The sequence below is a fragment of the Streptomyces bullii genome (assembly GCF_042657145.1).
Classification (GTDB): Bacteria; Actinomycetota; Actinomycetes; order Streptomycetales; family Streptomycetaceae; genus Streptomyces; species Streptomyces bullii.
In genome coordinates, this window is the sequence record NZ_JBHSNY010000002.1 from 678,886 (window position 1) to 768,538 (window position 89,653).

Below are 89,653 nucleotides of genomic sequence, written 5' to 3' on the forward strand. Positions count from 1 at the left end.
GTCACCGAGGACGGCCCCCACCTCGGGGTCCGACTCCAGCAGCGAGTGCAGCAGATGAGCGGTGTCGACCTGCCGGTCCCCGTCCCTGACCGCCCTGCGCCGGGCACCGGCGACCACCGCTGCCAGCTCCGCACTGAGCCTGGCATCGTTGTCCGCTCGGTGGATGCCGTGCTCATGGGCCGACTGCCGGGGGATTCGGGGCTGCACATCCCCCACCCCATCAGCCTCGCGCGCCCCCGTCATCCTCGGGGCGAAGCATCTTCGCGTCCCACGGGGAGTGGACCGGCCGAGGCGCGTCTCATCCTCAAGGAGGAGATTTGGTCGTGGCGCGCGCAGGGGGGAGCGCGCCGCCTTTGTCCGAGCCCCGAACGAGCAACCGATCGCCCGATCCGCCGCGGAGCAACCGACGCAGAGAGCACGCGCCACGCCCGGACACGCGCCGGGAGCGCAGGAGACTGACGGATGACAGGGCACACGCGCCAAGGTGCCCCGCGGATCGCTCCACGGGGCACCTGCCCGTTGCACGGCGGGAGGCATGCGCCCCTCGCCGGTCTCGTCAATCCTCGTCGGCCAGGATCAGGTACAGCTTCTTGCGCGCCTCGTTGATGACGCCGAGCGCCTTCTCCCGCTGCTCCTTGCTGCCGGTCTTCCACACCTGCCCGAAGGCCTCCATCAGTCCGAAGCCGGCCTGGCGGATCTCGCCGAGGGCCTCCCAGTCGACCCCGCGCGAGGCCTCCTCCCAGGGCGCCTCCGGGCCTTCCTCGGCCGCGGCGCGGCCCGCCTCGGTGAGCGAGAACAGCTTCTTGCCGCCCTCGGTCTCACTGGCGATCAGCCCTTCGTCCTCCAGCAGTTGGAGGGTGGGGTACACCGACCCGGGGCTGGGCTTCCACGCCCCGCCACTGCGTTCGGCGATCTCCTGGATCATCTCGTAACCGTGCATGGGCCGCTCCTTGAGCAGGGCCAGGATCGAGGCCCGTACGTCACCGCGCCGCGCCCTGCCCCTGGGCCCCCCGCGCCCTCGGCCACCCCAGGGCCCGGGGCCGAAACCCGGCCCGAAGCCGGGGCCGCCAGGCCCGAAGGGACCGAAGGCCGCACGCCGCCCGTCGGAACCGCCCAGGCCGCGCCAGGGGCCGCCCTGACCATGTCCACGCTCGAATCCGTGGGTACGCACCGCAACCACTCTCCATTCCATCGTTGATCTGTCACGATGCCTCAACGATATATCGGAACACTATCGATGGCAATACCCGACTGCTGCCAGGGCCGCGCTCACGCCGAGCTGCCGAGCGCATGACCGCCGCCGCCTCAAAGACCATCAAGGTCGCCGAAGTACTTGCCCACCGCCACGACCTCGGACCAGGGCGCGAGCCGAGGACGGCGGAAGGGGAGGAAGTGGTGGAGCGTAACGCCCGTGGGGAGGAAGGATGCCCGCCCCGATGAACAGGGCGGTGACCGTGACGACCGTGGCGCCGGCGCGTGCCCAGCCGTACCGGATCACCTACGAACGGCCGAACTCCCCCGTGCCGTCATGACGGACGCACCTCGTCCCGTCCATCGAACGGCGTGATGGAAGTACGCTGCGGCGCGTCAAGGTTCAGCCAGCCCGGCCCTGCCACCCGGAGTCGCCCACGTGACCGAGACCTCCTACCTCACCGCGCTCCGGGAGTCGTACGACACCGTTGCCGCCGACTACCTGCGTCTCGTCAGGACCCCGGCGGAGTTGGATCCGTTGTCGCGCGCGATGCTGGCCGCGTTCGCCGAAGCCGTGCGGACCGACGGCCTCGGGCCGGTCGCGGACCTGGGATGCGGGCCCGGCCTGGTCACGGCACACCTGGCGGACCTGGGCGTGGCCGCGATCGGCGTCGACGTGTCCCCGAAGATGATCGAGCTGGCCCGGCAGGGCTTCCCCCACCTGCGTTTCACAGTCGGCTCGATGACCGCGCTGAGCATCCCGGACGACGAGCTCGGCGGCATCCTGGCCTACTACTCCACCCACCACACGCCGCCGGAGCTGCTGCCCGTCGTGTACGCCGAGTTCCGTCGCACGCTCGCGCCCGGCGGCCACCTGATGCTGACCGGTTACGTGGGAGACAGCGAGTGCGTCCGCCCGACACAGGCGTACGGCGGCCATCCGGTGTCCTACGAATCCCACCTCCTGCCGGTGGACAGGATCGCCGGGTTGCTCAGCCGGGCCGGGCTCGTCGTCACCGCGCGCCTGGTGCAGGAGCCCGACCCCGGAACGACGAGAAGGATCGCCACCTTCCTGGCCCGGAAACCCGACCGGAACCCCGACCGGAGCCCCGGCCGTCCCTGACCACGGCGCGCGGCGGCAGGCCGCCGACGACGACGCCCGCCCGAAACAGGTCCAGCACCCCCGAATTGGCCCTTGGCCCACGCCACCGCCGTGCCCCTAGTCTCTCGGGACATGCGGATTCGAATCGTCGACGCCTTCACCGACCGTCCCTTCGCCGGCAACCCGGCCGGCGTGCTGCTCCTGGACGGCGCGGACGCCTTCCCGGACGACGCCTGGCTCCAGAACGTCGCCCTGGAGGTGAACCACGCCGAGACGGCCTTCGCCCACCCCCTGCCCGAGGGCGGTGAGGCCGACTGGGCGCTGCGCTGGTTCACACCCGCCACGGAGGTCGCGATGTGCGGCCACGCGACCCTCGCCACCGCCCACGTCCTGCACACCACCGGCGCCCACCACGGCCCGGTGCGGTTCGCCACCCGCAGCGGTGTCCTCATCGCCACGCCCGCCGGGGACGGCTCCCTCGCGCTGGACTTCCCGACCGCCCCGCTCACCCCGGTCGACCTCCCCGACGGACTCGTCGAGGCCCTGGGCACCGAGCCGCGCACGGCCTTCGACACCGGCCCGAACATCGGCGACCTGCTCCTCGAGGTGGCCGACGAGAAGACGGTGCACGGCCTCGCCCCCGACCTCAGAGCCCTCGCCGCCCACTCCGAGCGCGGCATCATCGCCACCGCCCGCGCCGAGGACCCGCGCCGGGGCTACGACTATGTCTCCCGCTGCTTCTTCCCACGCGTCGGCATCGACGAGGACCCGGTCACCGGCAGCGCCCACACCGCCCTCGCCCCGTACTGGTCCGAACGCCTCGGCCGCCCCGACCTCACCGGCCTGCAGGCCTCACCCCGCTCCGGCCGTGTCCGCACACGGCTGCGCGGCGACCGCACGCTGCTGAGTGGACGGGCCGTCACGGTCATCGACGGCGAACTGCTGGCCTGATCCGCCCCCGCCGTACGCCGCCCGTCCGCCTCGACCGCCCTCGCCGTACCCCCGCCTCCGCCGCTCACGCCGTCGGCAGCCACCCCACCTTGCCCGCCAGCAGCGCGTATCCCACGAACGCCCCGATGTCGAGCAGCGAGTGCGCCACCACCAGGGGACCCACCCGCCCCCAGCGCCGGTACAGGTAGACGAACACCACGCCCATGACGACGTTCCCGATGAAGCCGCCGATGCCCTGGTAGAGGTGGTACGAGCCGCGCAGGACGGAGCTGGCGACCAGCGCGGTGCCCGGTGTCCAGCCCAACTGGCCCAGTCGGCGCAGCAGATAACCGACGACGATCACTTCTTCCAGTACGGCGTTCTGGATCGCCGACATGACCAGCACGGGGTACTTCCACCACACCTCGGGCAGCGCCTCCGGCACCACCGTGAGGTTGAAGCCCAGGCCGCGGGCGGCCAGGTAGAAGGCGATGCCGGTGCTGCCGATGACGGCCGCGATCGCGGCACCGCGGCCGAGGTCCGGCCAGGGCCGGGTGCGGTCGAAACCGAGGGTGCGCAGGCTCTCGCGCTCGCGCAGCAGGAAGTGCGCGACCAGCGCCACGGGCACCAGTGCCGTGGCGATCCCGAAGAGCTGCCAGGCGAGGTCCAGCCACGGGCGGCCCGGTGCGGCGGAGGCGTTGAGGGTGGCCGCCTGGTCCTTGAGGCCGCCCGGCTTGGTGACCGACCCGACGAAGCTGATCAGCGCGGACACGCCGCTCGCGCCGAGCGACAGCCCGAGCACCAGCAGCGTCTCGTTGCGGAGCATCCGCCGCGAGAGCCGCTGCTGGGGGAATGATTCGGGGAACGATGCGGCCCCCGGGCCCGCCTCCGCCTGCACAGCTGCCTCCACTTCACCGACTCCGTCGGATCAGTATGCGGGCAGCGGCATGTCGCCCGGGCGGCTCAGCCCAGCGCCACCGGGTCCGGCAGCCCCACGGGCCAGGTGTGGACCGGGTCGCCCTTGTGCATCAGCTCGCAGTAGCGCCGGGTCGTGGCGGCCAGCGCGGCTTCCCGTGACAGCCCCTTGCCGAGGGCCTGGTGGAAGGTGGCGGCCTGCCAGGTGGCGCCGTTGGTCCGGCGCCGGCACCGCTCCTCGATCACCCCCAGGTACAGGTCGCGGTCGACGGGCTCGACACCCCACGCGTCCAGGCCCGCCTCGGCGAGCGGCAGGAGTTCGTCGCGGATGAGGCTGACGGCGTCGACCTCGGTCGTGCCGCCGTAGCGGCCGCGCCGGGGCCAGGTCAGGCGAGCGTCGATGCCGTGTTTGCAGGCGGCGTCGAAGTTGGCGGCGGCCGCCTCGAACGGCAGCCGGGTCCACACCGGCCGGGCGTCCTCGGCGAGGGCGCGTACGACGCCGTAGTAGAAGGCCGCGTTGGCGATGACGTCGGTGACGGTCGGCCCGGCGGGCAGCACCCGGTTCTCGACGCGCAGGTGGGGGACGCCGTCGGCGATGCCGTAGACCGGACGGTTCCAGCGGTAGACGGTGCCGTTGTGCAGGACGAGTTCGGCGAGCTTCGGCACGCCGCCCCGGTCCAGGACCTCCAGGGGGTCCTCGTCGTCGCGGATCGGCAGTAGCGCCGGGAAGTAGCGCAGATTCTCCTCGAACAGGTCGTACGCCGAGGAGATCCACCGCTCGCCGAACCAGGTGCGCGGCCGTACGCCCTGCGCCTGGAGCTCGGGCGGGCGGGTGTCGGTGGACTGCTGGAAGAGCGGGGGCCTGGACTCGCGCCACAGCTCGCGGCCGAACAGGAAGGGGGAGTTGGCGCCGACGGCGACCTGGGCGGCGGCGACGGCCTGGGCCGCGTTCCACACGTCGGCGAAGCGGGCCGGGGTGACCTGCAGGTGCAGCTGCACGGAGGTGCAGGCGGCCTCGGGAGCTATGGACTTCGACGTGCACCTGAGGTGCTCGACCCCGTCGATGTCGAGCGCGAAGTCCTCACCGCGGGCGGCCACGATCTGGTCGTTGAGGAGGGTGTAGCGGTCGACGTCGGAGAGGTTGGAGGAGACCAGGTCGTCGCGGTCCAGGGTCGGCAGAATGCCGATCATCACGATTCCCGCATCGACCTCGCCGGCCTTGCGGTCGGCATACGTGAGGGACGTGCGCAGTTCCTCGGCGAGCTGGTCGAATACGCGCCCACCCAGCCGGTGTGGGGCTATGTTGACTTCCAGATTGAACATGGCGAGTTCTGTTTGGAAATCCCGGCTCGCGATGCGTTCGAGGACTTGTCCATTCAACATTTTGGGCATGCCGTCGGCGCCCGTGAGATTCAGCTCGATCTCCAGCCCCATGAGGTTCTTCGGCCGGTCGAACCGCTTCTCCGCCAGCAGCCGCTCCAGTCCCGTCAGGCACCGGCGGAGCTTGTCGCGGTAGAGCTGGCGATCGGACAGGTCGAACTGACCTGCCACGACCTTCTCCCCCATCGCAGCATCCCTCCTCGAATAGGCGGGCCGAGCATCGGCCGTCGGCGTCCCGGTCAGGTGGGATGATGCCCAGCCCAAGCGATCGATAACGTCCCCGCGCGACCGCGCCGCACGCTACCCTGGTCGATCGTGACCGGTGGCACATTCACGGGGCATGACGCACTGCGCAGTTTCGGTCGACCGTGAACTCGTGAAAAACGCCGACGAGAATAGGCCGACCGCTTCGCGGACATTTTCCGAGGTCATCGCCGCGCGCCCTGCCCGGAATCGGGATGATTCCCGCATATCACCGACCGAATGTACCCTTGTTCTACTCACCGGAAACGGCTAGACGAAACACAGTCTGAACACGTGTCGTATAAACTCCGCGAACAAGGCAGAAGGTTGGCGCCCACGGTCATGGGTCCTGCCGTCGAGGTGTCGTGCGGCAGACCTCGTCCTCTCCTCTCCTCCTCAGACCCCGGCCCCCGCCTCTCTGGCCTTCTCGCGAGCTGACAGCGCCGTCCGCCACGCCCTCGCGCCACCGTGCCTTCGAATGAGAGGCGACCCACCATGCCGCTGCATGTCCCCCCGGCTCCCGCGCCCGCACTTCGTTCCGTCCTGACTGCGCTCTCCTCCCCCACCGCGGTCCGCGAGGCCCGAACTCCCTCCCTGCTCGGCGCCCAGGGACCCGCCACGCCCGAGCTCCCGCTGCCCGTGCACGTCCTCGACCGGATCACCCCCGAGGGCGTCGCTGCCACCCGCCTCACCGGCTGGCGCTTCCTGATCCGCTGCGGCGACCGTGCGGTGGCCGCGGCGGAGACCATGCTGACTCCCGACGGGTGGGCGTTCTCCCACTTCTTCGAGGGGCCGTACATCACCTCCACCGAGCGGGCGCTGCGCCAGGCCGAGTCGGTGACCCAGCCGTACCAGCCCAGGCTGCTGTCGGTACCCGGCCTGTACATGCTCACGCTCTGGTTGCACGGGGACTGCGCCGCGGACGCCGCCACCGGCCACCCCGCCGCCACCGACCTGCTCATCCCGCTGGCGCCGGCGCCGCCCGGCATCGCGGCCCACCGTCCGCACCGGGTCTCCGAACTGCTCCCGGTACTGACCCATCGCACGCTTCCTCCCACGCCACCGCTGCTCGGCTCCCCCGCCTGACGGCCGGGCCGGAAAACCCGCGTACCCCGTCGCCCGATTTCCAGGCGGCGGGGTACACCACTGCCTCCGCACCCGGTTTTTCGATGGAAGACCACTCATACGAGTCACCGGCTGCTCGCACGAGCCGTCATGCCGCTCGTACGAGCTTGAATTCGCTCGGAAGAGCCGCTCACAGGTCTCCACCCGGCCGGACTAGCCCCATCCGGCCATCCCTAACCCTCCAAAGTGACAAGGCAGTTGAGATGAACCGTCCGGGCGGGTGATGCGTCATCAACCTGTGAAGAAGCGGTGCAGCGAAATCCCTGCGGAATGACGCCCGTGGGGCAACACTGGGTTCCGACCGACTTATCGCAACGGGGGGCGGCCATGAACGAAACTTCAAGCCGCGCAACAGACACGACAGCCGACTCACACATCACGCCAGAGCGAGAGATCCCACCCATGTGCCAGCACCAGCCACCGTGCCCCTCAGCCGACTCCGCCGACCGGGAATCCGCCCGTCTCGTGGCGCACCACCCGGAACAGGGATGGAGCCTGCTGTGCAACGGCGTGGTCCTCTTCGAGGACACCGGTGAGCTCCTGCCGGACGGCCGGATCATCGACCCGCACCGTCCGCTGGACAGCAGCCGGGTCGTGACCGCCGCCTGAGTGCCGCCGGGCGGAGCGACATCCCGCCCGCAGACATGAGGGGCCGGCCCGCAGGACTCCCTGCGGGCCGGCCCCGACGCGTGTCCGGAGCCGATCACTGTCCGTAGCGCCCCGTGCGAGAGGGGTGCGGGCGACTTCCCAGACGTGCCGGTACGGCTTCCCAGACGTGCCCGTTTTCCGGAAGACTCCTGGAAGTTTCGCGGGGGTCGACGGAGGTGGGGGAAGTGGCAGCACGCGAGGCCGACGCCGAGGGGGCTTCCGGGGACCGGGGCAGGGTCACCATCACGGAGATCGCCCGGCAGGCGGGCGTGTCGGTGCCGACCGTGTCACGGGTGGTCAACGGCCGCTCCGACGTCTCGCCCCGGACCCGGGCCCGGGTCGAGGACCTGCTGCTGCGGCACGGCTACCGCAAACGCCCCGCGGCGCCCGGCACCCGCGCGGCCCTGCTCGACCTGGTCTTCAACGACCTCGACAGCCCCTGGGCGGTGGAGATCATCCGCGGCGTCGAGGAGGTGGCGCACGCGGCCGGGGTCGGCACCGTCGTGTCGGCGATCCACGGACGCTCCGGCGATGCCCGCGAGTGGATGCGGAACCTGCGGGCCCGGGCCTCCGACGGCGTCATCCTCGTCACGTCGGCCCTGGAGCCGGTGCTCCACGAGGAACTGCGGGCCCTCGGCGTCCCGCTGGTGGTCGTCGACCCGGCGGGCTCCCCGGCGCTGGACGTGCCCACCATCGGCGCCGCCAACTGGTCGGGCGGCATGGCGGCCACCGAGCACTTGCTCTCCCTCGGCCACCGCAGGATCGGTCTGATCGCCGGACCGCCGCGGCTGCTGTGCTCCCGTGCCCGGCTGGACGGTTACCGCGCGGCGCTGGAGGGCGCCGGCGTCGAACCCGACGAGTCCCTCGTCGTCCCCGGCGACTTCCGCCCCGACTCCGGCTTCGCGGCCTGCACCACGCTGCTCGACCTGCCCGAGCCGCCGACCGCGGTGTTCGCGGCCAGCGACCAGATGGCGCTCGGCGCGATCGAGGCGCTGCGCCGGCGGGACCTGAGGGTGCCGGAGGACATGAGCGTGATCGGTTTCGACGACCTCCCGGAAGTCCGCTGGTCGGCCCCGCCCCTGACGACCGTCCGCCAGCCGCTCGCCGACATGGGCAAGCTCGCCGTCCGCACGGTGCTGCGCCTGGCCCGCGGCGAGCAGCCGGACTCGCCGCGGGTGGAACTGGGGACGGAGCTGGTGGTGCGGGCGAGCACCGCACCGCCAGCGGCCGCCTGAGGCCCGTCGGTTACGTCAGCGCGTCCCGGATCGCGTAGTACGCTGGCTTCGGCCGCAGTTCCTCGTCCCACGGCAGGGCCGCGCCCTCGCCGGGGAAGAACGCCGGGATCCACGAGTACTTGTCGGTGTAGTCCCACAATCCCTATAAGGGACACACCTTTTGGCTACGATGCGGCTATGCCGTTCGCGCCCGAATACCTGCACCTGGTCTTCCCCGACGTCCGCTTCGAAGCCCTGCTGTACGGACGCAACAGTGACGACCCCCACAAGATGGGCAGCTCCGTCGAGGACCAGCTCGCCACCGGCCGCACCCTCTGCGACCGCCACAACTGGCGCATCACGCGGGAGTTCAAAGACACCGACACCTCAGCCAGCCGCCACGGCAAGAAGACCCGCGACGAATTCGAAGAACTCCTGGCCACCATCGTCGGAAATCCGCCCCCCGCCGGAGTACGGCGCGTCCTCGTCGCCTACAACGCCTCCCGCTACTACCGGGACTTGGAGGCGTACGTCAGGCTGCGGAACGCCTGCCTGGCCGCCAACGTGCTGCTCTGCTACAACGGCCAGGTCTACGACCTGAGCCGGAGAGACGACCGCAAGGCCACCGCCATGCACGCCGTCGACGCGGAGGACGAAGCCGAGGGCCTTCGTGATCAGAACCTGCGCACGGCCACCCTCCAGGCGGAGGCCGGCAAGCCGCACGGGAAGCTGCTGTACGGGTACCTGCGTGAGTACGCGGTGGTGGGCGGCAGGAAACGCTGTGTCCGGCAGTACGAGGATCCGGTCCGGGGCCCGTACGTCTTCCAGTCGTTGCAGCGCATCGACTCGGGCCACTCGATGCGATCGTTGGTTCGGTGGCTCACGTCTGTGCCAGAGGCGGCGCGGCCCGACGGCAAGCCGTGGAACGCGATCACGGCCCGGCGGATGCTCCTGAACCGGGCGTACCTCGGCGAGCGGTTCCACAAGGGTAAGTGGGTGCCGGGTTCATGGGACCCGATCAAGGGCCTTGAGACGCCGGAAGGCCGCGCCATGTTCAACCGGGTGACGGCCAAGCTGACCGACCCGGAGCGGCGGACTCAGCGGGGCACGGAGGTCGCTCACCTGCTGTCCTTCAACTCGTACTGCGGCGAGTGCGGAGATCACAGAATGCTGGCCGCGTGGCCGCGAGCGTCCGGGGTGATGCTGCTGGGCTGCAAGGAGACCAGGCACCTGGCGATCCGTGAAGACCTTGCTGACGCCTATGTCGAGGAGGCAGTGATCCATTGGTTCCGCGATAAGAGGAAGGCCACTACCGCGCTGGTTCCGGACGAGGGCGAAGTCGAGGAGAAGGTGGCTTCGGCGCAGCGGCGGATCAACGCCTATGAGGAGCAGCTGAACGAAGCCAGGCAGCAGGCCGAGGAGTTCGACGAGGAGACGGGCCGCTTCAAGCTGTCCGCGAGTTCGCTAGCGTCGCTGGAACAGCGGCTGGTGCCGAAGCTGGAGCAGGAGCGCAAGAAGCTCCAGGAGATGACCGGCGTATCTCCCCTTCTGCTCTCGCTGCTGAACGCCCCCGATCCCGAGGTGGTTTGGAACGGCCGCCCGGCTACGGAGACGGAGCCCGAGGTTCCTGGGTTGTCGCTGGAGCAGCAGCGTGAGGTGATCCGGAAGGTTGTAACCGTGCGCCTGCATAAGGCCAGCAGGCCAGGCATCCGCACACTGGAGCCAGGGCGTATCACTCTGGCCTTCGTGGGACAGCCCGGCTTCAGGGACCGACCACTCCGTGCCCCCGCGAGCGTTCCCGTTCAGGCGCTGCGGAGCGTTCCTGCGCCGGCAACTTCTCCGGGAACTGGATGAGGTTGCACTGGGCGGGCGGCTCTGATGGGGACTTACGGTTGCGCATCATGAGGAAGGCCGCTTCCATCGTCTCGGCGATCAGGGCGGCCCGCTGCTCCTCGAACTCGACGCGCATCGCTTCCCGTTCAGTGAGGAGCTGCTTGGCGATGCGCATGCGCTCGACGTTCATGTCGCGGTTGAGGCGCCCCTGCTCGTTCTCGAGCGCGGCCTGCGCGGCGAAATAGCGGGCCTTCTCCGCTTGGGCGTCGCGGAGGGCAGCAGCGAGGGCGCGCCGTTCTTCGCTGGTGTCGACTATCCACCGGCGGATGAGGACGAGAGCGACGAGGACCAGGCCGGACATGATGAGGCATGCTCCGCCGAGGGAGCGCGCCGTGTCGTTGCTCCATATGCCGTAGATGAGGACGGGGAGTCCCCCGAGCGTCGCCGCCGCTGCCGCCACGATCGTGGCGCGCGATCCGCTCGTGAGACCCATGCGTACCCCCACGTCACATCTGCGCTGCTGCCCCTCCGTGGTCGTTGCCGCGCTCGGTGCTGTCGTCTTCTTCGAGACGGCGGAGACGATCGACGGTTCGGAAGAACACTTCTCGGCCCACGTCATCTCTGATCCCAAGTCGGTCAGCAGCTTCCTCTGGACTGAGGCCTGAGCCTACCTGCGATCGATCTGTTTCGGACAGTGACGGAAGTGCTTCAGGTGGCAGGCCGACACCTTCAACGAGGAGAGTGCCCAGTTCCAGGCCTGTTACCTCTGCGATCTTCAGGTAAAACCGGGCGTCCGGTACGGCAGTTCCCTGCCAAAGGCGGGTGACGGTGCTGTCGGTCATGCCGGTTTCGCGGGCGAAGCGCGCTTTGGCTCCGTGGCCGATGTAGCCGGCGCGCTCGGCTGCCGGCACAACGATGTTGCGGAATCGCTGTGCGCGCGTCGGCTGGTGGGGGGTGTCCGTCATGTCCCGTCACTTTACCTCCCTATGTAGGGAGTAGCTAGAAACTCCCTGGGCCGCAAGAGCGCCGATCAGGCCATCTACCTGCATTAACACAGCTCACTCGTATGATCGAACGCCCGTTCGGTCGTAAATTGACCCCTCCCTACCCAGCAAGCTCCCTTGCTAGGGAGGGAGATTCATGGCAGAGTCTCCCTCGTGAGCAAGGAACCCCCTGCTACCAGCGACAACCCCAACGGGAGGAGTGAGTACGTGTTCCGCCTGAACGTCGCCAAGCTCCTCGAAGCCACCGCCGCGCAGGGCGACACCACCGGCTGGAAGATCCACCGCCGGACCGGCATCTCCGAGTCGTCCGTCTACCGGTACCTCAGCGGCGAGGCACAGCCTGACCTGAACTCGGCGATGCGCCTGGTCGAGGCATATGACCTGGACATTCGCGAGGTCATGGAGCGGGTCGAAGTCGAGGCCGCGGCATGAGGGCCGCCGAACGCCGAGCCCTCCTCGGCGACGACGTAATCGCCCACATCCATAAGTGCGTCGAGGCCGCGCCGGAGCCCACGCCCGACGTCATCGAGTCCCTGCGTCGGATCCTCACGCACCCCGCGGGCCGCGTCGAGGAGCTCGCGCCGGCGGCCGACGCCGCCTGACCCACCAGACGCCGAAGGGCCGCTCCGACTGCCAGGCCCGAGCAGCCCATCGACTCGGCGACCCCACCTACCAAGGAAGAAGGTCACCTTGACCACATCATTGCAGACCAGCAGCAGGGTTCTCCCCCTGCACCAGTCGCACCAGGCGCGGCCGACGACTGTGCCGGCGGTGTTCCGCGCGGCGGCTCGGCTGCTCGCCAGGAACGGCCACTACCAGGGCGACTACTGCCCCGACCCGTTCGACCGCCGGTCCACCTCGCCGCACGCCGAGCGTCCGCTGTCGATCGTGGCGGCGATCCGCTGTGTGGCGTCGCCGGGCGGCGACAACCCGCACTACATCTCGGAGCTTTCGGAGCTGGCGGTGAAGGTGCTGGCTGGCCGTCTGGAGGTGGACGGGGAGCCCGCGTGGAATAACGAGCCGTTCTGGCTGCAGACGCATGTCGCGCACTGGGGTGACGTCGAGGGCCGTACGACGGAGTCGGCGGTTGCGGTGCTGGAGGCGGCTGCTGACGCGAACGAGGTGGCGGCATGAGCGACTCGATCATCGTCCGCGTCCAGCTGAACAACTTCGACGTCGCCCACCGCACGAAGGACACGCAGGTTTACGTCCAGATTCCCGAGGTGGCGCGCGCATCGTGGCTGCTGCCTGCCGAGGCGTACGACAACCTGCGTGACGCCGAGTGGGGTGATGTCCTCGACGCCGCGATCAAGTCGTACGAGGAACGTTGGGTCGTCACGGACACGGCGTCGGCGAACGCCCGCGAAGCGGTGCGGGCGTGGCTGAAGGTCGACGAGAACCGTGACGCGCTGAACGAGGCGTGGTTCCAGGATCGGGCGCGGCGGGATCCGGTGTCGCGGTCGCTGCTGCGGGACGTGGAGCAGCTGCGCGCGCAGCTGGCCGCGTCCGAGCAGCACAGCGAGCGCCGGCGCATCGCCTGGCGAATGGCCCGTACCCGCGCCTTGGCCACGGGCGGGGCTGCCGATCGGTATGCGGCGCAGGCCCGGTATGCGCAGGAAGCCCTCCAGCACATGCTGTTCACGGTCATCGCGGGACAGATGGCGCTGCACGCGGCCCGGTTGGAGGCGAACGAGCTGCGGACTCGGGTCGCCGAGCTGGAGCGCCCGGCTATGGAGCGGCACCGCAGCGACGTCCGGGAGTCGTACCGGCAACTCGCCACACAGGCCCGGGAGGACGGGGACTTCGAGGGCGAGGCCGTCGTCCAGCAGCAGCTCGCCGAGCGTGAGGCCGTGTGGGCGCGCGAGGACCAGCTGGCGAAGGAGTTCGCCAACGACCCGCTCGCGGTCCAGCCGTACGTGCCGGGTCCGTCGGTTGATGCGTCGGTGGACAGGTTGACGCGGCTGCTGGCGCCGACGCAGGCCCTCCGCGAGGACGAGCCCGCCGCCCTGCGCGCCGAGGACACCGCCGACATCCTCACCCTCGCCGACGCGCAGCACGCCGACGCCACGTACGACCCGGCGTTCCAGACGATCAACCTGGAGCTGACGGCGACACCGGAGCAGTGGGCCGGGTGGCAGAAGGCCCTGGCTGTCGACCTCGCCCGGACGACGAACCGGGGTAGCTGCGTCACCTCGCACGCCACCTGGCGTGGCAGTCACGTCGTGATCCGCTGCTGGTTCTCCGAGTCCGGGAGCGGGTCAGAGGCGGGTGACGCCTGATGGCCACCATCGACCCGACGAAACACCTGATCGGCTACGGCCGACGCGACGCGGACACGGGCATGCTGCGCGGTCACATCCGCTGGCCGCACGGCACCACCCCGACGCCCTTCGGCTGCCGCTGGTGCGGCCTTGAGCAGCACATCCACGGGAACCGATTCCTTCCCCGCCGTGGCTTCCACCGCTGGGAGCAGCCGACGCAGGCGCAGATCAAGGCCCGCATGCTGGCCCGCCGCGCCGCCTTCAAGGCGGTGTGCCGGTGCCCGGACCCGAACGAGTCTCTGTTCCCGCAGCCGTTCGCCCCGCTCGTGGACCCGTACCGCTGCGAGGCCGAGCACTGCCGGATGCACGACTACCTGATCGGCGGCTGGTTGAAGCCGCTCACATTCGACGAGGCCACGGCCCGGCTGGGGGGTGACGCCTGATGCCCGCCGCTGACCTCAACGACTGGGCCGCCGCCCTCAGCCTCGCCATCGCAGGCTACGGCGCCCTCAGCGTCCCGTACTTCCTCCTCGTCGACGCCGACCCGGCCGACTTCGACCCGCGCCCGGCCATGCGCCGCGCCCTGGACTCCGGCCGCCTCGACCCCGCGCTGATCGCCGTGGCCAACACCCGGCACGCCGCCACCGAGGCCGCCGACCGCGCCCGGGCCCTGCCGCGCGAGACCGCGCTGACCGTGGCCGCGCTCCTCATGCTCCTCACCGCCACCCCGGAGGCGACCCGATGAACCGCATCCGCCTGTACCTGCACCGGATCTTCCGGCGCCCCGCCGTCACCGGCCCGTACCGCCTCTACATCCGCCGCACCCCGGCCGGGGCCATGCTCGACGTCGAGCACTACCTGATCGCCGTCCTGGAGACCCTCGCCGACAACCCCGACCTCCTCGACCTCCTGCTGGAGATGGCCGAGGACCGCGGGCGGGCGCGTGAGCACGACGGGTGGGAGCCGGAGCAGCTGCTCGTCGAGAAGCTGACCCTGGCCCTGGGCTACGAACTGCCGCTGAACGGCGACGCCGTGGCCCGGCTGGCGGACCGGCTGCGCGCGGTGGCCCCGGCGCCGGCGGTGTGGCTGCCGGAGCAGCGCCGCGAGGGTGGTGCTGCCGCATGAGCGCCGCCATGGAACTGCACGTCGCCCTCTCCCTGCGGCTCGACGCGGTTGAGGCGTACCGGCTGGCCCACGCCTACCGCGCTGAGGTGCTGAGCGAAGCCGACGCCCGGCTCTCCAAGATGCAGCTCCCCGAGGAACTGCAGGGCACGTTCAACGCCGGGTCGTACGCGGACGCATGGCGCGACTGCCGCGCTGTCGTCCGGGCCATGGCCGAGGAGACGCACGGCAGTCAGGCTTCGGCTCCTACGGTCGAGGCGTACGACGGCGAGCTTGCGATGCTGCGCGGCCTGGTCCGCACCCTGCGCACCGCTGCCCGCTGGGGCTGCATCGCCGAGGTGCAGAAGCTGCTGTGGGAGCACGCCCGCGACGAGGCCGCCGCGCACGCCGAGACCGGGGAGAAGAGCAGCCCGACCGGGGCCGACGCCACTCCCGCCGACACCGCACGCCAGGCCGACCTCCTCACTGCCATCCGCGCTCACCGCGGCCGGTGGAAGAGCGGACGTGCCCTGCGGACCCTCCGCCAGCTCGGCTTCACCTCGATCAGTAAGAGCACCGCGTCACACGACCTGAGCGCGCTCGCCGCCGCCGGCCACCTGACCCGGTTCGAGGAGAAGGGCGTGCGCTGGTACGAGCTCGCCCAGCGGGGAGGCCACCGTGCCTGACCTGACCACCCGCCGCCAGCAACTCCTCGCCGCCATAAGGCAGCACGGCCGCCCGGTCACCACCCAGCTCGCCGAGCAGCTCCTCACCGGGACCTGGCCGACGTACGGCCGGAACACCGCCCGCAAGGACCTTCGCGGCCTCGCCCGGTGCGGCCATCTCACCGCCGTCGACATCGACGGCCGCCGCCTGTACCACCCCACGACCACCCGAGAGGACGGCCGCTCGTGAGCAAGACCGTCACGCCGACCACCGACGCCGAGCGCGTCCTCGGCCAGATCGAACGTGGCGAACTGCGCTGCGGTCCGGGCGCCGCCCGTGAGATCGCCGCCCGCCACCAGGCCGCCTACGGCGACGCCTTCGACGGCACGCCCGCCGAGGTGCTGCGCCGCCAGCTGTGGGCTGGCGTCCTCGCCAGCCTCGCCACGACCACGGAAGGCGGTATCGCCGCATGACCGGCCCCGAGCACTACCGCGAGGCGGAGCGCCTCCTGGCCGGGCGAACGTTCCCGGCTGACCCGGAGCTGCGCATCGAGGAGCGGCACCGGCCGCCGACGGCCGAGGAGATCGCCGCCGCGCAGGTGCACGCGACGCTCGCCCTCGCCGCCGCCACTGCCATGGGCGCGCCCGTCGAGGACGACCTCGCCGGGTTCACCATCGAGGACCGGGACGCCTGGTACAAGGCCGCGGGCGAGAAGCCGCGCCGGAACGGTGGCGCCCGATGACGACGAGCACGACGGTCGGGGCCACCACGGCCCCGGCCGCCGCCCGCCGGGTCACCCCCACCGGCCGACTCATCCTCCCCGCCGACGCCGACCGCAACGTGTGGCTCACCACCCGCCGCTCCGGCATCGGCTCCAGCGACGTCCCCGCCATCCTCGGCCTCGTCGAGAAGAAGCCGCCGCTCAAGGTCTACTACGACAAGATCGGCCAGGACGTCGACGACGCCGGTGAGGCCGCGTTCTGGGGCACCGTCCACGAAGAGCCCGTCGCCCGCGTCTGGGCCATGCGCAACCGCTCGGTCATCCGCCGCGTCGGACTCGTCGCCCACGTCGACCACCCGCACTGGATGACCACCCTCGACCGGCGCGTCACCGCGTGCCCGCTGTCCGAGGACAAGCGGACCCCGTGCGCACTGGAGGTCAAGACCCGCTCCGCCTTCAAGTCCGCACAGTGGCACGCCGGAGCCCCCGACGACGTCACCGCCCAAGTGCTGTGGCAGATCGCCGTCAACGGCTACGACCACATGCACTACGCGGTGCTCATCGGCGGCAACGAGTACCACCAGGGCGTCATCCGCGCCGACCAGTACACCGACGTCATCGCCGACATCACCACGGCCATGGACCGGTTCTGGACCGAGCACGTCCAAGCGCAGGTCCCGCCGGAGCCGACCGGCGACGGCGAGGCCCTGGCGAAGATGTTCCGCCGCCTCCACCCGACCCGCTCCGGCGCGGTGGACATCGACCGGCACCCGGACGCCCTCGACGCGCTCCTCGACTACAACCGCCACCAGCGCGCCGAGTCCGAGGCGAAGAAGGCCAAGGCCGCCGCGAAGGCCCGCATGATCGCCGCTCTCGGCGACGCGCAGGAGGCCCGGATCGGCGGGGAGCGCGCCTACGCGCTGGAGCCCACCAACGCCGCGCCGAAGGTCGACCTGGAGCTCCTCGCCGAGCGCTGGCCCGACGCCTACGAGGCCTGCGTGAAGGCCAACCAGACCGAACGCATCGACATCTCCAAGGCCTTCAAGGGGGGCATCTGACATGGGCCTGCGCGAGAACGCAGCCGCGGCCGCCGGCCGCACCGTCGCCACGGGCGACACGGAATCCGACGAGTACACCGGCACCACGGCCGAGCCGCTGCCCGACCTCAGCGACTACGTCCCGAAGGACGGCGAGGACTGGGACATGGTGCCCGTCCACATCGCCTGGCTTCGCGTCCGCCGCGACATCTCGTGGATCGGCAAGGGAGACGCCTACGTCGAGAACGGCAAGAAGAAGTACGACTTCCGCGGCTACGAGCGCGTCGTCGCGGCCTTCGGGCCCATCACCCTCAAGCACGGCGTCTCCGTCATCCCGCACCGCGTCGTTCCATCCCACCGGGACGCCAAGAGCGGCAAGGGCACACCGATGCGCGAGGCCACCACGCTGATCACCTGGCGGATCTACGGGCCCAAGGGCGACTTCTTCGAGATGGAGTCCGAGGGCGAGGCCCTCGACTACGCCGACAAGGGCACCGCGAAGGCGCAGACGATCGCGCAGCGCGTCGCCCTCTTGGTCGGCGGCCTGATCCCGACCGGGGCACCGGACAGCGACGAGTCGAACATCGAGCGCGGCGAGGCTCCGGTCCGGCCGGCGGCCAGCTACCTCGACGAGATCTGCAACCCGCACACCAGCGCCGGGCGACTTCGGCAGATCCACTATGAGCTGCGCACCACCCGCCAGTTGGGCGCGCTGGTCACGAATGAGGTGGGCGACGAGGAGCCGATCGGCGAGATGGTCGTCCGCATCGGCAAGGAGCGCGCCGCAGGGGGTGCCGAGTGAGCACCTTCGCCTCCGTCCGCAAGGCCGCCTGGGACACAGAAACCACCGGCCCCAACCCGCTCGAAGACCGCATCGTCACCGCCGCGTTCATCGTCCGCGGCGGCGGCCGCGAAGACCGCGTCTTCTCCTGGCTCATCAACCCCGGCATCCCGATCCCGCCCGAGGCGACCGCCGTGCACGGCATCGACGACGCCAAGGTGCAGGCCGAGGGCCAGGACCCCAAGACCGCCCTCGACGAGATCGCCACCAACCTGGCCCGGGCCATCGAGTGGGGGATGCCGGTCGTCGCGTTCAACCAGTCCTTCGACTGGTCGATCCTCCACTACGACCTCGTTCGGAACGGGCTGCCGACCGTCGAGGAGCGCGTGGGTCTGCGCCCGCTGCCCCTGCTCGACCCGCACGTCATCGACCGGCAGTGCGTCCAGCGGCTGCGCGGCAAGGGCATGCGGAAGCTCAAGCCCACCGCCGAGCGGTACGGCGTGCAGCTGGAGGACTGGCACACCGCCGAGGCCGACGCGCTCGCCGCCCTGCTCATCACAGAGGCGCAGTTCGAGCGGTACCCCCAGCTCAACGACATGGGCCCCGCCCAGTTGTTCGCCGCTCAGCGCGCGTGGCGGGCGGAGCAGCAGGCCGGCCTGCAGGAGTGGTTCCGCACGAAGGCGACGCCGGAGCAGGGCGGCGACCCCAACAAGGTGATCGACGGCTCGTGGCCGCTGATCCCGGCACAGCGCGAGGCGGGTGAGCCATCGTGAAGTGGCCGTTCGTCCTCCGTAGCCGCTACGAGGCCGCCCGCGCCGAGGCCGACCGGCAGCGCGAGCGCGCGGACAAGTTCGAGCAGCGGGCCGACACCGCGGTGTTCAACCGGCGGCAGATCGCGCGCCAGCTCGTCGATGCCGACGTCGCGAACCGGCGCCTGGCTGGCCGGAACCTCGAACTCGGTCGCCGCCTGTCACGGCTGACCGAGTCCGACCCTGAGTACACCGCCCAAATCGAGCGACGCCTGGAGCGCGCCTTGCGCGCGTGCGCCCGGTGGATGAACGCCGTGTGGGTCGAGACCCGGCACACCGACCGGCTCCAGGCTCGCCTTGACGACGCGCTCGGCCTCAACGACTCCGCCGTGCTGGACGGCCGGTACTGGCAGCAGACCCGGAATGACGGCGGACGCAAGGGGGCCGAGGCGTGAACGCGAACATCATCCTAGGGGCCGCGTCGATCCTCGGCTCGCTCGTCCTCGCCACCGCGACCGCCCGCTGGTACTGGCGGCCCGCACCGACCGGACGGCACCGCGCCGGCCGCCCGATCCTGCGCCCCATCGAGGCCCTGGAGAAGACCGCGGCCCTGTGCGCCACCGAGCGGCGGGTCACGCTCCACGCCCGCACCCACATCACCCGCGAGCTGATCTGCATGGACTGCCGCAACCCCAGTCCCGACCCGCTCGCCGACCAGACCAGAGAGGGGGCGATGTGACAACCGCACCCACACTTTTCGACACCGAGGCACCGGCCGCCACAACGGCGGCCGGGCCCCGGCCCCGCTACCGGGTCGCCGGACTCGACATCAGCCTCACCGGCACCGGCATCGCCACCCTCGGCGGCACCACCACCGTCCCCACCACGGGCCGCCGCAAGGACACGATCCTGCAGCGCCGCACCCGCATGCGGCACATCCTCGACACCGTCCTCACCGAAGTTGGCGACGTCGACCTCGCCTGCGTCGAGGGCCCGTCCCACCACTCCGTCGGCGGCTCCGTCTGGGACCGCGGCGGCCTGTGGTGGCTCATCGTCGACGGGCTGTGCGCCCGGGACATCCCTGTCGCCGTCATCCCGCCGATGTCTCGCGCCAAGTACGCCACCGGCAACGGCGGCAGCCGCAAGGCCGCCGTCCTGGACGCCGCCCAACGCCGGTACGGGGCGATCCTCGCTGACGACAACGAGGCCGACGCGCTGGTCCTGCGGGCGATGGGCTTGGACTGGCTCGGCCAGCCGCTCACCGAGGTCCCGGCCGGGCACCGTGCGGCGCTGGCTGGCTGCCAGTGGCCGGACCGCGAGGCGGTGACCACCCGATGATCCCCAACACCGACTGGCTCCAGCACGCCGCCTGCGCCGGCATGGACCCCCGCGCCTTCTTCTCCACCGGCAACCACGCCCGCGCCCAGGTCAACGCGGCCCGCCGAGTCTGCGCCGCCTGCCCCGTCCGCGAGCAATGCGCCAACTGGGCCATCCAGACCGGCGAACGCAACGGCGTCTGGGGCGGCATGAGCCAGCAGGAACTCCGCCAGCGCCGCCGCCGCTTCACCAGCCGCGCCAAGACCAGCATGACCGCGCCCAAAGCCCCGGCGAAGAAAAAGGAGCCCGCCAAGTGCGGCACCCGCAGCGGCTACCAGAAGCACCTGCGGGACAAGACGGAGATCTGCGCCCCGTGCCGACAGGCCAACACGGACGCCGACAACCGGCTCCGCCGCACCGGCACGACAAGGGCGGCGGCATGAAGTGCACCCACTGGATCGGCGTCGAACGCCGCCACTGCCACGCGACCGACGACGTACGCGAGTACCTCACCGGCCTCCGCTGCCCGGCCCACACCCCGAACGCACTCAAGGGCCTACCCGAGGTGCCGCCCGGACCCGGCATGCCCGCCAGCGCCTGGACCACCCCCAGCCCGCTCAACGACAGCCGGGTGCACGACGCCCGAGCGATCGCGAGCGGCAAACGCCGCTCCAACCCGCAGGCCTACCGCGCCGCCCAGGCCGCCGTCGACCACCAGAACGGACAGACCACATGACCGACCGCCCGTACACCGACGACGACCTCCGCGCCGAGGCCGCCCGCCAGCACGCCACCCTCACCCAAGACCCGGACTTCATGGGCGTCGGAGAACAGATGAGCGGCCGGTTCGTCCGCTACGAGGTCGTGGACCCGGACCACGGCGGCCTGATGCCTGCCCCCGGCTCGCCCTGCTGGGACGACCTGGACGAGGACCAGTACGACCAGGCACAGCGGAAGATCCACGACCTGATCAACGGCGCTGTCGACGTGTCCGAGTGGGCCGTCAGCCTCGGCGCCGACGGCCTGGAGCCCACGAACCACACCGTCACCCTCGACAACGCCGACGGCCCGTTCATCCGCCTCCACATGGCCTTCCACCCCGACATGCCCGAACACGACCGGGCCCGCTTCGCCATGGGCCTCATGAAGGTCATCGCCCACAACACCTGACCACCCGACCGGCGGCCGACCTGACGGCGCCCCCACGCCGCGGCCGCCACCCCGGGCCCGCCCACTTCCCCCCGAGGGCGGGCCCGGGACCCACAACCGCAGCTCACCGCAACACCATCGAGAAAGGCACCGCATGCCCGACGTGAAGTTCGACAGCAAGGTTCTCGAAGACGTCAAGGACTCCCTCGCCGACCACGCCCTCGACATGTTCCGCCAGCGCAAGGGCCGTTGGATGGCCGTCGTCGAGCTCGCCCACGCCGAACGCACCGAGCCCGGCCCGGACGAGGACAAGTTCCCCTCGGTGAAGGTCCGCATCGTCGGCATCGAGATCGCCCCCGACGAGTTCTCCGACGAACGGCTCCGCGAACTGCAGCGCGGCCTGTACCGGCTGCGCACCAAGGGCGGAACCCTCGACGCCGAACTCGACCCCGACGTCACCCGCGCCAACGACGTCCTGAAGCACGGCTCCGGCCTCCTCGTCGGCACCAGCAGCGAGGCGTGATGACGACCCGGCCGCGGGGCGGCGCCGACTCCCGCTGCCCCGCGTGCCGGGCGCCCATCCTCCGCCAGCTCGTCGGCGACCGAGCCGCCCTCAAGGTCACCGCAGACCTCACCCCGCTCACCCCCGAGCAGCAAGCCGAGGCCCGCGGCCCCAACCGGCTCATCTGGTGCCTCCGCCCCGGCGGAACGGGGCCCGGCCGGCTCGTCTGGCTCACCCCCTGGCACCCCGCCGACTGCCCGCACCCGCACCTCGCCGACCACAGATGCCCGCCTACCACCCTGTTCTAGGAGAACGCCCGTGGACAACGTCCGCCACATGCCGCGCGACCAGGCGGACCACGACGGCCCCGAGCAGCACGACGCTGAGCGGTACGTCCTCGGCGGCTGCATGCACCAGCCCAAGCAGATCCCCGCCGTCCGCGGCACCCTCTCCCGCACCGACTTCGCGCTCCCCGCCCACGAACTGATCTGGGACGTCCTCGGCGACCTGTACGACAAAGGCCAGCCCGTCAACCCCATCTCGCTGCGCCTGGAACTGGAGAAGCGCAAAGAGCTCCGCCGCGCCGGCGGCATCGGCTACGTCGCCCAGCTCGGCGACTACGGCGGCGACCCCATGTACTACGCGGCGGAGGTCCGCCGCCGCGCCGAGCTCCGCGCCGAAGCCGAACTCGGCCGCCTCATCGTCCAGAAGGCCACCGAGCCCGACGCCGAACCCGGCCAGGCCGTCACCTTCATCGACGACTACCTCAAGCGGCAGGCCGAGCGCGCCGCCGGCCGCTCCGGCGACCCCGCCGACGCCCTGCTCGCCGAGCTCCTGGACGCCTCCAGCCTCGACAATATGCCGACGCTGGAGCCCCTCGTCGGTGACCTGCTGCACCTGGACTCCCTCGCCCGCATCGTCGGCCCGTCCGGGCACATGAAGAGCTTCGTCACGATCGACCTCGCTGGCCACATCGGGACCGGCATGAAGTGGCACGGCCACTACGTCCGCCAGGGCACCGTCGTCTACCTCGTCGCCGAGGGCGCCCGCGGCATCCGCAAACGCGTCCGCGCCTGGGAGAAGCACTACGGGCTGAAGATGGACAACGTCCTCTTCCTGCCCCGCCCAGTGCAGGCGATGAGCCCCGAGTGGGACACCCTCATCGAGGCGATGCGGCGCCTGCAACCGCAGATGATCGTCATCGACACCCAGGCCCGCATCTCCGTCGGTGTCGAGGAGAACTCTGCGAAGGAACTCGGCGTCGTCGTCGAGCGCATCGAAGAGCTGCGCCGCGCCACCGGGGCCTGCGTCCTGGTCATCCACCACACCGGGCACGTCGGCGAGCACGGCCGCGGCTCCTCCTCCGCCAAGGGCGCCCTGCAGTCGGAACTGCACGTGTCGAAGAAGGGCGACAACGCCAAGAACATCGTCGTCACCGTCAAGGTCGGCAAGCAGAAGGACGACGAGGAAGGCGGCGACCTTCAGTTCGGGCTGAAGGTCATCACCCTTGACGGCGAAGCCAAGCCCGACGGGCGGCCCGTCACGAGCGTCGTTCTGGAGTCCCTCGACCATCGGCCGGCCGAGCTCATCAAGGGCACCCCGGAGTGGCTCGTCACCGTGCTCGACAAGGCGCAGGTGCCGCTCAAGTGGGGCAGTCCCCGGGTCATCAGGTGGTGCACCGAGTACGGCATCCAGATGCGCAAGGAGAAGGTCGAGGAAGCGGTCCGGATCCGCAAGCGGAGGGACTCCTTCGACGAGGTTCGGGATGCCCGAAATGACCTCCCCCCGAACCTCCCCCGCGATCTTGAAAGCGAACTCCCCCACGATCAAGGGGGGAGTTCCCGGGAGACCACAGAAACCCCCAGGTCACACCTCCCCCCGACCCCCGGGGGAGCCCCGGGGGACGTCCCTCCCCGACCTCCCTCCCCCCGCCCCGCCTCTAAGGCGGGGGGAGGTACGGAGGGGGACCCCGAGACCCCGGACGACAAACGCCCGATCTGCACCATCTGCGAACGCCCCATGAGCCAGGACTGGGCCAACCGCGGATACGACACCCACCTCGGCTGCGACCCCGCCACCGGCAGCCACCCCGACAGGCCCACACACCCCGAGAGCGACAGCCACCACGGCGCCGCCTGAGCCCGCGGGCGCATCCGGTTACGGCCAGCCCCGCGCGATAACCCACACCCACCCACGGAGAAGCACATGACCACCGACCGCCACCTCGCCCTGATGGCCCTCATGAACGAGGTCACCGCCCCCGCCAAGACCTACGACCACGCCGTACGCCGAGCCGCCGCAGCCGCCTCCGACAGCCCCGAGTACGACCGGGCCGTCGGGCGGGGCAACGCGGCCCTCGACGACATCGAGCGCCCCGTCCGGCTCTGGGTCGCCAGCAACGCTCCGCAGCCCATCCCCGGTCTGTGCAACGTGCCGTCGCCTGACGGGGCGTTCCTGTGCGCGCTGACCCCGCACAGCAGCGAGGAGCTGCACGCCGACAGGCCGCGTGAGGATGCCATGCCGAACGGCCGGCGGATGGTCTGGCAGACGCCCGTCGAGCTGCCCGCCGGGTTCGAGCGGCACACCTGCATCACCGTGACGTGCGCGGCCTGCGGCTACCGCTACGACGAGACCGAGTACGACCACCACTTCCCGTCCCTCGGCGACGCCGTCGACGGTGCGGTCGGCTCCGGCTGGGACGAGCTGAAGGACGGCCGCGTGCTCTGCGAGACGGTCGACGAGAAGCACGAGGAGCTGCGCCGCACGGTCGGTGTGGTCGACCAGGACGAGGTCGCAGCCTGATGGCCGCCCGTCAGATCGCCCTCGGCCAGCCCCGCCGTATCCAGCGCCGCCGCCTCAAGGGCTGGCGCGCACCCGCCGGCGCCGTCTACGTCGGGCGCGGCACCCGCTGGGGCAACCCGTTCACCGTCGTCAGCCGCGCACAGTCCCCGTGGCGCGTCGAGACCGAGGAAGCTGGATCAAGCGCCCTGCGCGGTGGCCCGCATCTGTTCCCAACCTGGGAAGAAGCTGCCGCATTCGCCACCCGCCTGTTCGAGCTCCACATCGGACCGTTCGGACTCTATGAGTACGACGCAGACACTCTCGCCACTCTCCGCCGCGAACTCGGCGGCCGGGACCTCATGTGCTGGTGCCCGCTCCCGGAGCCCGGCCAGCCGGACCACTGCCACGCCGCGGCGCTCCTCGAACTCGCCAACCCCACCGAGACGGGCCGGTGACCGTCATGGCACTGCACCTGACCGGCCTCGGCCCGGACGACATCGCCGAGGTCGTCGACTGCCTCCTCCTCGGTGCCGAGCACACCGCTGACACGAACGGCGAGCTGGCCGCGCGCCGGTTGAGCCTCGCCCACCGGATCGGTGACGCGCTGGACGAGCTGCCGGCCACGCCGTGAACAGCAGGACGGCCGCCCGCGCTCGTACCGCGGGCGGCCGCACCCCCGATCACACCACACCCACCAGGAGCGTGACCATGAGCCACCGGCCGACCGGCCCCGCATGCGGCAACAACCCGAACTACCGGATGAGCGACGGCGACCGCCGGGCCGTCGCCGACTTCAAGGCGTACCTCGCCGAGCGGGCTGCGCTTCGCGACCGCATCCGCCTCGCCATCGCCCGCCAGTTCCTCGACGAGACCGGTTCCGGCCGGAGCGTCGACGAGCTGGACGACGCAGAGTTCGGCACCTTCGCCGATGCGGTGTTGGCGGTGCTGCCCGCGCCGGTGGACCGGGCCGCCGCGCCAGTCAAGCAGCGCGCCGACCTCACCGAGGCCGAGTGGGCCGAGCAGGAACGCGCCCGCTTCGAGCGGCTCTGCACCCGCGAGTCCTCCCGCGCCGACCTGGCCGAGGCGCGCGCCAACAATGCTGCGCGCGACGTCGACATCTACCGCGGGCGCCTCGAACGGCTCGGCAAGGGATACGACAAGCAGCGTCAGCGCGCCGACCGCGCCGAGGCTGAAGCGGAATTGCTGCGTACTGGCCACGCTGCTCTCTGCATCTGCGGGCACACCGAGCAGCAGCACTTCGAAGACGTCTGCCTCGCGTGCGACTGCGGCGACTACCTGACGCCAGGTGCCGCGCGCGAGGTGATCGCTCGCTGGCGGGAGGCAGCGACCCGGAAGCCCGGCGCGCCGGTGGACCGGGCCGCCGTCCTGAACGAAGCCGCCGACGCCCCGGCTGCTGAGTGCAGCGCTCAGAACCGCAACTACGAATCCGGCCCGCGCCTGTGCATCCGTGCCGCGCAGCACCGTGGCGACCACATCGACGAGCGCGGCTTCCACTGGTCGGACACCGTCGCCGTCTACCCGCTCGACGATGGCACGTTCCGAGCCGGGGTGAACCGGGCTGTGCTGCGCCGTATGGCCGTCGAGGCGCAGCCAGTGTGCGAGCCATGCTCACGGTGCGGCCATGGCAAGGCAGCGCACAACATCAGCGGCTGCACCGAGTGCCCCGGAGGCTGGCGCGCGGGCCACCAGTTCGCCGCCGTCGAGGCGCAGCCCACCCAGCCCCAGCAGGACGAGACCCTTGCTGCCGCCCTCGACGGCCTCCACACCCTCATCGCCACCAGCAGCCGCGACTGGGGCCAGTACCGCGTCGACGCCTGGATCTGGGCCGTCCTCTGCGGCTGGGACTGCGAGCAGACCGAGCACGACGACACCTGCACGCACGGCGCACTGGAGGAGATGCAGGAGCGGCACGGCTGGGACGACGCCACCGTGGCCAAGGCCCGCCGCTACCGCGCAGCCGTCCGTGCGCTCGTCGAGGCGCAGCAGGACGGGGCGCAGTCGTGATCGCCCTGATGTTCATCGCCGCAGCCGCGCTCGGCCTCGCTATCGGCACCGTAGAGATCGCCCACCGGCTCACCCTGCCGCAGGCGTTCATGCTCACCGCCCTCCCGTGGGGGCTCCTGACCGCTGGCGCGATCGAGAGCGGCACGCCCTTGTGGGCGGTCGGCGTGGCCGTGCTCGTGCTGGCCGCTGTCGTCGCGGGACGCCTCACCCGGAAGGAAGCCACCTCGTGATCGCCGAAGCCATCGACACCGCCATCACCCTCGGCTGGGCCTTCCTCGTCTGGCTGGTCCTCGTGTCCCTCGCCGCGGCGCTCGCCCTGCACGCCGTGATCGTCATCGTCTGCTGGACCGTACGCGCCCTGTGGCGCGGCCTCGAAGGCCCGTCCTGGGCCCGCAACCGGCTCCGGGCCCGCCTGTTCGCTCGTCGCACCCGACCTGACTACGAGGAAGCCGCATGAACCCCGCCGAGGAACTCCGCAGCGCAGCCTTCGCCCTCCGCAACCCGATCCACCGAGGCGGCCCCGCCATCGGCATCGACGAGGAAGTTCGCCGCCCACTCGCGAACTGGCTCGATCAGACCGCCGACCTGATGGACGCCCTCCCCGCCATCACAGCCACGAACCACGCCCTCGCTGTGGCCCGCGCCCTCAACGGTGGCTCCTCCTGATGGGCGGCCTCGGCATCGGCATCGTCCTCGCCCCGTTCATCTCCGCTGCCCTGCTCGGCCTCGGCCGGGCCGGGCGCGCCCTCCACACCCGCATCACCCACCGAAAGGACACCTGACATGGGCTGGTCCAGCGCCAACCAGATCTTCAACCCCGTCGCCCGCGCCCTCCAGCAGGCCGGCGCACCCGACGACACCAAGCGGAAGGTCCTCGGCGACCTCATCGGCGGCCTCCAGGACGGCGACTGGGACACCGAAGACGAGTCCCTGGAGGAGTTCCTCGACGACCCCGCCATCGTCCAGGCCTTCGCCGACAACGAGGTACACCTATCCGACAAGCGGTGCTGCCGGGCCGAGCACGCCCACGACCCTCGCGCCTACCTGATCGCCATGCGGCACGAGGACATCAGCGAGGACGAGATGGCGCTCGCTGTCGACAGCTACGCCTACCACCTCGCCGAGCGGATCCGGTCGAGTCGAGACGACACCCGCGGCGCAGTGCAGGCGACGAAGGTCATGGACTTCGCAGCCGACCTGATCGACCCCGCGGTGAAGCGGTGAGCGTCGAGCAGCTCGCCCTCGACTGCGAACCCGACTGGACCGACGACTACGAGCCCAGCGACCGCACGCCCACCCGAACCGACATGCGCCGCGCCGAACTCGCCGACCTCCGAGACCAAGGCGCCCGCATCACCCAACTCCGCACCGCCCACACCATCCCCACCGGGAGCTACCTGTGACCAGAAGCCTCCTCTACGCCCGCGCCAGCATCACCGCCGCCACCCTTCTCTTCGCCGCCGCGCTCTACACCGTCGCCCTCAGCGGCGTCCCCTGGCTCGTCATCCCCGGCTTCTACGCCTCCGCCTTCTTCGCCTGGTGCGCCGGCCGCTGCTACGCCGATCACCGGCGGATCCTCGCCGAGCACGTTGCGGCCAGACGGCGCGCGCTTCCCGCCGACGACCAGGACACGAGGAGCGCCGCGTGACCGGCCCGTCGTCGTTGCCCCGCGGCGAGCACACGCCCAACCCCGGCGCGACCTGGAACACCGAGCTGATCAGCCTCGGCGAGATGGTCGTCGACCTGGACGACGGCGAGTCCCCGTTCGGCTGGCGCGAGTTGCCGAAGCCCAACCGCGAGACGAGGCGCGCGGCCGCGCGCGCAGCACGGAGGAAGAAGTGACCGATCAGACGCCCTCTGACCTCGAGAACCGTCTACGCAGGGCAGTCCGCGACGCGCTTCGTGCCCTGCCCAGCGCTCAGTTCATCAACTTCGACGCGGTGGTCGGAGTGGTGGCGGGCGCGGTTCAAGCCGAAGTGCAGCGCGTCGTGTCCGGCCCGGCCGCAACGGAAGCGACCGAGCGCGAGACGACAACCCGCGTCTTCGCTGCTCTCCACCGCTCCGCCGAGCAGGACGTCACCCGCGTCATCGCCCTGTACGAGCAGTGGGTGAAAGCCGGGCCGCCGCCGCTCGGCACGTCCATCGCCCGCTGGTGGGACGCTCGCCTCGTCGAGCTGCGCGAGGCGATCCGCCCGCCCATCCGGGAGCAGCGCGAGCGCCCCACCCACTCCGACGGCACGCCGTACAGCTACGCCGAGATCACCGCCGAGGGCTGGGACCACTGCGACGGCTGCCGCACCTGGACCACCGCCACCCCCGAACGCCCGCACCAGTGCCCGCAGACGCACATGCGTGGCCCCGTCACCGACCAGCCCAAGGAGCACTGACCCATGGCCCAGTACACCGACCACACCGCCGCCGCCCAGAAGCTCCTCGACCAGCAGGGCGACATCAACCAGCTCACCATCGAGCGGGACGGCGCGTACCGCGAACGCGCCCACCTCGTAGCCCTCCTCGCCGCCATGACCGACGGCGCGGTCATCACCTACGCCCCGGACATCGACGAGCCCGGATGGCAGATCGTCTACCTCACCATCGGCGGCCGCCAGTGCTCCTGGCACATCAGCCCCCGGGACGCCGACCTGTTCGAGCACGTCGAGCGGGTCGGCGCGCTGGACGTCCGCGCGCTGTGGGACGGCCACACCACCGAGGAGAAGTACGCGCACATCGCCGCGCACACGGCCGAACTGGCGAAGGAGAAGTGACTATGCAGCCCTTCGCCCCACTCGGCCGGATCGTCGACTCCCGCCCCCGGAAGTGCGGTCACTCACCCGGCGACAACCCCGGCACCGACTGCCCCGCCGAAGCCACCTGGCACATCATGTGGAACACCGACAGGGAAGTCGGCCTCGCCTGCGACCCGCACATGGACATCGCCCGCCGCTACGTGTTCCTCGACTCCCACCGCATCGGCCCCGACTGCGACATGCCCGGCACGCTCTGGGACTTCGACGAGAAGCGGTGCGTCTACCCCGACGAGCCCGCCGTCGAGACCGCAGCAGCCGAGCAGCCCACGACCGCCTGAGCATGTCGAAGGGGCGCGCCCACGAACTCCCCAGCTCCAAGGCACGCCCCATCCGGTGCTGTTCACCGTACCGCCCCACCAGCACCACGGAGCCACGATGACCACCACCGCCACCCACCTCCGCACCATCGCCCTCCACTGGACCGACCTCCACGAAGCCGCCGGCACCCCGAGCCAGATCGGCGCCTTCGGCCTCGGCCTCCGCGGCTACCTCGCCCGCCTCGACCAAGCCGACGCCGAGCAGCTGGAGTACGAACGCCACCAGGCCGCCTACCTCCGCTCGTTGGAACGCGACCCGATCCAGCTCGGCGACCGGCCCGTCCCGGTCCGCCTGCACATCCTCGACACCATGCGCGTCGTCGAGGCCGCGCTCGTCCAGTGCGCCGACGACATCGCCGCGGCCGCACAGCGCGCACCGATCCCGATGCCTGCGGCCAGGAAGGTCGACCGCACGACGTACGGCAGCCTCCGCGAGGCCCGCGTCGCCCACGAGGACCGGCAGCGCCGCACCCAGCTGGCGCTCGCCGACCAGCAGGACCCGCGCCGCTGGAAGTACACCGGCGAGCGAACCGCGTCGTACGCCGCACTCTGGCTGCTGGCCCGGGTCGAGCGCGCGCCCGGCCCGTGTCGGCGGATCACCGAAGACGAGGAGCGCCGGATCGGCACGGTCGCGGCCGGCGCTGCCGAGCGTGTCGAGCGCGCGTTGGACATCGCCGCGCAGCGCAAGACGCTGGAGCAGCTGCACGACTGCGGCGGCCGGATCGACGTGCACGGCGGGGAGGGCCGTACGCCAGTCGCGCACTGCACGGGGTGCGGCGCGGTCTGGACGGAGGGCGGGGTGATCGCGGCATGAGCGCGTACGAACTCCCGAACCGCTCCGAGCTGGAGGGCAAGGAGGTCACGTTGGAGCTGCACCCGTGGGCGATCCCGGGACCGACGCGGGGTGTGTTCCTCGGGCAGGGCGAGCGGGGCCTGTCCATCAGGATCGAGGGCGGGGGCCGGTTCTCGTACCGGCACAGCGAGGTCAGGTCGGTGAAGGCTGTTGCGGGCGCGCGCCAGCGGCGCCTCGTGCTCCGTCTGGCTGGCCGAGCGGTCCTCGTGGCCGCCCTGGCCGTCGTCGTCTGGGTGGCCATCAGCCGGTGAGCAGCAAGGGGCCCGCCGTCCCGTACCCCTGGGACCGGCGGGCCGTGGCGCCTCCCCCGGCGCCCCTTCGCGGGGGCAAGACCATACGTCCCGACCCGGGCAGACCGGAAGGGTCAGTGCTCCCACGTCTCCGGCCCGCCGCCCCGCCACTCGATCAACTCCGACCCGGCAACGTCGAGCTCATCCCACCCTTCCAGACCCGCGCGCTGCAAGAACACGGTCAGGTCGTGCAGGCTGTACGCCCGGCCCATGATCTCGCCGTTCACGCGCACCCGCCGGCCGCCCTGCTCGTCGGGCGGATAGACGACAACGGGGCGGTCCGAGGCCATGCCACCAGCGTGCGCGCACGCAGGGCCAGGCGCACGCGCTGGCCCGAGCAGAGCCACCACCGCGGCGCCGGAGTCACCGGAGGCACCCGACGTCGAGGACTTCGAGCACGTCACCACGGACGATGTACTCCACCCAGCACGACGGGCCGAACGCTGCGGCCACTGCCCCCGGCCTCGGGAACGGGGGCACAGCTGCGGCGTCGAGAAGGTCGACGATCTCCCGTTGGGCGTCGCCAGGGACGTCCATCAGCACGTCGGCAGCCTGCCGCATTATTTCGACTCGCATTGCCGCTGAGCCTCCTTCGAACCGTGTCCCCCCGGGCCTCTCCGGGCATGCATCCCGGACAGGCCAGAGCCCCCGCATTCGATCCGTGCGGGGGCTCGCCTGGCTCCACGGTGACCCGGTTGCGTCGCGATGAATCCAGCCTGCGGGCGGGACCGCGTGAGTGCACGCGGGGCTACTCCTCGTCCGGGTGCCGAGCGGCCTTCTTCACATCAGCCTCGACCTGGTTCCGCGCGACGCCCTGCTCCTTCGCGTGGCCGGTGATGGCGGCCTGCAGAGTCACGGCGGTGTCGAGCCACGCCCGCCAGGCGGCCTGCCAGGCGGCGGTCTGCTCATCGGCCCACTCGGCCTGAGTGGGGCGTCCGTACTCGATCTGGAGCCGCTGAACGGTGGCGTGCGCCGCGTCGGCTGCACGCTGCATCTCCACGAGCTCTTCGAAGGTGTGTGCCACGTGCAGGGATCCTAGGCCGGGCATGAGGAAACCCCCGCCTCGACCCGCGAGACAGGGGCTGAGCGGGTGCGACGTGGCTACGGTCGCCACTCCTCGCGGTAGCCGGGCCGGTCCGCGTACGGCAGGGCGAGCAGGCGCAGCACACCGTTCAGTACGTCCCGCCTATGGATGGCGGACACCCGCTCCATCTCCGTCATGAACGTGTCTTGACCGCTGGCCTTCATTCGCTCACGAAGGAGGGCGAGTTCCTCCATTGTCTCGATGGCCTTGACGTACCCCGTAACCACCTGCCGCTTGGCGTCGATCTCGCGCAGCACCCGCGCCGGATCATGACGCACGATGTGCGCACGCTCATCAGCGACCAGCACCTCGCGACACGGTGATCCCCCTCGGATGCCACCCAGTTCCCCGAGAGTTCGCGCCACTGGCCACCGGCCGCCCGCGCAATCCGCTCGTCCTTGTCGAGCTGGGCGCGCAGCCACTGCACGAGATCATCCACCGCTACCCCTCCACCCTCTTCGGCCGCGTCGTCCCCGACCCCTTGTAGCCACGGAACACCGCCTGCACCGTGCTCAGCTTGACCCCGAGGCGCGCCGCGATCTGCCGGTACGACAGACCCTCCTCGCTGTTCAGGTGACGGATCAGCTCGTCCCGCTCCCGGGACCACTCCTTGTTGCGCTCGGCCTGGGCAGCCATCACCTGACTCTTCGCCCTGACCCGCTGCTCCAAGTCCGCGATCTGCTCGACCGCGTCAAGGGCGTCCGACACGCGGCGCACCTCCTCGTCGCTCATCCCGGCCCTTTCATCCGGTGGGCCGCTTGCGCTCACTGTAGGGGACCCCTACAGTCGCAACAAGCAGCCCCGCGCTGCTGATGCACAACGGCCCCGACCGGAGCTCTCACCCTGCCGGTCGGGGCCAGGCCCACCACGAAGCGATCGAAGAGGCAGGCCCTGATGGGACACCGTACCGATCAGCCCCCAGACCAGCCCACCCCACTGCCCGGCCCGTCGTACGTACGCCAGGTCCTCGACTGCATGGCCGACGAGATGGAGCGCCTCAGCAACCGCCGGCGCCTCCTCACCGAGGTCGGCCTCCGCCGCGCGTTCAACGTCGCCGTTGCCACGCAGCTGCACGAGCTGCCGACCGCCGTCGCCGACGAAGCCTCCGACAAGGCGGCCGAGCTGCTCCCGGACACCGGCCCGATCATCACCCACGGCGAGTACGCCACACTGCTGCGCCAGGTCGCGGAGGCCGTGTGATGGCCACCCCCAACGAGCCTGCGCCCCAGCCGCAGCAGCGCACCTGCCCCAGCTGCGGCGGCGCCAAGGGCCGCGTCGTCGACCACAGTCACGACGGCAAGACCGTCCAGACGTGGCAGCCCTGCACGCCCTGCTTCGGCACCGGCGTCCAGGGCGGCGGCATCTGATGCGCGCCCTGTACCTCCTCGCCATGGCATGGCCGCTGATCCTCGGCGCCTACCTCCTCGGCCGCCACCTCGCCTGAACCCCAGACCGGCCGGCCCCGCGACCACTCCCCCCGCGGGGCCGGCCACCTCTTCGCTCCCGGAGGAGCACGTGAAGACCCGCAAGATCGAGCGGACCCGCCTCGTCCCTCACACCGTCGACGGCCACACCGAGATGGTCCTCGACCGTGAGGTCATCGAGGTCCCCGCCCCGCCCCGCGACTGGGACCAGCTGGTGCGCGTCGCCGTCACCGTCGGCGCCGCCATCCTCGTCACCGCTTCCCTCACCTGGACGACCGCCAGCATCGGCGACCTCCTGTCCGCCGTCACCATCGCCGCTGTCGCCTACACCGCCGCGGTCGCCTTCGACGCCTCATGGATCATGTGCATGGCCGTCGAGTGGCTGCTGCGCTACGACCCCGAGCGGGCCCAGGTCGCGCGCCGGGCAGGCCGGTGGGCGCTCGCCGTGTCCATGGGCGCGGTCTTCGCGCACGGCTACCTCATCGCCGACACGTGGGTGATCGGCGCGGTCGGTGCGGCCGTGTCCGCGCTCGCCAAGGGCGGCTGGTCGATGGCGATGCGCGTGCACGCCCGGCCGCTCGACCCGCGCACCCAGCAGTGGGTGGCCAAGCGGCGCGCCGCCGTTGACGGCCAGCTCGCCCTCATCCCGATCCGCCGTGAGCTCCAGCGCGGCGAGGCCCTGGTCGAGGCGGAGCAGCGCAGCATCGGCGCCCTGGCGGATTCCGGATCCGCCGATCCGGATCAGTCCGGACGGTCCGCGGACAGTCCGGATGCCGATCCGCAGCCGACGGCCACCGGGCCGATGACCATCAAGGACGCAGTCCGGACCGCCCTGGATTCCGGGATCCGCGAGCCGGATCGGGTCCTCGCCTACGTCCGCCAGGTCGCCGACGCCAACGCCCGTGAGGACACCGTCGCCCGCTACATCCGGCTGGCCGGCTGATGGGCGCGCAGCCCGGCCCCGACGGCCAGGAGCTGCGCGCCCGCCACTACCTCCGCCGCCTCGGCGCCCGCCCACTCGGCCACCAGGAGACCCCCATGCCCGACGACCGCCCCGTCACCCCCACCCGCGTCATCCCCGCCGGCGCCGCGCTCCCCGCCCGGCCGCCCGAGCCCGGCGAGATCCCGCCCTGGTGGGCACCACCCCCACCTCCTCCACCCCCCGCGGACACGACGCCGGCGCCCGTTCCGCCCGATCCGGACCCCCGGATCGTCGAGGTCCGCCACACCCACGAGATCGTCCTGACCAGCCCGGATCCCGCTCCGCAGCAGCGTCCGGGGCTCTGGGCGCGGCTGTGGGATCACCTCGTCACCTGGCGCATGGTCGCCGCGATCCTTGCCGCCCTCACCCCGTGGGCGGCAGGCCAAAGCCCAGTCGGCCTGTGGTCCCACACCGTCAACCAGGCCCGCAGCGAAGCCGGAATCGGCGCCGCCTACGTCATCGCCGCGGTGGCCGTCGCCGCAGCCTGGGGCCTGGACAGGCGCACCGGCCGCGTGGTGCCCCGCTTCCTCCTCATCACCGCAGCCCTCGGCGCATTCGGCGTCCTGGACTGGTACGACCCCGTCCTCTTCGTCACCGGAGTACACCGATGACCGGCCCCGGCCTCACCCTCGCGGGCATCGCCCTCGTCCTCGTCATCCTCTGGGCCAACCTCAGGCCCTGGTGGAAGAGCGACCGCGACCCCGCCAAGCTCAAGAGCTTCGGCACCGGCAGCCTCCTCGGCGCCCTGTCCACAATGTGCGGCGGCGGCCTCCTCGGCTACATCGCCGGATGCGCCGCCGGAGCCGCCAACACCGGAGGAGGGAAGGCCGTCGCCGGGGCCACCGGCCAGCAGGCCGGCGCTCCGGTCACCACCGGGGACCTCGGATCGCTCACTCCAGAAGGCGCCGTGGTGGTGTTCCTGCTCACTTGCGGCACCATCTTCGCGTTCCGCGCGGCCGGCCGGGATGAGCGCAAGCGCATGGTCGGCGGCGTGTTCTGCGGCGTCTGCCTGTGCCTCACCGCCGGGGTGGCCAACGCGCTGAGCTGGCTGCCCGGGCTCATCAACGGGGCTGGGGCCCAGCTCATCACCGCGGTGCAGGGGGTGGGCCTTCTGTGAAGCGCCGACTTGCTCTGTGGGCCGCCCGTACCACGGTCGCCGATCGTCTCGCCGGGGGCTCCGCAATCGTGTGGCGTCGCCGTGCCGACGCTCTCGCCGCCTGGGTGAAGGCCGGCCGCCGCGACGACCTTGACGGCTGGCGCGCCGCCCTCGGCCCGATCCTCCGCCTCGCACTGCTCGGCGCGCTGGGCTACGCGGTGTGGGCGATCCTCCGGGCGCTGCCCTGGCTGATGTGGCTCCTCACCGGGTGGTGGCTGCGCGCCGCCTGGAAGGCCGGGAAGACAACACCCCACCCGTCCGCCGAGGAGGCCTGCGCCGAGCTCGACGTCGCAGCCGTCCGGGCCCTCCTGCTGGAGGTCATGGGAGACGCCGACGCGGTGCACCTGCGCACGGTCCTCACCCACCTCCAGGAGCAGGGTCACGGGGAGGGCTGGTCGGTGGCCGACCTCCGGGCCCGTCTGGAGGCCCTGCGGATCCCCGTCCATCCCAAGGTCAAGGCGCCCGGCAGTAAGAGCCCTACGAGGGGTGTGCGGCGGGTGGATCTGGCCCCTTCCCCGACTGTCGCCGATGGGGCGTCTACCGAGCCGTCTACCGCCGCTTGACCTGCGCGTCTACCGCGCCATCTACCTCGGTCTACCGCCGGATCTACCGGCCCATCTACCCCGGGGCGGCCGTCCTTCCGCCAAGTCGTCCGGCCGCCCCGGTGCCCATCCCAACGAAGAGACAGGACCGCCATCATGGCCTTCCGCCGATCCGTTCCCCAAGCTGAGCTGCGCGCCAAGCTGACGCCCGAGCAGCAGGCGCGGCACGGCACCGACTACCAGGCGTCGCGTGGCGGCTGGCTGAAGCCCACGAAGAAGCCCACCCCGGCCAAGCCGAAGAAGGGATGATGTGGGGATGAGCGACCCCACCGTCCTGTACGACGTCACAGAGCAGGTCCGCGACGCCCTCGTGTCCGCGCCGCTCATCGGCTGGACCGGCGACCGCAACTACGAAGTGGCGGCCACCCACGCCGCGAGCATCGCCCTGTACGAGGTGGCCGACATTCTGCGGGAACGGGCTGAGGTCTACGCGTCTGAGGGGAAGCACGAGGGCGCCCGCGCGCTGATCAACGAGGCCGATCGAATCGCCGACCGCGAACGAACCCGCCCGCACTGCCCGTAGTCCTGCCACTCTGGCGGCCGCGCCGGGTAACGCCCGGCACGCAGGCCCCGCCGTCTTCCCCTGTGGACGGCGGGGCCTTACGTCAGTCGCTTCCCCGTTTTGCGTCCTTGTCCGGACACGATGACGAAGGGCCTGATGTCTGAGCGTCTGCATCCACGGACGTGGCAGATGCGCTCAACTTCGTGGTTGGCGATGTACCAGCTTGTCTCGGCGTATGGGTCGATGCGGAAGGGGAGAGCCTCAACCCCCGGCAGCGGTGCGCTGTCTGCTGCGGTGGTAGCCCCTCCAGGCAGCAGGAGTCCCCACGAGGTGATGGTCGCTGGAGACCGTCCTCGGTTCGTGGCCGACACCGCAAGGAACTCCTCTGTGCTCATCTCACCCCCTATCACGGGGATGGCGTAGTGAGTCCTGACTTGGATGACGGGGCCAGTGCGCAGCCATGAGATGAATTGCCAGACCAGCGCGATGACGCTGACGAGGAGGGCGCCGATAGATATGAGCAGGCTTGCCATGGGCTGATGCTAGGCGTCTCGCCCCCGCTGACGAGCTGACATTGCTTGACGTTCTAGCGGATCGTGCCTCACCATGGGCCGCAGATCTGGCATGCCCGGAAACGATCAACCCGGGTGAGGCATGATGCCCCCTCAGCCACACCGTTCCAGGGGGGAACATGCAACTCCGGTACACCGCCGTAGCCGTCGCCATCACCGCGCTCGCACTCACCTCGTGCTCCAGCAACGGCACCGAAGAGAGCAGCGACCAGAAACCCAAGGCGTCCGCCAGCGCCCGTGAACTCACGCAGGCCCAGAAGGACAAGCTGCTGAAGGACGCTGGCATCCCGCCCGAGCCGACCGGCGCCAAGCGCGCCGAGCTGCTCCAGGCCCTCGCCGCGGTCAACCCGGACATCGTGAAGCACGAGGACAAGGCCATCGGAGCCGCGCAGAACCAGTGCGCTGCGATCAACCGTGAGGGCACGCGTTTGGACCACTGGGCCGCCGAGCGCTTCACGTACAGGGACGTCACGACGACTGAGGCGCAGGGCAAGCAGATCAACGAGACCCTGAAGCGCATCGGCTTCTGCAAGGTCTGACACACCCCACGAACTGGCCCGGCCGGCTTCCGTTCCCCGGCCGGGCCTTCGCATGTCCGGATGGAGGTGCCCCCGTGACGCGACCCAAGGTCAGCAAAGGCGGGCTCGTCACCGACGAGGAACGCGCCGAGATCATCCGCCTCCACGGCGAGGGCAAGGGCCGCAACGAGATCGCCCGCATCACCCGCCGCTCGCAGCGCACCGTCTCCCTCATCTGCGCCGAGGAAGGCCTCACTTTCGACACCAGCATGACCGAGGAAGCCACCCGGCACCGCGTCGCCCAACTCGCAGCTCTCCGCACGGAAACCGCGGTCTACCTCCACCTCGACGCCTTGCGCCTCACCCAGCAGATGTGGGAGCCCGGAAAGATCTACAACTTCGGCGGCAAGGACAACACCTACCGCGACAAGGACGTCGACGAGCCGCCGGCCATCGACAAGAAGAACCTCATGGCCGCGGCAGGCATCGCGCTGGAAAAGTCCCTCAGGCTCGTGCCACCGCTCACCGAGAACGGCGAGGACGACGCCCGCTCGATGCTCGGCAAGATGATGACCGGCCTCCAGCAGGTCTGGAACGAGCAGCAGGCGGCCGCCCGTGGAGACGAGGGGGACGATGCTTCGTGATCTCCCCGTTCCTCTGTCGCTGAAGCAGCTCGACTACGTCGTCAACTCCACGGCCTTCGTCAACCTGGCCGAGGGCAGCATCCGCTCCGGGAAGACCGCAAGCAGCCTGCTGCGGTGGCTGATGTACGTGGCCACCGCGCCCCGCGGCGGGGAACTCGTCGTCGTCGGCCGCACCCGCGACTCCCTGAACCGCAACGTGTTCGGCCCGCTCATGGACCCCGCCCTCATGGGGCCGATGGCCAAGTTCACGAAGTACACCAACGGCGCGTCCACCGCGACGATTCTGGGCCGGACGATCCACGTCCTGGGCGCCTCGGACGCCAAGGCCGAGAAGGTGCTGCGCGGCCTAACGTGTGCGGGCGCGTACGTGGACGAACTCACGGTCATCTCGGAGGAGTTCTTCCAGCAGCTGATGGGCCGCTGCTCCGTCGAGGGTGCGCAGATCTTCTGCACGACCAACCCTGACTCGCCGGCCCACTGGGTCCGCGCCCGGTTCCTCGACCGGCTGGACCGACTGCCGGACTGGCGCGTCTGGCACTTCAAGCTCGACGACAACCCCGCCCTCTCCTCGACGGTGAAGGACCGCTACCGGCGCACGTACACCGGGCTCTGGTACCGGCGGTTCATCCTCGGGGAGTGGGTCGCGGCCGAGGGCGCCGTGTTCGACATGTGGGACCCGACCAAGCACGTTGTCCCCTGGGCACAGCTCCCGGCGATGCAGCGTCTCCTGGCGCTCGGCGTCGACTACGGCACCACGAACGCCACCGCTGGCCTGCTCCTCGGCGTCGGCATCGACCGGCGGCTGTACCTAGTCGACGAGTGGCGGCACGACCCGAAGCACGACCAGCAGCGCCTCACCGACGGGCAACTGTCGGCGGGCCTGCGGGACTGGGCGCAGCAGCAGCACCTCCCGCGAGGGGGCCCGGCCGTACCGGAGTGGTGGGTGGTCGATCCGTCGGCCGCGTCGCTGCGGCTCCAGCTGTACCGCGACGGCGTGTCCCCGCACCCGGCGGACAACGACGTCTCCCGCGGCATCAGCCTCATGGCGACGCTGCTCGCCGAGGGCCAGCTCGCGGTGTCGGACCGCTGCAAGGGCTTCATCCGCGAGGCGCCGGGCTACTCCTGGGATCCGGCCGCGACGGAGAAGGGCGAGGACAAGCCGATCAAGGTGGCGGATCACTCGCTCGATGGCGGCCGGTATGCGGTCGTGACCACTGAGGCGCTGTGGCGTCCGCTCGTTCGCAGTGCTTTGGAGGTGGCTGCCTAATGCCCGCTGAGATCAAGCTGCCTGTGCACGTTCGCGCAGGCGACACAGAGGCGTGCTGGGGCAGCGTCACGGTGTCCTTGACCAACGGCCGTGTCGAGGAGTCGACCTTCCGCCGCGAGATGGCCGCGTTCCTGCGTGCGGCGGCCGACCACCTGGAAAAGCCGGGTGAGCCCCACGAGGAGGTGCCGGATGCCACTGCCCACGGGTAACGTCCCCTGGCCCCCACCCCACCTCAAGCCCGCCCTCGACACCATGCACGCCTGGGACACCTGGTGGAGCGGCGACCCTGACCGTCTGGAGTCCCTCTACGGCGGCAGCACGATCGGCGGTCTGGACCCCAAGCCGGTCCAGTTCGCCGGCGGAGTCGTCGGCCGCCTCGCCCGCTGGTGGTGGGGCACACCAACCGGCGCGGGCGAGCGCCGCACGAAGGTCCACGTCCCGATCGCCAGCGACATCTGTGCGGGCAGTGCCAACCTGCTGTTCAGCGAGCCACCGAAGTTCACCGTCGACGGCGAGACCACGACGAAGCGGCTCGACGAGCTCACTGACGACGGCATGCTCGCCACCCTACAGACGGCTGCTGAGATCGGCTCCGCGCTGGGCTCCGTCTACCTGCGGCCGGTCTACGACAAGACCCTCGCTGACCGGCCGTGGCTCGATGCAGTCCACGCCGACCGCGCGGTACCGGAGTTCGTGTGGAGTCGGCTGCGTGCGGTGACTTTCTGGAGGATCGTCCATGAAGAAGACGGTCAGGTCTGGCGGCACCTGGAGCGGCACGAGCCGGGCCGCATCCTGCACGGCCTATACCAAGGCACGGCGGGCAAGCTCGGCCGGGCGGTGCCGCTGCAGGACCACCCCGACACCGAGGGCCTCGCTGGCGTCGTCAACGACGAGTCGTTCGTCGAGACCGGCTACCAGCAGCTCGACGTCGCGCACGTCCCCAACCAGCTCTCTCGCCGCTGGCGAGGCAACCAGGCCCTAAAGGATTTGGGCCGCAGCGACCTCGACGGTGTCGAGACGCTCATGGACCAGCTCGACGAGACGTACTCCTCGCTGATGCGGGACATCCGCCTCGGCAAGGGCCGCATCGTCGTCCCCAACGCCTATCTCCACAACAATGGGCCCGGCCGCGGTGCCACCTGGAATCCCGACCAAGAGGCATTCGCTGGCATCGACATGCTGACCGGACCGGACTCCGGCAAGCAGCTCACCGTCGCGCAGTTCGAGATCCGTGTACAGCAACACCTCGACACCGCTGCGGACCTGATCAACCAGATCCTCCGCAGCGCTGGATACAGCGGGCAGACCTTCGGACTCGGCGGCGACGTCGCCGTGACCGCCACGGAGGCCGTGTCCAAGGAACGCCTGTCGATGACGACCCGGGGCCGGAAGATCCTGCGGTGGCGTCCGGCGCTCGCTCACGCCATTGAGGCGCTGCTGGCCGTCGACCAGCAGGTGTTCGGCGGTGGCGTCCAGCCGCAGCGCCCGAACGTGGAGTTCGAGGACTCGGTGCAGGAGGACCCGCTCCAGCTGGCCACCACGGTGGAGATGCTGACCCGGGCACAGGCGGCCTCGGTCGACACGAAGGTGCGGATGGTGCATCCGGAGTGGGACGACCCGATGGTGCAGCAGGAAGTCGACCGGATCCTGCAGGAACAGGGCATGGCCGTCCCTGACCCAATGCAGACCGGCGAACTCCCGTAGAAGGTGGTGGTCGGCGGTGCCCGTCTCCCCGGCCATGGCCGAAGACCTCGCGGCCGCCGTCGCCGACCTGTACGAGGCAGCCGAGGCCGTCCTCATTGAGCGGATCCGGCGGGCCCTCGCGGACGGCATCGACAGCCCGACGTGGGTACAGCTCAAGCTCGCAGCCGTCGGCCACCTTCAGACGGCTATCGAGGAGATCATCGCGGCGCTTCAAGCCGACGCGTCCGGGGCGGTCCGCCAAGCCGTGAGCGAGGCGTACGAGCGTGGCGCGCAGGCCGCTGTCGTCGAACTCGGCGCGCTCGCCCCGACGGTCGCCGCGATCCCGCCCGGCACGCAGACCGTGGACCGGCTCGCGCAGGCCCTGATCGACGACACGGGCCCGGTCCACCTGCGGATCCTGCGGCAGACGATGGACGTCTACCGGCAGGTAATCGCTCAGGCGGCAGCGGCCCCGGCGCTCGGGGCGCAGACACGGCGGAAGGCCGCGCAGGCGGCGCTCAACCGATTCGCCAACCAGGGCATCACCGGGTTCGTGGACTCGCGCGGCCGCGCTTGGGACATGCGCTCGTACGTCGAGATGGCCACTCGGTCGGTGCTGGGCCGGGCAGCGATCGAGGCTCACACGGATCGTCTCGGGGCGGCTGGCATTGACCTGGTGGTCGTGTCGGATGCTCCGGAGGAGTGTCCGCTGTGCAAGCCCTGGGAGGGGAAGGTGCTCAGCCGGTCGGGTGGCCCGGGTGAGCGCACGGTGCAGGTCGAGCACGCCACGGAAGACGGCCGGACGGTGTCGGTCTCCGTGGCGGGCTCCCTGCCCGAAGCCCGTGGCAAGGGCCTAATGCATCCGAACTGCCGCCACACGATCTCGATCTACCTGCCCGGCCTGACGAGGCCGCGGCCGAAGCCGCCGAGCCGGGGGACGTACGAGCAGACACAACAGCAGCGGTATTACGAGCGGCAGATCAGGAAGTGGAAGCGTCACGTGGCTGCGGCGCTGGACGACAGCGAGCGGACAGCTGCGAACGCGCGGGTGCGCGCGTATCAGGCGCGCGTACGTGAGCTGGTCGCGCAGACCGGCCTGCCCCGAAAGCCGCATCGCGAGCAGCTCACGACCGCTCGCTGACCGACAGTCTTCCGCCCGCCGGGTGCGGGCCGGATCGCACACCCCCCGCCAGGCGCGGGGCCGAACATCCCGACGCGCACCAGGAGTGCACGCATGCAGAAGCGAACCCTTCCCTGGCACCGAGCTGGCTGGGCACACCCCTACGCCACGGGCCCTTTCGACCCGTACCTGTACGCCGACGGCGGGGACGGAGACGACTCCGGATCCGACAGCGGCGACAGCGATGACGGCGGCACGGACGACGCGGGAGACAACGACGCCGGCGGGACCGGCGACGACGACACCGCCTCCGACGACGGCAGCGACGAGAAGCCCAAGCCGAAGCCGCCCACACAGAAGGACGGCAACGAGGACCCGGCCGCGACGATCGCCCGACTCCAGAAGGAGCTCAAGGCGGCCAACGCGGACGCGGCCAAGGCCCGGACGAACGCGAAGAAGCAGGCCGCCGACGAGGCCCGCAACGAGATCGTCCAGGAGCTCGGCAAGGCGCTCGGCCTGGTCAAGGACGACAAGGAGACACCGCCTGACCCGGCCGCCTTGAAGGCGCAGATCGAGCAGGCCACCGCAGCTCACCGCGAGACCGCGGTCGAGCTGGCCGTGTACCGGGGCGCGTCGAAGTACGGCGCCGACCCGGACGCGCTCACCGACAGCCGGGCCTTTCTTCGCTCGATCAAGGACCTCGATCCGTCCGACGAGGGGTTCGCCAAGGCCGTCAACGCCGCCATCAAGAAGGCGGTCGACGACAACCCCAAGCTCAAGTCCGCTCCCGCAGCGCCGGAGCGGACCAGCAGCGACTTCAACGGCGGGGCCGGGGGCTCCTCCGAACCCGACAGCATCGACGAAATCCGCGCCGCGCGCCGCAAGCGCCGAGCCGGATAGGAGGCATGACCCATGGCCAACACGTTCCTGACCGCGCAGCAGATCGCGCGCCAGGCCCTCGCCAACCTGTACGAGACGACCGTCATGGCGAGCCTCGTGCACCGCGACTACGAGGCCGAATTCGCCCGCAAGCAGGGCGACGCGATCACCATCCGCAAGCCCACGACCTTCGTGGCCAACGAGTACAACAGGGCCAGCGGAATCACCGTCCAGGACGCGACGGAGAACAGCGTCAACATGACGCTGAACCACTTCGCCGACGTCTCCTTCGCCGTCACGTCGGAGGACATGACGCTGAAGATCCAGGACTTCGACGAGCAGCTCCTCACCCCGGCCATGGAAGCGATCTCCCAGAAGATCGACCGCGACATCCTGGCCCTGCGCGACGACATCGTCCAGGAGGTCGGCGTCGTCGCCGGGGACAACGAGTGGGCGTGGGACAACCCGCGCGTCCTCATCGACGCCGGCCGGGTCCTCGACACGCGGACGGTCCCGGCCTCCGAGCGGCGCGCCGCCGTGGGCCCGACCATCGCCGCGCGCTGGCTCGGCGACCCGCTGTTCCACGAGGCCGACAAGCGCGGTTCCACCGAGGGCCTCACCGAGGCGTCGCTCGGCCGCCGCGTGTTCGGGTTCGACCCGTACATGACGCAGAACATCGCCAAGCCCGCCCAGACCAGCGGCAACTCCACCACCGAGGTCGGCGTCGCCTTCCACCGGTCCGCGTTCGCCCTCGCCTTCCGGCCACTGGAGTTGCCGATGGGCGCCCGCGACGCGGCGATCGCGAACTACAAGGGCTTCGGTCTGCGCGTGGTCTACGACTACGACATGGACAAGAAGCAGATGGTCGTCTCCGTCGACTGCCTCTACGGCACCAAGACCCTCGACGCCAATCGAGCCGTCCTGGTCAAGGGCGCCGACGTCGCGTAACCCGCTCGCGCGCCCGCCCTGCGCTGGCGGGCGCGGGCGGGCCTGGACCTCATAGACGGAAGGACAGCCCAATGACCACGTACTTCAACCAGCGCACGGGCGACACCGTGACGATGAACGGCCGCTCGGCGCGGCTGGACGCCCTGGACAACTGGAAGGTCGTCGACGGTGACGAGGAACCGCAGATCGTCAACGACGGTGTGCTGTCACGGCCCACGCTGACGGCGCCTGGCGTGCACGACCCCTCCGCCGACGTGCCGACGACCAATGAGGAGCTGCGCGAGGAGAGTCCCGAGACCGGCGGTGGGCCGGCCGTCGGGCAGGAACTGACGACCACGGAGGACGGCCAGATCGCCGGGGTCGACAAGCCCCCCGCTCGGGGCGCTTCGAAGGCGGAATGGCAGGACTATGCCCGCCGCATGGAGGACGATGCGGAGCGGCAGTCGGACATCGAGGGCCTCACCAAGGAGCAGCTGGTGGAGCGGTACGGGGGCGGTAGCTGATGCCGCTCTCCAGCACTCTTGCGGTCGCCGCATTCACCGAGTTGTCGCAGGCGGCCGGGCTCGGCACCGGGAAGGTCCCGGTGGGGCTGTCCCGGTCGGCGACGCTCGGCTCGGGCACCGGCGCGGGCAAGGCCGACAAGGTGTACCAGGCGCGCCGCACGATCGCCGCGTCCGGCACCGATGACCTCGACCTCGCCGGTGTGCTCACCGACGCGTTCGGCGCAAGCATCACGTTCGCCCGGGTCAAGGGCCTGTTCATCGCGGCGTCCGCAGCGAACACGAACAACGTCGTGATCGGCAACGCGGCCACCAACGCATGGGCGACGCTGCTCAACGCGACCGGCACGGTGACACTGCGGCCCGGTGCAGTCCTCGCCGCCATCGCCGGGTCGGCGGACCCGACGACGTACGGCGTGACCGCGTCCACGGGCGACATCCTCCGCCTCGCCAACAGCGCGGGCGGCAGCACTGTCACCTACGACATCTGCATCGTCGGCGCGTCCGCGTAGCCGATCCGTACCGCGACGGGGGAGGCCCAGGCGTTGGGCCTCCCTCCCACCTGGAGGTTGCCTCATGCCCGATGTGGGAGACACCGTCACCGCCTCGCTGATCGTCGACCCGTACGACGCCACCACGGTCGCGACCCTGTCTGTCACCGCGCCAACCGGCACCGTTACAGCGCCCGCCACAGGCACTGCGGACGGTGGGAAAACGTGGACAGCGCCGCTCACCTACACGGCGGCCGGCCTGTGGAGGCTGTCGTGGACGGTGACCGGCACCGGCGCCAGGGTTGAGCACGAGCTGGTATCGGTGGCTCCTGCGCCCAGGGCCGTGTCCGACGGCGGACGCGTGTACGCCACGACGACCCAGCTCGCCGACGCCCTCAACAAGGCACCACCGCTGAATGCGGTGGAGCTGCTGGAGCGGGCCTCGGCGCTGCTGGACTCGGAGTTCCTGAAGGCGGCCGTGTACGACGTCGACGTCGACGGGATGCCGACCGACCCGGACGTTGCGAAGGCGTTCGCTGCGGCCGTGTGCGCGCAGGTCGAGTTCTGGGGTGAGGTCGGTGTCGAGACGGACATCTCCGGGCCGTTGCAGGGTGTCAGCATCGGCAGCGTGCAGCTGCAGTACGGCGCTGGCGACAACCGGTCCGGGCCGTCGTACTACGCGCCCGGGCTGATGCGGGCTCTGTCGGGCCTGCCTGCGGAGAAGTTCCGCATGGCCGTCATGGGTGGGTACTGATGCCCAGTCTGCCGCGCCGCTTCCTGGTGCACACGATCACGATCGAGGACTACCTCGGCGGCACCAGCAAGGGCCCCAAGTACGCGGCTCCGCGCACCGTGCGCTGCCTCGTGGACGAGCAGACCCGAGCCGTCCGCACGCCGGGCGGCGAGCAGGTCACCTCGACGTCGACCGCGTACGCCGGGCCGGAGGAGAAGACGGCGCCGCCGCTGTCCCGGGTCACGCTGCCATCCGGCCGGGTCACGAAGGTGATCCAGACGAAGAACCGCGACGGCGGCGGCCTCGGCACCCCGAACCACGTGGAGTTCCAACTCGAATAGTGGGAGGCCACATGCCGCAGAACTTCCGGTTGCGCTTCAACGGGGCTGCGGCATCGCGGGAGCTGCGCCAGGGCGCGGCGCGTGGCCTGTACCTCGCTGCCGAACACGTCCTCGGCGAGAGCAATGAGGTCGTTCCGCTCGACGAGGCCGCGCTGCAGCGCTCCGGCACGGCTAGCGTGGATCCCCCGTCGCTGACCGGGATGGTCAGCTACGACACGCCGTACGCCGTCATCCAGCATGAGCGGCTCGACTTCCGCCACGCGCCGGGCCGGACCGCGAAGTACTTGGAGAACACGCTCAACACCAGCCGCGCCGAGGTCGCAGCGATCATCGCCGCCGAAATCAGGCGGGCGATGCGGTGAGCGGATACACCAGCAGCCTCCTCGACGGAATCGCCGGTCTCCTCGCTGAGGCCGGCGTCGGTGTGTTCAGGCCCGACGGCGTGATCTCGGACCCCGACACCGGACTCTTCCGCGGCGTGATCCCTGACGAACCGGACCGGGCGATCGGCATCACCGCGTACCCGGTCGAGGACACCGACCTCACGGACGCGATCACCGGAGTGCAGTTCCGGATGCGCGCGGGCCGTGATCCAGACGCGATCGACGACATGGCGGACGCCGTGTTCGACGCGCTGCACAACCGCCAGCACTACGAAGCGGGCGGCGTGCACGTCGCCCTGTCGTGGCGGCAGTCGCAGGCGTGGATCGGCCAGGACGCTCACGGGCGCATGGAGCTGACCAGCAACTACTACTTCCGGACCGTGCGGTCCGGGTCTCACCTGATCGACTAGGAGGACCGCATGTCCACCCCCACCCCGATCACCGCGCTGGCCCGCCGCTGGCGGCTGGAGATCGACATGTCCGCAGCCAAGGACGGCTCCGACTGGCAGCTCGTCCCGGGCGTCACGGAGTTCTCCCCGGCGGCCGAGCCCAACATCGAGGACTCCTCGGACTACGACAGCGACGGCTGGGCGGGCAACACCAAGACGGGCCAGTCCTGGGAGTTGGGCGTCACGATCAACCGGCGCATCAACGATCAGGTGAAGGTGTACCACCCGACACACGAGGCGTTCCGGATCGCCTCGTTCTCCTTCGGCTCCGCCTCGCAGGTCCACATCCGCTACTACGACCGCAACGGCCTTCCCGAGGCGTACGAGGGCACCGCCCTGGTCCAGTGGGCGCCGTCCGGCGGCGAGTACACCGCCCTGGATCAGGTCGAGATGACGCTGACCGGCGACGGCCCGCTGCTCCTGATCACGAATCCGGTGGCCTGATGACCAACAACACCACCAGCTTCGAGGCGCTCGACAACTTCCTCGACGAGTACCTCGAACTGCCCGTCAAGGGACGCGACGGCCAGACCCGCGTCTATCGGATCGAGGACCCCTCCGCCGAGGACGGCATCCGCATCGAGCGGATCACCTCCCTGGCGGCCCGGCTCGCCGCCGGCGGCGGGAAGGCGCCCGACGCTCCGGTCCTGGACGACAAGGAAGAGCTGGACCTGTACCGCATGTGCCTCGGCGACGCGTACGAGCCGCTGATGCGCGAGGTCAAGTGGGGCCCCTTCAAACACGTCGCTCTCACAGCGATGTTCTGGGTGACCACCGACAAGGACACCGCCCGCCAGTTCTGGAAGACCGGCCAGCAGCCGGGAAAAGCCCCGAACAGGGCGACCCGTCGGCAGGCGTCGCGCGGCTCCTCGGCGTCGGCTGCGGCGAATACGACCCAGTCACCGGCCTCTACGAGTGGTACGAGGGCGGCATCCCAGCGCCGAAGCAAGGACGGACGGGGCAAAGCACGCCGGACCTGACCTGGGACCGGCTGCTGGAGCAGTGGCCGCTCATCGAGGCCGACCTGCACTCCGAGTACGGCATCGACGTCGGCTCCGGCATCCTCCGCCGCCGCTCCTGGCGCTGGCTCCAGGTCCGCATCCTCGGCCTGCTCAGCGCGGAGACGCGCCTGCACCGCCACTTCGCGCCACCTCCTGAGGACCCCCAGCACACCCCCCGCCGAAGGAGGTAGCCGTGGCGCTGACCGTCGGCGAACTCAACGCCGTGCTGAGCGTGGACGACCGCGCAGTAGACCCCGCCCTGCGCCGCGCCGAGAACGCCATGCGTACCTCCGGGCAGCGCATGGGCGATGAGGCCGAGCAGGCTGGGGAACAGGCAGGCGAGGACCTCGCAGACGGCCTCGTGCGAGGCGCAGATGGCCGCCTGCGGGACGCCCGCGGACGGTTCGCCTCAGCAGGCCGAGCAGCTGGTGAAGCTGTCGGAGAAGAACTCGCGGACAGCACCGCCGAGGGCGCCGACCAGGCCGTCGATCAGGCGGCAGGGCGCTTCGACCAGCTCAAGATGATGGCCGCCGGCGCCGGGATCGCCGCAGGCGCAGCACTCATGGCCGGCCTCCAGGAGGCGATCAACCAGGGGCAGATCACCAACGTCATGGGCGCCCAGCTCGGCGCCACGCCCGCCGAGGCGCAGCGCTACGGGAAGCTCGCGGGTGAGCTCTTCAAGCAGGCGATCGTGGCCGACTTCCAGGAGGGCGCCGACACGATCAAGGCCGTCATGAACGCTGGCCTGCTGCCGCCCGACGCCACCAACGCGCAGATCATGTCGATGTCCACCCGCATCGCCGACCTGGCGAAGGTGCTCGGCATGGACGTCGGGGAGGCCGCCAACGCGGCCGGCGTCATGGTCCGCAACGGCCTCGCCAAGAGCGGCAAAGAGGCCATCGACATGCTCGTCCAAGCCAGCAACCAGGGCGCCAACCGGTTCGGTGACCTCGGCCAGACCATCACCCAGTCCGCGAACAACCTGAGCCACTTCGGCCTGACCGGCAAGCAGGCCCTCGGGGTGATGGTGCAGGGCATCGAGGCCGGTGCCCCATCTGCCGAGCTGCTGTCGGGTGCCCTGGAAGAGATGGCCGCCAACGCGGCGGACGGCGCCGAGACGTTCGACGAGCTAGGCCTGAACGGCAAGCAGATGGCGAAGGACTTCGCCGAGGGCGGCCCGGCTGCGGGCAAGGCGCTGGACACGCTGATGGACCGGCTGCGGACGATGAAGGACGACGGCGCCCGATCCAAGGCGATGATCGAGCTGTTCGGCGAGGAAGCGCTGACGATGCAGGACGCGCTGCTGAAGGTCGATCCCTCATCGGCGGCGAAGAAGCTGGGCGACTTCGGGGGCGCAGCGGGTAAGGCCGGTGACACGCTGCGGGACAACGCCGGCGCGAAGGTGACCGCCTTCAAGAACAACCTGCAGCAGAACTTTGTGGAGTTCCTCGGCAACACCGTCATCCCCGGCGTGATGCGGTTCGTCAGCTTCCTGCAGAACCACTCGGGCGAGCTGAAGGCGTTCGCCGCCGTCATCACCGCGGTCGTGGTACCGGCGCTGCTGGTGCTGGGTGGGAAGGCCCTGTGGGCGGGGATGCAGATGGCCCGCGCCTGGGTGATGGCGCTCGGCCCGATCGGCTGGATCGGTCTGGCGATCGGCGCGCTCGTCGTGCTGGTGATCGCCTACTGGGACGAGATCAAGGCCGCGACGCTGACCGCCTGGAACTGGATCGTCGACAAGGTCCGGTGGGCGAAGGACGGCGTGCTCGCCGCGATCGAGTGGCTGGGCACGGTGCCGGGCAAGATCGCGGCATGGTTCGGCCAGGCGAAGGACTGGGCGATCGCCAAGCTCGTCGCGCTGTGGGAGTGGGCGAAGGGCCTGCCGGGCCGTATCGGTTCGGCGATCGCCGCTCTCCAGGGGATCCTGATGTCGTCCGCGTCCCGCGCCTTCCAGTCCTTCCGTGACGCGGCGGTGAAGAAGGCGCTGGACCTCGTGAAATGGGTGACCGGGCTGCCGGGCCGCATCTCATCAGGCATCGGCTCCCTGTCGACGCTGCTGGTCGAGAAGGGCGTCAACATCGTCCAGGGCCTGTGGTCCGGCATCAAGTCCATGGGCGGCTGGATCAGAAACCAGCTGATCGGCTGGGCCAAGGACATGATCCCCGGCCCGATCGCCAAGGCCTTGGGCATCGCGTCGCCCTCAAAGGTGACCAAGGCGCAGGGCCGTTGGATCGCCCGCGGTCTGATCGACGGTCTCACCGGCTCCTCGAAGCAGGTCCGCGCCGCGTCCGCCAAGTTGGCGGACATCGTCCGGGACAGCATGAAGCCCGGCAAGAAGCGGTCCAAGGCGCTCGGTGTGATCTCCTCCGGCACGAAGCAGCTGCTCAGGCTCGCGGGCCAGGAGGAGAAGCTCGCCGCGCGGCTGAAGTCGGCGACGAAGCGCCTCGCGGATCAGATCAAGGCCCGCGACAAGCTCGCCGCGGACGTGAAGAAGGGCGTACTGGAGGGCGCGAACATCACCCAGCAGGACACCGGCGGCTGGCCGCAGACCGCCGAGACGATCCTGGCCGGGCTCAAGCAGGACCGGGCCGCGGCCGAGCAGTTCGCGAAGAACCTCGCGACGCTGCGGAAGAAGGGCGTCCGCGCGGACCTGATCGCGCAGATCGCCCAGGCCGGTGTGGAGCAGGGCTCTTCGGCCGCCGCTGCTCTGGCGAACGCCAACGCCTCGCAGATCCAGCAGATCAACGCCGAACAGAAGGCGCTCGTCGGGGCTGCGGGCAACGCCGGAGCAGCCGCGGGCAACGCGATGTACGGGGCCGGGATCGCCGCCGGGCAGGGCCTCGTGCGCGGGTTGAAGATGCAGCAGAAGCTGATCGAGAAGCAGATGCTGAAGATCGCTCAGGGCATGTCGAAGGCGATCCGCAAGGCGCTGGGCATCAAGAGCCCGAGCCGTGTCATGGCCCAGGTGGGCGCGTACACGGCGGAGGGCCTGCGGCAGGGCATCGAGGGCGGCCGCAAGGCGGTCAACCGCAGCATGGCCAGCCTGGTGGAGACGCCGGCGCCCGGCTCCTGGGACATGGCTGGCCGGCGCGCCCGTGCGGCCGCGTCACAGCGTGTCGTGCTAGAACTGCGCTCGTCCGGTCGGGGCGAGGACAACTACCTGATCGAGCGGATGCGGCGCGGCATCCGGAAGAAGGGCGGCGGCGACGTCGGCCTCGTGCTGGCGGGACGGAGGTCTGGCTGATGGCGTTCCCGGAGGACCCGCTCGGCACCCTGGTTGAGTTCCAGATCGGGGGCGTGTGGACCAACGTCACGCCGCACGCGCAGCTGCGAGACATCATCACCCACACGCGCGGGCGTACGGGCGAGGGGCAGGCAGTCGACCCGGCCTCCTGCTCCCTCACCCTGAAGAGCCCGAACGGCCTGTACTCCGGGCGCAACCCGAGGAGCCCCTACTTCGGGAAGCTGAACAACAACACGCCCATGCGGGTCAGCCTCCACACCGGGGACCGCTACCTGTGGCTGCCGGACACCGCGGGCAACGGCGCCTCCACACCCGATCACGCCAGCCTCGACGTCACCGGCGACCTCGACGTCAGGGTGGACGCCACTCTCACGCCCTGGTTCGGGTACAGCAACCTGCGGGAGCTGGCCGCCAAGTACGGGGTGACCGGCAACCAGCGCTCCTGGGCGCTGTTCGTGTTCACCGACGGACGCCTCACCTGGCGGTGGACAGCCGACGGATCGACCATCCTGCAGAACAGCTCGACCGCGCCGATCATCGTGCCCGCCTCGGGGCGCCTCGCTGTACGGGTCACCCTCGACGTGGACAACGGGGCAGGCGGGCACACGATCACCTTCTACACGGCACCCACGATCGCCGGGCCGTGGACGCAGCTGGGCGCACCCATCGTCAACTCCGGGACCACATCTGTCTTCTCCTCGACCGCCCCCGTCGTCGTCGGCGACGTCCCCGAGCTCGGCTTCGAGCGGCCCTCCGGCCGGGTCCACGCCTTCGAGATGCGCTCCGGCATCAACGGCACCATCGTCGCCAACCCCGTGTTTTCGCTGCCTGCGGCGGGCGCCACCTCATTCGTGGACGCCGCGGGCCGCACGTGGACGCCCACGGGCGGCGCGGAGATCACCAACCGGCAGATCCGGTTCGCTGGCGAGTACTCCGACTGGCCACCGAAGTGGTCCCGGGGCGGGCATCTGATCACCGTCGAGGGCGAAGCCTCAGGCATCCTGCGCCGCCTCAACCAGGGCGACAAGCCGCTGCAGTCGACACTGCGGCGCCGTATCCCGTCCGACTCCACGCTGATCGCGTACTGGCCGATGGAGGACGGGCAGGAGGCCACGTCGGCTGCGAGCGCCCTGCCCGGCATCCGGCCGATGACGGTCAAGAACTTCGAGTTCGCCGCCAACGACAGGTTGGGCGGCTCGGCACCGCTGCCCGAGGTCCAGCCGGGCGGGAGTTTCTCGGCGGTCGTGCCGCCGCCGGCGTCCGGGACGGGCCCGTGGCAGGTGGAACTCGTCAACTACATCCCGGTGGCGCCGACCGCGAACACCGTCCTGTACGAGATCCAGGCCTCCGGGACGGGGAACTTGTACCGGGTGCGGGTGGCCACCAACCTGGTGGAGCTGCAGGTGCTGGACCGGGAGGGCACGCAGCTGCTGCTGACCTCCTCCACGCCTGGGACGGACCCCAACTTCTTCGGCAGCTGGAACCGGGTGCGCGTGTTCGCCCGGCAGGAAGGCGCGAACGTCCGCGTCGACATGGGCTGGCTCAACACGGGCTACCCGACCGGCTACTTCCACACGGGCACCTTCCCGGGCACGGTGGGCGTCGTCACCAACATCCGCTCTTCCTTCGGGGTCGGGCTGGAGGGCATGAGCTTCGGGCACCTGGCGGTGTTCCAGGCCACCGACACGAAGATCTTCCAGAACGCGGACTCCGGCTACGACGGGGAGACCGCCGGGGCGCGGCTGCTCCGTATCGGCGTAGAGGAGGGTGTCCCGGTCACCGTCACGGGCAGCGTCGCCGGGCAGGCGCGGATGGGCCCGCAGCGGCCTGGGAAGCTGCTGGAGCAGCTGGAGCAATGCGCGGACGCGGACGGCGGCATCCTCGTCGAGGACCGGGAACGGCTGGGGCTGCGATACAGGAGCCGCGAGTCCCAGTACAACCAGGCACCGACGCTGACGCTGTCGTACCGGGCTCTGGGCGAGCTGGATCCGATCGACGACGACTCCAACGTGCGCAACGACCGCACCGTGGAGCGGGCCGGCGGCTCGTCCGGCCGGGCCGTCCTGGAGCAGGGCGCGCTGTCGGTGCAGCCGCCCCCGAACGGTGTGGGCCGGTATGACGACTCGGTCACGTTGAACCTGTACAGCGATGACCAGACCGAGCCGATGGCGTACTGGCTGCTGCACCTCGGCACCGTTGACGAGGCCCGCTACCCGGTGATCTCGGTCCGGCTGCACAAGGCGCCGGAACTGATCCCCACCGTCCTGAACATGGTCGAGGGCGACCTGATCCGCATCACCGATCTGCCGGAGTGGCTGCCGCCCGGTCCGGTGGACCTGATCGTGCAGGGGTACACCGAGCGCATCGGCGTCCGCACGTGGGAGATCGACTTCGTGTGCGCGCCCGGTTCCCCGTGGCGGGTCGGGGTTGTTGACGACCCGGTGCTCGGCCGCGTGGACACCGACGGCAGCCAGCTGGCCGCCGCAGTCGACGCCACCAGCACCGCGCTGACCGTGCGGGCCGTCGACGGGCCCGTGTGGGTCACCGCTCTGCCGGCACTCACCGCCAACCCCTACCTCGAGACCGACCTGGCGGGCTGGGTCGGCAACGGCGGCACCATCGAGCGCGTGCCCGCACCGACCCCGAAGCCGTTCGAAGGGGCGTGGGCGCTGAAGCTGATCCCGGACGGGGTGGCTCAGTTCCCCAACGCAGGCAGCTCGGCGGTGCCGGTCGTAGTCGGCCAGCAGTACGTGATCTCCGGCTGGCTCCGCTGCGCCACCACCCGGACGGTCAACCTCAACCTGAACTGGTTCCAGACCGGCGGCGCCTATCTGTCGACCAGCGCCAACGGCCTCACCGTCACGGCCGACACGTGGACGTGGTTCGAACTGACCGCGACTGCCCCGGCCGGAGCGCTCACCGCGAACGCCTCACCGACCGTGCCCAACTTCCCGCCCAGCTCCGACGTTCTGTGGGCCCACGGGGTGACGATCCGCCCGGCCGGAGGCAAGCCCGCCGAGTTCCCCTTCGACGCCCAAGTCGGCGGGGAGGTGGTCACGGTCGACGCCATCGCGGACTCGGTCCGGGACGCGTTCGCCAGGACCGTGGCCGCTGGCAGCTGGGGCCAGGCCGACTCGGGGCAGGCCTGGACCGTGGCGCCGGCCGCGGACCACAGCGTCGGGGGCGGGTACGGGGTGGCGGCCCAGCCGTCGACGGGGATCGCGCACCTTGCTCTGGTGCCGGCGCCGAGTGCGGATGTGGATCTGTACGCCGACGTCGCGACGTCGGCCGTGGCGACTGGGGCGTCCCTTTTCACCGGGCCCGTCGCGCGGGCAGCGGACAACAACAACCTCTACCAGGCGCGGGTGGACTTCACGACCGCTGCCGGGGTCGTCCTGACTGTGCGCAAGAGGGTGAGCGGCACGGAGACGCAGCTCGGCACGTTCACGAGCACGCTGACGCACACGGCCACGACGTTCTACCGCGTGCGGTTGCAGGTGATCGGGAGCACGCTCCGGGCGAAGATCTGGGATGCCGCCGGGCGGGAGCCGGACCTGTGGCAGATCGAGGTGACTGACCCATCGCTCACGGCGGCGGCGTCCGTCGGGGTGCGGTCGTTCCGGAACACCGGCAACACCAACGCCGGGCTGGAGATGCGCTTCGACAACTTCCGCATCGTCAACCCGCAGACCTTCACGGTCCGCCGAAGCCGCAACGGCGTCGTCAAGGCGCAGACCACGGGCACGGACATCCGGCTCGCCACTCCCACGATCGTCGCCCTGTAGAGGAGGAGCAACGTGCCGTACGAGCCGTGGCAGCCGGGACTGCGCATCACCGCGAACCGGATGCTGTCGATCTCGCCGACGTGGACGGACTGGGTACCGACGTGGACCACGTCGACAGGCGTGAACACCCCTTCGTTCGGGAACGCAACGCTCGCCTGCCGCTACGCGGTCTCCGCGACTACCTGCTTCGGCATGTTCGACGTCATCTTCGGCTCCACCACCAACTTCGGCGGCGGGGGATCCGGCGACAACTGGAGGTTCTCTCTGCCTCTGGCCGCAGCGTCAGCAGTCAGCGTGATCGGCTTCTGCGAGCTGAACAAGTCCACCAACAAGCGGCACCAGGCGCGGATGCGACTGACCACCACCACGGCGTTCGAGCTGGAGCTGGACACCGGAGCCCCAGACGGCCTGGACACCACCGCCGACGGGGCCACCGGCGGCGGCAAAGGCCTCATCGACGCGGTCTCGCCCTGGTCGAGCGGCGTGGCGGGCACAACGTGGGCCTCTGGCTACTCCATTCGCGGGACGTTCCAGTACGAGATCGCGAACTGACCCACTCACCCCCCGTAGCCCCGTGCCGCCTGGCCGGGGCTTTCTTCATGCCTTGGAGGCCCCTGTGTCCTGGTACCCAGACGCGGTCCGGCTGGAGCTCCAGCCGGAGGCCCGCGAGCAGCCCAAGATCAGACCCACTCAGCTGATCTTCCACTCCATCGTCGCGCCGTGGGACGAGCACCGCCTGTACGCCTACTGGCAGAACTCGACGTCGCTGGAGTCGCACTTCGGTGTGGACTTCGACGGGTCGCTCGGCCAGTACCTGCCGACCACCACCCGCGCGGACGCCAACTACAGGGCGAACCGCAGGCCGGACGGCACCGGCGCCATCAGCGCCGAGACAGCGTCCAACACCAAGGCCTCGGACCCTTGGACCGACGAGCAGCTGGAGGCGCTCACCGACCTCGGCGTCTGGGCCCACCACACCCACCCCGTCCCGCTGAGGGCCTGCCGCACCTGGGACGACCCTGGCTTCGGTATCCACCGCATGTTCCGCGAGTGGTCGCCCTCGGGCACCGAGTGCCCCGGCGACAAGCGCGCCCAGCAGTTCCACGCCGAGCTGCTGCCAGCCATCATCGCCCGGGCCGGGAAACCGGCGACGCCGCCGCCCCCGTCCACCCCGGCCAAGCCGCCGACGGTGAGCCTGGCCCACGTCCAGGCCGCGCAGCGCCGTGACCCGGGCCTGCCGCAGGGCGGCACCACCTACCGGGCCGAGGGCCTGATCGTGGAGACCGCGCTGTACAAGGAGGGACTGCTGGCGAAGCGCTGGGTGGACGGCTCCCTCGGCTCCAAGACGCGGCCGGCCGTGTCCGAGTGGCAGGAGCGGTGCGGCTACCGCGGCCGCCGACCGGGCGAGCCCGCGGACGGGATCTTCGGCAGGGACTCCCTGACCCGCCTCGGGCAGAAGCACGGGTTCCGGGTGGTGGCGTGATCCTCAACCTCACGCCCCACCCGATCCGCCTGTACAACGACGACCGGCCCGACGGCATCGACGACCTGGAGCCCGGGCTGCGCCTCGTCATCGAGCCCGAGCCCAAGCCAGCCCGGCTCGGCGTGATGCCGCTCAGCACGGAATACCGCGACGGCATCCCTGTCGAGCTCGTCCAGTACGGGCACGCCCTCGGCCTGCCCCGACGGGCGGAGGGCGTGTCGTACGTGGTCTCGCTGCCCGTCGCCCTCGCCCTGGCCCCGCGCCGCAGCGACCTGCTCGTCCCTTACCGCGAGGTGCGCAACGCCTCCGGGACCGTCATCGGCTGCCGCCAGCTGGCGCAGCCCGTCTAAGAATCGAGATCTCCCCATGCGCATCTTCGGCCGCGAACCGGTGACCATCCTGGCGTTCATCGCCGTCACCCTGAAGCTCGCCTCCGCCTACGGCCTCGACGTCTCCGCCGAACTGCAGGCCGCCATCATGGTGTTCCTGTCCTGCGTCGTAGCCGTCGCCGAGGCGTTCATCCTCAAGGCCGGCGCCGCGTTCGCCGCCCTCGTCAACCTCGGCCACGCAGCCATCGCCCTGTACCTCGCCTTCGGCCTGCACATGAGCGCCGAACAGCAAGCCCAGTGGATGCTCGCCATCGAAGGCCTCGTCGCGCTCTTCATCGTCCGTCCCCAGGTCACCGCCCCGATCCCGGCGCTGCGAATCGAGCAGTCCAGCCTCGTCAAGGCAGCCTGACTCTGCCCGGTGAACGCGCCTTGGAGGTGGTATGGACGCCGCCATGGTCACGGCTCTCGCAGCACTGATCGCGGGACCGCTGACCGCGGCGGCCGCCATGTACGGAACTCGCGGCGCGAATCGGGCAGCCCGGGAGGGCAACGCGGTGACAGGCCTCAGCACTCTCACGAACGAGCTCCAGGAGGAGCGCAAGGAGCTGCGGACCGAACTGGCCGCAGTGCGCGCCGAGCTCGCCGCCGAGCGAGCGGAAAACGCCCGGCTGCGGCAGCTGGTGCAAAGTCTCGGAGGGCAGCCGTGAAGCGGACGGAGACGGCCCTGTACCGGGCGCGCCATGTGCTGTGGACGATCGCCGTTGTGCTCTTCCTCGGCGGCGCCGCTGCGGTGGGATGGCTCCTCGTCGACCGTGACCGGCTCGCCGAGCAGCTCGCGCACGAGGCGGACCTTCGCGGCGAGGCTGTGTCCACGCTTGCCGGGGACGTGCGCGCGCTGCGGGCGCAGGTCGAGTCCGAGGGCGCTACGCCTGTGGTGCCGGATCCGTCGCGGGCTGTTGAGGATCTGCCGGAGCGAGCGGAAGTGCCGGTCCCGATCCCAGGACCGAAGGGTGACCCCGGAGACCCAGGCGCGCCGGGCCGGGATGGCTCGCCGGGCGCCGACGGGCAGCCGGGGGAAGACGGGGCACCGGGCACCCCGGGGCGGGACGGAGAGCCCGGCGAGGACGGCGCCCCGGGAGCGGACGGCGCGCAGGGTCCGGCCGGGCCGGAGGGACCACAAGGGCCCCAGGGACCGCCCGGCGAGCGAGGCCCGCAAGGCGAGCAGGGCCCACGTGGAGAGCAGGGGCCGCCCGGACCGGACTGCCCCGACGGGTACAGCCTCCAAGCCCCGTCGTGGGATCCCGACGCCTTGGTCTGCAGACGGACCGGTGCCCCTGACCCTGAGCCCTCCCCGTCTGGCTCGGGCCTGCTCGCGGCAGCGCTGGATCCGTACCGCCGCCAGTACCCGTGACCCATCTGGGCGTACTCCGCTGGCGTAGCCCTGACGGGCCGGCCAGGCTGGGTGCGCGGGGCTCACCGGCTCACGTCGCCAAGGCCGACAAGCCCCTTGTGCCGCCGCTGCCTAGCACACCCAGCGGCGGCACCTTTCCGCCCTACAACACAGCCCCCTGCACGGCCCTACGCGGGCTGTGCAGGGGGCGTTTGTGGTTAGAGAAGCGGGACGTCGAGGAGACCGCCCCCCAGGTCGATCCCGATCGCGTGCGCAGGGAGGGTGCCTAGAGCGAGGAAGCCTACGGTGAAGGCAATGGCAGTCAGCAGAGTGCGTGCGTTTTTCATGTTGGCATTGAACGGTCCGGTCCCTATGGACCGTCTGCCGACACACGGGAGTAGGCCGGTTGGCCCAGCACTGTTCGCCGTCACAGACGCGTCGCTGGCCGCTCCAGACGTTCGGTGCCTGCGCTATTCCTTCGCTGAAGCGGTGGGCCCCCTCTCGCCTTCGGGCGGGAGGGGGCCTTTCGCTATGCCCAGCTCAGCGGGGGTTTATCGTCCGCCGGACCCGGCTGATGATGTTCTGCGCGTCCGCCCCGTACACCGCCGACTCGCTTAGCGTGCCCCACACCCGCATGTACGTCGCGATCGAGTCGGCGTCGTCGAGCCACAGCTCCGCATGCCAGTCCTCGATCACCACGCGCCGCTCGTCGTAGATCCAGAACCCGTTGCCCGCATAGATCTTGAGCGACGCGGAGAACGGGACGACGCCAAGTTCCAGCGTGTCCAGCCCGATGAGGCCTACGAGACGGTCGAGCTGCGCGGCGAGGACGGACGGAGGGCACACGAGGGCGTGCAGTGCCCCCTCCCAGATCATGATCCGGTACTTCCGACCCGGCTCGGACAGGCCCTGCTGACGGAGGATGCGGGCGCGTACCGCTTCCTCGGTGTCCCGCGGGGACTGCATGAGATTGGCGTGCCGGGTGATGACGTGTCGCGCATAGTCGGCCGTCTGCAGCATGCCTGGGATCAGGTTGTTCTCCCAGATCGTCAACACGCGCGTGCGGTCATGCTCCACCGTGATGGCGTCCTGCACGGGACGGTGCCCGGCGGCCAGCTGCCGCCGCCAGGACCTGATGTGCGACTCGAAACCGCGCAGCTGGGCCAGCAGTCCGTCGTACGCCTCGGGATGCCCCGTGGCGTCCGCCCACGCCCGGAGCTCTTCAGCAGCGGCAGTCTGCCGGCCGTTCTCCAGCTTGCTCACCTTCGACTTGGTCCAGCCCGCACCGAGCCGCTCGGCGAGTTGGGCGCCGGTGAGCCGACCATCTGGGCATGTGAGTCTGAGTTCCCTGAGACGTATCCCCAAGGCCTCGCGTGCCTGCTGATAGTCAGTGCTCACCGGACCTCACGTCATGTGCCGTCAATCTCGAACTGTGCGTACGGAACCGCATAGTGCCAGGCCGCGTCTCGGACCTGGCAGTAGCGGTTCACTGCGGCCGGCTCGGTGATGAGTTCGGCGCCGGTCAGGTTGTCGTCCTCGTCGAAGGTAAGCCGGGCCACGAGCCGGGAGTCGAAGATCCAGAAATCCTCGTCGGGCAGGTGCAGCTTCTCGGCCTCGGCGCGGGAGAGGTTGCGGATGTCTTCGCCCACGGCGCAGTTCCGCGCGGCGTTGCTGCGCAGGTACAGCTGGCCAGGGGTAGCGGGGCTGTCCACCAACCGCACGCGCTCGAACCGTTTGCCCTGCGCGGTCTGAGCCCGGACGTTGCGGCACCAGTCGTCGTCGTAGTCCCAGTCGATGGGGCGCCCGGCGTCGAACTGCTTCCACTCTTCGGTCTCTTCGTCGCTGGCGTAGCGGCGCCTCGTCTCCAGCCGCCACGCCGTGTGGTGGAAGGTTTCGAAGAGGCGGCCGAACTCGTCTTCGGCATTGATGAGCCGCGGCGTCTCGTCACGCGGCCCGAAGTCTACGAGCGTGTTACGTGGGATCACGACGGCCACCTCACCGTCGTCGAGGTACTGGAGCTGGGCCAGGTCTGCAGGGTCCGTGAGCGGGGGCCCATGCACGATGACCTCACCCGAGTCGAGATCCTCGTGAACGCCGGGGCAGCCCCCGCCGCCCGAGCCGGTGCCGTTGAACCGGAGCCTGCGCATGGTCGTCCCTTCGGTCGGATACGGGGTGCGGCACCAGCTTCCCCTGGGCCAACATCGCGAACACTCGGTTCGGCTGCCCTACATGGGAAACTTCGCGCAACTTCCCGAGGCAGTCAAGAAACTTCGTGAAACCCAGACTGCGGTGAGCAACCTTCCGCTCATACCGTCCTGTTCATGGCCACACCACCTTCGATGCAAGACGCCGACCCGTTCGCAGCGGTGGAGTCCCTCCGGGCCGCACTCGACCAGGCCGGGATCGTGCTGCCCTCCCTCAGCGTGGATGCGGCATCTCCCACCCTCGGGCTCGTGGACCTCGGGCGCGTCCGCGCAGACGTGGCCATGCGCCTCGCCAACGCCCTCCGCCGAGAGGACACCACGACATGAGCACCACGGCCGTGACCACCGACCCGCCGCTCCGCCCCATCCAGGCCGCACTCGGCCAACTCGGGAAGCACTGCGCGTCCTGCCCCACCTGCATGACCATGACCGAGACCGGCGAGAACGCCAACCTCCCGTGCTCGACTGCAGACCAGCTGTACGAGGCATGGTTGCAGGCACGGCGCAGCACCCCCTTGTTCGCCACCAGCGGGTCCGCACGCACGGCAAAGCTTCGGGCATGACCGCGACCGCGCCGCCCGGGGCCCTGCTGCCGCTGCCCCGCATCCAGCTGCTGACCGAGCGGCAGATGCAGGGCGTGGTCTGCGTGTGGTGCGGCGCCCCCCTCACTCCTGAGACCGCGCGCGACCTCGGCGCACGGTCCCGACCCGGGGGCACGCAGTGGTTCCCCAGAGGCTGCAAGCGGTGCGTACGGGCAGCAGCCCTGCGCTTCCTGGCCATGCACACTGCGAACTGCGCCAGCTGCGCTCCCGGCCGGCCAGGCTGCAGTGTCCGCACCGCCCTACGAGGCCTCGCGAAGGAGGGATGGAGGTGACGCGCGAACGATGCGGCGCCGAGATCCAGGGCGACCCGGACACGTACATTCCCGCCTCGGCGTCGGGCGCGGCCTCCACAATCCGTATGTGCAAGGGCGGGTGCCGACCGTCGCCGCACCAGAGCACTCAGGAGCGGCCCGTCGTGCTCGCGCCTGTGTCAGACCCCCGTTCCCGGCAGCGTCGCCGACCGCGCCGGTCGCGGGAGACGTGACCGCCTGCACGCCCCCGTACTGGCGGTCACTGGCCCGCCGCCGGGTCACTTCCCCCCGGCGCCGGCGGCGGGCTCCCTTCCAACTGGCCGAGCGACACACCGAGGACCCTGGCGATACGCAGGAGTGTGGACAGCTGTATCTCCTCGCCGGCCTCGGCGCGCTGGAGCGTGTAGCGGCTGATGCGAGCGGCGAGGTACAGCCGTTCCTGGGTGAGGTTCTGGTCGATGCGCAGTTGCCGTACACGGTTGCCGATGGCCCGGCGCTGGTCGCGAAGCCAGGAGTCGTCGTCGGGCAGGTCATGCACCCGCCCAACGCTGTAATGATCAAGGTGGAAAGTCTGCCCAACAGGTTAGGCTTTTTTAGATCAAGGGCCAGCGTCGAACGCAAGTTGTGTTCATATAAAACGCCCGTTCGAGTGGCGTGATCATTCCCCTATTGCCCGCACGGCATCCGCAGGCCAACGATGGCTGAACCCCCCACGGACACCATTCCCCCACAACCGCTCACCAGGTGGCACCACATGACCGACGAGCAGTCCCGCACACCCGTGGGGCCCCTCACCGGCCTCCAGCGGGCACGCATCGACTTCGCCCGCCGCGACCTCGACTACGCCCGCTCCGAGGACCTTACCCAGCTCCCACCTGCCAGCCTGATCCTCTTGATCGAGCGCCTCCGCACTCGCCTGGACGACGCGCTCGCCGTGATCGACGAACTGACAGACAACCCCAACTGACGTCCTTAGCCAACCTTGTGGTCCCAGACCGTGATGCCGACGCACCGGCGTACCGCCAGGCACGCCTCGGTCAGCTCCCGGTACCACTCGGCCTGCCGGGCCAGCTTCTCCTCGGTCGCGGGCAGCTGCATCCGCACGTCGACCTCGGTGAGGGAGGTATCCAGCCCCAGGCGGGAGAAGCGGCGCAAGTTGTCCTCCAGTGTGTCCGGGTAGCCGTACTGGAGGGCGAGATGGGCTTGCATGCCGATGCCGTGCAGGGGCACGCCCTTCGCCTTCAGCTCCTTGGCGAGCCGGTGGTAGGCGTCGGACTTCGGGCCGATCGCCTCGATGTTGTAGTCGTTGAGGTAGAGCTTGGCGCGCGGGTCGGCCTGGTGTGCCCAGCGCAGCGCGTCGGCGATGTAACCGGGGCCCAGCGTCCTGTAGAAGATCGTCTCCCGGTAGGTGCCGTCCTCGTTGAAGGCCTCGTTGACGACGTCCCAGGCGAACACCTTGCCCCGGTAGTGCCGTACCTCGGTCTGGATGTGCTTCTTCAGCACGGCCCTGAGTTCGGCCGGCGTCCAGTCGCGCGAGGTCAGCCAGCCGGGCAGCTGGCTGTGCCAGACGAGGGTGTGACCGCGCACCTTCTGGCGGTTGGCCCGGGCCAGGTTCACGATCTCGTCGCCCTGGGAGAAGTCGAACACGCCCTGCTGGGGCTCGGTGGCGTACCACTTCATGCCGTTGCCGGGGGTGATCTGGTCGAACTCACGGCTGAGGATGGCCTTGTAGGGCTCGTCGGTGAGTTCGGGGTTGTCGGTGGCGCTGCCGAAGTAGCGGCCATGGCGCTGGGCGAGGTCGGCGAGGGTGGGCTGGTCGTGCTGCGCCTGTGCGGGCGGGTCCTGCCGGGCGTGTGCGGCCGGGCCGGTGACGACACCGGCCGCGACCAGGACGGTGGCGAGGGCCCCGGCGAGTCTGAGGCGGGTGCGGGCCTTGGGCATGGTGCGACTCCTCACAGTCGGGTGCGGGGTGTGAGCCGTACGTCCGCGGGCGCGGGTCATCCCTTCGTGGCGCCGGCGGTGAGGCCGCCGACGAGCTGACGCTCGGCGACCGAGTAGAAGGCCAGGGCCGGAACCATGGCCAGCACGAGATAGGCGAAGACCCGGGCGGTGTCCGCGGAGTACTGGCCCTGGAACTGCTGGACGCCGATGGGGATGGTCCACCACGTGTCCTCGGTGAACACCAGCAGCGGAAGGAAGAAGTTGTTCCAGCTGGTGACCACCGCGAGGACCGAGACCGTGCCGAGCGCGGGCCGGGCCATGGGCAGCAGCACCCGCCAGAAGAAACCGATCGGTCCGCAGCCGTCGAGGGTGGCCGCCTCCTCCAGCTCGCCGGGGATCTCCCGGAAGAAGCCGCGCAGGATGATGATGGTCATCGGCAGTCCGAAGGCGGCCTGCGGCAGGATCACGCCCAGCGGGTTGTCCAGCAGGCCCATCGAGCGCAGCAGCAGGAACAGGGGCAGGGCGGCCACCGCGAAGGGGAACATCAGCCCCATGGTGAAGAGGGTGAACAGCACCTCGCGCCCGCGGAAGGCGAACCGGGCGAAGGAGAAGGCGGCGAGCGCGGACACCGCGACCACGAGGACGGTCGTCGCCACCGCGATGAGCGTGCTGTTGCCGACCAGCCGCCAGAAGTCGCCCGAGCCGAGGACGCCGGTGTAGTTGGACAGCACCCAGGGGTCGGGCAGGCCGACGGTGTTGCGGGAGAGCTGGTCGGTGGACTTGAAGCCGGACAGCACGGCGTACAGCAGCGGTACGGCCATCACGGCGCCGACGGCGACGAGGACGGCGTGCAGGGGCAGGGTCCTCCTGCGGCACGTGGGCTTCACTTGCCGTCTCCCCTCATCGTCGTGGTGGCTCCCTGGAGGTCGCGGCGCAGCACGAACCGCTGGTAGGCGAGAGCGAAGACGAGGCTGATGCCGAACATGGCCACGCTGATCGCGCTGGCGTAGCCGACCTGGTAGCGCTTGAAGCCGTACTGGAACATGGTCACGGCCATGGTCTCGGAGTGGTGGTCGGGCCCGCCCTGGGTGACCACCCACACCAGGTCGAACAGTTGGATGGAGCCGATGACGGACAGGAAGACGCTGATGCGCAGGGTGGGCGCGAGCAGCGGCAGGGTCACGCTGCGGAAGCGCTGCCAGGGGCCGGCGCCGTCGATGAGCGCGGCTTCCGTCAACTCCCTCGGGATGGACTGGAGTCCGGCGAGGTACAGCATCATGTGGAAGCCGAAATACTTCCAGGTCATGACCAGGAAGAGGGTCGCCATGACCGTGGAGGGGGCGGCGAACCACTCCCCGCCGACCCCGTCCAGCCCGACGCTGCCCAGGATCTGGTCGGCGAGGCCGTCGTCGGGAGCGAAGATCATGCTGAACAGCACGCCGGTGATGGCCTCGGACAGCACGTACGGCGCGAAGAACACCATCCGGTACACGGCCCGGCCGCGCAGCCTCTGGTTGAGCAGGACGGCCATGGCGAGCGCGAACGGCAGCTGGACGGCGAGGGAGAGGACGACCAGGACGAGGCAGCGCCACAAGTCGCCGAGGAACACCGGGTCCTGGAACAGCCGGGTGAAGTTGTCGGCGCCGATGTAGTCGGAAGGCATGCCGAAGCCGCCCCAACGGAAGAACGCGGCGTACAGGGCGAACAGGATCGGCAGCAGCACCAGGACGCCGAACAGCACCAGGGCGGGCAGTTGGAAGCCGACCGCGGTCAGCCAGTGCAGTGTGCGCCGGCGCCGACGCCCCCGGGCCCGCTCGGCGGAGGACGGGGGCGGCAGGCCGACGTCGGGGCCGGTCCGCTTGTCCGGCAGGAACGTGGAGGTCATCGCCGGCTACTGCTCTTCCTTCGCGGTCTTGGTGATCGACTCGGTGACCTGCTCGGGTGACTTCGACCCGGCTATGAGCGCGGCGACGCTGTCGTTGACCTCCTGGCCGACGGCGGGCGCGTACGCCTGGTCGAGGTAGAGCTGGAAGCCGGTGGCGGCCTTCAACTGGGTCTGTACCGCCTTGAGGTTGGGGTCGGCCAGGGCGCTCTCGGCGGCCGGCACGACCGGGATGACGCCCGTCTTGCTGACCAGTTCCCTGTCGGTGGTCTCCGAGGCGAAGAACTTCAGGAAGTCGACGGCCGCCTGCGGGGCGCCCCGGCGCAGGGCGTGCCCGCCGCCTCCGCCGAACACCTCGGTGATGGCCCCCTTGCCGCCGTCGACCGCGGGGAAGGGGAAGAAGCCGAGGTTCTCGCCCAGGCCCTTGCCCGCGTCCGCCTGCACCACCGGCGCCCACTGGCCCATGAGTTCCATCGCCGCCTTCCCGTTGCCGACGGTGGCGGCCTGGCCGGTGGGCGTGGAGTAGGCGGCACCGAGGAAGCCCTTCTGGAACGGCCGGCGGCCGACGAGCTCCTTCAGGTGCTGTCCGGCTTCGACGAAGGCGGCGTCCGTGAAGTCCTTGGCGTCGTACGCCTTCCGCAGCGCCTCGGCGCCGGCGGTACGCATCGCGAGGTAGGCCCAGTAGTACATGCCGGGCCACTTCTCCTTGCCGGCCAGCGCGACCGGGGCGACGCCGGCGGACTTGAGCTTGTCCACGGCGTCGAGGAAGCCCCACCAGGTGGTCGGGGGCGCGCTGATGCCGGCCTTCTTGAAGAGCGCCTTGTTGTACCAGAAGCCGATCATGCCGATGTCGAACGGGATGCCGTACACCTGGCCGTCGAAGAGGTAGGGCTGCTTGGCGACCGGCAGCAGTCCGTCGGCGAAGTCCTTGGTCCGGTCCGTGAGGTCCTCGACGAGTCCGGCGTCGATCTGCTGCCTGAGCACGCCGCCGCCCCAGGTGTGGAAGATGTCGGGCAGCTTCCCGGAGGCGGTCAGCGCGGTCATCTTCGACTTGTAGGCGTCGTTCTCCAGTTGGACGATCTTTATCTTGACCTTGGGGTTACGTGCCTCGAACTTCCTTGCCAGGCCCGCCCATACGCCCCTGGTCGGCTCGGTGGTGGAGATGTTCCACCACTCGATGGTGGTCGTCCCTGACGACCCTCCGTCCGAGTCCCCGCCGCAACCGCTCAGTGCGGTCATGCCCAGACCGGCAGCGGCGGAGGCCGCCAGGAAGCCGCGGCGGGACAGTGCCGGGTCGCCCATCATGCGCTCCTTGGGTTACGGGACGGCGCGTTCACACCGTCCGTGTCTCGAAACTTTCGAAGGAGATCCAGAAAGCTGCGTTGATGCCGCACCCTAGAGACAGCCGACAAACGGTGGCAACCCCCTGTACGCGGTGAATCTCCCGGCAACTCGCACCGCGTTGAGGACAGCTGACGCCCCGCCACCCGGACCGACACTTTCCGTCGCTTTCCGGAAAGGCACCGGAGAGTCACCGGGATGCGGACCCGTCTCCGGGGACGTACTCGAACCAGTCGAACGCCGCGGTGCCCTCGGTGACGTACATCCCGACCACCCGGCCGGTGAAGCCGCCCGCCACCTGGGTGGACAGGTAGCGGCCGCCGAGTTCGGCCAGGGGCGTGCCGTCGTCGAGGGAGAAGACGGGGGTGTCGGGACCGCCGGACCTGAGGCCGGGGGCCTGCTCACCGGGGGCGGACGCGGTGGGCGGTACGACGGACGCCATGCGGATGCGCACGGCGGGCGTGACCGGGCCCGGCAGCACCGGACGGCGGGCGAGGACCTGCCGGACCGGGCCGATCCGGGCGATCACACGCGCCTAGCCCGCGGCGATCTCCAGGTCGTAGTGGTGGGCCTCGTCCAAGCGCACGGACAGTCCGGCGCGCGCCGTGCCGGGCTCCAGGCGGGCCGCGGCCCGGCAGTCGGGATGCTGCTGACGGCGCCCGACGAAGGTGTGGCCCGGCCGGTCCAGACTGTTGCCGGTCGCGGTCAACGTCAGCCACCCGGGCCGGTCGGTCAGGGACCAGGAGCCTTCGGCCGGCGGCGCGGGGAGATCCAGTGCGGCGCGAGTTCCGGCGCGTCGAAGTCGTCCCGCGCCGGCTCGGGTTCGACGGGATGCCAGGCCGCCGGCGCGGGGTGCCGTTCGAGCACCGGACCGACCCGCGGCCATCCGTCCACCCACTCCACCGGCGTCAGAAGGTCTCTCGGCCCAGCACGTGGAAGCCCGGGAAGAAGCCGCGGGGGCGGGTGCCGAGCAGCAGCATCCACCAGGTGCCGCCGGCCGCCCGGAGCAGGTCGGCGTGCACCGGTGCACTGGATCGGCAGGTCGGTGCTGCGGTGGGAGAGGATCGGGTTGGCCGGGGCCGGTTCGAAGGGGCCCCGGGGGGATCGGGCCCGCGATACTGACACGCTGTGACCGTGGGCCGTGCCGCCCTCCGCCGGCATCAGGTACCACCAGTCGCCGACGCGGTACAGGTGCGGGGCCTCGGGTGCCGCATCCCCGTCCCGGACCACACCGGAAGGGGCCCTCCAGCACCTTGCCGGTGGCCGGGCCGACGCGCGCCACGCGCACTCCGGAGACGGCACACCAGCAGGAGCCGTCCTCGTCCCAGGCGAGGTCGGGGTCGATCCCGGGCACGTCGATCCACACCGGATCGGACCAGGGCCCCTCGGGCCGGTCGCTGGTGACGAGGAAGTTGCCGCCACCGCGTACGCTGGGGGTGATCATGTGGCAGAGGCCGTCGTGGTACCGCAGCGTGGGGGCGTAGATCCCGGCGGAGGCCGGCGGTTCGTCGGGGAACGGCAGGTGCTCCGGCCGGTCGAGGACGTTGCCGATCTGCCGCCAGTGCACCAAGGCCCGGCTTGGAAGAGGGGGGCCGTGGACGTACTCGAAGCTGGAGCACACGAGGCAGTAGTCGTCCCCGACCCGGCAGACACTGGGGTCCGGATGGAAGCCCCCGAGCACGGGGGTGTCGTACGTCCGCATGGACGTCGGTCCCTTCGAGCGTCGCGTAGTCAGTCGTGACGAGGCGAGTCGAAACTTTCGGATGAAACGGCGAACGTTACGTGGCCGCACCTGTAAATGCCCCTCGGCAGCGAACAAGACGGCGTCCCCGCGCCGCGGTCGGCCCGGTACCGCACCGGCACCGACCGCTGATGTGACACACGGTGTCCGGTGTCGGTCTGACGGCCGGGCTCGCGGCCCATCCGGTCCGGACCGCCCCGCACCCACCCGTCGCCTGCGGCTTTACGTGCGGATGGTGCGGCCTTGAGGCTAGCCGACCCTGGCGCTCCAGTCTTAACGCAAGTTTGACGCGCTCCGGACCCCTCAGCCGTGGGCCTGTGCGTCACTCTCTGCTTACGCTGGTCCCCGCCGTCCGCGCGAGGGGCGAGCACCCGACGCCGAGCCGCACCGCAGGAGCGCACGCCCCATGGCCATCACCGAACAACCGCCCGGTCGCCTGCGGAACTGGATGCTGGAGGGCCTGTCGGACATGGGCAAGGCGGGCCGCCCCACTGGACCGCACGCCGAACCCGAACCCCCGCACCAGGGCCAGCGGTGGTACCGGGTGATGTGCCTGACCGGCGTCGACTACTTCTCCACCCTGGGCTACCAGCCCGGCATCGCCGCCCTGGCGGCCGGACTGCTCTCCCCGGTGGCCACCGTCGTGCTGGTGCTCGTCACCCTGGCCGGGGCCCTGCCCGTCTACCGCCGGGTGGCCGAGGAAAGCCCCCGCGGCGAGGGCTCCATCGCCATGCTGGAACGGCTGCTGTCCTTCTGGCAGGGCAAGCTGTTCGTCCTGACCCTGCTGGGTTTCGCCGCCACCGACTTCCTGATCACCATCACCCTGTCGGCCGCCGACGCCTCGACCCACCTGGTGGAGAACCCGCACCTCAACGGGCTTCTGCACGACCAGCAGATGCTCATCACCCTGCTGCTCGTCGCCCTCCTCGGCGCGGTGTTCCTCAAGGGTTTCCTGGAGGCCATCGGCGTGGCGGTGGTGCTTGTGGGCCTCTACCTCGCGCTCAACACCGTCGTCGTCATCGTCGGCCTGTGGCACGTGGCGACCGCCGGCCATGTCGTCACCGACTGGACCGACGCCCTCACCACGCAGCACGGCAACGTACTGGCCATGGTGGGCGTCGCCCTGCTGGTCTTCCCCAAACTCGCGCTCGGTCTGTCCGGCTTCGAGACCGGCGTCGCCGTCATGCCGCACGTCAGGGGCGACCTCAGCGACACCGACGAGAACCCGGCGGGTCGCATCCGGGACACCAAGAAACTGCTCACGGCCGCCGCGCTGATCATGAGCGGCTTCCTGATCACCACCAGCTTCATCACCACCCTGCTCATCCCGGAGAAAGAGTTCCAGGACGGCGGCCAGGCCAACGGCCGGGCCCTGGCCTATCTGGCGCACGACTACCTGGGCAACACCTTCGGCACGATCTACGACATCTCGACCATCGCCATCCTCTGGTTCGCGGGCGCCTCCGCCATGGCCGGGCTGCTCAACCTGATGCCGCGCTACCTGCCCCGCTACGGCATGGCCCCGCACTGGGCCCGCGCCGTACGCCCCATGGTCATCGTCTTCACCCTGATCGCCTTCCTGGTCACCTGGATCTTCGACGCCGACGTCGACGCGCAGGGCGGTGCCTACGCCACCGGTGTCCTGGTCCTGATCAGCTCCGCCGCGATCGCGGTGACCATCGCCGCCCGCAAGGCACGGCAGCGCGGCTGGGCCGTCACCTTCGCGGTCATCTCCGCGGTGTTCCTCTACACCACCGTCGCCAACGTCATCGAACGCCCGGACGGTGTGAAGATCGGCGCCTGCTTCATCGCCGGCATCATCCTGCTCTCATTGGTGTCCCGCCTGGCCCGGGCCTTCGAACTCCGCGTCACCAGCGTCAGCCTGGACCCGATGGCGGAGCGCTTCGTGCGGGACATGGCCGGCCGCACGATCCGCTTCATCGCCAACGAGCCCGACCGGCGGGACAAGGCCGAGTACCGCGACAAGATCGAGCAGATACGGCACGACAACGACGTCCCCCTCCACGAGGACTTCGTCTTCGCCGAGGTCACCGTCACCGACCCGTCGGAGTTCGAGGCCGGGCTGACGGTGCGCGGCGAGGTGCTGCACGGCCGCTACCGCGTCCTGACGCTGGAGTCCGCCTCCATCCCCAACGCCCTGGCCGCGCTCCTCCTCCACGTCCGCGACACCACAGGCCGCATTCCCCACGTCTACTTCGAGTGGACCGAGGGCGGCCCGTTCGCCAACTTCCTGCGCTTCCTCCTCTTCGGCCAGGGTGAGGTCGCCCCCGTCACCCGCGAGGTGCTGCGCGAGGCGGAACCCGACCGGCAGCGGCGCCCGCGTGTGCATGTGGGCTGAGGGGGAGGGAGCCGGTTGCCGGAATCGACGCCTGAGCACGCCCTGCCTTGACACCCGGCCCCTCACCCCTTGAGCACGCTGTCCCAGGACGCCCGCTCCTCACCGCCTGGGAGCACTCCGCCCGAACCGGCGGTCCTCGATTGCTGAGCACGCCCTCCCCGCACCGCCCACTCCTCACCCCCTGGGCGTGCTCCTTCCGAACACCCGCCGCGGCGCTCGCACCACGACCTGCCCGAAGCTGATCTCCCCGGCGATCTCCACCCGCAGCACCACGGCCGCGTCGGGCACGCCGGACCGAGCCATCTTGACCTTGGCGTACTTGGTCACCAGCGCGTCGGTGTCGACGACGACGCCCGGTCGCGTCACCAACTTCAGCGAGCCCCCGCGTAGGTCGAGGTCGATGTGCAGGGTGTCCCACGTGATCACCGCCTGGGTGAAGTCGAGTATCACCTCGCCCAGCTCCGAGCGGATCTCCATGCTCCGGGGCACCACCCAGCCCTGGCCCCGCCGGGTCGAGGCGCCGACCTGCTCGATCCGGACCACGTCCTTGGTCTCCCCGGCCGTCCCGGTCGGCAGGTCCGCCGTCAGCACGGCCAACTCCCCCACCGTGCGGGCCGACAGCGCCGCCTCCACCCGCTCGTCGAGCTCGTCGGCCGTCAGCCTGCCGTCCCCGGCGGCGGCGGACAGCACCTCCACGACACCGTCCCGGTCGGCATGCGACGCCCGCAGTCCGGCCGACCCGCCCCTACGCGGAAGCTCCCCCGACATGGCTCCACCCCGATCTCCCCGGGCACGGCAGGGCACCGCGCCCAATCCACGAACAAACGCTATATCGCGTTATACCCAACGCCCGGCCCCGCGTCCACAGTTCCCCCTCCGCCGCCCTATCGTGACCGGCATGCAGTCCTACACGATCGGTCAGGCAGCACGACTGCTCGGCGTCAGCCCGGACACCGCCCGCCGATGGGCCGACGCCGGGCGGATCGCCACCCACCGCGACGAGAACGGACGCCGGCTCATCGACGGACGGGACCTGGCCGCGTTCTCGGTGGAACTGGCCCGGGCGGGCGCCACCGAGGAGGACACCCCCTACACCTCCGCCCGCAACGCCTTCCCCGGCATCGTCACCGCGATCAAACTCGGCGACGTCGCCGCCCAGGTGGAGATCCAGGCGGGCCCGCACCGGCTCGTCTCCCTGCTGACCCGGGAAGCCGTCGAGGAACTCGGCCTGGAGGTCGGAATGGAGGCCACCGCCCGCGTGAAGTCGACGAACGTCCACATCGACCGCACCTGAGCGCGCGAACTGCCTCTGTATGAACGCACATACCAACCCGCTCCCCCGTTCTTCCCGCTCATGCGATGCGACAGCAGACTTCTGCCTCGCATCTGCGCCAGTATCATCGGGCGTAGCGGAAGGGTCCGGCGGGCTCTTCCCCCCGGAACACAGAGGGAGTGGCCCCGACATGATCCGTTCCGCGCGCCGGCGGCGCCCCGCCCTCCAGACCGCCGGTGCCTCGGCCGCCGCACTGCTTCTCCTGAGCGCCTGCTCCTCGACCGGCCCCGGCTCGGGATCGGACACGGCCTCCTCGGTGTCCTCGTCGTCGAAGCCTTCCGGCACGGTCACCGTCTTCGCCGCCGCCTCCCTCGAAGAGAGCTTCAGGACCCTGGGCAGACAGTTCGAGAAGGAGCACCCGGGCACCAAGGTCACCTTCAACTTCAGCGGCAGTGACAGTCTCGCCGCCGGCATCACCGGTGGCGCCCCGGCCGATGTCTTCGCAGCGGCCAGTCCCAGGACCATGAAGACGGTGACGGACCAGGACGACACCGTCGGCACCCCCGCCACTTTCGTCCGCAACCAGCTGGAGATCGCCACCCTCCCCGGCAACCCGCACCGGATCACCTCCCTCCAGGACCTGGTCAGGTCCGGCCTGAAGGTCGTCCTGTGCGACAAGGAGGTGCCGTGCGGCGCCGCCGCCCAGCAGGCCCTCAGAGCCGGCCGTATCGAGCTGACCCCGGTCTCCTACGAACAGGACGTCAAGAGCGCCCTGACGAAGGTGGAGCTGAAGGAGGCGGACGCCGCCGTCGTGTACCGGACCGACGTGCGGGCGGCGGGTGACAAGGTGGACGGCGTGGAGTTCCCCGAGTCGGCCAAGGCCGTCAACGACTACCCCATCGCCCTCCTGAAGAACGCACCCAACCCCGTGGCCGCCAAGGCGTTCATCGCCCTGGTCCGGTCCGACGAGGGACAGAAGGTGCTCAGCGCGGCAGGATTCCTCAAGTCGTGACCCGCCCGGCCCACACCGGCAGCGACACCGTGGCGGACGGCCCCCGGCGCACCCGCCCGGGCAGGGCGACGCGCCTGGTGCCGATCCCCCTGCTGCTGCCCGCCCTCGTCGGTCTGGCGTTCCTGCTCCTGCCTCTGATCGCCCTGCTGGTGAGGGCTCCCTGGAGCACCCTCCCCGCGCAGCTGACCAGCGCCGAGGTGTGGCAGGCGCTGCGTCTGTCGCTCGTCTGCGCCACCGCCGCGACAGCGCTGAGCCTGGTCATCGGCGTCCCCCTGGCCTGGCTCCTGGCCCGCACGGAGTTCCCCGGCCGCGGCCTCGTCCGCGCCCTGGTCACCCTGCCCCTGGTGCTCCCGCCGGTGGTGGGCGGCGTGGCCCTGCTGCTCGCCCTCGGCCGCAACGGCGTCGTCGGGCGGTGGCTGGACGCCTGGTTCGGCATCACCCTGCCGTTCACCACATGGGGTGTCATCCTCGCCGAGACGTTCGTGGCGATGCCGTTCCTGGTCATCAGCGTGGAAGGCACCCTCCGGGCCGCCGACCCGCGCTACGAGGAGGCCGCCACCACCCTGGGCGCCTCCCGCTTCACCGCGTTCCGCCGGGTCACCCTGCCCCTGATCGCCCCGGGCATCGCGGCCGGCTCCGTCCTGGCCTGGGCCCGGGCGCTCGGCGAGTTCGGCGCGACGATCACCTTCGCGGGCAACTTCCCCGGCCGCACGCAGACCATGCCACTCGCGGTCTACCTGGCCCTCCAGAACGATCCGGCGGCGGCTATCGCCCTCAGCCTGGTCCTGCTGACAGTCTCGATCGCGGTCCTGGCGGCCCTACGGGACCGCTGGATGACAACGTCATGACGGCCCCCGCTGACCGGCACCGCCCGCACCCGCCGACGGCGCTCATCCCCCACCGGGGCCACCCGCACCAGACGACGATTCCCGCACGGGCGACGCGGGTCGCAACCCGGACCCGGCCGACGGCCTGCTTCTCCCCACACCACACGCGCCCGCACCCGCCAGCCCCCAGGACACCCCGCTCATGACCGACCGCGACCCCACCCACGACGAGGGCCTGGACGCCCACCTCGTCGTCGACCGCGACACCTTCCGCCTCGACATCGCCCTGCAAGCCATCCCCGGCGACGTCATCGCCCTGCTCGGCCCGAACGGCGCCGGCAAGACCACCGCCCTGCGTGCGCTGGCGGGCCTGCTCCCCCTCACCCGCGGCCACCTGCGACTCGACGGCACGGAGCTTGCCCGCACGCCGCCCGAGTCCCGCCCGGTCGGCGTCGTCTTCCAGGACTACCTGCTCTTCCCACACCTGACGGCCCTCGACAACGTGGCCTTCGGACCACGCTGCCGGGGCGCCACCAAGGCGGAAGCCCGAGCCCAGGCATCCGACTGGCTGAACCGCATGGGCCTCGCCCAGCACAGCGGCACCAAACCCCGCCACCTCTCCGGCGGCCAGGCCCAGCGCGTCGCCCTGGCCCGCGCCCTGGCCATCCACCCCCGGCTGCTGCTCCTCGACGAACCCCTCGCCGCCCTGGACGCGCGCACCCGCCTGGAGGTACGCGCCCGACTCCGCCGCCACCTCGCGGGATTCGAGGCCGTCGCCGTCCTGGTCACGCACGACCCCCTGGACGCCATGGTGCTCGCCGACCGGCTGGTCGTCGTCGAGGACGGCCGGATCGTCCAGCAGGGCGCGCCCGCCGACATCGCCCGTCATCCCCGCACGGACTACATCGCCCAGCTCGTCGGCCTGAACCTGTACCGAGGCCGGGCCGAGGGCCACACGGTCCGCCTCGACGCCGGCCCCGCCATCACCACCACGGAACACCTCTCGGGCCCGGCCTTCGTGGCGTTCCCGCCCGGCGCCGTCACCCTGTACCGGGACCGCCCCACCGGCTCCAGCGCCCGCAACCTCTGGCGCTGCGAGGTCGCCGGCCTGGAGACCCACGGCGACCAGATCCGCGCGGACCTCACCGGGGAACTCCCGCTGGCCGCCGACGTCACCACGGTCGCCGCGGCCGAACTCGACCTGCACCCGGGCGCATCCGTATGGGCCACGGTCAAGGCAACCCAGACCCACGCCTACCCGGCCTGAGCCACCCCTCCCCGGCCCGAGACACGGACGAGGGCCCCGCTTGTCGACAGCGGGACCCTCCTCGAGTCACGTCTACGGCCGGTCCGTCAGCACGTACCGGTCCTCGCGACTAGTCCTCGTACGCGTCCAGCGGCGGGCAGGAGCACACCAGGTTCCGGTCACCGAAGGCCTGGTCGATGCGGCGCACCGGCGGCCAGTACTTGTTCCCGACCGGCACCCCGGCCGGGAAGACGGCCTCCTCACGGCTGTAGGCGTGCGCCCACTCCCCGCCGAGCGCCCCGGCGGTGTGCGGGGCGTTGCGCAGCGGGTTGTCGTCCGCGGGCCACTCACCCGAGCCGACCTTCTCGATCTCCGCACGGATGGCGATCATCGCCTCGCAGAACCGGTCCAGCTCGCTCAGGTCTTCGGACTCGGTCGGCTCGATCATCAGTGTCCCGGCCACGGGGAACGACATCGTCGGCGCGTGGAAGCCGTAGTCGATGAGCCGCTTGGCGACGTCGTCCACGGTCACACCGGTCGCCTTGGTCAGCGGACGCAGGTCGATGATGCACTCGTGCGCGACGAGCCCGCCGGGGCCGGTGTAGAGCACCGGGTAGTGCGGTTCGAGCCGCTTGGCGATGTAGTTGGCGCTCAGCACAGCCACCTGCGTGGCCCGCTTGAGTCCCTCGCCGCCCATGAGCCGGACGTACGCCCACGAGATCGGCAGGATGCCGGCCGAGCCCCACGGGGCGGCCGAGATCGGACCCACACCCGTCTCCGGCCCGGCGGCGGGCTGCAGCGGGTGGTTCGGCAGGTAGGGCGCGAGGTGCTCCCGCACCGCCACCGGGCCGACGCCCGGGCCACCGCCGCCGTGCGGGATGCAGAAGGTCTTGTGCAGGTTCAGATGCGAGACGTCACCACCGAAGTGCCCGGGCTTGGCGAGCCCCACGAGGGCGTTGAGGTTCGCCCCGTCCACGTACACCTGGCCACCGGCCTCGTGCACCTGCGCGCAGATCTCGGAGACGTGCTCCTCGAACACGCCGTGTGTCGAGGGGTACGTGATCATGAGCACCGCCAGCTCGTCGCGGTACTGCTCGATCTTCGCCCGCAGGTCGTCCACGTCGATCTCGCCGTCCTCGGCGGTCTTCACGACGACGACCTTCATGCCCGCCATCACGGCGCTCGCTGCGTTCGTGCCGTGCGCGGAGGACGGAATCAGGCACACGGTTCGCTGCTCGTCACCGTTGGCGCGGTGGTATCCGCGTACGGCGAGCAGTCCGGCCAGCTCGCCCTGCGACCCGGCGTTGGGCTGGAGGGACACCTTGTCGTACCCGGTGACCTCGGCGAGACGTTCCTCCAGCTCGCGGATGAGCGTGAGGTACCCCTCCGCCTGCTCGGCCGGGGCGAACGGGTGCAGCTGACCGAACTCCGGCCAGGTGACCGGCTCCATTTCCGTGGTGGCGTTGAGCTTCATCGTGCAGGAGCCCAGCGGGATCATGCCGCGGTCGAGCGCGTAGTCCCGGTCGGCCAGCCGTCGCAGGTAGCGCAGCATCGCCGTCTCGGAGCGGTGCTGGTGGAAGACGGGGTGCGTCAGGACCTTGTCCGTGCGCAGCAGGGCGCCCGGCAGCGTGTCCGCCGCCTCGGCGTCGAGTGCGTCGATGTCGCCCTCGACGCCGAACGCCGCCCAGACGGAGCGCAGCTGTGCCCGCGTGGTGGTCTCGTCGCAGGCGATCGAGAGGTGGTCGGCGTCGACGAGGCGCAGGTTGACGCCGTTGCGCCGTGCGGCGGCGAGCACCTCGGCGGCCCGGCCGGGCACCCGCACGGTGAGGGTGTCGAAGTAGGCACCGTGTACAACCTCGACGCCACCGGCCCGGAGCCCGGCGGCGAGGACCGTGGCGTACCGGTGGGTGCGCCGAGCGATGTCCCTCAGTCCCTCGGGCCCGTGGTAGACGGCGAACATCCCCGCCATCACGGCGAGCAGGACCTGCGCGGTGCAGATGTTGCTCGTCGCCTTCTCCCGCCGGATGTGCTGCTCACGGGTCTGCAGCGCGAGCCGGTAGGCCCTGTTCCCGTCCACGTCCACCGACACACCCACGAGCCGGCCCGGCAGGCTGCGCGCGAACTTGTCCTGGACCGCCATGTATCCGGCGTGCGGCCCGCCGAAGCCCATCGGCACACCGAACCGCTGCGTCGTACCGACCGCGATGTCCGCACCGAGCTCACCCGGGGACTTCAGCAGCGTCAGCGCGAGCAGATCGGCGGCGACGGTGACGAGGGCGCCCAGCTCGTGCGCCTGGTCGATCACCGGCTTGATGTCGCGCACGGCGCCGGAGGCGCCCGGGTACTGGAGCAGCACACCGTTGATCTCGCGCTCGGCGACCTCGGCCGGGATCCCGTCACTGAGGTCCGTGACGAGCACCTCGACACCGGTCGGCTCGGCGCGGGTCTGGAGCACGGCGATGGTCTGCGGCAGCGCGTCCGCGTCGACCAGGAACAGGCCCTTCTTGTTCCTGCCCATGCGCCGGGACAGCGCCATGGCCTCGGCGGCGGCCGTGCCCTCGTCGAGCAGCGAGGCACCGGAGGTCGGCAGACCGGTCAGGTCGGCGACCATCGTCTGGAAGTTCAGCAGCGCTTCGAGGCGTCCCTGCGAGATCTCCGGCTGGTACGGCGTGTAGGCCGTGTACCAGGCCGGGTTCTCCATGACGTTGCGCAGGATGACCGGCGGCGTGAAGGTGCCGTAGTACCCGAGCCCGATCATGGAGTCGAGCACCTTGTTGCGGTCGGCCAACGACCGCAGCTCGGCCAGCACCTCGGCCTCGCTGCGCGCGCCCGGCAGGTCCAGCGTGTCGGCGTTCTTGATCACATCGGGGACCGCGGCGGCGGTGAGCTCGTCGAGCGAGCCGTAGCCGACCTGGGCGAGCATCTTGGCCCGCGCCTCCTGGTCGGGCCCGATGTGGCGCTGCTCGAAGGGGATTCCCTGCTCGAGCTCGGAGAGCGGAGTGCGATGGGCGGTCATTGCGGAGGCCTCCTGGTCTGACGCGACCTTCGAGGGGCACCACGGCACGGGTGCCCGGACGGCCTCCCCCTCTGTCATCTCAACCTGAGAGCTTCACCGGTCCGTCCGAGGACGCCCGGCTTGCACCGTCGGTGAGAGCGGAAGCCGTCGACACCCGCTCTGCTTTCCAGAGTGACCTCGTCCGTGCGGTACGTGGGCCTGAGAGATTCCGGGGAGGATTTGCTCCTTCGGCGCCTCCGATGGTGCCTGGAGGGCTCTCCCGCACGGGGTCAGCAGCCGTCTGCCAGCCTACCAGCGAGGTCAACGCCCGGGTCTTCGAGTGGCCGCGTCCCCGATTGTGCCGTTTTGTAGTGCTTACGAATGCGACCACGTGGAGGGCCCGTGCGAACCGACATCGACCCGCGGAACCTGATCGGCCGCAAGGCGTTCGACCGCAACGGAACCAGGATCGGCACGATCGACGAGATCTACCTCGACGATGCCACGGGCGTACCCGAATGGGCCGCCATACGCACCGGCCTGTTCAGCAGGGACGCCTTCGTCCCCCTGGAGCCGAGCGAACTCGTCGACGGTGCCCTCCACGTCCCCTTCGACCGCGCTCTGATCAAGGACGCCCCCGACTTCGGCGTCGGCCGCCACCTCTCCCCGGAGCAGGAGCTCCAGCTCTATCACCACTACGGTCTCGATGTCGCCGCCCCTGACCCCCTCCCCGACCACCACATCGGCAGACTCGCGGGCACGGACGAGACACCGGCCTGACCACCCCTCACGCGCTGCCGGACGGCAGATCCACCGAGCCGGCGGGTGCCGCCTCCGCGCTGCTCTCCCCAGGTCTTCGCGGCACCAGCGGCAGCGGATCCGCCGGTTCCAGCTCCGGGTCGTCGATCTTGAAGGTCCGCACCCGCCCGGGCTCCGAACCGGGCGTCTCGAACCGCACGGTGACCCGCCCGAGGCCACTGCCCTGCACCCAACCGTGCCCGTACACGGCGTGCCGTACGTCGTGCCCCGCCGGCCACCGCCGCTCCCCGGGCACCGGGCGCTCGTCCACCGGAGTGACCTCCGGCTCCTCCACCGGACCGGCGACGCGCTCCCCCGCCGCCTGCGCGAAGAGATCCTCCTGGGTGTAGTCGGCGAGCCCGCTGACGCCGACACCGAGCAGCCGCACACCGCCCGTCGTGTCGACCGAGTCCAGCAGCCGGGCCGCCGCCTCCCGGATCACGGCCGGATCGTCCGTGGGCCCCCGAAGCGTCTCCGACCGGGTCAACGTGGAGAAGTCGTACCGCCGCACCTTCAGCACGATCGTCCGCCCCGACAGCCCGGCCCCGCGCAGCCGCCGTACGCACCGGTCGGCGAGCCGCTGCACCTCCAGACCGACGCGCGTGCGGTCGTGGATGTCCACGTCGTACGTGTCCTCCACTGACACCGACTTGGCCTCCCGCTCGGCCACCACGGGCCGGTCGTCCCGCGCCAGCGCCATCGCGTACAGCGCGTGCCCGTGCGCCTTGCCCAGCAGCCGTACGAGTTCGTCCTCGCCCGCCTCGGCGAGTTCGTCGACGGTGTGGATCCCCGCCCGCCGCAGATGGTCACCGGTCGCCGGACCCACGCCCGGCAGCGTCCGCACCGACATCGGCCCGAGCAGGGCCCGCTCGGTCCCCGGCTCGATCACCACCAGCCCGTCGGGCTTGGCCTGCTCCGAGGCGATCTTCGCGAGCATCTTGGAGGCGGCGAGTCCCACCGACCCCGTGAGCCCGGTGACGGCCCGGATGTCGGCCCGCAGCCGCACCCCGGCCAGCCGCGCCGACCGCTCGTCCCAGGCCGCTCCGCCGGCCTCCAGGTCCACGAACGCCTCGTCCAGGCTCAGCGGCTCCACCAGCGGCGACAGCGCCCGCAGCAGTCCCATCACCTGCTCGCTGATCGACCGGTAGAGACCGAACCGCGGCACCAGGTAGGCGGCGTTCGGCGCGAGCCGCCGGGCCTGCGCCATGGGCATCGCCGAATGCACACCGAAGACCCGGGCCTCGTACGACGCGGTGGCCACCACCCCACGCGGGCCGAGCCCGCCGACGACGACCGCCTTCCCGCGCAGGCTCGGCTTGGACGCCTGCTCCACCGAGGCGAAGAAGGCATCCATGTCGAGATGCAGGATCGTGGGCGCGGTTCTCACATCTCCGATGCTGCCCTACGCCACTGACAATGGCCCCGTGGCCCGTTCCGCCGCGGCAAAGCGGTTCAGACGGCCCGGTTCCTCCGCCGCGCCAGCTCGTCCGAGGGGTTGTGCCCGACCAGGGTCTCTCCTGTGTCGACCCGCTCCCCGTGCAGTTGTGACAGCGCGTTCTCCACGTCCCGCCACACCACGCCCACGGCGATCCCGAAGATGCCCTGACCACCCTGCAGGAGCGCGTGGACCTCGTCGGGCGAGGTGCACTCGTAGACAGTGGCGCCGTCGCTCATCAACGTCATGCGCTCCAGGTCACTGAACCCCCGCTCGCGCAGGTGCTGCACCGCGGTACGGATGTTCTGCAACGACACACCGGTGTCCAGAAAGCGCTTGACGATCTTCAGGACGACGACGTCCCGGAAGCTGTACAGGCGCTGCGTCCCGGACCCGTAGGCGGGCCGCACGCTCGGCTCGACGAGCCCGGTACGGGCCCAGTAGTCCAGCTGTCGGTAGGTGATCCCGGCGGCGGCGCAGGCCGTGGGGCCGCGATAGCCGATCTGCTCGGACGCCATGGACGTCGTCCCTCCGCTGCTCGGCACGGCCGTCGGTCGCTGGGGTGCGTGGTCGGCTGCGCCGCTTTGCTGCGGGTACCCCCCGCTCGAGCGGAGCTGAGAGCTTGAGGGAGCGTACGGGCCGTTCACCCCGGGACCGCGTCCGGGGGCACCCCCAGCCGTACCGTCGCCGCTGCTTCTCACGCCGACCTCCGTCCTTGACCTGCCTTCTCGACGGTAGGCAGCCACCAGGGGTGCGTCAACGACCGCCACACTCGGCACGCCGAGTGATAATCACCCTGAGAGTGGTTTCCCGTGCCCGACCGCGGGGAAAGGCTAGCCGAATGCGTTCGGCGCGGACCGTGTGACGGCCTCACGGGCTGCTGGCACATGCGGGCATTTCCGTCCCTACGGGCCTGTTGGACCGGCCGCGAACGGGACCGGCCACGAACGGGACGTGGGCGGTCCGCCACGGACCACATCGTCCGCCGGGCCGCCCACGCGCCTCACCGACTGCTGGTTCCACCGACTTCCGCCGGGATCTCACTGGCTGCTGGTGCCGAAGTCCTCCGGCGAGATCTGGTCGAGGAACTCGCGGAACTTCTCCACCTCGTCCTCCTGCTCGTCCGGGATCGCGATACCGGCGTCGTCGAGCACCGTGTCGCTGCCGTAGATCGGCGTCCCGGTGCGCAGCGCCAGCGCTATGGCGTCGGACGGACGCGCGCTCACCTCGACTCCGCTGGCGAAGACAAGCTCCGCGTAGAAGACGCCCTCACGCAGGTCCGTGATGCGCACTTCCGTGAGCTCCTGACCGACGGCCTCCAGCACGTCCTTGAACAGGTCGTGGGTCAGCGGCCGCGCGGGAGCCATGCCCTGCTGGGCGAAGGCGATCGCCGTCGCCTCCCCCGGTCCGATCCAGATCGGGAGGTAACGGTCGCCTCCCACTTCACGCAGCAGCACGATCGGTTGGTTGGAGGGCATTTCGACCCGGACACCTACGACATCGAGCTCGTTCACACAGCAACCCTAGGCCGTGCTCGGGACGTTTGGGTAGTCGAGCCGGGAACGGGTGGCCGATCCGGACCCCCGCGCCGCCCGGATCAGGGCAGCCGCACCCCGAGGGCCGTCTGCACCAGCGCCGCGTGCAGCCTCACCGTGAGCCCCGCCAGCTCCTTCGTACGGGCCTCGGCATGCGCCCTGGTCTGCGGGTTCCTGTGACGTTTCAGCGGGGCGACGACCTGGTCCACCAGCCCGGCCTCCCGGTCGGCGGCGGCCTTCATCACCCGCAGATGCCTCGGCTCGATCCCGAAGCGTCCCAGCTCGGCCACGAGCGCGGCCACGGTGACCGTCTCCGCGTCGTACACCCCGTCCTCCAGTGGAGCGACGAGCCCGTAGGACTCCCACTCCTGGAGCTCCTGCTCACCGATGCCGGCGGCGGACAGCAGTTCGTCGCGTCCGATCCGCGCCGCCGTGGGCCCCTCACCCGTCTCCGACACGACCTCACGGTCCCGGTGACCCCCCAGGGGCGGCAGGGGAACCGCCTCACCGCGTTCCATCGCCTCCAGGTGCTCACGGATCACCTTGAGCGGCAGATAGTGGTCCCGTTGCATCCTCAGGACGAGACCGAGGCGCTCGACGTCCCCGGCGCTGAACTTCCGATACCCCGACGGGGTCCGCTGCGGCTCGACGAGCCCCTCCGACTCCAGGAACCGGATCTTGGAGATGGTGATGTCGGGGAACTCGTCCCGCAGCACGTTCAGCACCGTGCCGATGCTCATCAGCCCACTGTCCGTGGCGGCGGTACCGTGCCCGGCACCGCCGCTCGGTGTTCGCAGCATGGACCTTCCCTGGGGGTCCCCCCGGACGGCGTCCGGGGGAGGGTCAGTAGCCCCGCTGGCTCGCGTAGAAGACCAGCCGGTACTTGCCGATCTGCACCTCGTCGCCATTGTTCAGAGCGACCTGGTCGATCCGCTCCCGGTTGACGTACGTGCCGTTCAGACTGCCCACGTCGGCCACCGTGAACGAGCCGTCCGGACTGCGGCGGAACTCCACGTGGCGACGGGACACCGTCACGTCGTCCAGGAAGATGTCGCTCTGCGGGTGACGGCCCGCCGTGGTCAGGTCGCTGTCCAGCAGGAAGCGGCTGCCCGCGTTCGGCCCGCGGCGCACGACCAGCAGCGCGGAGCCCTGCGGCAGCGCGTCCACCGCGGCCTGGGCCTCGGGAGAGAGCATCGGCATCGGGGTCTGGCCGGTGGCCTCCGCGTCATAGGCCTCGAGACCGGAGATGGAGATGGTGGAGGTCGTCTCGGACGAACGCTCGGCACCGGCCCCGGCCCGCAGCGGCGCGCCGCAGTTGGAGCAGAAGCGGCTGTTCTCCGCGTTGCGGTTACCGCACCTCGTACACACCAGGGCCGACATGGACGGATCCTCCTGCGGCGACTGCCCCGCGGGGGCATTGGACGCGTACGGGCCGGCGGCGAACCCTCCACCCGTACCTGAGGTTGACGGTTGGCCGAAACCTATGCCGCAGGACTGCGCAGGGTCAACCGACGGCGCGCCCTGACCACCGGGAATGTCACCGCCCGGACCAGCCACCTGGTCCCGGAACAGCGGACGCTGGCCCTCCGCGTCAGGCTGTGCGCGATGACGAGCGGTCGCGTTGTCGCTGCCCTCTCGCGCGCTCTTGCCGAACAACTTCGCAAACAACTTCACGGGCGATTCCCCTTGACCGAAACAGACCCGCCCGTGGGGCAGGACGAACCCTGACTGAACACTCTGGCCGACCCGGACATCCTTACAACGTCCGCCTCCACCAGACAGTTTCCACCACGCACCACCGAAACCGTGCGCCGACCCCCCGCAACGTCCTGCCCTCGCCGGACGCCCCCCATGCACCCCCGGTTCACTGGGAGGACGACCGAGCGTAGTCAGGCCGCTTCGCCGCTCGCAAGGCGTCCACGACGATCTTGCTCGACCGCTCAACCGTAACGGTGGCCTGTTCCTTCTCGAGAGTCTGCACCACGCCTCCGGGGATGTTGAGCGCCGGCTCGAGGTCCTGCGGTTTGCCGATGACCTTGAAACGATAGGGCGCGTTGATCTTGTTCCCGTCGACGCGCACGCCGTTGCCGGAGTCCGACAGATAGGTGCTGGCGACGACTCGTACACCGTTCACCTGGATCGCCTCCGCGCCGGCCGCGCGCAGCTCCTGGATCGCGTCGAGCAGCATGTTCGCCTTGACCGTCCCCTTCGTGTCCTCGATGGTCATGGTGATGCCGGGCCCCTGCGCGGCCACGGTGCCCGCCAGGATGCCGAGCTGCCTCTCCTTCTCGACCGTCTGCTTGCGGGCCTCCTCCGCCTGGTCCGAGCTGTTCTCCAGCTCGTCGCGCTGCTTCTCGAGTCCCTGCTTCTCGTCTTCAAGACGCTGGGTACGGTCGTCCAGTTCATCGAGGATGCGGACAAGATCTTCTTGTCGCGCGCCGCGCAGGGCACTGTCGCTCTCGCTGGTCGAGGCCACCTGCACGGCCAGACCGAAACCGAGCCCGAACAGCAGTACGGCGACGATGAGTTGGGCCCGGGTGAAGCGCGGCGGCCACAGTCCCTCGACCAGCCGCTGCCGACCGGTGAGCTGAGGCTCTGACCCTGGCTCCGGGGACTCGTTCTCCGAAGTCTCCGAGGACTTCTCCGGGATCTTCTTCTCCGAAGGCTCCCCCTTCGGTGCCGCCGTCGCGGGCACCTCTTCGGGCAGCTCCTTGCGCAGCCTGTGCTCGGGCTCGGGCGTCTCGGCGGGTCGTTCGTCGCGCTCGCTCATCGGCCTCACGCCCGGAACACGTGGCGGCGGATCGCCGCGGCGTTGGAGAAGATGCGGATGCCGAGAACGACCACGACACCGGTGGACAGCTGGGCGCCCACGCCCAGCTTGTCGCCGAGGAACACGATCAGTGCGGCCACGACCACGTTCGACAGGAACGACACCACGAAGACCTTGTCGTCGAAGATGCCGTCCAGCATGGCCCGCAGGCCGCCGAACACGGCGTCGAGCGCCGCAACGACGGCGATCGGCAGATAAGGCTCGACGGCCGCCGGAACCTCAGGCCGGACCAACAGGCCGGCCACGACTCCCACGATGAGGCCCAGTACGGCGATCACGATGTGCCCTTCTCAGTTCTTCTCAGTGCTTGTCGGTCTTCGGCTGTGCTGTACGTACGATCACGCTCGGTGCGGCGGGCAGCTCCAGGTCCTCCTCCACGGAGATGCCGGTACGGATGCCGTAGTTCTCCTGCAGGGCGTGCAGATAGAGCCCGTCGGCGCTGTCCTGGAACCTGGTGCTGAGCCGCTCGCCGTCCCCCACCGCGAGCACCGTGTACGGCGGCACCAGCGGCCTGTTGTCGACCAGTATCGCGTCACCCGCGGCCCTGATCGCGGACAGGGCGGTCAGCCGCTGCCCGTTGATGGAGATCGCCTCGGCGCCCGACTCCCACAGCCCATTGACCGCCCGCTGCATGTCGCGGTCCCGGACCCGGCCGGTGTCGGAGAAGCCGGATGCCTCACGCGGGTCGCCGTCACCGCCGGTGCCGGCGTCCTTGGCGTCGTTCACGACCAGCCTCACCCCGGGGCCGTGCACCGCGGTCGCACCCGACAGGATGCCCAGCAACTCTGACCGGGCGCTCCCGCCGCTCTTCTCCAGTGCCTCGCGCTGCCGGGCGCTCACGTCCTCGCGCAGCTTGTCGACGCTGCCCTCCAGCTCGTCGGCCGTCTCGGTCTCCCGGTCGATGCGGTCGATCAGCTCCTGGCGCTCCTTGGCGACGGCGGGCGCCGCGATCCGCGCCTGTGCCGCTCCGACGGTCACGACGAGGGCCGCGAGCACCAGGCCGACGGCCAGACCGAGCTTCGCCCTGAGCGTCTTGGGCAGGCCGCCCTCTCCTGCGGCCTCCTTCCGGGCCGCCGCCTCGGCGTAACCGTCGTCGAGGCTGTGGTCCATGACGTTGGTGAGCAGAGACATGGACGCGTCCGGGCGCGGCGGCCGCGCAGGAGTGCTCCGAACGGGGGGTTGCTGCGGCATGCCGCACATCGTCGCACGTCGCGACCGCTACCTCCGAACGGGCCCACCGGCGTGCCGGACAGGCCCCCTTGGGGACACTTGTCCGGCACGCGCGCGTGCTGCGGGTCCTACCGACCCGCGCTGTCGACGACCGCCGACCACTCGTCGAGCAGGGCCTGCGCGGAGGCGTCGTCCGGTCCCTCGGCCCACAGGTGGGTGACCGCCTCGGCCGGGTCGGGCAGCACCATCACCCAGCGTCCGTCGGCCTCCACCACCCGCACGCCGTCGGTGGTGTCCACGAAGCGGTCTCCGGCCGCTTCGACGACCCGCCGCATGACCAGGCCCTTGACGGCCCAGGGGGTCGCCAGATCCCGCTTGAGGACGTGGGCACGCGGGATGCGCGCGTCGATCTGGCTCAGGGTGAGCTGAGTCCGCGCCACGAGCCCGATGAGCCGGACGAAGGCAGCCGTCCCGTCGTAGACACTGCTGAACTCGGGGACGATGAATCCGCCCTTGCCGTCGCCGCCGAAGATCGTCCCTTCCTCGCCGCCGACCCGCGTGAGATCGTCGGGCGAGGTGGTCGTCCACTCGACCTGGGTTCCGTGATACGCCGCCACCTGCTCGGCGATCCTGGTGGTCGTCACCGGCAGCGCGACCCGGCCACTGCGACGCTCAGCCGCCACGAGGTCGAGCATCACGAGCAGCGCCCGGTCGTCCTCGATGATGCGCCCCTTCTCGTCGACCAAAGACAGCCGCTCACCTACGGGGTCGAACCGCACACCGAACGCGGCTCCGGAGGACGCCACGATCTCACCGAGCCGCACCAGCCCCGAGCGCCGCATGTCGCCCGTCTCGGTCGGCCTGGACTCGTCCAGACCGGGGTTGATGGTCAGCGAGTCGACGCCGAGCTTTCCGAGCAGGCTCGGCAGCACCAGCCCGGCGCTGCCGTTCGACGCGTCCACGACCACCTTCAGCCCGGACTCCGCGATCCCCGTCGTGTCGACGTTCCGCAGCAGCGACCCGGTGTACGAGTCGAAGACACTGGCGGGGAAGTGCAGGTCACCGATCTCACCGGGGAAGGCACGCCGGTACTCCTGCCGTGCGAACACCCGGTCCAGCTTCCGCTGGCTGCCCTGCGACAGGTCGGCGCCCTGCCCGTCGAAGAACATGATGTCCACGGAGTCCGGCACGCCGGGCGTCGTCCGGATCATGATCCCGCCCGCGCTCCCCCGCGCGGTCTGCTGCCGCGCGACCGGCAGCGGTACGTTCTCCAGGTCCCGCACGTCGATGGCGCTGGCCTGCAGCGCGGAGATGACCGCCCGCTTCAGCGCCCGGGCACCACGGGAATGGTCGCGGGCCGTGGTGACGGTCGAGCCCTTCTTGAGGGTGGTCGCATAGGCGCCGGCGAGACGCACCGCGAGCTCCGGCGTGATCTCCACGTTCAGGATTCCGGAGACACCCCGGGCACCGAAGAGATGCGCCTGGCCCCGGGATTCCCAGATGACCGACGTGTTGACGAAGGCACCGGCCTCGATCGTCTTGAACGGGTAGACCCGCACATTGCCCTGGACGATCGATTCTTCACCGACCAGGCACTCGTCACCGATGACCGCGCCGTCCTCGATCCGGGCCGCGCGCATGATGTCGGTGTTCCTTCCGACGACACAGCCACGCAGGTTGCTGTGCGGCCCGACGTACACGTTGTCGTGGACGACGGCCTTGTGCAGAAAGGCCCCGCTCTTCACGACGACGTTGGAGCCGACCACGGTGTGCTCGCGGATCTCGGCGCCGGCCTCGACCTTCGCGTAGTCCCCGATGTAGAGGGGGCCACGGAGAACGGCGTCCGGATGCACCTCGGCGCCCTCGGCGACCCACACGCCCGGAGAGATCTCGAAACCGTCGATCTCGACGTCGACCTTGCCCTCGAGGACATCGGCCTGCGCCTTGACGTAGCTCTCGTGGGTACCGACGTCCTCCCAGTAGCCCTCGGCGACATAGCCGTAGATCGGCTTGCCCTCCTTCATCAACTGCGGGAAGACGTCCCCGGACCAGTCGACGGGCACATCGGCCTCGACGTAGTCGAAGACCTCGGGCTCCATCACGTAGATGCCGGTGTTCACGGTGTCCGAGAACACCTGGCCCCAGGTCGGCTTCTCAAGAAACCGCTCGACCCGGCCTTCCTCGTCCACGATGGTGATGCCGAATTCCAGCGGATTGGGCACGCGCGTCAGGCAGACCGTGACGAGCGCGCCCTTTTCCTTGTGGAAATTGATCAGCTCGGTGAGGTCGAAGTCGGTCAGCGCATCGCCGGAGATGACAAGGAAGGCATCGTCCTTCAACGCCTCTTCGGCGTTCTTGACGCTTCCGGCGGTACCGAGTGGCTTCTCCTCATTGGCATAGGTCAGCTCCATTCCGAGCTCTTCGCCGTCACCGAAGTAGTTCTTGACGAGCGAGGCCAGGAACTGGACAGTTACGACTGTTTCGTTGAGCCCATGCCTTTTGAGCAGCCGCAGAACGTGCTCCATGATCGGGCGGTTCGCCACAGGCAGGAGCGGCTTGGGCATGCTTGAGGTCATGGGACGAAGGCGCGTGCCTTCGCCTCCGGCCATCACGACGGCCTTCATGTCGGAAGCGTCCTCCTCGAAGAGACGGTCTAGCCGACTTCCCCCGCCAAGATTGTCCCGCACTTTTCCAGTACGGGCCATCGCGCCGCTACGGCTGCACAATCAGCGAGTTCAGTCGGCCATGGCGTCCGCACGGACCAGGCGGCGGACTTGTACCACGTAGAGGACTCCTGCCCACCAGTACAGCGTTGTACCCCATCCGGCGAACGCCCATCCGAAAATAGCAGCGAGTGACGAGATCCAGCCGCTTCCGTCACTGAGCAGGAGCAGCGGGAAGGCATACATCAAGTTGAAGGTGGCGGCCTTCCCCAGGAAGTTCACCTGCGGCGGCGGGTACCCGTGACGCCTGAGAATCCCCACCATCACCAGCAGGACCAGTTCCCGAGTCAGGAGGACGAGGGTCAACCACAGCGGCAGAATCTCCCGCCAGGTGAGGCCGACCAGGGTCGAGAGAATGTAGAGCCGGTCGGCCGCGGGATCGAGGAGCCGCCCCAGGCTGCTGATCTGGTTCCAGCGCCGCGCGAGCTTGCCGTCCAGGTAGTCGCTGACGCCGCTCAGCGCCAGAACCAGCAGCGCCCAGCCGTCACTCTTCGGGCCGCCGAACTCAGGCCTGAGGATCAACCACAGGAAGAGCGGCACGCCGGCGAGCCGCGCCATGCTGAGGATGTTCGGGATGGTGAGGACACGGTCCGTCTGGACGCGAGTCTCCTGAACCTCCACCCGGGGGCCTCCTGTGGGAAACGTTCCTACGATGCCCCCTGACCTTACCTCAACGCAAAAAAGCTCTGGCCCTCGGGCGGTATGCCCAAGAGCCAGAGCTTCAAAAGGAGTTCGGCGGCGTCCTACTCTCCCACAGGGTCCCCCCTGCAGTACCATCGGCGCTGTAAGGCTTAGCTTCCGGGTTCGGAATGTAACCGGGCGTTTCCCTCACGCTATGACCACCGAAACACTATGAAACACACAACCGGCACACCCACACATGGGCGGGTTGTTCGTGGTTTCAGAACCAACACAGTGGACGCGAGCAACTGAGGACAAGCCCTCGGCCTATTAGTACCGGTCAACTCCACACGTTACCGTGCTTCCATATCCGGCCTATCAACCCAGTCGTCTACTGGGAGCCTTACCCTCTCTA

General features: G+C 70.3%; 118 protein-coding genes, 2 rRNA genes, 4 pseudogenes and 1 riboswitch (1 of these 125 cut by a window edge). Of the genes and pseudogenes, 85 read left to right on the forward strand and 39 right to left on the reverse strand.

Features of this window, described 5'->3' with window-relative positions:
- A protein-coding gene (locus ACFPZJ_RS07235) for a Clp protease N-terminal domain-containing protein (protein WP_381018755.1) crosses the window boundary here: on the reverse strand, nt 1–207 show its beginning. The gene continues 354 nt to the left of window position 1, outside the view; 207 of the gene's 561 nt are visible here — the first part of the coding sequence; it begins with the start codon at nt 205–207; the stop codon falls past the left edge of the window.
- Nucleotides 208–556: 349 nt separating this feature from the next.
- Nucleotides 557–1,192: a PadR family transcriptional regulator gene (locus ACFPZJ_RS07240; protein WP_381018757.1), complete on the reverse strand. Its 636-nt coding sequence runs from the start codon at nt 1,190–1,192 to the stop codon at nt 557–559.
- A gap of 438 nt (nt 1,193–1,630) precedes the next feature.
- On the opposite strand from ACFPZJ_RS07240, the gene ACFPZJ_RS07245 reads away from it, so the two are divergent.
- Nucleotides 1,631–2,314, forward strand: coding sequence for a class I SAM-dependent methyltransferase (locus ACFPZJ_RS07245; protein ID WP_381018759.1), 684 nt, complete (start codon nt 1,631–1,633; stop codon nt 2,312–2,314).
- Nucleotides 2,315–2,425: 111 nt separating this feature from the next.
- Nucleotides 2,426–3,244 (forward strand): PhzF family phenazine biosynthesis protein, encoded by an 819-nt coding sequence (locus ACFPZJ_RS07250; RefSeq protein ID WP_381018760.1) that lies wholly within the window; start codon nt 2,426–2,428, stop codon nt 3,242–3,244.
- A gap of 64 nt (nt 3,245–3,308) precedes the next feature.
- On the opposite strand, the gene ACFPZJ_RS07255 is transcribed toward ACFPZJ_RS07250, so the two are convergent.
- Nucleotides 3,309–4,121 (reverse strand): CPBP family intramembrane glutamic endopeptidase, encoded by an 813-nt coding sequence (locus ACFPZJ_RS07255; protein ID WP_381019007.1) that lies wholly within the window; start codon nt 4,119–4,121, stop codon nt 3,309–3,311.
- 65 nt (nt 4,122–4,186) lie between these two features.
- A complete protein-coding gene (locus ACFPZJ_RS07260; protein ID WP_381018762.1) occupies nt 4,187–5,704 on the reverse strand; it encodes a glutamate-cysteine ligase family protein in 1,518 nt (505 codons plus the stop codon).
- 552 nt (nt 5,705–6,256) lie between these two features.
- Between ACFPZJ_RS07260 and ACFPZJ_RS07265 the strand changes: the two genes are divergently transcribed.
- From ACFPZJ_RS07265 to ACFPZJ_RS07275, 3 genes are all read left to right on the forward strand, one after another.
- On the forward strand, nt 6,257–6,847 hold the full coding sequence (locus ACFPZJ_RS07265; RefSeq protein ID WP_381018764.1) for a hypothetical protein: 591 nt from the start codon (nt 6,257–6,259) through the stop codon (nt 6,845–6,847).
- Nucleotides 6,848–7,288: 441 nt separating this feature from the next.
- Nucleotides 7,289–7,495, forward strand: coding sequence for a DUF5999 family protein (locus ACFPZJ_RS07270; protein WP_381018766.1), 207 nt, complete (start codon nt 7,289–7,291; stop codon nt 7,493–7,495).
- A 224-nt stretch (nt 7,496–7,719) separates the two neighbouring features.
- Complete coding sequence (locus ACFPZJ_RS07275; RefSeq protein WP_381018767.1) at nt 7,720–8,769, forward strand: LacI family DNA-binding transcriptional regulator; 1,050 nt, start codon at nt 7,720–7,722, stop codon at nt 8,767–8,769.
- A gap of 10 nt (nt 8,770–8,779) precedes the next feature.
- On the opposite strand, the pseudogene ACFPZJ_RS07280 reads toward ACFPZJ_RS07275, so the two are convergent.
- Nucleotides 8,780–8,908 (reverse strand): annotated as a pseudogene (locus ACFPZJ_RS07280) (endo-1,4-beta-xylanase); the annotation flags it as partial.
- Nucleotides 8,909–8,946: 38 nt separating this feature from the next.
- Here ACFPZJ_RS07280 and ACFPZJ_RS07285 point away from each other — a divergent pair.
- On the forward strand, nt 8,947–10,602 hold the full coding sequence (locus ACFPZJ_RS07285) for a recombinase family protein (protein WP_381018769.1): 1,656 nt from the start codon (nt 8,947–8,949) through the stop codon (nt 10,600–10,602).
- Here the strand turns inward: ACFPZJ_RS07285 and ACFPZJ_RS07290 are convergent.
- Both ACFPZJ_RS07290 and ACFPZJ_RS07295 read right to left on the reverse strand, forming a co-directional pair.
- Nucleotides 10,511–11,074: a hypothetical protein gene (locus tag ACFPZJ_RS07290; RefSeq protein ID WP_381018771.1), complete on the reverse strand. Its 564-nt coding sequence runs from the start codon at nt 11,072–11,074 to the stop codon at nt 10,511–10,513. The genes ACFPZJ_RS07285 and ACFPZJ_RS07290 overlap by 92 nt on opposite strands.
- Before the next feature lie 13 nt (nt 11,075–11,087).
- On the reverse strand, nt 11,088–11,546 hold the full coding sequence (locus ACFPZJ_RS07295; protein ID WP_381018772.1) for a hypothetical protein: 459 nt from the start codon (nt 11,544–11,546) through the stop codon (nt 11,088–11,090).
- 192 nt (nt 11,547–11,738) lie between these two features.
- Between ACFPZJ_RS07295 and ACFPZJ_RS07300 the strand changes: the two genes are divergently transcribed.
- From ACFPZJ_RS07300 to ACFPZJ_RS07490, 39 genes are all read left to right on the forward strand, one after another.
- Nucleotides 11,739–12,017 carry a helix-turn-helix domain-containing protein gene (locus tag ACFPZJ_RS07300; RefSeq protein ID WP_381018774.1) on the forward strand — a complete coding sequence of 93 codons (279 nt, stop codon included), beginning with the start codon at nt 11,739–11,741 and terminating at the stop codon, nt 12,015–12,017.
- The gene (locus ACFPZJ_RS07305; RefSeq protein ID WP_381018775.1) at nt 12,014–12,187 is read left to right on the forward strand and encodes a hypothetical protein; all 174 of its coding nucleotides are present in this window, start codon (nt 12,014–12,016) and stop codon (nt 12,185–12,187) included. Before ACFPZJ_RS07300 ends, ACFPZJ_RS07305 begins: the two co-directional genes overlap by 4 nt.
- Before the next feature lie 88 nt (nt 12,188–12,275).
- On the forward strand, nt 12,276–12,719 hold the full coding sequence (locus ACFPZJ_RS07310; protein ID WP_381018777.1) for a DUF6197 family protein: 444 nt from the start codon (nt 12,276–12,278) through the stop codon (nt 12,717–12,719).
- Nucleotides 12,716–13,864, forward strand: a complete 1,149-nt coding sequence (locus tag ACFPZJ_RS07315) for a hypothetical protein (RefSeq protein ID WP_381018778.1) — start codon at nt 12,716–12,718, stop codon at nt 13,862–13,864. Before ACFPZJ_RS07310 ends, ACFPZJ_RS07315 begins: the two co-directional genes overlap by 4 nt.
- On the forward strand, nt 13,864–14,289 hold the full coding sequence (locus ACFPZJ_RS07320) for a hypothetical protein (protein WP_381018780.1): 426 nt from the start codon (nt 13,864–13,866) through the stop codon (nt 14,287–14,289). The genes ACFPZJ_RS07315 and ACFPZJ_RS07320 overlap by 1 nt, the downstream gene beginning before the upstream one ends.
- Nucleotides 14,289–14,591, forward strand: coding sequence for a hypothetical protein (locus ACFPZJ_RS07325; protein ID WP_381018782.1), 303 nt, complete (start codon nt 14,289–14,291; stop codon nt 14,589–14,591). Before ACFPZJ_RS07320 ends, ACFPZJ_RS07325 begins: the two co-directional genes overlap by 1 nt.
- Complete coding sequence (locus ACFPZJ_RS07330; protein WP_381018784.1) at nt 14,588–14,971, forward strand: hypothetical protein; 384 nt, start codon at nt 14,588–14,590, stop codon at nt 14,969–14,971. Before ACFPZJ_RS07325 ends, ACFPZJ_RS07330 begins: the two co-directional genes overlap by 4 nt.
- Complete coding sequence (locus ACFPZJ_RS07335; protein WP_381018786.1) at nt 14,968–15,633, forward strand: hypothetical protein; 666 nt, start codon at nt 14,968–14,970, stop codon at nt 15,631–15,633. Before ACFPZJ_RS07330 ends, ACFPZJ_RS07335 begins: the two co-directional genes overlap by 4 nt.
- Complete coding sequence (locus ACFPZJ_RS07340; RefSeq protein WP_381018788.1) at nt 15,626–15,862, forward strand: hypothetical protein; 237 nt, start codon at nt 15,626–15,628, stop codon at nt 15,860–15,862. Before ACFPZJ_RS07335 ends, ACFPZJ_RS07340 begins: the two co-directional genes overlap by 8 nt.
- Nucleotides 15,859–16,086, forward strand: coding sequence for a hypothetical protein (locus ACFPZJ_RS07345; RefSeq protein ID WP_381018790.1), 228 nt, complete (start codon nt 15,859–15,861; stop codon nt 16,084–16,086). Before ACFPZJ_RS07340 ends, ACFPZJ_RS07345 begins: the two co-directional genes overlap by 4 nt.
- Nucleotides 16,083–16,355 (forward strand): hypothetical protein, encoded by a 273-nt coding sequence (locus ACFPZJ_RS07350; RefSeq protein ID WP_381018792.1) that lies wholly within the window; start codon nt 16,083–16,085, stop codon nt 16,353–16,355. Before ACFPZJ_RS07345 ends, ACFPZJ_RS07350 begins: the two co-directional genes overlap by 4 nt.
- Nucleotides 16,352–17,392, forward strand: coding sequence for a YqaJ viral recombinase family nuclease (locus tag ACFPZJ_RS07355; protein WP_381018793.1), 1,041 nt, complete (start codon nt 16,352–16,354; stop codon nt 17,390–17,392). Before ACFPZJ_RS07350 ends, ACFPZJ_RS07355 begins: the two co-directional genes overlap by 4 nt.
- Nucleotide 17,393: 1 nt before the next feature.
- On the forward strand, nt 17,394–18,173 hold the full coding sequence (locus ACFPZJ_RS07360) for an ERF family protein (protein ID WP_381018794.1): 780 nt from the start codon (nt 17,394–17,396) through the stop codon (nt 18,171–18,173).
- Nucleotides 18,170–18,925 carry an exonuclease domain-containing protein gene (locus ACFPZJ_RS07365; protein ID WP_381018796.1) on the forward strand — a complete coding sequence of 252 codons (756 nt, stop codon included), beginning with the start codon at nt 18,170–18,172 and terminating at the stop codon, nt 18,923–18,925. The genes ACFPZJ_RS07360 and ACFPZJ_RS07365 overlap by 4 nt, the downstream gene beginning before the upstream one ends.
- Nucleotides 18,922–19,356, forward strand: coding sequence for a hypothetical protein (locus tag ACFPZJ_RS07370; protein WP_381018798.1), 435 nt, complete (start codon nt 18,922–18,924; stop codon nt 19,354–19,356). The genes ACFPZJ_RS07365 and ACFPZJ_RS07370 overlap by 4 nt, the downstream gene beginning before the upstream one ends.
- Entirely contained in the window at nt 19,353–19,640 is a 288-nt protein-coding gene (locus ACFPZJ_RS07375; RefSeq protein ID WP_381018799.1) for a hypothetical protein, read from the forward strand. Before ACFPZJ_RS07370 ends, ACFPZJ_RS07375 begins: the two co-directional genes overlap by 4 nt.
- On the forward strand, nt 19,637–20,239 hold the full coding sequence (locus tag ACFPZJ_RS07380; RefSeq protein WP_381018800.1) for a hypothetical protein: 603 nt from the start codon (nt 19,637–19,639) through the stop codon (nt 20,237–20,239). Before ACFPZJ_RS07375 ends, ACFPZJ_RS07380 begins: the two co-directional genes overlap by 4 nt.
- Nucleotides 20,236–20,661 (forward strand): WhiB family transcriptional regulator, encoded by a 426-nt coding sequence (locus tag ACFPZJ_RS07385; RefSeq protein WP_381018802.1) that lies wholly within the window; start codon nt 20,236–20,238, stop codon nt 20,659–20,661. The genes ACFPZJ_RS07380 and ACFPZJ_RS07385 overlap by 4 nt, the downstream gene beginning before the upstream one ends.
- Nucleotides 20,658–20,954, forward strand: a complete 297-nt coding sequence (locus ACFPZJ_RS07390; RefSeq protein WP_381018803.1) for a hypothetical protein — start codon at nt 20,658–20,660, stop codon at nt 20,952–20,954. Before ACFPZJ_RS07385 ends, ACFPZJ_RS07390 begins: the two co-directional genes overlap by 4 nt.
- Nucleotides 20,951–21,388, forward strand: coding sequence for a hypothetical protein (locus tag ACFPZJ_RS07395; protein ID WP_381018805.1), 438 nt, complete (start codon nt 20,951–20,953; stop codon nt 21,386–21,388). Before ACFPZJ_RS07390 ends, ACFPZJ_RS07395 begins: the two co-directional genes overlap by 4 nt.
- A gap of 133 nt (nt 21,389–21,521) precedes the next feature.
- Nucleotides 21,522–21,890: a hypothetical protein gene (locus ACFPZJ_RS07400; RefSeq protein ID WP_381018807.1), complete on the forward strand. Its 369-nt coding sequence runs from the start codon at nt 21,522–21,524 to the stop codon at nt 21,888–21,890.
- Nucleotides 21,890–22,177 (forward strand): hypothetical protein, encoded by a 288-nt coding sequence (locus ACFPZJ_RS07405; protein ID WP_381018809.1) that lies wholly within the window; start codon nt 21,890–21,892, stop codon nt 22,175–22,177. Before ACFPZJ_RS07400 ends, ACFPZJ_RS07405 begins: the two co-directional genes overlap by 1 nt.
- 10 nt (nt 22,178–22,187) lie before the next feature.
- Nucleotides 22,188–24,008 carry an AAA family ATPase gene (locus tag ACFPZJ_RS07410; RefSeq protein ID WP_381018810.1) on the forward strand — a complete coding sequence of 607 codons (1,821 nt, stop codon included), beginning with the start codon at nt 22,188–22,190 and terminating at the stop codon, nt 24,006–24,008.
- A 66-nt stretch (nt 24,009–24,074) separates the two neighbouring features.
- Nucleotides 24,075–24,671: a hypothetical protein gene (locus tag ACFPZJ_RS07415; RefSeq protein ID WP_381018812.1), complete on the forward strand. Its 597-nt coding sequence runs from the start codon at nt 24,075–24,077 to the stop codon at nt 24,669–24,671.
- Nucleotides 24,671–25,105 (forward strand): DUF4326 domain-containing protein, encoded by a 435-nt coding sequence (locus ACFPZJ_RS07420; RefSeq protein WP_381018813.1) that lies wholly within the window; start codon nt 24,671–24,673, stop codon nt 25,103–25,105. Before ACFPZJ_RS07415 ends, ACFPZJ_RS07420 begins: the two co-directional genes overlap by 1 nt.
- Nucleotides 25,106–25,110: 5 nt before the next feature.
- Nucleotides 25,111–25,281: a hypothetical protein gene (locus ACFPZJ_RS07425; protein ID WP_381018815.1), complete on the forward strand. Its 171-nt coding sequence runs from the start codon at nt 25,111–25,113 to the stop codon at nt 25,279–25,281.
- Nucleotides 25,282–25,358: 77 nt separating this feature from the next.
- Nucleotides 25,359–26,675: a hypothetical protein gene (locus tag ACFPZJ_RS07430; protein ID WP_381018816.1), complete on the forward strand. Its 1,317-nt coding sequence runs from the start codon at nt 25,359–25,361 to the stop codon at nt 26,673–26,675.
- Complete coding sequence (locus ACFPZJ_RS07435) at nt 26,672–26,905, forward strand: hypothetical protein (RefSeq protein WP_381018818.1); 234 nt, start codon at nt 26,672–26,674, stop codon at nt 26,903–26,905. The genes ACFPZJ_RS07430 and ACFPZJ_RS07435 overlap by 4 nt, the downstream gene beginning before the upstream one ends.
- Nucleotides 26,902–27,132: a hypothetical protein gene (locus tag ACFPZJ_RS07440; RefSeq protein ID WP_381018820.1), complete on the forward strand. Its 231-nt coding sequence runs from the start codon at nt 26,902–26,904 to the stop codon at nt 27,130–27,132. Before ACFPZJ_RS07435 ends, ACFPZJ_RS07440 begins: the two co-directional genes overlap by 4 nt.
- On the forward strand, nt 27,129–27,341 hold the full coding sequence (locus ACFPZJ_RS07445; protein WP_381018821.1) for a hypothetical protein: 213 nt from the start codon (nt 27,129–27,131) through the stop codon (nt 27,339–27,341). The genes ACFPZJ_RS07440 and ACFPZJ_RS07445 overlap by 4 nt, the downstream gene beginning before the upstream one ends.
- Nucleotides 27,342–27,458: 117 nt before the next feature.
- Nucleotides 27,459–27,899: a hypothetical protein gene (locus tag ACFPZJ_RS07450; protein WP_381018823.1), complete on the forward strand. Its 441-nt coding sequence runs from the start codon at nt 27,459–27,461 to the stop codon at nt 27,897–27,899.
- Entirely contained in the window at nt 27,896–28,078 is a 183-nt protein-coding gene (locus ACFPZJ_RS07455; RefSeq protein ID WP_381018825.1) for a hypothetical protein, read from the forward strand. Before ACFPZJ_RS07450 ends, ACFPZJ_RS07455 begins: the two co-directional genes overlap by 4 nt.
- A complete protein-coding gene (locus tag ACFPZJ_RS07460; RefSeq protein WP_381018826.1) occupies nt 28,075–28,323 on the forward strand; it encodes a hypothetical protein in 249 nt (82 codons plus the stop codon). The genes ACFPZJ_RS07455 and ACFPZJ_RS07460 overlap by 4 nt, the downstream gene beginning before the upstream one ends.
- Nucleotides 28,320–28,517, forward strand: coding sequence for a hypothetical protein (locus ACFPZJ_RS07465; RefSeq protein WP_381018827.1), 198 nt, complete (start codon nt 28,320–28,322; stop codon nt 28,515–28,517). Before ACFPZJ_RS07460 ends, ACFPZJ_RS07465 begins: the two co-directional genes overlap by 4 nt.
- Nucleotides 28,514–29,062, forward strand: coding sequence for a hypothetical protein (locus ACFPZJ_RS07470; protein ID WP_381018829.1), 549 nt, complete (start codon nt 28,514–28,516; stop codon nt 29,060–29,062). The genes ACFPZJ_RS07465 and ACFPZJ_RS07470 overlap by 4 nt, the downstream gene beginning before the upstream one ends.
- Before the next feature lie 3 nt (nt 29,063–29,065).
- Nucleotides 29,066–29,440: a hypothetical protein gene (locus ACFPZJ_RS07475; RefSeq protein WP_381018831.1), complete on the forward strand. Its 375-nt coding sequence runs from the start codon at nt 29,066–29,068 to the stop codon at nt 29,438–29,440.
- Nucleotides 29,437–29,760 carry a hypothetical protein gene (locus tag ACFPZJ_RS07480; RefSeq protein ID WP_381018833.1) on the forward strand — a complete coding sequence of 108 codons (324 nt, stop codon included), beginning with the start codon at nt 29,437–29,439 and terminating at the stop codon, nt 29,758–29,760. The genes ACFPZJ_RS07475 and ACFPZJ_RS07480 overlap by 4 nt, the downstream gene beginning before the upstream one ends.
- 97 nt (nt 29,761–29,857) lie before the next feature.
- Nucleotides 29,858–30,613 carry a hypothetical protein gene (locus ACFPZJ_RS07485; RefSeq protein WP_381018835.1) on the forward strand — a complete coding sequence of 252 codons (756 nt, stop codon included), beginning with the start codon at nt 29,858–29,860 and terminating at the stop codon, nt 30,611–30,613.
- The gene (locus tag ACFPZJ_RS07490) at nt 30,610–30,903 is read left to right on the forward strand and encodes a hypothetical protein (RefSeq protein ID WP_381018837.1); all 294 of its coding nucleotides are present in this window, start codon (nt 30,610–30,612) and stop codon (nt 30,901–30,903) included. Before ACFPZJ_RS07485 ends, ACFPZJ_RS07490 begins: the two co-directional genes overlap by 4 nt.
- Before the next feature lie 113 nt (nt 30,904–31,016).
- On the opposite strand, the gene ACFPZJ_RS07495 is transcribed toward ACFPZJ_RS07490, so the two are convergent.
- The 5 genes and pseudogenes from ACFPZJ_RS07495 to ACFPZJ_RS07515 form a co-directional block, all read right to left on the reverse strand.
- On the reverse strand, nt 31,017–31,232 hold the full coding sequence (locus ACFPZJ_RS07495) for a hypothetical protein (protein WP_381018839.1): 216 nt from the start codon (nt 31,230–31,232) through the stop codon (nt 31,017–31,019).
- Between the two features lie 73 nt (nt 31,233–31,305).
- A complete protein-coding gene (locus ACFPZJ_RS07500; protein ID WP_381018841.1) occupies nt 31,306–31,485 on the reverse strand; it encodes a hypothetical protein in 180 nt (59 codons plus the stop codon).
- A gap of 205 nt (nt 31,486–31,690) precedes the next feature.
- Entirely contained in the window at nt 31,691–31,966 is a 276-nt protein-coding gene (locus ACFPZJ_RS07505; protein WP_381018843.1) for a hypothetical protein, read from the reverse strand.
- Between the two features lie 77 nt (nt 31,967–32,043).
- Nucleotides 32,044–32,465, reverse strand: a pseudogene (locus ACFPZJ_RS07510) (DUF6221 family protein).
- 2 nt (nt 32,466–32,467) lie between these two features.
- Nucleotides 32,468–32,758, reverse strand: coding sequence for a helix-turn-helix domain-containing protein (locus ACFPZJ_RS07515; protein WP_381018844.1), 291 nt, complete (start codon nt 32,756–32,758; stop codon nt 32,468–32,470).
- Between the two features lie 162 nt (nt 32,759–32,920).
- On the opposite strand from ACFPZJ_RS07515, the gene ACFPZJ_RS07520 reads away from it, so the two are divergent.
- The 8 genes from ACFPZJ_RS07520 to ACFPZJ_RS07555 all read left to right on the forward strand — a co-directional run bounded on the left by ACFPZJ_RS07520 (nt 32,921) and on the right by ACFPZJ_RS07555 (nt 36,713).
- Nucleotides 32,921–33,226, forward strand: coding sequence for a hypothetical protein (locus ACFPZJ_RS07520; RefSeq protein WP_381018846.1), 306 nt, complete (start codon nt 32,921–32,923; stop codon nt 33,224–33,226).
- Nucleotides 33,226–33,393 (forward strand): hypothetical protein, encoded by a 168-nt coding sequence (locus ACFPZJ_RS07525; protein WP_381018847.1) that lies wholly within the window; start codon nt 33,226–33,228, stop codon nt 33,391–33,393. Before ACFPZJ_RS07520 ends, ACFPZJ_RS07525 begins: the two co-directional genes overlap by 1 nt.
- A gap of 148 nt (nt 33,394–33,541) precedes the next feature.
- Nucleotides 33,542–34,393: a protein transporter Sec31 gene (locus ACFPZJ_RS07530; protein ID WP_381018849.1), complete on the forward strand. Its 852-nt coding sequence runs from the start codon at nt 33,542–33,544 to the stop codon at nt 34,391–34,393.
- Nucleotides 34,393–35,043, forward strand: a complete 651-nt coding sequence (locus ACFPZJ_RS07535; RefSeq protein WP_381018851.1) for a hypothetical protein — start codon at nt 34,393–34,395, stop codon at nt 35,041–35,043. Before ACFPZJ_RS07530 ends, ACFPZJ_RS07535 begins: the two co-directional genes overlap by 1 nt.
- The gene (locus tag ACFPZJ_RS07540; protein ID WP_381018853.1) at nt 35,040–35,549 is read left to right on the forward strand and encodes a hypothetical protein; all 510 of its coding nucleotides are present in this window, start codon (nt 35,040–35,042) and stop codon (nt 35,547–35,549) included. Before ACFPZJ_RS07535 ends, ACFPZJ_RS07540 begins: the two co-directional genes overlap by 4 nt.
- Nucleotides 35,546–36,151: a hypothetical protein gene (locus tag ACFPZJ_RS07545; RefSeq protein WP_381018855.1), complete on the forward strand. Its 606-nt coding sequence runs from the start codon at nt 35,546–35,548 to the stop codon at nt 36,149–36,151. Before ACFPZJ_RS07540 ends, ACFPZJ_RS07545 begins: the two co-directional genes overlap by 4 nt.
- Before the next feature lie 135 nt (nt 36,152–36,286).
- Nucleotides 36,287–36,439 carry a hypothetical protein gene (locus ACFPZJ_RS07550; protein ID WP_381018857.1) on the forward strand — a complete coding sequence of 51 codons (153 nt, stop codon included), beginning with the start codon at nt 36,287–36,289 and terminating at the stop codon, nt 36,437–36,439.
- Between the two features lie 7 nt (nt 36,440–36,446).
- A complete protein-coding gene (locus tag ACFPZJ_RS07555; protein ID WP_381018859.1) occupies nt 36,447–36,713 on the forward strand; it encodes a hypothetical protein in 267 nt (88 codons plus the stop codon).
- A gap of 77 nt (nt 36,714–36,790) precedes the next feature.
- On the opposite strand, the gene ACFPZJ_RS07560 is transcribed toward ACFPZJ_RS07555, so the two are convergent.
- Nucleotides 36,791–37,225, reverse strand: coding sequence for a hypothetical protein (locus tag ACFPZJ_RS07560; protein WP_381018861.1), 435 nt, complete (start codon nt 37,223–37,225; stop codon nt 36,791–36,793).
- A 158-nt stretch (nt 37,226–37,383) separates the two neighbouring features.
- Between ACFPZJ_RS07560 and ACFPZJ_RS07565 the strand changes: the two genes are divergently transcribed.
- The 23 genes from ACFPZJ_RS07565 (at nt 37,384) to ACFPZJ_RS07675 (ending at nt 57,769) form a co-directional block, all read left to right on the forward strand.
- On the forward strand, nt 37,384–37,803 hold the full coding sequence (locus ACFPZJ_RS07565; RefSeq protein WP_381018863.1) for a hypothetical protein: 420 nt from the start codon (nt 37,384–37,386) through the stop codon (nt 37,801–37,803).
- A 74-nt stretch (nt 37,804–37,877) separates the two neighbouring features.
- Nucleotides 37,878–38,426 carry a helix-turn-helix domain-containing protein gene (locus ACFPZJ_RS07570; protein ID WP_381018865.1) on the forward strand — a complete coding sequence of 183 codons (549 nt, stop codon included), beginning with the start codon at nt 37,878–37,880 and terminating at the stop codon, nt 38,424–38,426.
- Complete coding sequence (locus tag ACFPZJ_RS07575) at nt 38,416–39,693, forward strand: PBSX family phage terminase large subunit (RefSeq protein WP_381018866.1); 1,278 nt, start codon at nt 38,416–38,418, stop codon at nt 39,691–39,693. The genes ACFPZJ_RS07570 and ACFPZJ_RS07575 overlap by 11 nt, the downstream gene beginning before the upstream one ends.
- Nucleotides 39,694–39,770: 77 nt before the next feature.
- On the forward strand, nt 39,771–39,902 hold the full coding sequence (locus tag ACFPZJ_RS07580) for a hypothetical protein (protein ID WP_381018868.1): 132 nt from the start codon (nt 39,771–39,773) through the stop codon (nt 39,900–39,902).
- The gene (locus ACFPZJ_RS07585) at nt 39,883–41,397 is read left to right on the forward strand and encodes a phage portal protein (RefSeq protein WP_381018870.1); all 1,515 of its coding nucleotides are present in this window, start codon (nt 39,883–39,885) and stop codon (nt 41,395–41,397) included. The genes ACFPZJ_RS07580 and ACFPZJ_RS07585 overlap by 20 nt, the downstream gene beginning before the upstream one ends.
- A 34-nt stretch (nt 41,398–41,431) precedes the next feature.
- Nucleotides 41,432–42,517: a phage minor capsid protein gene (locus ACFPZJ_RS07590; RefSeq protein WP_381018872.1), complete on the forward strand. Its 1,086-nt coding sequence runs from the start codon at nt 41,432–41,434 to the stop codon at nt 42,515–42,517.
- A gap of 93 nt (nt 42,518–42,610) precedes the next feature.
- Complete coding sequence (locus ACFPZJ_RS07595; RefSeq protein WP_381018874.1) at nt 42,611–43,396, forward strand: hypothetical protein; 786 nt, start codon at nt 42,611–42,613, stop codon at nt 43,394–43,396.
- Between the two features lie 12 nt (nt 43,397–43,408).
- Complete coding sequence (locus tag ACFPZJ_RS07600; RefSeq protein WP_381018876.1) at nt 43,409–44,323, forward strand: major capsid protein; 915 nt, start codon at nt 43,409–43,411, stop codon at nt 44,321–44,323.
- Between the two features lie 71 nt (nt 44,324–44,394).
- Nucleotides 44,395–44,826, forward strand: coding sequence for a hypothetical protein (locus ACFPZJ_RS07605; RefSeq protein WP_381018878.1), 432 nt, complete (start codon nt 44,395–44,397; stop codon nt 44,824–44,826).
- A complete protein-coding gene (locus ACFPZJ_RS07610; RefSeq protein ID WP_381018880.1) occupies nt 44,826–45,335 on the forward strand; it encodes a hypothetical protein in 510 nt (169 codons plus the stop codon). Before ACFPZJ_RS07605 ends, ACFPZJ_RS07610 begins: the two co-directional genes overlap by 1 nt.
- 64 nt (nt 45,336–45,399) lie before the next feature.
- Nucleotides 45,400–46,068 (forward strand): hypothetical protein, encoded by a 669-nt coding sequence (locus ACFPZJ_RS07615; RefSeq protein WP_381018881.1) that lies wholly within the window; start codon nt 45,400–45,402, stop codon nt 46,066–46,068.
- On the forward strand, nt 46,068–46,388 hold the full coding sequence (locus ACFPZJ_RS07620) for a hypothetical protein (RefSeq protein WP_381018883.1): 321 nt from the start codon (nt 46,068–46,070) through the stop codon (nt 46,386–46,388). Before ACFPZJ_RS07615 ends, ACFPZJ_RS07620 begins: the two co-directional genes overlap by 1 nt.
- 11 nt (nt 46,389–46,399) lie before the next feature.
- Entirely contained in the window at nt 46,400–46,750 is a 351-nt protein-coding gene (locus tag ACFPZJ_RS07625) for a hypothetical protein (protein ID WP_381018885.1), read from the forward strand.
- Nucleotides 46,747–47,181: a minor capsid protein gene (locus tag ACFPZJ_RS07630; protein ID WP_381018887.1), complete on the forward strand. Its 435-nt coding sequence runs from the start codon at nt 46,747–46,749 to the stop codon at nt 47,179–47,181. Before ACFPZJ_RS07625 ends, ACFPZJ_RS07630 begins: the two co-directional genes overlap by 4 nt.
- A gap of 9 nt (nt 47,182–47,190) precedes the next feature.
- Nucleotides 47,191–47,664: a phage tail tube protein gene (locus ACFPZJ_RS07635; protein WP_381018889.1), complete on the forward strand. Its 474-nt coding sequence runs from the start codon at nt 47,191–47,193 to the stop codon at nt 47,662–47,664.
- Nucleotides 47,664–48,200, forward strand: coding sequence for a DUF7426 family protein (locus ACFPZJ_RS07640; RefSeq protein WP_381018890.1), 537 nt, complete (start codon nt 47,664–47,666; stop codon nt 48,198–48,200). Before ACFPZJ_RS07635 ends, ACFPZJ_RS07640 begins: the two co-directional genes overlap by 1 nt.
- Before the next feature lie 214 nt (nt 48,201–48,414).
- A complete protein-coding gene (locus tag ACFPZJ_RS07645; protein ID WP_381018892.1) occupies nt 48,415–51,465 on the forward strand; it encodes a phage tail tape measure protein in 3,051 nt (1,016 codons plus the stop codon).
- Nucleotides 51,465–55,250, forward strand: a complete 3,786-nt coding sequence (locus ACFPZJ_RS07650) for a hypothetical protein (protein WP_381018894.1) — start codon at nt 51,465–51,467, stop codon at nt 55,248–55,250. The genes ACFPZJ_RS07645 and ACFPZJ_RS07650 overlap by 1 nt, the downstream gene beginning before the upstream one ends.
- 12 nt (nt 55,251–55,262) lie before the next feature.
- Complete coding sequence (locus ACFPZJ_RS07655) at nt 55,263–55,802, forward strand: hypothetical protein (protein WP_381018895.1); 540 nt, start codon at nt 55,263–55,265, stop codon at nt 55,800–55,802.
- A gap of 64 nt (nt 55,803–55,866) precedes the next feature.
- On the forward strand, nt 55,867–56,733 hold the full coding sequence (locus ACFPZJ_RS07660) for a peptidoglycan recognition protein family protein (RefSeq protein ID WP_381018896.1): 867 nt from the start codon (nt 55,867–55,869) through the stop codon (nt 56,731–56,733).
- Entirely contained in the window at nt 56,730–57,083 is a 354-nt protein-coding gene (locus ACFPZJ_RS07665) for a hypothetical protein (RefSeq protein WP_381018898.1), read from the forward strand. Before ACFPZJ_RS07660 ends, ACFPZJ_RS07665 begins: the two co-directional genes overlap by 4 nt.
- 16 nt (nt 57,084–57,099) lie before the next feature.
- Nucleotides 57,100–57,471, forward strand: coding sequence for a hypothetical protein (locus ACFPZJ_RS07670; protein WP_381018900.1), 372 nt, complete (start codon nt 57,100–57,102; stop codon nt 57,469–57,471).
- A gap of 31 nt (nt 57,472–57,502) precedes the next feature.
- Entirely contained in the window at nt 57,503–57,769 is a 267-nt protein-coding gene (locus ACFPZJ_RS07675) for a hypothetical protein (protein ID WP_381018901.1), read from the forward strand.
- Between the two features lie 1,223 nt (nt 57,770–58,992).
- Here ACFPZJ_RS07675 and ACFPZJ_RS07680 read toward each other — a convergent pair.
- Together ACFPZJ_RS07680 and ACFPZJ_RS07685 are read right to left on the reverse strand one after the other, a co-directional pair.
- Nucleotides 58,993–59,850, reverse strand: coding sequence for a helix-turn-helix domain-containing protein (locus tag ACFPZJ_RS07680; protein WP_381018903.1), 858 nt, complete (start codon nt 59,848–59,850; stop codon nt 58,993–58,995).
- An 11-nt stretch (nt 59,851–59,861) separates the two neighbouring features.
- Nucleotides 59,862–60,599, reverse strand: coding sequence for a DUF6879 family protein (locus ACFPZJ_RS07685; RefSeq protein ID WP_381018905.1), 738 nt, complete (start codon nt 60,597–60,599; stop codon nt 59,862–59,864).
- Between the two features lie 174 nt (nt 60,600–60,773).
- Here ACFPZJ_RS07685 and ACFPZJ_RS07690 point away from each other — a divergent pair, with 174 nt between their 5' ends.
- On the forward strand, nt 60,774–60,983 hold the full coding sequence (locus ACFPZJ_RS07690; protein WP_381018907.1) for a hypothetical protein: 210 nt from the start codon (nt 60,774–60,776) through the stop codon (nt 60,981–60,983).
- A complete protein-coding gene (locus ACFPZJ_RS07695) occupies nt 60,980–61,219 on the forward strand; it encodes a hypothetical protein (RefSeq protein WP_381018909.1) in 240 nt (79 codons plus the stop codon). The genes ACFPZJ_RS07690 and ACFPZJ_RS07695 overlap by 4 nt, the downstream gene beginning before the upstream one ends.
- Nucleotides 61,220–61,768: 549 nt before the next feature.
- Here the strand turns inward: ACFPZJ_RS07695 and ACFPZJ_RS07700 are convergent.
- Complete coding sequence (locus ACFPZJ_RS07700; RefSeq protein WP_381018910.1) at nt 61,769–62,047, reverse strand: helix-turn-helix domain-containing protein; 279 nt, start codon at nt 62,045–62,047, stop codon at nt 61,769–61,771.
- Between the two features lie 216 nt (nt 62,048–62,263).
- On the opposite strand from ACFPZJ_RS07700, the gene ACFPZJ_RS07705 reads away from it, so the two are divergent.
- Nucleotides 62,264–62,476 (forward strand): hypothetical protein, encoded by a 213-nt coding sequence (locus tag ACFPZJ_RS07705; protein ID WP_381018912.1) that lies wholly within the window; start codon nt 62,264–62,266, stop codon nt 62,474–62,476.
- A 5-nt stretch (nt 62,477–62,481) separates the two neighbouring features.
- Here the strand turns inward: ACFPZJ_RS07705 and ACFPZJ_RS07710 are convergent, their stop codons facing one another.
- From ACFPZJ_RS07710 to ACFPZJ_RS07750, 9 genes and pseudogenes are all read right to left on the reverse strand, one after another.
- Nucleotides 62,482–63,450: an endo-1,4-beta-xylanase gene (locus ACFPZJ_RS07710; RefSeq protein ID WP_381018914.1), complete on the reverse strand. Its 969-nt coding sequence runs from the start codon at nt 63,448–63,450 to the stop codon at nt 62,482–62,484.
- A 56-nt stretch (nt 63,451–63,506) separates the two neighbouring features.
- Nucleotides 63,507–64,271: a carbohydrate ABC transporter permease gene (locus tag ACFPZJ_RS07715; RefSeq protein WP_381019009.1), complete on the reverse strand. Its 765-nt coding sequence runs from the start codon at nt 64,269–64,271 to the stop codon at nt 63,507–63,509.
- Between the two features lie 62 nt (nt 64,272–64,333).
- Complete coding sequence (locus ACFPZJ_RS07720) at nt 64,334–65,335, reverse strand: carbohydrate ABC transporter permease (RefSeq protein WP_381018916.1); 1,002 nt, start codon at nt 65,333–65,335, stop codon at nt 64,334–64,336.
- A gap of 6 nt (nt 65,336–65,341) precedes the next feature.
- Complete coding sequence (locus tag ACFPZJ_RS07725) at nt 65,342–66,634, reverse strand: extracellular solute-binding protein (RefSeq protein ID WP_381018918.1); 1,293 nt, start codon at nt 66,632–66,634, stop codon at nt 65,342–65,344.
- A 229-nt stretch (nt 66,635–66,863) separates the two neighbouring features.
- A complete protein-coding gene (locus tag ACFPZJ_RS07730; RefSeq protein ID WP_381018920.1) occupies nt 66,864–67,202 on the reverse strand; it encodes a beta-xylosidase family glycoside hydrolase in 339 nt (112 codons plus the stop codon).
- A gap of 6 nt (nt 67,203–67,208) precedes the next feature.
- Complete coding sequence (locus tag ACFPZJ_RS07735) at nt 67,209–67,382, reverse strand: beta-xylosidase family glycoside hydrolase (RefSeq protein WP_381019010.1); 174 nt, start codon at nt 67,380–67,382, stop codon at nt 67,209–67,211.
- Between the two features lie 23 nt (nt 67,383–67,405).
- Complete coding sequence (locus ACFPZJ_RS07740; RefSeq protein ID WP_381019014.1) at nt 67,406–67,567, reverse strand: hypothetical protein; 162 nt, start codon at nt 67,565–67,567, stop codon at nt 67,406–67,408.
- A gap of 45 nt (nt 67,568–67,612) precedes the next feature.
- Nucleotides 67,613–67,834, reverse strand: a pseudogene (locus tag ACFPZJ_RS07745) (hypothetical protein); the annotation flags it as partial.
- Nucleotides 67,835–68,015: 181 nt separating this feature from the next.
- Nucleotides 68,016–68,375: pseudogene (locus ACFPZJ_RS07750) on the reverse strand (family 43 glycosylhydrolase); the annotation flags it as partial.
- Nucleotides 68,376–68,820: 445 nt separating this feature from the next.
- Here ACFPZJ_RS07750 and ACFPZJ_RS07755 point away from each other — a divergent pair.
- Complete coding sequence (locus ACFPZJ_RS07755; protein ID WP_381018922.1) at nt 68,821–70,773, forward strand: APC family permease; 1,953 nt, start codon at nt 68,821–68,823, stop codon at nt 70,771–70,773.
- A gap of 174 nt (nt 70,774–70,947) precedes the next feature.
- Here ACFPZJ_RS07755 and ACFPZJ_RS07760 read toward each other — a convergent pair whose 3' ends face one another.
- Entirely contained in the window at nt 70,948–71,541 is a 594-nt protein-coding gene (locus ACFPZJ_RS07760; protein WP_381018923.1) for a DUF1707 SHOCT-like domain-containing protein, read from the reverse strand.
- 130 nt (nt 71,542–71,671) lie between these two features.
- On the opposite strand from ACFPZJ_RS07760, the gene ACFPZJ_RS07765 reads away from it, so the two are divergent.
- From ACFPZJ_RS07765 to ACFPZJ_RS07780, 4 genes are all read left to right on the forward strand, one after another.
- On the forward strand, nt 71,672–72,067 hold the full coding sequence (locus tag ACFPZJ_RS07765; RefSeq protein ID WP_381018924.1) for a TOBE domain-containing protein: 396 nt from the start codon (nt 71,672–71,674) through the stop codon (nt 72,065–72,067).
- A gap of 169 nt (nt 72,068–72,236) precedes the next feature.
- On the forward strand, nt 72,237–73,058 hold the full coding sequence (gene modA, locus ACFPZJ_RS07770) for a molybdate ABC transporter substrate-binding protein (protein ID WP_381018926.1): 822 nt from the start codon (nt 72,237–72,239) through the stop codon (nt 73,056–73,058).
- Nucleotides 73,055–73,906, forward strand: a complete 852-nt coding sequence (locus ACFPZJ_RS07775; protein WP_381018928.1) for an ABC transporter permease — start codon at nt 73,055–73,057, stop codon at nt 73,904–73,906. The genes modA and ACFPZJ_RS07775 overlap by 4 nt, the downstream gene beginning before the upstream one ends.
- 181 nt (nt 73,907–74,087) lie before the next feature.
- Nucleotides 74,088–75,152, forward strand: coding sequence for an ABC transporter ATP-binding protein (locus tag ACFPZJ_RS07780; protein WP_381018930.1), 1,065 nt, complete (start codon nt 74,088–74,090; stop codon nt 75,150–75,152).
- Between the two features lie 109 nt (nt 75,153–75,261).
- Here ACFPZJ_RS07780 and gcvP read toward each other — a convergent pair whose 3' ends face one another.
- Nucleotides 75,262–78,147: an aminomethyl-transferring glycine dehydrogenase gene (gcvP, locus tag ACFPZJ_RS07785; protein WP_381018932.1), complete on the reverse strand. Its 2,886-nt coding sequence runs from the start codon at nt 78,145–78,147 to the stop codon at nt 75,262–75,264.
- Between the two features lie 176 nt (nt 78,148–78,323).
- Nucleotides 78,324–78,419: riboswitch (glycine riboswitch) on the reverse strand.
- Nucleotides 78,420–78,528: 109 nt separating this feature from the next.
- Here gcvP and ACFPZJ_RS07790 point away from each other — a divergent pair.
- The gene (locus tag ACFPZJ_RS07790; protein WP_381018934.1) at nt 78,529–78,906 is read left to right on the forward strand and encodes a PRC-barrel domain-containing protein; all 378 of its coding nucleotides are present in this window, start codon (nt 78,529–78,531) and stop codon (nt 78,904–78,906) included.
- A gap of 7 nt (nt 78,907–78,913) precedes the next feature.
- On the opposite strand, the gene ACFPZJ_RS07795 is transcribed toward ACFPZJ_RS07790, so the two are convergent.
- From ACFPZJ_RS07795 to ACFPZJ_RS07850, 12 genes are all read right to left on the reverse strand, one after another.
- Nucleotides 78,914–80,311: a DNA polymerase IV gene (locus tag ACFPZJ_RS07795; protein ID WP_381018936.1), complete on the reverse strand. Its 1,398-nt coding sequence runs from the start codon at nt 80,309–80,311 to the stop codon at nt 78,914–78,916.
- Nucleotides 80,312–80,376: 65 nt separating this feature from the next.
- The gene (locus tag ACFPZJ_RS07800) at nt 80,377–81,060 is read right to left on the reverse strand and encodes a MerR family transcriptional regulator (protein WP_381018938.1); all 684 of its coding nucleotides are present in this window, start codon (nt 81,058–81,060) and stop codon (nt 80,377–80,379) included.
- Nucleotides 81,061–81,399: 339 nt separating this feature from the next.
- Complete coding sequence (locus ACFPZJ_RS07805; RefSeq protein WP_026253112.1) at nt 81,400–81,873, reverse strand: bifunctional nuclease family protein; 474 nt, start codon at nt 81,871–81,873, stop codon at nt 81,400–81,402.
- An 83-nt stretch (nt 81,874–81,956) separates the two neighbouring features.
- Nucleotides 81,957–82,694, reverse strand: coding sequence for a transcriptional regulator FtsR (ftsR, locus tag ACFPZJ_RS07810; RefSeq protein WP_381018940.1), 738 nt, complete (start codon nt 82,692–82,694; stop codon nt 81,957–81,959).
- A 43-nt stretch (nt 82,695–82,737) separates the two neighbouring features.
- Nucleotides 82,738–83,568: an FHA domain-containing protein gene (locus ACFPZJ_RS07815; protein ID WP_381018941.1), complete on the reverse strand. Its 831-nt coding sequence runs from the start codon at nt 83,566–83,568 to the stop codon at nt 82,738–82,740.
- A gap of 190 nt (nt 83,569–83,758) precedes the next feature.
- Nucleotides 83,759–84,664: a DUF881 domain-containing protein gene (locus ACFPZJ_RS07820; protein WP_381018942.1), complete on the reverse strand. Its 906-nt coding sequence runs from the start codon at nt 84,662–84,664 to the stop codon at nt 83,759–83,761.
- Between the two features lie 5 nt (nt 84,665–84,669).
- Entirely contained in the window at nt 84,670–85,002 is a 333-nt protein-coding gene (locus tag ACFPZJ_RS07825) for a small basic family protein (protein WP_381018944.1), read from the reverse strand.
- 22 nt (nt 85,003–85,024) lie between these two features.
- Complete coding sequence (locus ACFPZJ_RS07830) at nt 85,025–85,924, reverse strand: DUF881 domain-containing protein (protein WP_381018946.1); 900 nt, start codon at nt 85,922–85,924, stop codon at nt 85,025–85,027.
- Between the two features lie 98 nt (nt 85,925–86,022).
- Nucleotides 86,023–88,518 (reverse strand): sugar phosphate nucleotidyltransferase, encoded by a 2,496-nt coding sequence (locus ACFPZJ_RS07835; RefSeq protein WP_381018948.1) that lies wholly within the window; start codon nt 88,516–88,518, stop codon nt 86,023–86,025.
- Nucleotides 88,519–88,629: 111 nt separating this feature from the next.
- Nucleotides 88,630–89,238 carry a CDP-alcohol phosphatidyltransferase family protein gene (locus ACFPZJ_RS07840; protein ID WP_381018949.1) on the reverse strand — a complete coding sequence of 203 codons (609 nt, stop codon included), beginning with the start codon at nt 89,236–89,238 and terminating at the stop codon, nt 88,630–88,632.
- A gap of 109 nt (nt 89,239–89,347) precedes the next feature.
- Nucleotides 89,348–89,464 (reverse strand): 5S ribosomal RNA (gene rrf / locus ACFPZJ_RS07845).
- 84 nt (nt 89,465–89,548) lie between these two features.
- Nucleotides 89,549–89,653: ribosomal RNA gene (locus ACFPZJ_RS07850) — 23S ribosomal RNA — on the reverse strand; the annotation flags it as partial.

Coding starts and splice junctions, on each gene's coding strand:
- ACFPZJ_RS07240 (WP_381018757.1), bottom strand. CDS start 1,192: ATGGAATGGAGAGTGGTTGCGGTGCGTACCCACGGATTCGAGCGTGGA.
- ACFPZJ_RS07250 (WP_381018760.1), top strand. CDS start 2,426: ATGCGGATTCGAATCGTCGACGCCTTCACCGACCGTCCCTTCGCCGGC.
- ACFPZJ_RS07260 (WP_381018762.1), bottom strand. CDS start 5,704: ATGGGGGAGAAGGTCGTGGCAGGTCAGTTCGACCTGTCCGATCGCCAG.
- ACFPZJ_RS07265 (WP_381018764.1), top strand. CDS start 6,257: ATGCCGCTGCATGTCCCCCCGGCTCCCGCGCCCGCACTTCGTTCCGTC.
- ACFPZJ_RS07270 (WP_381018766.1), top strand. CDS start 7,289: ATGTGCCAGCACCAGCCACCGTGCCCCTCAGCCGACTCCGCCGACCGG.
- ACFPZJ_RS07285 (WP_381018769.1), top strand. CDS start 8,947: ATGCCGTTCGCGCCCGAATACCTGCACCTGGTCTTCCCCGACGTCCGC.
- ACFPZJ_RS07290 (WP_381018771.1), bottom strand. CDS start 11,074: ATGGGTCTCACGAGCGGATCGCGCGCCACGATCGTGGCGGCAGCGGCG.
- ACFPZJ_RS07295 (WP_381018772.1), bottom strand. CDS start 11,546: ATGACGGACACCCCCCACCAGCCGACGCGCGCACAGCGATTCCGCAAC.
- ACFPZJ_RS07305 (WP_381018775.1), top strand. CDS start 12,014: ATGAGGGCCGCCGAACGCCGAGCCCTCCTCGGCGACGACGTAATCGCC.
- ACFPZJ_RS07315 (WP_381018778.1), top strand. CDS start 12,716: ATGAGCGACTCGATCATCGTCCGCGTCCAGCTGAACAACTTCGACGTC.
- ACFPZJ_RS07320 (WP_381018780.1), top strand. CDS start 13,864: ATGGCCACCATCGACCCGACGAAACACCTGATCGGCTACGGCCGACGC.
- ACFPZJ_RS07325 (WP_381018782.1), top strand. CDS start 14,289: ATGCCCGCCGCTGACCTCAACGACTGGGCCGCCGCCCTCAGCCTCGCC.
- ACFPZJ_RS07330 (WP_381018784.1), top strand. CDS start 14,588: ATGAACCGCATCCGCCTGTACCTGCACCGGATCTTCCGGCGCCCCGCC.
- ACFPZJ_RS07335 (WP_381018786.1), top strand. CDS start 14,968: ATGAGCGCCGCCATGGAACTGCACGTCGCCCTCTCCCTGCGGCTCGAC.
- ACFPZJ_RS07350 (WP_381018792.1), top strand. CDS start 16,083: ATGACCGGCCCCGAGCACTACCGCGAGGCGGAGCGCCTCCTGGCCGGG.
- ACFPZJ_RS07355 (WP_381018793.1), top strand. CDS start 16,352: ATGACGACGAGCACGACGGTCGGGGCCACCACGGCCCCGGCCGCCGCC.
- ACFPZJ_RS07360 (WP_381018794.1), top strand. CDS start 17,394: ATGGGCCTGCGCGAGAACGCAGCCGCGGCCGCCGGCCGCACCGTCGCC.
- ACFPZJ_RS07385 (WP_381018802.1), top strand. CDS start 20,236: ATGATCCCCAACACCGACTGGCTCCAGCACGCCGCCTGCGCCGGCATG.
- ACFPZJ_RS07390 (WP_381018803.1), top strand. CDS start 20,658: ATGAAGTGCACCCACTGGATCGGCGTCGAACGCCGCCACTGCCACGCG.
- ACFPZJ_RS07395 (WP_381018805.1), top strand. CDS start 20,951: ATGACCGACCGCCCGTACACCGACGACGACCTCCGCGCCGAGGCCGCC.
- ACFPZJ_RS07400 (WP_381018807.1), top strand. CDS start 21,522: ATGCCCGACGTGAAGTTCGACAGCAAGGTTCTCGAAGACGTCAAGGAC.
- ACFPZJ_RS07405 (WP_381018809.1), top strand. CDS start 21,890: ATGACGACCCGGCCGCGGGGCGGCGCCGACTCCCGCTGCCCCGCGTGC.
- ACFPZJ_RS07415 (WP_381018812.1), top strand. CDS start 24,075: ATGACCACCGACCGCCACCTCGCCCTGATGGCCCTCATGAACGAGGTC.
- ACFPZJ_RS07420 (WP_381018813.1), top strand. CDS start 24,671: ATGGCCGCCCGTCAGATCGCCCTCGGCCAGCCCCGCCGTATCCAGCGC.
- ACFPZJ_RS07425 (WP_381018815.1), top strand. CDS start 25,111: ATGGCACTGCACCTGACCGGCCTCGGCCCGGACGACATCGCCGAGGTC.
- ACFPZJ_RS07430 (WP_381018816.1), top strand. CDS start 25,359: ATGAGCCACCGGCCGACCGGCCCCGCATGCGGCAACAACCCGAACTAC.
- ACFPZJ_RS07445 (WP_381018821.1), top strand. CDS start 27,129: ATGAACCCCGCCGAGGAACTCCGCAGCGCAGCCTTCGCCCTCCGCAAC.
- ACFPZJ_RS07450 (WP_381018823.1), top strand. CDS start 27,459: ATGGGCTGGTCCAGCGCCAACCAGATCTTCAACCCCGTCGCCCGCGCC.
- ACFPZJ_RS07475 (WP_381018831.1), top strand. CDS start 29,066: ATGGCCCAGTACACCGACCACACCGCCGCCGCCCAGAAGCTCCTCGAC.
- ACFPZJ_RS07485 (WP_381018835.1), top strand. CDS start 29,858: ATGACCACCACCGCCACCCACCTCCGCACCATCGCCCTCCACTGGACC.
- ACFPZJ_RS07490 (WP_381018837.1), top strand. CDS start 30,610: ATGAGCGCGTACGAACTCCCGAACCGCTCCGAGCTGGAGGGCAAGGAG.
- ACFPZJ_RS07495 (WP_381018839.1), bottom strand. CDS start 31,232: ATGGCCTCGGACCGCCCCGTTGTCGTCTATCCGCCCGACGAGCAGGGC.
- ACFPZJ_RS07515 (WP_381018844.1), bottom strand. CDS start 32,758: ATGAGCGACGAGGAGGTGCGCCGCGTGTCGGACGCCCTTGACGCGGTC.
- ACFPZJ_RS07520 (WP_381018846.1), top strand. CDS start 32,921: ATGGGACACCGTACCGATCAGCCCCCAGACCAGCCCACCCCACTGCCC.
- ACFPZJ_RS07525 (WP_381018847.1), top strand. CDS start 33,226: ATGGCCACCCCCAACGAGCCTGCGCCCCAGCCGCAGCAGCGCACCTGC.
- ACFPZJ_RS07535 (WP_381018851.1), top strand. CDS start 34,393: ATGGGCGCGCAGCCCGGCCCCGACGGCCAGGAGCTGCGCGCCCGCCAC.
- ACFPZJ_RS07540 (WP_381018853.1), top strand. CDS start 35,040: ATGACCGGCCCCGGCCTCACCCTCGCGGGCATCGCCCTCGTCCTCGTC.
- ACFPZJ_RS07550 (WP_381018857.1), top strand. CDS start 36,287: ATGGCCTTCCGCCGATCCGTTCCCCAAGCTGAGCTGCGCGCCAAGCTG.
- ACFPZJ_RS07555 (WP_381018859.1), top strand. CDS start 36,447: ATGAGCGACCCCACCGTCCTGTACGACGTCACAGAGCAGGTCCGCGAC.
- ACFPZJ_RS07560 (WP_381018861.1), bottom strand. CDS start 37,225: ATGGCAAGCCTGCTCATATCTATCGGCGCCCTCCTCGTCAGCGTCATC.
- ACFPZJ_RS07565 (WP_381018863.1), top strand. CDS start 37,384: ATGCAACTCCGGTACACCGCCGTAGCCGTCGCCATCACCGCGCTCGCA.
- ACFPZJ_RS07575 (WP_381018866.1), top strand. CDS start 38,416: ATGCTTCGTGATCTCCCCGTTCCTCTGTCGCTGAAGCAGCTCGACTAC.
- ACFPZJ_RS07585 (WP_381018870.1), top strand. CDS start 39,883: ATGCCACTGCCCACGGGTAACGTCCCCTGGCCCCCACCCCACCTCAAG.
- ACFPZJ_RS07590 (WP_381018872.1), top strand. CDS start 41,432: ATGGCCGAAGACCTCGCGGCCGCCGTCGCCGACCTGTACGAGGCAGCC.
- ACFPZJ_RS07595 (WP_381018874.1), top strand. CDS start 42,611: ATGCAGAAGCGAACCCTTCCCTGGCACCGAGCTGGCTGGGCACACCCC.
- ACFPZJ_RS07600 (WP_381018876.1), top strand. CDS start 43,409: ATGGCCAACACGTTCCTGACCGCGCAGCAGATCGCGCGCCAGGCCCTC.
- ACFPZJ_RS07605 (WP_381018878.1), top strand. CDS start 44,395: ATGACCACGTACTTCAACCAGCGCACGGGCGACACCGTGACGATGAAC.
- ACFPZJ_RS07610 (WP_381018880.1), top strand. CDS start 44,826: ATGCCGCTCTCCAGCACTCTTGCGGTCGCCGCATTCACCGAGTTGTCG.
- ACFPZJ_RS07615 (WP_381018881.1), top strand. CDS start 45,400: ATGCCCGATGTGGGAGACACCGTCACCGCCTCGCTGATCGTCGACCCG.
- ACFPZJ_RS07620 (WP_381018883.1), top strand. CDS start 46,068: ATGCCCAGTCTGCCGCGCCGCTTCCTGGTGCACACGATCACGATCGAG.
- ACFPZJ_RS07625 (WP_381018885.1), top strand. CDS start 46,400: ATGCCGCAGAACTTCCGGTTGCGCTTCAACGGGGCTGCGGCATCGCGG.
- ACFPZJ_RS07635 (WP_381018889.1), top strand. CDS start 47,191: ATGTCCACCCCCACCCCGATCACCGCGCTGGCCCGCCGCTGGCGGCTG.
- ACFPZJ_RS07640 (WP_381018890.1), top strand. CDS start 47,664: ATGACCAACAACACCACCAGCTTCGAGGCGCTCGACAACTTCCTCGAC.
- ACFPZJ_RS07650 (WP_381018894.1), top strand. CDS start 51,465: ATGGCGTTCCCGGAGGACCCGCTCGGCACCCTGGTTGAGTTCCAGATC.
- ACFPZJ_RS07670 (WP_381018900.1), top strand. CDS start 57,100: ATGCGCATCTTCGGCCGCGAACCGGTGACCATCCTGGCGTTCATCGCC.
- ACFPZJ_RS07675 (WP_381018901.1), top strand. CDS start 57,503: ATGGACGCCGCCATGGTCACGGCTCTCGCAGCACTGATCGCGGGACCG.
- ACFPZJ_RS07685 (WP_381018905.1), bottom strand. CDS start 60,599: ATGCGCAGGCTCCGGTTCAACGGCACCGGCTCGGGCGGCGGGGGCTGC.
- ACFPZJ_RS07690 (WP_381018907.1), top strand. CDS start 60,774: ATGGCCACACCACCTTCGATGCAAGACGCCGACCCGTTCGCAGCGGTG.
- ACFPZJ_RS07695 (WP_381018909.1), top strand. CDS start 60,980: ATGAGCACCACGGCCGTGACCACCGACCCGCCGCTCCGCCCCATCCAG.
- ACFPZJ_RS07705 (WP_381018912.1), top strand. CDS start 62,264: ATGACCGACGAGCAGTCCCGCACACCCGTGGGGCCCCTCACCGGCCTC.
- ACFPZJ_RS07710 (WP_381018914.1), bottom strand. CDS start 63,450: ATGCCCAAGGCCCGCACCCGCCTCAGACTCGCCGGGGCCCTCGCCACC.
- ACFPZJ_RS07715 (WP_381019009.1), bottom strand. CDS start 64,271: ATGGCCGTACCGCTGCTGTACGCCGTGCTGTCCGGCTTCAAGTCCACC.
- ACFPZJ_RS07720 (WP_381018916.1), bottom strand. CDS start 65,335: ATGACCTCCACGTTCCTGCCGGACAAGCGGACCGGCCCCGACGTCGGC.
- ACFPZJ_RS07725 (WP_381018918.1), bottom strand. CDS start 66,634: ATGGGCGACCCGGCACTGTCCCGCCGCGGCTTCCTGGCGGCCTCCGCC.
- ACFPZJ_RS07755 (WP_381018922.1), top strand. CDS start 68,821: ATGGCCATCACCGAACAACCGCCCGGTCGCCTGCGGAACTGGATGCTG.
- ACFPZJ_RS07760 (WP_381018923.1), bottom strand. CDS start 71,541: ATGTCGGGGGAGCTTCCGCGTAGGGGCGGGTCGGCCGGACTGCGGGCG.
- ACFPZJ_RS07765 (WP_381018924.1), top strand. CDS start 71,672: ATGCAGTCCTACACGATCGGTCAGGCAGCACGACTGCTCGGCGTCAGC.
- modA (WP_381018926.1), top strand. CDS start 72,237: ATGATCCGTTCCGCGCGCCGGCGGCGCCCCGCCCTCCAGACCGCCGGT.
- ACFPZJ_RS07780 (WP_381018930.1), top strand. CDS start 74,088: ATGACCGACCGCGACCCCACCCACGACGAGGGCCTGGACGCCCACCTC.
- gcvP (WP_381018932.1), bottom strand. CDS start 78,147: ATGACCGCCCATCGCACTCCGCTCTCCGAGCTCGAGCAGGGAATCCCC.
- ftsR (WP_381018940.1), bottom strand. CDS start 82,694: ATGCTGCGAACACCGAGCGGCGGTGCCGGGCACGGTACCGCCGCCACG.
- ACFPZJ_RS07820 (WP_381018942.1), bottom strand. CDS start 84,664: ATGAGCGAGCGCGACGAACGACCCGCCGAGACGCCCGAGCCCGAGCAC.
- ACFPZJ_RS07830 (WP_381018946.1), bottom strand. CDS start 85,924: ATGTGCGGCATGCCGCAGCAACCCCCCGTTCGGAGCACTCCTGCGCGG.
- ACFPZJ_RS07835 (WP_381018948.1), bottom strand. CDS start 88,518: ATGAAGGCCGTCGTGATGGCCGGAGGCGAAGGCACGCGCCTTCGTCCC.